Here is a 115,343-nt window from a genome sequence, read left to right on the forward strand (position 1 = left end):
AAGCGCTCCGAGCTCCGCCTCCAGCGAAGCGAGCAGCTCATGGTTGACACCCAGGGCGTGGCCCACCTCGGCACGTGGGAATGGGACATCAGCCAGCCGACGGCTGAATGGTCCGACCAGCTGTACCAGATCTACGGGCTGAAGCGCGCGCAGTATACGCCCAGCTACGAGGCGTACCTGACGATGGTGCATCCCGACGATCGCCAGCGCGTGATTGACGCGACCAACCGGGTCTTCCTGGAGCACGTGCCCTACTCGCACGACGAGCGGATCTTCCGTCCCGATGGCACGCTCCGTTACTTGCACACGTGGGCGTATCCGGTGCTCGACGACGCCGGCAAACTCACGCGCCTGGTTGGTGTGTGCCAGGATTGCACCGATCAAAAGCTCGCCGAGGAGCAGGTCCTGCAGCTCAACGCCGCCCTGGAGCGCCGGGTGGCCGAGCGCACCCGGACTGTCGAGGCGTCGTTACGCGACGTCGAGGCGTTCAACGCGACGGTCAGCCACGACCTGCGCGCGCCGCTCTCGGTGATCTCGCAGAGTTGCGCGATCCTCTCCCATGACCAGGACAACCTGCCGCCACTCGTGGCCGAATCCCTGGCCCGCATCCGGCGCTCGGTGTCGCACATGACCGAGCTCATCAACGTCCTGCTGGCGCTCGCGAAAGTGGGTAACGCACCGCTCGAACGCTCGGAGATCGACCTCTCGCGGCTGTGCCACGAGGTCGTCTCGAACCTTCGCCTGATCTCGCCCGAGCGCGAGGCGACCGTCACCATCGCGCCTGGTCTGCGCTGCACGGTCGACGCCAGCCTGATGCGCTCCGCCATGGACAACCTCATCGGCAACGCATGGAAGTACTCCTCGCGCGTCCCGCATTCGCGCATCGAGATCGGCACGGTGGCGGCCGGTGGCCGCGCCGCCTTTTTCGTCCGCGATAACGGTGCGGGCTTCGACATGAAGGACGCGCATCGTCTGTTCGCGCCCTTCGAGCGTCTCCACACGTCGAACGAATTCGAGGGCACGGGCGTGGGTCTTGCGACCGTGCAGCGGATCATAGAGCGGCACGGCGGGCGCGTTTGGGCCGAGAGCAAGCCCGGTCAGGGTGCGACGTTCTTCTTCGAGCTTCCGTAAGGCCGACCTCACGTCTGCGGGCGACGCGGACTTGCTGGCGCCTTGAGAAACATGCCGGACCAATTTGATCTGCTGATTACGGGCGCCACGGTCGTGACCGGCGCCACCGTGACGCCGGCGTCACTGGCAGTGAGGGCCGGCACGATTGCCGGCATTCTGGATCCCGCCGCGCGGCCGCCGGCCGCCAGCGTGATCGACGCCAGCGGCCTGCACGCGCTCCCAGGCCTCATCGACACGCACGTGCACACGCGCCACCCGGGCGTGGCCGAGCGCGAGGACTTCCGGTCGGGCACCGCCGCGGCCGCAGCCGGCGGCATCACGACGCTGTTCGAGATGCCCATTGCCAAGGTGCCGACCAATAGCGCCGACGGGGTCGAGCGTCGCATCGCGGCCATGACCCCCGAGGCGTACATCGACTTCGCGCTCTACGGCGGCGCCGGGCACGAGAACCTGGCCGAGATCGCCGGCCAGGCCGCCGCCGGGGTGGTGGCGTTCAAGACGTTCCTGCAGCCGCCTCCGCCAACACGGCTCGACGAGTTCTTCGGCCTGTGGTGCACCGATCACGCGGCCCTGCGGGGCGTGATGACGGCGGTCGCCGCCACCGGCCTGCGGCACTGCTTCCACTGCGAAGACACGCCGATGTTCCAGGCCCTGCAGGCGCAACTGGCCGAGGCCGGACGCCGCCGCGGGCGGGCTCACGCCGAGAGCCGCCCGCCGATCGTGGAAGAGGTGTCAGTCGCGATGGTGCTGGCGCTGGCCGCCGAGTGCGGCGGGCCCGTGGGTGTGGTGCACTGCTCGAGCGCCCGGTCAGCGCAGCTGGTGGCTGACGCGCGCGCGCGCGGCCTCGACGCGACGGTGGAGACCTGTCCGCCGTACCTGTTCTTCACGGAGGAAGCGCTCGACCGCCTCGGGCCGTTTGCCAAATGCAACCCGCCACTGCGCTCGGCCGAGGGCGTGCAGGCGCTCTGGCGTGCCCTCGACGCCGGCCACATCGACTATCTCGGCACCGACCACTCGCCGTTTCTCGCGCACGAGAAGGCCGCTGCCGCCGACGACATCTTCAAGGCGCCGCCCGGCTTGTGCGGTCTCGAGGTGATGGCGCCGTTGATGCTGACGGCGGTCGCCGAAGGACGGCTCACGCTGCCGCGCATGGTCGAACTATGCGCGACCCGCGCCGCTGACCTGTTTCGACTGGCGGGCAAGGGCCGCGTGGCCGAGGGCGCTGACGCCGACCTCACGCTGGTGGATCTCGGTGCGGACTGGACCTACGACAGCCGGCAGGCCCTCAGCAGGTCGCGAGACAACATGGCCATCTACGACGGTGTGCGGATGCGCGGGCGCGTGATCTCCACTTTCGTGCGCGGCTTGCGCGTCTTCCACGAGGGCGCCATCACCGGCCCCGCCGGGCACGGCCGCTTCGTGAGGCCGGCGTGACGCCCATCCTCGGCATCGTCACCATCGGGCAAACGCCGCGTCCGGATCTGGCCGAGGCCTTTGGCGCGGAGGCGCCGCGTGCGGAAGTGCGAGTCGCGGGCGCACTGGACGGTATCCGCCCTGAGGCCCTGGCCGCGCTCCAGGAAAGTCCGGCGTCAGGGTGTGAGGCGCTCGAGTATCCGCTGCTGGTGCGTCTGGCGTCTGGCACGCACATCGAGGTGCCGCTGGATCGCCTGGTGCCACGCGTCACGGCGGCGGCGCGCCGGCTGGCCGCCGATGGCGCCGTGGCGATCGTGGTGGCGTGCGCGGGCGCCTTTCCCGACATACCGTGTCCGGTCCCCATCCTGCTGCCTGGCCGCATCGTGCCGGCCGTCGCCGGCGCCCTCAGCCGTACCCGCCGCGTCGGCATCGTCACGCCCAACCGGGCGCAGGTGCCCTACGCCGAACGCAAGTGGCAGGCCGATGGCTTCGCGCCGACGGTCACCTGGGCCTCACCGTCGCGCGACGACGAGATGGCGCGCGCGGCCGACGAGCTGCGTGGCGCCGACCTCGACCTGATCGTGATCGACTGCATGGGGCATGCCGACGATGCGCGGCAGGCGATGGCCCAGTGGACTGGCCGGCTCGTGATCGCGGCGCAGTCGGTAGTGGCCAAGGTCGCCGGCGCGATGATCTGACGGCGGGTCGGACCCAGTTGAATCTGCGGCTGTCCCCCTTGTTGTCGACCCAGCAATCTACGGCGCTTCGTGCGCGATGCGGCCCCCCACCATCGTCAATCGGATCGCACCGTTCAACAGCGCCTCCGGCGTGGTCGACCCCACGACCAGCGGATCGATGTCCATCACCGTGATGTCGGCGGCGCGGCCCACGGCCAGCGTGCCGCGGTCGCCCTCGGCAAACGCCGCGTACGCCGCCCACGTTGAGTACCCGCGCACGGCCTCCTCGGGGGTCACGCGTTGGTCGGGATACCAGCCGCCCTCGGGCTGCTGCGCCTTGTCGCGGCGCGTGATCGCCGCATGCAGGCCGTAGAAAATCGAGTGGTCCGAGCCGGTGAGGTCGGAGCCGAAGGCGAGCCTGACGCCACGCTGGCGGAACGTCCGCCACGCATAGGCACCCTTTACGCGCTCGGGCCCCAGGCGGGCTTCGGCCCACGGCTTGTCTTCCACGGCGTGCGGCGGTTCCACCGAGGCAATCACGCCGAGCGAGGCATAGCGCGCGAAGTCGTCGGGGTGGACGACCTGCGCGTGCTCGATGCGGTTGCGATTGTTGCGCACGGCGGCGTTGCGGTCCTGCACCGACTGGATGAAGTCGAGCGTCTCACGGTTGCCGGCATCGCCGATGGCGTGAATGCCGACCTGGAAGCCCGCCGTCATCAGCTCGGCCACCAGGGCCTGGTCGAATCCGTAGTTGCCGCCGCTCACACCGCGGTGCCCCTTTTGGTCGGCGTAGTCGTCGATCAGGCGCGCGCCGCGCGAACCGAGCGAGCCGTCGTAGTACGCCTTCACCGATCGCACGGTCAACATGGCCGCCGGCTCGAGGCGGGGGCCCTTCTTCAACCAGGCGCGGCTGAGCGCCGTGTCGCGGGCCGAGAGCATGGCGTAGACGCGCACCGGCAGTTCGCCCGAGGCCTCGAGCGCCTCGAACGCCGTCATCAGCTCCGCGTCCGCGCCGGCTTCGTGCACCCCGGTGAACCCGTCGCGGGCCATGCGCTTGAGTCCGGCCAGCACCCAGGCGCGCACCTGGTCGGGCGGCGGCGGCGGCACCGCGCCCTCGAGCAGCGTCACGGCGCGATTGAGCAGCGTGCCAGCCGGCTCGCCCTTCGCATCTTTCAGAATCTCGCCCCCTACCGGCGGCTGGGTGGCGCGGGTGATACCGGCTTTCTCGAAGGCCAGCCGGTTACCCCACACGGCGAACCCGTGGAGGCTGTCGAGCACGACCGGGTGGTCAGGTACCCGCTCACTCAACAAGCGCATCGTGGGGTATCGGCCGGCCCACGCACCCTCGTCCCAACCCCGGCCCACCACCCACTCGCCCTTGGGCACGTTGGCCGCGTACGCGACCGTGCGGGCCACGGCTTCCTCTTCGGTCGCCACGCCGGTCAAGTCCAGTTGTGTCTCGGCTTGGCCAAGCTCCCGGATGTGCACGTGCGAATCCACCAGCCCCGGCAGCGCGGTGGCGCCCTTCAGGTCCACCACGCTCGTGGCGGGGCCGCGATAGGCCTCGGCCTGCTGCGACGTTCCAGTAAAGACGATCCGGCCGGCGCGGATGGCGACGGCCTCGGCATCGGGCCGCCAGCCGTCGACAGAATGTGGGGCGCCGGCGGCGGGCTTGCCGTCTGCGGCGGGGTCGTCCCAGGTGAACGTGTAGACGCGCCCGTTCGTCAGGAGCGTGTCGGCGGGCGCCACGGTGGGCGTACTGGTGCACGCGGCGGTGAGCGCAAGCGCGCACAGGGCGCCGCTGGTAATGCGGAGAGTCATGCTGCTCATGATATCGGACGATACGCTAGCCTGCCTTGCATGAGAGCGCTCTCGGTGTCTGGCGCAGGTGCCCGGTACCGCCAGGGGTGCAGCTTGAGGGTCGCAGCGCTGCCAGTTCCGTCGAAGGATACCTGGACTGCGCCGATCAGAGTCCGCGAACCTGCACTGCGACCAGCAAGAGCCCGAATCCGATGATCCACGACCACTGTGCGAGCTGGCTGTCGACACTGATGACACCGAACGTGGCCAGCAGGGCGACGGCGTAGAGGACGACGCAGATCAGCCAGGTGATCTGTTTGGGAGCAGATGGATTCGTTGCCATAGTGCCGGGAGCATACGCCCGCCCGGGTTCGGCGCCCTGTGCAATTGAGCACATCGGTCCTGCTCCTTGGGAATACGATTGACGTCATGGACTGGGCCACACGCCTTGCCGCTTTCGTCGCCCACAAGACAACCGCCGCGGTGACGGCGCGCATCCCGGGATATGTCACGACGGAGTCCCACGGTGCGGGGCTCGGTCTTCGCTCGATCACCAACGCGTGGGCGAGCGAGCGCTTCGATGGCCCGTTCTTCGAATCCGACGCGGCCGACCCGTCGCTGCCAGCGGTGAACACCGTGTTTGTTCGATCCTCAGATGGCAACACCGGTGCCGAGAATCCAATGGACCTGGGCGGAGGCCTGACCGACAAACACCTGATCTACGAGGGTCTGTCAAGCGCTCACGCCGACGCGATCATCACCGGCGCTTCAACGATTCGCGGCGCACAGATGATCATGGCCATCTGGCATCCGGAATTGGTGGCCCTGCGGTCCACCCTGGGACTTGATCGCTATCCCGCGCAGGTGGTGGCCACGCGCAGCGGGGACTTGGACATCGAGTCCGCGTTGTTGTTCAACGTTCCCGAGCTGCGTGTCTTCATCTTGACTAACGACACAGGGGCGGAAGAGTTGGCACCGCACACCAGGCCACGGCCATGGATCCGGGTAGTGAGCGGCGGCCGAGCATCTGATGTCATCGCCGGATTGAAGACGCTGCGCGCGGATCATGGCATCACGCGAGCATCGTGCATTGGCGGCCGGACACTGACGACCCAGTTGATCGATGCCGGTGTCGTCCAGGATCTCTACCTGACGACCTCACCCAAAGCAGGCGGCGAGCCGAATACACCGTTCTACACCGGCGCACGGCCTCTCAACACCGCGCTGGTCGTCAGTAAAGCCGGCCGGGACGTAGAAACGGGTGTCCGATTCGAGCACTTTCGGTTGGCCGACGACTGACGCTTCCTGTTGTCCATCTCGCCGGTCAGGCCCAGTACGGCCTGAACAGACATCGGTGCCCTGTGCAATCGAGCACATCCTTAGGCCGGACGATGCCGGCCGGCCCGTCTGAATCCGTATGACGGCCGTCATGGAAGACCGGGCTCCGGACGGCTACAATGACTTGTGCAGTCGTGGTCTCGCTGGCCCTATCTGCTGCTGCCACTGTGTTGCGAGCCGGTTGTGAGGCTGGCATCCCAGTCGGCGGAACCCGCGGGTCCGGCAAGCGTGCGGGAGTTACTCTCGCCGCTGGTTGAGCCGGTTAACCGTGGTTGTCCCGGGTCCGCCGGGGAGGCCGCGTCTTCGGCGATTCGATCGCCCGACGCGCCGTTGACGGCTCTGTTCATCGACGGCTGCCGGCGGTCGCCAACCCTGCAACGGCTCGCAGACGCGATCGGCCGCACCGACGGTGTCGTGTACATCTCTATCGGCGCGTGTCCAGTCCGGTCGCTCCGCGGGTGCCTGCTACACGCGATCGCAGACACCGGGAATGCCCGCTACATGTGGATTCGGCTGAGCGCCAACACCGACTCGGTGATCCTGGTCAGCACCCTGGCGCACGAACTGCAGCACGCGCTCGAAGTATTGGGGCGCGCCACCGTCCGCAGCCAGCGCGATTTGCTCGAGTTCTATCAGTCCCACGAGTCGCAAGCCTTTAGCTCGACCACCTCAGCGGGGCCGTTTCGAACCTACGAAACGAGTGCGGCCATCGCCGTGGCCGCCGTAGTTCGGGCGGAACTGGGGGCTGCGTCTCGCGGCGTGGCCGCGGACGACCGTGAGTGAGGCACACGGTCAGCGGCTGGGTCACGGCGCGGGCACGCCCGGGCTACGGCTCACCTATTCCTTTGTCCTCGAGTTCAAACGTCCCACTCGCTCGCATCTCTACTTCTGGCCCGGCTTGTAGGTCCGCTCGGTGTGGCCCTCGAGCTGCTCCCGATAGAAATAGACGTCGCGCAGGTTGCCGGTAGCATAGCGATCGGCCTGGTCGTTGAAGTGCTTCGAGCCCGGCACGCTGTTGACGCCGCCGGCGGTCACGGCCTTGGCCGTCACGCGGTCGCCGAACTCAACAACGGCGACGAAGCTGTTGCCGCTGGTGCCGTACCACTTCTTCGTGCCCGGATACGCGCGTGAGCCGAACGACGCCAGCGATCCCCAACGCGCCGAGGCAAACATCACCGGCGTGCTCGGCTTCGCATCGTCAAACTGCTGGACGATGTTCCCGTCGTTGCGCTGGAAGCGGTTGATGTCGCCCCACGGGGTCTGCCATTTGCCGAAGTCGGCCTGCAGCTTGTCGGCGGCGGCCGCCAGCGACTCCAGTCGCTCTTGCGCCGTTGCCCTGCTCTTCATGTACTCGTAGGTGTTCACGCCGGCTTTGCGTGCCGCCGGGGCCACGCGCTGCCACAGGTCTTCGCCGTAGAAGATCGCCACGGACGTCGGCACCGAGGTGGCCGACCAGCGGTAGTCCCAATCCTTGAGCGCGGCAACCTGGTCCGCGACCTTGGCCTTCAGGGGATTGGACGAGGCCGCCTGCGCGTGCGCCTTCAACAGCAGCGGAATCTGGATCTCGAACTCCGGCAGGTAGCTGGAGTAGGCGGCGGCGATGTGCGAATCGATGGTGAAGCCCTTCTTGCCGTCGAGCACGCGGATCGCGTGCACGCCACGCGGGTTCTCGCTGCCCGTGTCCATGTACGCCGGGAAGTCTTTCTGCTTCGGGCTGTGCGCACCCGCCGCCGAGTACGGGTAGTTGTTGGTGTTGTAGACCCAGCCGTTCGGCGGGTTCACGACATTGGGCGATTCGTCGAACGAGTGCAGGCCGTTCCACTCCGTCGCCGGGTTGGTGCCGTCAACCGGCCGCGACCAGTCGAACTTCGGGTCGCGCTTCGGGACAAAGTTCGAGTGGAAGTAGGCGATGTTGCCGTCGGCATCCGCATACAGGGTGTTGTTCGACGAGTTGGTGTGCAGCGCCATCACTTTCTTGTATTCGTCGAGAGTGCGGGCCTTGGTGCGCAGGTAGGACTGCTCGAGCGCCTTGAGCGGCTCGTTCATCAGCCGGACACTCACCCACTTGCCGTCAACCGAGCGGACAATCGGCCCACGGTGCGTCTGGTAGACGGTGAACTCCTTGTTCGCCAGGCCGGCGCCCGATTTGTAGGGCACGGTGATCTTGGTCGCGGTCAGCGGCCGTTCTTCGGTCCCGACCCGATAGGTGTAGGTGCCGTCGGCCTTCTTGGTGACCGTCTCGAGGTACTCGTCGATGTTGTCAACGCTGCTGCTGGTGTGCATCCAGCCGGCCTTGTCGTTGAATCCCTGGTAGATGAAGAACTGGCCCCAGGTCAGCGCGCCGTAGGCGTTCAGGCCCTCTTCGCTTACCATCTGCGCCTCTTCGCGGAAGAAGAACGAGGTGTGGGGGTTGATCAGCAACTGCGCCTTGCCCGACGCGGTGTTGGCGCCGGCAATGGCGAAACCGTTCGAGCCGCGAGGTTCCTCGGGAGGAGCGAGGACATCCGTCGAGTCCAAGCGCGCCGTGCTGGTCGGCGGCGCGGCCGCCCCATAAAACGCCTCGAGCTGACCGATGTTCACGCGCTCGATGTCGCCGCCAATGCTGCCCTCGCTGAAGCTGAGCGCCATCCACGGCTCGAACTTCGTAATCACGCGCGGCTTCACGTCGGGATGGGTGGCCAGGTAGAAATTGAGGCCGTCGGCCCACGCGTCCATCAGCGCCTTGAGCCATGGCTCCGCCTTGGCGTAATCGGCCTTGAGGTTGACCGGGTCGATGAACAGCTTCATGCGCAGGTCGCGATAGATCTCGGCCTCGCCTTCCGCTTCGGCGAGCCGGCCCTGCGAGTTGATGAAGTTGGTCTCGACGCGGTTGAAGTCGTCTTCCGCCTGGGCGTACATGAGGCCGAACACGACGTCGGCGTCGGTCTTGGCGTAAATGTGCGGGATGCCCCAGTCGTCGCGAATAATCGTGACGCCGTCGGCGCGCTTCTGCCAGGCGGCGACTTCAGGGCTGACGGGGGGCGCGGCGGGCTGCGACGAACAGGAGGCCAGCGCGAGGACACAGAGCAGGGCAAGCTTCTTCATGGCCCCGGAATTCTATCTCAGGGATCGGGGATCGGGGATCAGGGATCAGGGATCAGGGATCAGGGATCAGGGGATCGGGGATCGGGGATCGGGGATCAGGGATCGGCGATACCCTGATCCCTGATCCCTGATCCCTGATCCCTGATCCCTGATCCCTGATCCCTGATCCCTAATCCCTGCTAAAACCGCCAGCCGGCGCCGAGGGTGAACTTGAACGCGTGACCGAAGAAGCCATCCTCGCTGATCTCGTCTGCCGGACCGAAGGTTGGCCCGGGATACCGGAGGATGCGATCGACGGCGTCGAAGCGGAGAAAGGTCCGGGCCGAGGTCGACACCTCCACGCCGCCGCCGATCTCGACAGAGGGCATGGTGTCACCAGCCGCGAGCAGACAGTGCAGTGGCGGCGGGAAAATGGCGATGCAGGCGAACGGCGCAGGTGCCGGCGACGATCGCAGGAACCCGGCGCCCAGCCGCACGAACGGCCGGATGCGGTCGATGCGTGGACCGGCGGTGATGGCGACGACGCCCTCGAGACGATGGCCGCTGAATGCGACGTTCTGGCCAGGAAACTCGGAAGGGAACCAGTTTACTTCCCCTTCCACGCCCAGCACCGTCCTGGCTTTCCACGACAGCCGTCCGCCGATACCAAAGTCAGAGCCCTCGAACTCACTCCAGTTCGCACCAACGACGTGCGCACTGAGATCGACCGACTGGGCTTGGGCGGCTGTGGCGGACGCAACGACAAGCAGGGCGAGGGACAACGCGATGCGAATAGTCATGTAAGAAGCAGACGACCGGCGCGGCGCTTGGCCGGGCCGGTCGTCCCAGACGAGTGCCACGACCTACGGGCGGGCCGCGCTGCGGCGTTTCAGCTCGAGGAACTTGCGGACGGCGCGATCGAACCGGTCCTGCAACGGCTTGCGCTGCTCGGGTGACAGCGGCCCCAGGCGGGCCCACGCGGCCTGCGCGCTGCGCACTTCCTGCTCGGCGGCGCGCTGGCGCGCGTCTTCGGCCTGGCGGGCGGCGCCGGCGCCCATGGTGTTGGCGGCCAGCGCTTCGCGCCACTGGCGCGCCAGCAGTTCGGCCGGCGACAGGTTCTTCGCCGGTTCGGCCGCCTCGGTCGGCAAGAGCTTCTCGACCTTGGCGACCAGCTTCTCCATCTTGCCCCGGGTCAGCTCGGGATCAAGGTCGGTGCCCTTGAAGCCGTCCGGCCAGCGGGTGACCAGCGCGAACAATGCCGCGTTGACGCGGTCGGACAGCGGCGCGAGCGTGTGCCGCGGCAACTCGGGGCCCTGCACCCAACGGGCGCGCGCGGCCTGCACCTTGGCGTACAAGTCGTCGGGCTGCGACGCCTCGGCGGCATCCGCCGCCGGCACCAACGCCTCGAGCTCGGTCACCGCCGATTCGCGGTCGACCAGCTTGCCGGTCAGCGCCGCCGAGTCGCGGTTCTTGAACCGCTCGAAGAACAGGTCGCAGGCGGCGCGGAACTGGTTCCAGATGGCGTCGGACTTGCTCTTCTTGACCGGGCCAATCGTCTTCCATTCGACCTGCAGCCGCTTGATCCGCGACGCCGCCTGTTCCCACTCGGTCGACTGCGACAGCTGCTCGGCCTCGGCCACCAGCGCTTCCTTGCGCTTGAGGTTCTCGGTCCAGTCCTGCTTGCGCTGCTTCAGGTCGTCCTGCCGGCGCGTGAAGAACTTGTCGCAGGCGGCACGGAAGCGCTCCCACACGGCCTTTTCGTTGCCGCGCGTCACCGGGCCAATGGCCTTCCACTCGCCCTGCAGGGTCTTCATGGCGTCGGCGGTTTTCACCCAGTCGGTGGACTCGGCCATCGACTCGGCGCGCACGCACAGCTCTTCTTTCTTCTTCAGGTTCTCGACGCGCTCGGTCGCCTGGTTGGCAAAGAAGTCCTTGCACTTGTCGTAGACCTGCTCCTGCGCCGCCTTGAACCGGGTCCACAGGGTCTCGGCCTGCGAGCGAGGGGCGGCCGCGACCGGCTTCCAGCGCTCCTGCAAGGTGCGCATCTCGTTCGACGCTTTCTCGGGATCGGTTTCGGCGAGCGGGATGAGCGCTTCCATCTTGGTGCACAGCTCTTCCTGCACCTGGACGTTCGCCCAGCGCTTCCACTCTTCGGCCTCGCGCAGTTCCTGGATGCGCGGGGTCAGCGACGTGCGCACCGCCTGCAGCCGCACCATCAGGTCTTCGCGATCCTGCTTGGTGGGCAGCGGCCCCATGGTGCCGACCGCCAGCTTGACGTCCTTCAGCAGTTGATCGGTCTGCTTGAGCGTCAGGCCCTCGGCCGAGGCGCGGGTTTCGAACTTCTGCAGCATCGCCTGCAGCCGCTGCAGGTTCTGCGTCTGCTGCTGCCCCTTGGTGTCGCGATACGCCTGTTCGTGCCCTTCCAGCACCTGGGCGGCCGCCTCGTACCGCGCGGTCAACTCGGCGTCGATCGCGACGTCGCGGGCAATCGCCTGCCACTGCTTGCGCAGCGCGTACCACTGGCTGCGAATGTCGGCGTACGCCGGGTTCGCCGACAGCGCCTCGACCTCGGGCACCAGCGCCGGCAGCCGCTCGGCCGACTGCTGCGCCTGCAGGCGGCGTTCGTGACGGCGTTCGGCGGCGCGGCACGCCTCGGCGAATCGGCGATCGAGCTCAACCGCCCACGTCTCGGGCATCGCCGGCATGCCCTCCCACGTCGCCCGCGACGCGGCCAGGCGATCGACAATGTCTTCTCCACTCAGCCCTTCAACCGAGGCGCACACCGCGATGCGGTCGGCCTGTTCCTGCTCGAGGGCGCGGCGCTGGCGCTCGGCGTCGGCGCGCGCGGCTTCATCCGCCGCCAACCGCTGGCGCACGACGTCGGACGCGCTTTCGAAATCCGCCTGGATGCTGTCCTGGATGTCGGCATCGGCCAGGAGCTCGACCCAGGCCACGCGGCCGGCGGCATAGGCTTCGCGCAGCTGGGTGAAGTCACCGACAGCCGAGAGCGCGGTCATCTGCGCGACGAGATCGCGAGCCGTCTGCTGATCGCCTTCCTTGAAGGCAGGACCCGACTCCACCGCCACCGGCGCCGGCTCACTGGCCTTGAGCAGCGTGCGCGCTTTCTTCTGCGCCGCCTTGGCGCGTGCCTTCTGGCTGATGGCGGTCAGCGTCTCGGTCGAGGGAGTCACCAGGCGATCGACTGCCGCCACGGCCGCGTCGGCGTGCTCGCCGCGCATGGCGACGCCTTCAATCTCTGCCGGATCGGTCAGCCGTTCGACGGCCAGCAGCCGCGCGCCGCCGTCGGCGGCGTGGCGGGCGACGCTGCCGAGCGACTTCTCGTCGCGCAGGGCGGCAATGGCCGCGCGCCGCACGGCCTCGGGCCCCGGAGCCTTGGCCACGGTGGCCAACTCGCGCTCGCGGCCGAGGGACGCCAGGGCGGCCACGGCGGGCGCGGCCACCGCCGCATCGTGCCTGGAGGCCTGCTCGACGAGCTGCCCCACAGCGTGATCGCGAACGTTGGCTTCCGACTCGTTACGGGCGACGTCGGCCAGCACGGCCGTGTCGGTAATCCGCGACACCGCGGCGCGCCTCACCCGCGGATCGGCATCATCTTTCGCAAAGCTGCTGAGGGACGCCACGTCATCGGCGTCGGTCTCGTGGACCGCTTCGATGCGGATGTTGGGATCGGGGTGGGTGGCCTTCGATTGCGGGCGGAGCTTGTCGAGAATTCCCATTGGGTGTTTCAGACCCCGGCGGCTCGGCGTGAGCCGGCCGGTGCCTTGTCCTTTTTGCTTGTGTCTTACGTCAGGCGCCCATGACTCATTCAGGGCGCGCGTCGCACGAAATAAGAGGGGCATTATCCCACAGGGATCGGGGATCAGGGATCAGGGATCAGGGATCAGGGATCAGGGATCAGGGATCAGGGACCGGGGCCCCGCTGCCGCGCCCGCCGGGGTTGCCTTATTTAATCCATTCATCTACATTAGTGGATATGGAACAGGCGTCCGCGCTCTACCGGCTGCTCGGCGACGAAGCCCGGCTGCGGCTGCTGCGCGTGCTCGACCAGGACCGCTTCAACGTCAAGGAACTGACCGGCATTCTCGGCCTGGCCCAGTCGGGCGTGTCACGCCACCTCGGGTTGCTCAAGGACGCCGGGCTGGTCGTCGAAGAGCGCGATGGGTCGTACAGTTTTTACCGCCTGGCCCCCACCGTGCGAGACGAACGCAAGGGATCCCTCTGGCCAGTGCTTCATGCGCAGTTCACGGAGGCGGCCGGGGCCAGCATAGTCAAGGCAGACGAGGCGCGGCTGCAGGAAGTGTTGCGGCTGCGGCGCGAGAACTTCGAACACGTCAGCCCCGACACCCGCGACGGCCGCCAGCTGGTCCCGGGCCGCAGCTGGGCGGCGTGGTCGCGTGCGCTCGGCATGTTGTTGCCGCCACTGGACGTGGCCGACCTCGGGTGCGGCGAAGGCTATCTCACCGTCGAAACCGCCCGCTGGGCACGGCGTGTCGTCGCCATCGATCGCGCCACCGGCGTGCTCGATCGCGCCAAGGCGCTGGCGGCGCGCAAGCGGCTGACCAACATCACCTGGAAGAAAGGCGAGCTCGAGAAGCTGCCGCTCGACGCGGCGACGATGGATGTGGCGTTGCTGTCGCAGGCGTTGCACCACGCCAGCCAGCCGGCGGCAGCGCTGGCCGAGGCCGCCCGCATTCTCAAGCCCGGCGGCCGGCTGCTGATTCTCGACCTGCGCGCCCACGACGAAACCTGGGTGAAAGAGAAGCTCGGCGACCAGTGGTTCGGCTTCAGCGACGACCACCTCGCCGGCTTGCTGACCCGCGCCGGCTTCACCGACGTTCGCGTCGCGCTTGGCGCGCGGCGTACCCATGATCCATTTGCAGTGCTGCTGGCCATTGGCACCAAGCCGGCAAAGGCCCGAAAAAAGACATGACCACGACTCTCGAGACCCTGGAACGCCTGCTCGCCACCCGCATTCTCGTGCTCGACGGCGCCATGGGCACCATGGTCCAGCGGCGCAAGCTGACCGAGGCCGACTTCCGCGGCACGCGTTTCGCCTCGCACTCGCACGACCTCAAGGGCAACAACGACGTGCTGGTGCTGACCCGGCCGGATGTGATCGCCGACATCCACGCCGAGTACCTGGACGCCGGCGCCGACATCATCGAAACCAACACCTTCAGCGCGCAGGCGGTGTCGCAAGCCGACTACGGTCTCGAAGCGATCTCGTATGAGCTGAACCTGGTCGCCGCCCAGCTCGCCCGCCGGGTTACCGACGAGTGGACCGCGAAGACGCCAGACCGGCCGCGGTTTGTGGCCGGCTCGATCGGCCCGACCACCAAGACCCTGTCGATCTCGCCCGACGTGAACAACCCGGCGTTCCGGGCGATCACCTTCGACGAGATGAAGCAGGCGTTCAAGGACCAGGCGCGCGGATTGATCGACGGCGGGTCGCACCTGCTGCTGGTCGAGACCCAGATCGACACGCTCAACGCCAAGGCGGCACTGGTCGCCGTGGAAGAGGCCTTCGCCGAGTCTGGCACTCGCCTGCCGCTGATGATCTCGGCCACGCTCACCGACCTTAGCGGCCGCACGCTGTCGGGCCAGACCCTGGATGCCTTCTATGTCTCGGTCGAGCACGCCAAGCCGTTCAGCGTGGGCCTGAACTGCGCGCTCGGTGCCCGGCAAATGCGGCCGTACCTGGCCGAGCTCGCGCGCACCGTGCCGGGCCACGTGAGTTGCTACCCGAACGCCGGCCTGCCCAATGCGTTCGGCCAGTACGACGAAACGCCGGAGGAGACCGCGGCGCTGATTAAGGATTTTGCCGCTAGCGGGTTCGTCAACATCATCGGCGGCTGCTGCGGCACCACGCCCGACCATATTCGCGCGATAGCGAACGCGGTAGCGGGCGTGGCACCCCGGACCAGCCCCACCAGCCCCACCCGCCTGACCACCTTGTCCGGCCTCGAGCCGTTGGTCATCAGGCCGGATAGTAACTTTCAAATGGTTGGTGAGCGCACCAACGTGACCGGCTCGAAGAAGTTCGAGCGGCTGGTGAAGGCGCGCGACTGGGCCGGCGCCGCCACGGTCGCCCTCGACCAGGTGCGCGGCGGCGCCAACATCATCGACGTCAACATGGACGAGGGCATGCTCGACTCGGAAGCGTGCATGACCGAGTTCCTCAACTACATCGGCACCGAGCCCGAGATTGCGCGGCTGCCGATCATGATCGACAGCTCGAAGTGGTCGGTGATCGAGGCCGGGTTGAAGTGCGTGCAGGGCAAGGCGATCGTGAACTCGATCAGCCTCAAGGAGGGCGAGGCCGACTTTCTGGCCAAGGCCCGCCTGGTGCGGCGCTACGGCGCGGCGATGATCGTGATGGCATTCGACGAGAAGGGCCAAGCCGACACGACCGAACGCAAGGTCGAGATCTGCTCGCGCGCCTACCAGTTGCTGACCGCACAGGCCGGCGTCGACCCGTCCGACATCATCTTCGACCCGAACATCCTGGCCATTGCCACCGGGCTCGAGGAGCACAACGACTACGGCAAGTACTTCATCGAGGCGACGCGGCTGATCAAGCAGGCGTGCCCCTGCGTGAAGATCAGCGGCGGCGTCAGCAACCTGTCGTTCTCGTTCCGCGGCAACGAGGTGGTGCGCGAAGCCATCCACTCGGCGTTCCTGTTCCACGCCATCAAGGCCGGCATGGACATGGGCATCGTCAACGCCGGCCAGCTGATCGTCTACGAGGACATCCCGAAGGACCTGCTCGAGCACGTCGAGGACATCATCTTCAACCGGCGCCCGGACGCCACCGAGAGAATGGTCGCATTTGCCGAACAGGTGAAGGGCTCGGGCACCAAGCGCGAGAACGACCTGAGGTGGCGCGAGGGTTCGGTCGAATCGCGGCTCTCGCATGCCCTGGTCCATGGCAACGTGGACTTTATCGAGATTGATGCCGAAGAGGCGCGCGCGAAGTACGGCCGGCCGCTGCTCGTGATCGAGGGGCCGTTGATGGACGGCATGAAGGTGGTCGGCGAGCTGTTCGGGGCCGGCAAGATGTTCCTGCCACAGGTAGTGAAGAGCGCCCGCGCCATGAAGCGCGCCGTCGCCTACCTGGAGCCGTTCATGGCCGCCGAGAAGGCCGAGCGGCTGGCCGCCGGCGGCGCCACCGAGCGCAGCAACGCCGGCAAGGTGCTGACCGCCACCGTCAAGGGCGACGTCCACGACATTGGCAAGAACATCGTCGGCGTGGTGCTCGGCTGCAACAACTACGAGGTGATTGACCTCGGCGTGATGGTGTCGTGCGACAAGATTCTTCAAGCCGCGATCGATCAGCAGGTTGACGTCATCGGCCTGAGCGGGCTGATCACGCCGTCGCTCGACGAAATGGTGTTCGTGGCCTCTGAGATGGAGCGCCGCAAGATGGTGCTGCCGCTGTTGATTGGCGGCGCCACTACCAGTCCGCAGCACACCGCGGTGAAGATCGCGCCGGAGTACTCGCAGCCGACCGTGCATGTCCCCGACGCCTCCCGCGTGGTGGACGTCGTGGCCAGCCTGATCAACCCCGAATTGAAGCCGGGATTTGATCAGGCCAACCGCGCGCATCACGTGAAGCTGCGCGATCAGCACGCCGGCAGGCGCGAGCGGCCGACCCTGTCGCTCGAGCAGGCGCGCGCCAACCGCCTGAAGCTCGACTTTGGTGGTGGAGGCAACCCTTCAGGGTTGCCTGCGGTCCCTTCATTCACCGGACTGAGAAAGGTGGACGTGGCGCTGTCGGACCTGGTGCCGTTCATCGACTGGCAGTTCTTCTTCGCGGCGTGGGAACTGAAGGGCCGCTTCCCCGCCATCTTGACGGACGCGACCGTCGGCGCCGCGGCCACGGAGTTGTATGGCCACGCGCAGGCGCTGCTGAAGCAGATCGTGGACGGCAAGCTGATCCGCGCCCGCGGTGTCTACGGCTTCTGGCCGGCGAACAGCATTGGTGACGACCTCGTGCTGTTCAAGCCGGGAACCGGGAATCGGGAACCGGGAGACAAGAGCTCTTCCGACTCCCGACTCTCGACTCCCGACTCCCGCCAGGAACTGATTCGCTTCCCGATGCTGAGGCAGCAGGAAGTGATTGCCGATGACAAGCCGAATCGCTCGCTCGCCGATTTCATCGCGCCGGCTGACAGCGGCGTGACCGACTACTTGGGCGCGTTCGCGGTCACGGCGGGACTCGGCGTCGACGACCTGGTGAAGAAGTACGAGGCCAGGCACGACGACTACTCCGCCATCATCGTCAAGGCGCTGGCCGACCGCCTCGCCGAGGCCTTTGCGGAATACCTGCATGCCCAGGCCCGCAAGGATTGGGGCATCGTCGATCAGCTGTCAAACGACGACCTGATCGACGAGAAGTTCCAGGGTATCCGTCCGGCATTTGGCTACCCCGCCTGCCCGGACCACAGCGAGAAGACGACGCTGTTCGACTTGCTGGGCGCGCGGTCGGTGGGCCTCGACCTCACCGAGTCGTTCGCGATGACGCCGGCAGCGTCGGTCAGCGGCCTTTACTTCTCGCATCCGCAGTCGAAGTACTTCGCCATCCAGCGCATCGGACAGGATCAGGTTGCGGACTACGCGAAGCGCAAAGGCATGACGGTCAGCGAGGTCGAACGCTGGCTGCGGCCCGTCCTCGCCTACGAACCTGCGCTCGTCGGTGCGTGACGCGGGGCTGCAGAAAAGCCGGATGGGGCCGTCCGGGCCCCTTTGGGGCGAGCTCTTGCGTGGACGGGTGGTTTCAGCCATTATCTGGCTCGATTCGTTAGCCCCAGTCAACCGCTGCGAGTTGCGTCAACCGGCCCAGCAAAGGAATCTCTATGCGCAAACCCCTATTTCTTGTCTCAGGTGGAGTCGTCGCTCTGTTGGGCGCTGTAGCCCTAGGCCCAAGCCAGCCGCTTTCCGCAGCCTCCAACGCCAAAGTCGACCTGTGCCACGCAACCGGCGACGGCCTGTTTCGGCCCCTCAGCGTCAGCTCCAACGCGGTGGGCGCCCACCTCGGCCATGGAGATGTCCAGCAGCCCAACGGAGCGGTGCCCGGGAGTCCGGGCTTCGTCTTCGACGCCTCGTGCAGTCCAGTGAGTTGGGGCTACGGCGTCAACGTCGCTCCGGATCCGGCGGCTCAGGATCCGGCGAGCCCTGGCAACCTCTTCGTCGGAAGCGGAATACCGGCTACAAACTTCGGCGTTGCCCGAAATGAAGCCGCTGGGATCGAGCTGGGTTTGATGACGCTTTATCGGCAGGGGCCGACGGTGATGTCGACGGATGACTACGCCGACGGCATTCTGAACTTCGCTGTCGCGTCGGGCCCGCAATCTACGGCCAACGGCTCGTTCGCGAACAACGCGAATCGCGCGGCCTGGAATTTCACGTTCTCGGTCGCGACCGGCCTCAACGGGGCCACGACCGACTTGAGCGACTACACGTTCCAGCTCTTGTACGATGTTGACCCGGGTGCCGGCACCTCCTATCGCACGTTCACTCTTGAAGCCGAAACGCTGGCGCAGGCTGCAGGGCAGTCGGGATTCCAGTGGCGCGATCAGGGAACGGCGGCCGTCTTCATCGCGGACGACGAAGGTAACGTGAACGTAACGCAGAATTCCCAGAACTACGGGTTCGGGTTTTACCAGGCTTTCCTGACGGCGCCCTACGGGCCCGGCAACGCGTTCGCTGGTCCGGCAAGGTTCGACATCATCCTGCAGGCGCTCGACGGAGCGCAGATTGTCGTCCGCAACCACATTGCCGTAAACGTCGCCGCGCCTTAGTAACATTCCCCGCCACTGAGCACTCGTCAGCGCGTAACGGCGCTGTCGAGTGCCAGTCGGTACGCCGCCATCTCTTCGCCGTTGCGAATCAACAGGACATCGCCGATCAACACCGGGTGGTTCCAGGTCTTGGCGTTCAGTGCGGGAATCCGCGCGAGCTCCATGTACTTCCCGGGTGTCGCCGACACCAGCGCCAGCTCTCCCTCTTCCGACGTGATCAGCAACACGTCCTGGTCGGCCAACAGGAGCATCTGGCCGTTGCCGTAGCGTCCGCCTTTCCAGGCGCGTTCGCCGGTCTCGAGGTTGACGGACGAGAGGATGTTGCCATCGAAGCCATAGGCATGTCCCTTGTGAATGACGTAATCGTTGAAGTACGGCTTCAGCCCGCGAGACGTCCACCGCTCGGTGGCCGTCCAGCCATTCGGCGCGTGCGCCAGGCCCAGCCGCCGCACGCCGAGCCCACCCATCGCGTCGGCGCTGGTGATCAGCAGGTCGCCACCGGGCAGCAGCGCCGGCTGCACCATCGGGGAGCCGGCCCAGTTGTTTTCCCACAGCACGGCGCCATCCGCGACGGCCACACCGGCGGTTCCCTGCCCACCCATCAGCACCACCTGGGGCACACCGTTGATGGTCAGCAGGTGCGGCGAGCTGTAGCTGCCGCCGCGCGACTTCATCACCCAGCGTGTCTCTCCCGTGTCGGCGTCGTAGGCGATCAGGGCGCCCGAGGCGGCGATGATCACCTTGCCGTCGATCACCAGCGGCGAACTCGAGAAGCCCCAGCCGGGCACCGGCACGCCGGTGTCGGCGGATGAGTCGTGGGACCACAACAATCTGCCGGTTCGGGCGTCGAGCGCGTTGACCATGCCGGTCGCGCCGTGCGCAAACACGCGGTCGTGGTCGATGGTCGGCGTGGCGCGCGGACCGGCGCCGCCATTCGATTCGTAGAAGCGCACGGGATTGCTGTGGCGCCACACCGGCTCGCCGGTCGACAGCCGGTAGGCCGCGACCATCTCTTCATCACCGCGCTGCTCCTGCGTGTAGATCACGTCACCCTGCACCGCAAACGAGGACCAGCCGGGGCCGATCGGACGGCGCCACAACTGCGCGGGCGGCGAGGCCGACCAGTCGGTGTTGATGCGGACGCCCTGGACGACGCCGTCGCGCGCGGGGCCACGAAAGCCAGGCCACTCGACTCCCGGGGCAGGTGCAGCAGGTGCGGCGGGAGCAGTGGGTGCCGTGGGTGCGGCGAGTGCCGTGGGTGCGGTGGACGCGGGCGTCGCAACCGCTAACGGCGCCGGCGTTTCGACGACCGGCGGCGGCACCACGCGGTCCGGCTGGGCCGCCGTCTTCGCCAGCAACAACTCCTCTGCCGTCGGGGTCCAGCGCCAGTGATAGTCCGAGCCGAGCAGGCTGCTGTTGACGCCGTCGGTACGGATGATCGCCCAGAACCCGCACGCGGCGACGAGCGCGGCAGCCATCGAGGCGCGCCGGACGCCGACCGAGAGTTCGCGAGTGGCGACGGCCCACAACACCAACGCCAGGGTCATCAGCTGGATACCCCCGAGGTAAATCAGGTATCCCTGGCCCGCGCCGGCAATGGACGGGTGCGCAATCGCCTTCGTGGCGAACACCGCCAGTCCCATTACCGCCAGCGCGCCCAGGCGCTCGGTCCACGGGGCGCGGCTGAACAACAGCCACCACACGATGATCCCGAGCGTGGCGATCACGGAACCCACCAGGCCCACGAGGCCCGTGTCCATCCCATAGATCGTCGCGTCGGGCAGCGCCGCGGGCAGCCCGAAACGGATCAGCACTGCGAACACGGCCAGGGCAACGCCGGGCCAGAGCCGCAGGGAAACGGGGTCGGGGATCTTTTTGCTCATCTCAATACATCCTCTTGGGACCCAACTGACTTACGGCCCCAACCTGTTGAGTCAAAGGACTGAAAAAGATCCCCGACCCCTTTTTCCTATTCCGAACGCAGCGCCTGCAACACGTCCACGCGCGAGGCGCGCGCGGCCGGCATCAACGAGGCCAGAATCGCGGCACTGCCCAGCACCGCTGCCGCGGCCAGCACCGGCACCACGCCGGGCAACTCGATCCCGGCGACGTAGCTGGCGGCAATTCCCGCGCAGGCGTAGCCACCCGCGATTCCGGCGGCAATCCCAATCGTCACGATCGCCAGGCCCTCGGAGAGCACGCTGATCAGCAAGCTGCGCGGCGTGGAGCCAATGGCCAGGCGCACGCCGAACTCCCTTGTGCGGGCGCTGACGCCGAAGGCCAGCACGCCGGCCACTCCCACCACCGCGATCAGCAGCGCCACGCCGGCAAAGCCCGAAATGACAAACGCATTCAGCCGGTCCGGCGTCAGCACCGTGGCGCGCACGTCCTCGAGGGTCGCGGGCCGCTCCACCGGTTGATCCGGCGACAGTTCGCGCACCACCCGGCGCACCGGCCCCACCAGCGCGTAGGGATCGCCCGCGGTGCGCACGAACACCCGCCCGGCCACGCCCATCTGCTGAAAGGGGTGATAGACCGTGAGGGCCGGCGCGCGAACGACATTCTCGTCGTCCACATCGGCCACGACGCCCACGATGCGGCGGGGCTCCACCACCTTCCCGAAGAACGGATCGGTCCACCACATGGTCCGGTTCAACGCGTCGCCGTTCGGAAACATCCGCTGCGCGACGCTGTGGCTTACAATCACCACCGCCTCGCGGCCACGGCGGTCGTCGGCCGTGAACGCGCGGCCGGCCACGAGCGGCACGCCGACCACATCGAAGAATCCCGGCGAGACGATCCGGAACCGCGCTCGCGGCTCTTCCTCACCGTCGGCGGGAACGAGGCCCTCAACCGCAAACGACACCCCGGGACCAAACGAGCCGGCATCACGCCATGGCACGAAGCTGCCGACGGCCACGCCGTCGACGCCGGGCAGCTCGCCGACCCGCCGCGTGATCTCCTCGTAGAAGTCGATCGCCTTGGTGCTGTAGTCGCCCAGTGGCGCCGGGACATCGAGCGCGAGGACGCGGCGCATGTCGTAGCCGGTGTTGGCGGTCTGCAGCGCCAGCAGCGTCGCGACCAGCGTGCCGGCGCCCGCCAGCAGCACGAACGAGAGCGCAATCTGCATGGTTGCAAAGACCCGCAGCCGGCGATTGGTGCCGGGTGTCAGGCGCACGCCGGCACTGATTAGGCCGGGACCGGTTGGCGTCTGGGACGGCAGCCGCGGAACGTAGGCCAGCAGGATCGCCGCCGCCATCGCGAGGCCGGCGCCCACCCACAGCACACTGGTATCCACGGTCACGTCGAGGGCCCGCACCGAGAAGCGGGCCGCGAAGCTCGCCACCACCGCGACCAACGGACGCGCCAGCAGTACGCCCAGCACGGCGCCGGCACCACACAGCACCAGGCTTTCGGCCAGCAGCGTCCGGCGCAGTGCTCCGGCACTGGCGCCGAGCGCGGCGCGAACCGCGAGCTCGCCTTCCCGGCGAACCGACCGCGCCAGGATCAGGTTCGCGACATTGGAGCAGGCAATGATGAAGACGACGCCGGCCGCCGCCAGCAACAGCAGCAGAATCACGCGGGCCGGCGACGTGATCTGGTCGCGCAGCGGCGTGGCGCTCAACATCATGCCGGCCTTGGCGGAGTACGCCTCGGGATGCGCGCTCACCATGCCGGCGTAGACCGACTCGAGTTCGGCGCGCGCCTCTTCCAGCGTGGCGCCAGGCGCGAGGCGGCCGAACAGCTCCGTCATGCGATGCGTGCGACCGGTGATCATGGTCGCGCCCATGTGATGAGGGCTCGACACGATGTTGGCGATGATCTCGGTGTCCGCCGGATACGGCACCGACGGCTCCAGCACGCCGACAATAGTGGCGGTGCGCGTGCCAAGGCCAATCGTCTTGCCGATGACCGTGGGATCGCTGTTCAAGCTGCCGGTCCAGAACCGGTGGGTCACCACCGCCGCACCGGCCGCGTCGAGGCCATCATCTTGCGCCGACAGCAGACGGCCAAGCACGGGACGCAGCCCCATGACCTCGAAGAACGAGCCGCTCACGACCCCGGCCTGCACCACGCGGGCGTCGCCCAACCCGGTCAAGGTGAAGCCGACCGTCGAGAAATCGCCAAACGCGCTGATCGTTCGCACGCGCGCCTTCAGATCGTCGATCTCCGGGACGGAGAACGTCAGGTTCCCGGCACCGAGCCCGGGCGCGCTCTGGCGGATGTAGATCAGGCGCGCCTCATCGCGATTGACCAACGGCCGCAACAGCACGCTGCGCACCACGCTGAAGATGGCGGCGTTGGCACCGATGCCGAGGGCGAGGGTGATGACCACCGTGGCGGCCATGCCCTTGGCGCGCAGCAACGACCGCAAGCCGACCCGCAGGTCCTGGGCGAGCGCTTCGGCCAGGTCGAACCCGCGGCTGTACCACACCCGCCGCATCTCGTCGCGCGCCGCGGGGATATAGCCGAACTCCCGCAAGGCCGCGAGTCGCGCCGCCTCGGGGCTGTCGCCGCGCTCGATGCGCTCCTGGACGCTGAGCGCCAGGTGGCCGCGAATCTCGTCGTCCAGGTCGCGATCGTCGGGACGCATGGCTATTCGGTCCCCGCGGGGTTCATGATGCGGCCGATGGCGCCGACCAGTTGCGACCAGCGGTCGCGTTCGCGCGACAACTGCGCCTTGCCAGCCGCCGTCAACTGGTAGTACTTCGCCCGCTGGTTGGCCTCGCTTACCCCCCATTCCGACTTGAGCCACCCTTTCTTCTCGAGACGGTGCATGGCGGGATAGAGTGAACCGGTCTCGACCTTGAGCAAGTCGTCGGACTGGGCCCGAATCGCCTGGCCGATCCCGTGGCCATGCTGGGGGCCCCACTGCAGGGTGCGCAGGATGAGCATGTCGAGGGTGCCCTGCAGCAGTTCCAGGCGCTGGTCATCGCGGGGTTTGGCCATAGATGTAGACGCTCTACGGCCTTAGACGTAGGACGTCTACGGCTTGTTCCTGACACCGAATTATCACGATTTCGGCCGTAAACGGCTGCGCTGCCGCGAGAGTAACCCTGAACATGAAGCGAGCGATCGTCGTCGTCGTGCTGCTGGCGGTGGTCGCAGCCGGAGCCGGATACTGGTATTCCAACCGCGCGCGGGTCGAGGTGGCGGTCAACACCGTGCCGGTCACCCGGGGCGAAATCATCGACACGGTCGGCGCCACGGGCACCCTGCAGGCGGTGACGACCGTCCAGGTCGGCAGCCAGGTGTCGGGCAACATCGAGTGGCTCGGCGCCGACTTCAACTCCATCGTCAAGCAAGGACAAGTCATCGCGCGGCTCGATCCGTCGCTGTTTGACGCGCAGCTCCAGCAGGTTCAAGCCAACCTGATCCAGGCGCGGGCCAACCTCACCAGGGCCAACAGCGAACTTGACCGCACCAAGGTGCAATTGACCGATGCGCAGCAGAAGTTCGCCCGCGCGAAGGAACTGGCGACGCAGAGCCTGATCGCCCAGAGTGATCTCGACGCCGCCAAGATCGCGGTGGACACGGCGGCCGCGGGGGTCGCGTCACAAACGGCCTCGGTCACCCAATCGCAGGCCGCGGTCACGCAAGCGCAGGCCTCGGTCAACCAGTCGCAGGTGAACCGCAATCACACCATCATCAGGGCACCCATTGACGGCATCGTCACGCAGCGAAGCGTGGACGTGGGCCAGACGGTGGCCGCCAGCATGTCGGCGCCGACGCTGTTCGTGATTGCCGCGGACCTGACCGAAATGCAGGTCAATGCCAACATCGACGAGGCCGATGTCGGCCGCATCCGGCCCGGGCAGCACGTCACGTTCCGGGTTGATGCCTACCCCACCGACAACTTCGAGGGCACGGTGACGCAGGTCCGCCTGCAGCCGGTGGTGGTGCAGAACGTCACCACCTACGGCACGGTGATCGACGTCCCGAACAAGCAACTCAAGTTGAAGCCGGGGATGACGGCGAACGTGAAGATCGAGATCGCGAAGCGCACCAACACCTTGCGGATCCCGAATGCCGCCCTGCGCTTCCGCCCGACCAACGAGATGTTCGCGGCGTTCAAGCAGGAGCCGCCACCCGAGATGACCGCATTCGGCGGAGGCGGCGGTCGCGGTGGCCCTGGTCGTGGGGCGCCAGGCGCGGCCCCGGCCGCTCAAGCAAACCAATCGCCGGGGGCACCCTCGCCCATGGCGGAAGCCCGTCCCTCGACTCCTTCTCGCGACGCCCTGAGCAACGTCGAAGGGCGCGCCGGCCGTGGCGGCGGCGGATTCCCCGGAGCCGGCCGAGGCGGGCCCGGTGGGGGCGCCGACTTCCAGGCACGCTCGCTCGAGCGCTTCAAGACCATGACCGCCGACGAGCGGGTGCAGTTCATCGCGCGAATGAAGGAGCGCGGGACCGACACCAGCGCGTTCGAGGCGCTGATGGCGCTACAGGGCAGCAAGCCTCAGGGGGCGGCCACGGCGCAGGCGCAGACCATCGACGCGCTGTTTGCGCCGTTGCCGGTGGTCGAGTCGCGCGGACGCGCGTGGACCTTCACCGACGGGCAACTGAAGCCCTTGCAACTGCGACTGGGTATCAGCGACGGCACGAACACGGAAGTGCTGGGCGGCGAGCTCCAGGAGAATGCCGAAGTGGTCACCGGCGTCACGGGCCTTGGCCCGACCCGCGCAACACCGACCCAGGGTGGCACCGGCAATCCCCTGATGCCGGCCGGACGCGGTGGCCGGCCGCCAGGAGGCGGCGGACGCGGTGGCAACTAACGCACTAGGGTCGGGCGACGTCCCGGCATCCACCGTCATCGCGACCCGGAACCTGGTCCGCACCTACGAGGTCGGCGAGCACCTGGTGAGGGCGCTGCGTGGCGTCAACCTCGACGTGCAGCGAGGCGAGTTCCTGTCGGTGACGGGGCCATCGGGCTCCGGCAAATCGACCTTCATGCACATTGTCGGCTGCCTGGCGCAGCCGACGTCCGGCCAGTACTTCCTTGACGGCCAGGACGTGTCGCAGATGTCGAAGAATGACCTGGCGGCGGTGCGCAACACCAAGATTGGATTCGTGTTCCAGGGCTTCAACCTGCTGTCGCGCACCTCGGCGCTCGACAACGTCGAACTGCCGCTGCTGTATGGCGGCTCCGCGATGAAAACGTCGGAACGGCATCAACGCGCAAAAGACATGCTGGCGGCGGTCGGCCTGGCCGATCGCGCCAGCCATCATCCCAACCAATTGTCGGGCGGCCAGCAGCAGCGCGTCGCGATCGCGCGGGCGCTGGTCAACAACCCGTCGATCATCCTCGCCGACGAGCCCACCGGCAACCTCGACTCCAGGACCAGCATCGAAGTGATGGAGCTGTTTCAGCGCCTGAACATCGAGCGCGGCATCACCATCCTGCTAATCACCCACGAGCACGACATCGCCGAACATGGCACACGCATCGTCGCGTTTCGCGACGGCCTGGTCGTTACCGATCACCCGGTGCCCGATCGCCGCATGGCCGCCGAAGAACTCGCCAACCTGCCCGTCGAAGCGGAGGCTGTGTAAGTCATGAGCATGCTGATGGTGTTCCGCGTCGCCCTCAAGGCGCTGGCCCGCAACAAGATGCGCACCTCGCTGACCATGCTCGGCATGATCATCGGCGTCGCCGCCGTGATCACCATGGTGGCCCTTGGCACCGGCGCGCAGGCGTCGATCGAGACGCAGATCCAGGCCGCCGGCACCAACATGATCATGGTGAGCGCCGGCAACTTCATGTCAGCCGGCGTCCGCACCGGCCAGGGCAACGCCAGCACGCTCACGCCGGAAGACGCGCAGGCGATTGCCGAAGTCCCCGGCGTGCAGTACATCGCGCCGGGCGTGAACACCCGCGGCCAGGTCGTGGCCGGCAACCTGAATTGGGGCACCCAGATCCAGGGCACCGACGTGGACCTGCCGCTGATCCGCTCGTGGCCCACGGCCACGGGCGCCTTCTTCAGCCCGGCCGACGTCGCCTCGGCGGCCAAGGTCGCGGTGCTGGGCTCCGTGGTCCACGTACAACTGTTTGGCGCCGACGTCGACCCGGTGGGCCAGATCATCCGCATCAATAACCAGCCGTTCACGGTGTCGGGGGTGATGTCGAGCAAGGGCCAGTCGGGGATGGGCCAGGATCAAGACGACGTCGTGTATGTGCCGTATACGACGGTGATGAAGAAGCTGCGCGGCATCACCTACGTGCAGAACATCACCGTCTCGGCGGCCTCGGCGGCCGACACCGCGCCGACCGCGGACCGCATTGCCACCTTGCTGCGCTCGCGCCACCAGATCGTGGACGAAGACGACTTCATGGTCCGGACCATGGAGGAGATGGCCAGCGTCCGCGTGCAGGCCACCGAGACCATGACGGCCCTGCTGGCGAGCATCGCCGGCGTGTCGCTGTTGGTCGGCGGCATCGGCATCATGAACATCATGCTGGTGTCGGTGACCGAGCGCACGCGCGAGATCGGCCTGCGCCTGGCGATCGGCGCGCGCGGCCGCGACGTGCTGATGCAGTTCCTGGTCGAGGCGATCGTGCTCAGCATGGTCGGCGGCTCGATCGGCATTGCCCTCGGCCTCGGCTTGTCGGAGGGCGTCACGCTGTGGATGTCGTGGCCCACGAAGGTCTCTCCGCAGGCGGTGGCGGTGGCTTTCGTGTTCGCCGCAGTGACGGGCGTGTTCTTCGGCTTCTACCCGGCCCGCAAGGCCGCGGCGCTGGACCCGATCGACGCGCTGCGGTTTGAATAGGCCTCTACCCCCACCTGGGCCGCCCTTAGACCTCGCGGGGAAAGGCGCGTATCATGTGGGCATGGACCTGCAATTCACGGCGGTCTTCCGCAAAGTGCCGGAAGGTTACATTGGATTCGTCGAAGAAGTCCCCGGCGCGAATACTCAAGGCGCTACGCTTGAGGAAGCCCGCGCCAACCTCCAGGAAGCCGTCGAAATGGTGCTCCAGGCAAACCGAGAACTGATCGCCGAAACGGCAAATGGCGGCGAGGTTATTCGGGAGCCCTTCAAGGTCAGTGCGTGAAGCGTCGGGCGCTCGTTCGGCACCTCCAGGATCAAGGGTGCGAGTTGCTGCGAGAGGGCGCCAACCACTCGATCTTCGTTAACCGGGCCGCTGGCAAGACATCGACGGTTCCACGGCACACCGAAATCAACGAGAATCTGGCTCGCAAAATCTGCAAGGACCTTGGCGTCCCCGCCCCGTAGCGTCGAAGCACGACGACTGCAAGCTCAGGGCTCAGTGCCCCAGCACTCGGTGGGGCACATAGCGCTCCTCCAGGAACTTCTGCTCTTCGTCCGCGAGTTCCACAGACAGCCCCTCGACAAGTTGGTCTAGTTGTTCCAGTCGTGATGCGCCGATGATGGGCGCCGTCACGCCGGGGCGATTCGCGACCCACGCGAGCGCCACCTGGATCGGCAGCACGCCCTTCCGCTTCGCCAGTTCCACGACGCGGTCAGCGATGTCGTAGTCGGCGTCGGCGTAGTAGAGGCCGTGCCCGAACTCGTCGTACTGCTCGCGCCTGGAGGCGTCCTTGCTCCCTCGTTTACGGTTCCCCGCCAGGAAGCCACGCGCCAGGGGACTCCACGGGATCACGCCAATGCCCTCGGTCGCGCACAGCGGGAACATCTCGCGCTCTTCCTCGCGGTAGACCAGGTTGTAGTGGTTCTGCATCGAGACGAAGCGCGTCCAGCCGTGTAACCGCTGGGTCGCCAGCATGTTCGCGAACTGCCAGGCGTACATGCTCGACGCACCGAGGTAGAGGGCCTTCCCCGCCTTCACCACGTCGTGCAGAGCCTCGAGCGTCTCCTCGATCGGCGTATGTTCGTCGTAGCGGTGGATCTGGTACAGGTCCACGTAGTCCATCCCCAGGCGCTTCAGCGAGCCGTCGATCGCCGCCATGATGTGCTGGCGCGACAGGCCGCGGCTGTTGGGATGGTCGGTGACCGGGTAGAACACCTTCGTCGCCACGACCACCTCGTCTCGACGAGCCAGCTCCTTGAGAGCGCGGCCCAGCACCTCCTCGCTCACCCCGCGTGAGTACATGTCGGCGGTGTCGAAGAAGTTGATGCCGTGCTCGATCGCGCGCTTGTAAAACGGACGGCTGGCCGCTTCGTCCAGTACCCACGGGCGCCAGTTGGGCGTGCCGTAAGTCATGGTGCCGAGACAAAGCCGCGAGACTTTCAGGCCGGTGGTGCCGAGGCGGACGTAGTCCACTGTCGTTTCTCCATGTAGAGGAAGTACGGGATCGAACAGAGCGCCAGGGCGCCGGCCACGGCGAAGGCCCGGCTGAAGCCGTAGTGTTCGCTGAGCCAGCCGACCGAGATCGAGCCGCTGCCAATGCCGGTATCGAACGCGCCAATCAAGGCGCCGAAGGTGGCGCCCCGGCGATGGTCGGGCACGTGCTGCATCAGGTGGGCGACGAACACCGGATAGGCCGAACCGAAGCCGATGCCAAACAGCACCGCCGACAGCCCGAAGGTCAGCCGCGTCGACGCGAACACCAGGACCGCCACGCCCAGCACCATCATCGCCAGGCACGGCACGATCACCCGCGCGTGCCCAATGCGGTCGGCGTAACGGCCGATGAAGGGCCGCGTGGCGACGATCGCCAGCGCGAAGATCGTGAAGAACAGCGCCCGCGGCGTCACGCCGACGCTATCGGCATAGACGGCGACGAAGCTGGTCACGCCGCCATAACTGAAGGAATACAAGAACAGCGTCACCGCGCCAATGACGACCCGCCACTCGACCAGGTCTGACGGCCGCAGCGACAACGGCGGCATTTCCCGACGTGTGTCAGGCGGCAGCCGCCACGCGATGAAGGCCATCAGCAGGTTCAGCGCCGCCATCTCGAGGCACAGCAGCGTCCACCCGCCCCGCTCGAACACCCACAGGCCGAGCCCGGGCGCAATGGCGATGGCGAGAATGCTGGCAAAGCCCGCATAGCCCAGCCCCTCGGCCCGGCGCGAGGCGGGGACAATGTCGAGAATGTAGGCGCTGGACGAGGACAGCAGTCCCGACCAGAACACCCCGTGAACGAGCACCAGCCCGAGGATGACGTGGTACGACGGCGCGACGGCGTAGAGCAGCGAGAACCCCGTGATCGCCAGGCTGGCGACGATCAGCACTTTGCGCTTGCCCAGCCGATCGCCGATGCCGCCGGTGATTGGCGCCGACACCGCCGAGGCGTAGGTGAGCAGGCCCAGGAACAGGCCGGCCTCGCTCCCCGTCCCGCCGAGCGACAGAATGTGAAAGGGCGCCACCGGCAGCAACTGGAACACGGACATGAAGACCGTGAAGCCGTAGCTGCACATCAGGAAGAACCGGGGCGTGAATAACGGCTCAGGCTCTGAGCGTGAGGACGAGCTTGCCAATGTGCGTTCCGGCCTCCATCAGCCGGTGAGCATCCGCGGCCTGGGCCAGCGGAAACACCTGGTGAACGATCGGCCGGACCACGCGCGCCTCGAGCAGCGGCCACACCTGCTGGCGCAACTGCTCCGCGATCACGCCTTTCTGGGCCGGGGTTCGCGGCCGCAGCGTCGATCCGGTAATCCACAGGCGCTTGCGCATCATCATCGAGAAGTCGAGCTCGGCCTTCGGACTTTTCAGGAAGGCGATCTGGACCAGCCGCCCTTCAAGCGCCAGCACGTCGAGGTTGCGGGCGATGTAGTCGCCGCCGACGATGTCGAGCACGACGTCCACACCGCGGCCATCGGTGGCCTCCTTCGCCGCCACTACCCAATCCGTGGTGCGGTAGTTGAAGGCATGCGAAGCGCCCAGGCCGCGCGCGGCCGCGCACTTCTCGTCGCTGCCGGCCGTGGTGAGGACGATCGCGCCACGGGCGCGCGCCAACTGAATGGCGGTCGTGCCAATGCCGCTCGTGCCGCCGTGGATCAGGATGGTCTCGCCTCGCGTGAGCCGGCCACGGTCGAACACGTTGGTCCACACCGTGAAGTACGTCTCGGGAATCGCCGCTGCCTCGATCATCGTCAAACCGCGCGGTACCGGCAGGCACTGCTCCTGCGGCACGTTCACCCGTTCGGCGTAGCCGCCACCGGCGACCAGGGCACACACCTCGTCGCCAATCGCGAACGACGCCGCGCCGGGTCCGAGCGCGGCGACCGTGCCTGCCACTTCGAGCCCTGGCAGATCGGAAGCACCGGGCGGCGGCGGATACTTACCCAGCCGCTGAATCACGTCCGGCCGATTGACGCCGGCGGCCACGACGTCAATCAGCACTTCGCCCGGCCCCGCGACAGGTTCCGGCCGATCGGCAAGCTTCAGGACATCCGCTGGCCCGAACTGTGAGATTTCAACGACCCGCATCAAATGCCTCGCACGGAAACACCGAAGCACCGAACCATCACCAAGTGTTTGCCCGCAACACAACCAAGACCAATGGTTTCCGTGCTTCCGTGTTTCGGTGTTTCCGTGTCATGCATTCACTTCAGTCCTGACGGCAGCCGTGGCGACGAGAGCAGCGCGCCGAACTCGGCCCACACGCGCGTGGCCGACGCATTGTTCCCGGCCTTGCGCGTGAGATACGCGCGAACGAGGTCCTTGCCCAGGTTGTAGTTGATCACGTAACTGCGGTACTGATCGACGAACTTCACCCGCTGCTCGGCGCGTGGCGCCGTGTACAACGCGTACTTCTCGAGCCACGCCGCCGCGCCGGCGCGGTCGATCGTGCCGTCAAGATACCGGCGGGCGGCCTCGTTGCCGGCATACGACAAACGCTCAACTAGGGCCAGCACGTCGTAATACTCCTGCACCCGCTTGCCGTCGAGACCCGCCAGCGGAAACAGCACCTCGCGCTCGAACGTGATGCGCTCGGCGGTCGGGAAGGCCACGTCAATGCCGTAGTTGGCGGTGCCCTCGGCGATCAGCGACTGGGGCGAGAACAGCGGGTAAACGGTGTATTCAATCCAGCCGCGGTCGCGCACCAGGTTCTTCTCGAGCAGCACGTTGTAGACGTGATGGCCGGGATAGCCCTCGTGGCACGCCAGGTCAATGGCGCGATCGACGTAGATGGGCAGGTCGGTGTTGACCTGGATCAGGCTCTTGTAATTCCCCTGGTACCAGTTGTAGCCCGACCACGACTTGCCGGTCACGTACTCGACCGTGAACCGTTCCTCGACCGGCAACTCCAGGTGCGCCAGGGTGCGATCACGGCAGGCGCGAATGGCCTCGCGAAACACCCGGTCAACGCGAGCGGTGGGGATGACGAATGCCTGCTTGAACCGGTCGTACCGCTCAATCAGCGAGCCCTCGCCCGGCAGACGGGCCTCGAGCTGCTTCAACACGGCCTCGAACTCCACTTCGGTCTGCGTCGGCGCGACCGCGTCGTACAGGGCCCGCGACTCCTCGTCAAACGTCAGCCGCTTGCCTTGCAACATCGCCACCCGTGCCCGCAGCGCCGACATCTGCCGGGCCAGGTACTGCCGGCGCAGCGCCCACAACTCGGTGTCCGTCGCGACGGGCCCGCCTTCGCCAGGCTTCGGCGCGGCAGGCTGAGCGGCGATCTCTTTCTCGAGCGCTTCGGCCTGCTGATCGATGGCCGCGAGCGGCGCCTTGGCCGCCTCGGCCTCCTTGCGCCACTCGGCCGGCCCGTAGAAGGCATCGACGTAGTCGGCGTCGTGCTGCCCCACGGCCAGCACCAGCTTGACGTAGCGTTCGGCCACGCCGCGCATGGGGTCGGCCGGGGACTGGGCAGTCAGCATCAGGGGAACTCCGGCAAGGGCCAGCACCAGGGGCAACAGCGTCTTATTTCGCATAACGGGAACCGATCGTCGGAATCAGGTAGTCGCGAAACGCGCGGTTGAAGTCGTAAGCGGGGGCGAAGCCCCAGTCGCGGCGGGCGGCGGTGTCGTCCACGTCCTCGGGCCACGAGTCGACGATGCCCTGCCGTTTCGTGTCGTTCTTCCAGGTGAGGTCGGCGCCAGGGAAGGCGCGCACGACTTCCTGCCGTACTTCCTCGGCCGACGGATTGAAGGCGGCCAGGTTATAGGCGGTGCGCGTCAGCGACGCCTTCGGCGCGGCGGCGAGCCGAAGCAAGGCCTCGACCCCATCGGGCATGGCCATGAACGGAATGCGGGTATCGGGTCGCACGAAGCAGGCATACGGCTCGCCCTTCGCCGCGGCATGAATCATCTCGGGCGCGTAGTCGGAGGTGCCGCCAGACGGCACGGTGAGCGCCGAGATCAGTCCCGGGAAGCGGACGCACCGAAAATCGACGCGACCCGACTGCGTTTCGGCGGCGAGCTGCTTATAGAAGCGCGCATAGTAACGGCCCAGCTGTTCGCAGTAGAGCTTGTTGCACCCGTACATGGTCGACGGCGTGTTGAAGTCGTCCTCTTTCACCTTGCCGGCCTGGCGCTTGGTCGCAAGATCAGGCAGCCCGTAGGCGGCAATGGACGAGGGGTACAGGAAGGTCACCGGCCGGCCATGGGACTCGGCCTCCCGCTGCGCAAACTCCAGCAGGTTCAGCGTCCCTTCCACATTCACCTGGTGTGCGGTCGTCGGCGTGAACTCCGAACGGGTCGAGAGCAGCGCCGCGAGGTGATACACGGTTTCGACCTCGAACTCCGACAGCACGCGCTCGAGCAGCGACTTGTCCATGATCGAGCCGGTGACTTCGCGCTGCACTTTCTTGGCCAGCGCGGGTTCCAGCGGATTCACGTCCAGGGTAATCACCGGCTGTGCGCCGGCCTCGGCCAGGTGCGCGATCAACCCGTGGCCAATCTCGCCGCCTGCACCCGTAATCAACACGACCGGCTTACGCATCAAGACGTTCTCCCGTCACGGCTGGCAGATACACGCGAAAGCTGGCGCCGCGCCCACGATCGCTGACCACTGAAATGGCGCCGCCGGTCTGGCGAATGATGCCGTAGACCGTGGCCAAGCCGAGGCCGGTCCCGCGACCGGTCTCCTTGGTGGTGAAGAAGGGTTCGAAGATCCGGGCCTGCGTCGCCTGGTCCATGCCAATGCCGTTGTCGCTGACCGCGAGCAGCACGAACCGGCCGGGCGCCAGCCCCGCTTGCAGCATTTCGGGCGAGTCGGCCTCGAGGCGGACGTTGGCCGTCTGGACCGTGATCATGCCGCCCGTCGGCATGGCGTCGCGGGCGTTCACGATCAGGTTGAGCAGCACTTGCTCGATCTGGGCCGGGTCAGCGAGCACCTGGGACAGCGTCGGCGCCAGTTCCTGTTGCAACTGCACGGCAGTGCCAATCAACCGCCGCGCCATGCGCGAGACGCTCGCCACGATCTCGTTGACGTCGAGCGCGACCGGTTGCAGCACCTGCTTGCGGCTGAACGCCAGCAGCTGGCGCGTCAGCGAGGCGGCGCGATCGGCGGCGTGCAGGATCTCGTCCACCTCGGCCGCCATCGCCGGGTCTTTCTTGACCCGGTGCGACATCAGCTCGGCATTCCCGCGAATGGCGGTCAACAGGTTATTGAAGTCGTGCGCGATGCCGCCGGCCAGGCGGCCGACCGCTTCCATCTTCTGCGCCTGCCGCAGTTGGTCCTCGAGCTTGACGCGATCGCTGATGTCGATTACGGTCGCCAGGATCGCCGGCTGGCCGCTGAACTCGGTCACCGAGCAGAACGCTTCGACCTGAACCACGGTGCCATCCTTGCGCACGCCGCGCAACGTCAGCTGGATGTTCGCGCGTTCGGCGTCCAGCCGCGACAACTGGTCGATAACCAGCGCCCGGTCCTGCTCGTGCAGCAGCGCAAACGCCCACGGCAGGTCGAGCAGTTCCTGTTGCCCGTAGCCGATGATGTCGGCGCCCTTCGGGTTGACGTAGACCAGGCGGTCGTTCTGCAGGATGTAGACGCCGACCAGCGACTGCTCCACCAGGCCGCGGTACTTGGCCTCGGCAGCGCGCAGGGCGTCTTCGGCGCGGCGCCGTTCGGTGATGTCGCGGGCCACCGCCTGCATGCCGGTGTACTGCCCCTTGGTGTCGAACACCAGCCACGCGTTCTGCCCCAGCCACACTTCCTGCCCAGACTTGGTCACGCCCGGGAACTCGACATAGGAATTGAGCACGCCCTGGCTGACCTGCTTGTAGTAGTGCTGCAGGATCGTCGGGCGGTAGTCGGCGCGGATGAACTCGGTGAAGCGGCGGCCAATCACCTCGTCGTTCGAATAGCCGAACACGCGCAACGTCTCAGGATTGACGAAGCGGAAGTACCCCTCGGCATCGGCTTCGAAGATGATGTCGGCCGCGGCGTCGAACAGGTGGCCATAGCGGTCTTCGGTCACCCGCAGGGCGTCCTCGGTGGCCTTACGCTCGGTCACGTCGCGATAGTGCACGACGATGGCGCCGACCCTCGGCTCGGCGAGCAGGTTACGGGCCACACCTTCGGTCCAGCGAATAGTGCCGTCGCGATGGCGGCACCGGAACGCGCCGGTCTGGGGCGCCTCGGGATGGTCGAACAGCTCGCGCACCAGGTCTTGCCAGGCCGCCAGATCCTGCGGTTCAACGATGTCGCGGACGCGCAGGCCGACCAGGTCGCCTGGTTCGAAGCCCAGCACGTTCGTGGTGGCGGGATTCGCCCAGCGGATGACGCCGCCGATATCCACCAGCACCACCGCATCGACGCTGAAGTTGATGAGCGCGGCGAGTTGCTCGACGCTGGGCGTCTCGTTCACCGCGCGCTCCGGACAGGCATCTGCCTATTCTAGGCTACAGATTGACGCCGCTTGGCGCAGATACCGCTAACGCAGTGGCAGCCGGGCGCGGCGCTCACCAGAGCGCGGCTTTCATCTCGGCAATCGCGATCTCGACCTGCCCCAGTTCCGCGAGCACCCGCTCGACCTCGGCCAGGGTGGCGGCCAGCGCCTCGGGCGGCGGCACGCTCCCGCGCTTGACCTCCCACGCCAGGTCGCGGGTCGTCTCGGCGCAGGCCCGGCACACCTGGAGGGTGTGTTCGTGCGCGTCGATCAGCCGCCGGACTTCCTCTTGTTCCTCGGGAGTCACTGCAGGGCGCCTCAGGTGCGGTAGGGATCGGGGCGCCAGGTCCGGATCGACGCCTTGATGGCCTTGGGGGCCAGGTTCTCGCGCGCCGCGCGTTCGAGCAGGGCACCCAGTTCCTCGTCCGACGCAAACCGCAGCGCGACGATCTGCTTGGCCGACAGCTTGGCCAGCAAGGCATCCTGGCCGGCCGCCAGGACCTCGGCGCAGCGCACCTTCACCTCGAGCATGATGATGCGGTCCTGCAGCGCGACGGTGTTCCAGCGCGTGATCGAGAGCAGGATCATGACCGCGACGATGAGGGTGAAAAACGCCCAATGATCGGTGTGCCACCCGAGGTGGAGGTCGCCGTACATCAGCCCCAACGTCAACAGGATGAAGCCCGTCGCCCAGTAGGTGGGCACGGGATGGTAGATGTGGTGCTCGTAACTCTGCTCTGCCATTACTTCAGCTTTCCGTCGATCTCTTCGTAGACCTTGCGCACGGCTATCGGCCCCTGCTGCTCGGCGAGGTACCACTCCTTGTAGGGTCCCCAGTTGGCCTGCTTCGCAGCCTCGGCCGCCGGCAGCCCGAGCTGGTGCAGGCGATTCACCTCGGCGATCACGGCGCGCATCGCCTTCTGGTACTCGACCAGCTCTTCCCGCGCCGCCTTCGGCTCTTCGATGAAGCCATGGCCCGGCACGAACTGCACCACGTCCATGGCCAGCGCCTGGTCGATCACGCCCACCCATTCGGTGGGATACGCCGAGCGCATGGCCGGGAACACGCGATTGAGGTAGACCTCGCTCATGAACAGGAGCTTCTGCTGCGGCAGGTAGACCAGCAGGTCGCCGCCGGTGTGGGCGCGGCCGGCGTAGATCGCCTGCACCTCGATGCCGCCCAGGTTGATCACCTCGCGGTCGCCGGTCATGGCCGGCGCGTCCAGCTTCATGGCCGCCTTCGACGCGGGCGTCACGATATAGGTGATGCCCTGTGGCAACACCGCGTTACCCGCGGTGTGATCGCCGTGATCGGAACCGACGATATACCACTTGACCGGCTTCGGCGTGACCTTGGCGATCGCGTCCAGCAGCTTCTGGGTCGCGGCCGGACTGCCCTGCCCATCGGCAATCAACACGCCGTCGTCACCGACAACGAACAGCGACACCGTCGTCATGCCGGCGCTGTGAAAGTCTTCGTAGCCGTAGACGTTGTCGAGGATCTTGGTGGTGCGGGGAAACTCGGCGCGGCTCAAGCCGCGCTTGATGGGGTCGGCGGTTCTGACCTGCGCGGCAGACCTGTCCGCCATAGCGCGAAGCGCGACGGTGGATGACGCCGACACCACCAGGGCCACAGATAACGCTGATAACGCAGACTTCAGAATTCTTGAAGGCATGGCCCGTTATGGTACCACGCACAATCGAAACAGGAGATGAGGAGCTCAGGAAACCTAAAGTGGCTCCTGACCTCCTGGCCTCCTGTTGTAGCCTTTCTAGCGTCCGTCGATCAGATCGCCCAGTCCGCCGACGCGGTCGAGGATTGAGCCCTCGCCCTTGCGCGAGCCGCCGGTTTGCGGGGCCGCGGCGTAAATGCGATCCGCCATGCGCGACAGCGGCAGCGACTGCAGCCACACGCGGCCGGGTCCCCGGAGGGTCGCGAAGAAGATGCCTTCGCCGCCGAACACTGCCGTCTTGATCCCGCCGACGAACTGAATGTCGTAGTTCACGCTCGGCTGCAGCGCGACCAGGCAGCCGGTGTCGACGCGCAGGGTCTCGCCGGCGCCCAGTTCGAAGTGATGAATGGTGCCACCCGCGTGGACGAAGCACAGGCCATCGCCCTCGAGTTTCTGCATGATGAAACCCTCGCCGCCGAACAGCCCGACGCCCAGTTTCTTCTGGAACGCGATGCCGATGGACACACCGCGGGCGGCGCACAGGAAGGCATCCTTCTGGCACACCAGGTGCCCGCCAAGCGCGCGCAGGTCCATGGGGATGATCTTGCCGGGATACGGCGCGCCGAACGCGACCTTGTGCCTGCCCTGGCCCTGGTTGGTGAACACCGTCATGAACAGGCTTTCACCGGTCAGGATGCGCTTGCCGGCGCCGAGCAGGGCGTCCATCACGCCCTTGGATTGCTGCTGGCTGCCATCGCCGAAGATGGTCTCCATCTGAATGCCGCTCGTCATGTACATCATCGAGCCGGCCTCGGCCACCGCGCCTTCGCCCGGGTCGAGCTCGACCTCGACGAACTGCATCTCGTTGCCATGGATCTCGAAGTCAATGTCGTGGGCGCGGCGGCCCGGCGGCGGTGGTGGGACAAAGCCCGCTCCGGCGGCCTGGCCCGCCGAAGCGCCGGCGGGGCCTTTGACAAACGGCGCGAAGGCAGCAACGTCCTTCACCTTCTGCCACGACGTCATGCCCGCGGTGAACACGAGCGTTTCGGCGTCGATGCTGCCGTTTTGCAAGTTCGAGACGATCTCGCTCTGCGCCACCGGGCCTACCTGATGGCCACCGATGGCCATGTACCACTGATTCGAGCCGTCCATGTGTTCTCCTTGTTAGTAGCCAGATGCCAGTAGCCAGATGCCAGTAGCGCCAGTTTCCAGTAGCCAGTAGCCAGTAGCCAGTAGCCAGCAATCAGAGAGCACTTCGTCTCTGGATACTGGCGTCTGGATACTGGCTACTCTTCCTGCGCGTCGATCTTCGCCGTGGTCTCGGCTTCGATGGCGGCGACCGCCGCCGGATCGAGTCCCAACCGGTGCGCCAGCTGCGCCAGGTAGATGCGTTCGGCGCCGGTCACCACTTCATCGGCCCGCACAATCGTAAACGCCAGCGTGTAGAACTCCTTGCGGGCGGCCGGGTCGGTCACGCCCTGGACGATCTCCGAGAGCGGCCGCGAGGTCTGCGCCAACTCGGGCTCGATGATCGCTTCGAGTCCAGCGGCCCTGGCACGGGCCAGGATCGCCTCGCGCTCCACCGCGGTCAACTCACCGTCGGCACGCGAGGCCGACACGGCCAGGCGAATCAGCTGCAGCACGGGGCTCGGAAGGTCGGCCGGCAGCACCGGAATCGGCGGCACTGTGGCACCCATGGCACCAGCACCCATAGGCACACTAGGCACCCCAGGCACCTGAGGCACATTCTGTCCCTTGACGCTGTCGTAAATGCCCCAGACCACGCCCGCCGCCGCCAACACAGTACTGGCGGTCAGGAAGCCGCCGTTGCCGGTGATGTACTTGGTGGCGCGCCGGGCGCGCTTGCGTCCCGAGCGGCCCATGGCGCCGCGTAAGACCACGGAAAGGATGTCAGCCGGATTGTTGAACACTTCGTTCGCCCCTCAGTGATGAAAATACTGGCAGAAGGCCGCAAATGTTCCAATTGAAAAACGGATGGATCGCGCGCTAATAGACGGCCTTCCCTACAAAGCCGCGAAGCGGCCGAGCCCTACGAGGGGCGCAGCCCGAGCCCCACGAAGGCGCGGAGCGCCGAGCCCTACAGCTGGGACGAAGGCGGTTTCGGCACAGCGGCCTTCGGGGCCTCCGGCGTCCAGTCCTCACCCGGATTGATGAAGCGGTTGGTCTCGAGCTTGTACTGCTTGTCGTAGAGCTGACGGTAGCGGCCATCGCGCTCCAGCAGTTCCTCGTGCGTGCCGCGCTCGACGATTTCGCCGCCCTCCATCACCAGGATCTGGTCGGCGCTGCGGATGGTCGACAGCCGGTGGGCGATCACGAAAGTGGTGCGGCCGGTGCGGAGGGCCTTCAGGCCGTCCTGGATCATCTCTTCGCTCTCGCTGTCGAGGCTCGAGGTCGCTTCGTCCAGGATCAGCACCTTGGGCGACGCCAGGATGGCGCGGGCAATCGACACCCGCTGGCGCTGGCCGCCGCTCAGCTTGATGCCGCGCTCGCCGACGATGGTCTCGTAGCCTTCGGGGAACTTGAGGATGAACTCCTCGCAGTGGGCCAGCTGCGCCGCCGCCTTGATCTCGTCGAGCGACGCCCCCGGCTTGGCGTAGCCGATGTTCTCGGCAATGGTCCCGTCGAACAGGAAGTTCTCCTGCAGCACCGACGCCAGCTGTTCGCGGTAGTCGCGGAGCGGAATATCCATCAGGTTCTTGCCGTCCACCGAGATGGTGCCCTTGAGCGGCCGGTTGAACGCCATCACCAGGCTGATCAGCGTGCTCTTGCCCGACCCGCTCGACCCCACGAGCGCCGTCGTCGTGCCCGGCGCGGCGTGGAATGACACGTCTTTCAGGACGGGAACACCCTCGTTGTATTCGAACCAGACCCGGTCGAAGCGAATGTCGCCGTCGATGGCACCAAGCGACGGCTTGCCGGCATCGGCCTCGTCCTCGGTCTGCATGTTCATGATCTCGCGGATGCGATCGAGGCCGGCGAAGGCCTCGGTGATCTGCGTGCCGATCGAGGCAATCGAGATCATCGGCGCGGCCAGCAGGCCGATGAAGAAGATATACATGACGAAATCGCCGAGCGTCATGGTGCCGGCCAGGATGGCGTTGCCGCCCATCCAGATCATGATCACGCCGACCACGCCGATGATCACGGTGCCGCCAGAGGTGGTCGCCGACACCCCGGTCATCGACTGCGCGATGTTGCGGAACAGCTTGTGGGCGCCGTGCGTGAACACGATCTCTTCGCGCTTCTCGGCGGTGTAGCTCTTGACAATGCGGATCCCGCCGAGCGCTTCGGTGAGGCGGCCGGTGACTTCAGCCTGGATCTTGCCGCGTTCGCGGAACAGCGGCCGCAGGCGCTTGAAGGCGGTGGCCATGCCGGCCCCAAACAGCGCCAGGACCACTGCCGTGACCAGCGTCATGCGCCAATTCAAGTACAGCAGAACGCCCAGGCTGATGATCGCGGTCAAGACACCGCCCACCAGCTGCACCAGGCCGGTGCCGACCAGGTTGCGAATGCCTTCGGCGTCGCTCATGATGCGCGACAGCAGGACGCCGCTCTGTGTCGAGTCGAAGTAGCGCACCGGCAGGCGCATGATCTTGGCCTGCACCTTCTTGCGCATGTCGGTGATGGCGCGCTGGGCCGCCACGCCGAGCGTTTGCCCCAGGAAGAAGCTGGTAATCGCCTGCACCACCGTCGCGCCGCCGGCCGCCAGGGCAATCGGCAACAGCAGCTCGATCCGGCCCTTGCCAATCACATCATCAATGACGTACTTCGACAGTGCCGGCAGGACGATGCCCGACAGGCGGCTGATCATCATCAGCGACAGCCCGATCGCGAGGCGCCGGCGGTGCACCCACACCAGCTCGCGGAACTCGCGCCACGCGGCGGCCGAGTCGATTTTCTTCTTGGCGGCGGAACGGGTGTCCGGCCCTGACGGCGCAGTCGTCCGCGTCGACGAGCGTTCGGCTCGCCGCATGGAAGGAGCGCCTGATCTCAATAGGGCCATAGGGTGCTGTCTATCCGCCTACAGGCGGATGCCACATCTGTCGGGATGGCTTCAATTCAACGCGTACGGGACGGCGAGCGTAAACGGGGCGATGCGCGCTTCGAACGTGTCGCCGTCGGCCTTCACCATGGTGTAACTGCCGTGCATGGTGCCGACCGCGGTCTTCAAGTGGCAAAAGCTGTTGTAGTCGTAGGTGGCGCCCGGCGCCAGCACCGGCTTCTCGCCGACGACGCCCTCCCCGCGCACTTCCTCTTCTTCACCATCGGTGTTGGTGATCACCCAGTGACGGCTCAGCAGCTGCGCGGTGTCCTCTCCCACGTTCGAGATACGAATGAAATAGGCGAACCAGTACTCGTGGTCCTTCGCCGAACTGCGTTCGGGGATGAACTTCGTCGTAACTTGCACGCGGATGCCGTTAGTCGTCGTATCGCTCACGCCAACGATTATCCCACGCTTGTCGCGCCGTAGCCTTGGCGAAGGCGGATCACACGCTAATCGAGGTGCCCGCGCTCGGCGTCGCCCATCTCGACCTTGCCGCCCGGGAAGTACTCGTTCCACCTGGTACTAACCTGTGATGCCACGTCCGGGCGGCAGGTTACTTCGCGGGGATACCAGGGCTTCATGCGCGCGTCGATCACCACCGGCGGCTCGTACGCAATGTGGTTCCGCACCACCTGCTGGGCGGCCGAATGGATGTCGGCCGCCGGCTCGAAGCGCGTGAACGTCGTCCACAGGAAGTTCATGTCGCTGCGCGTGGCGCGCTCGGGCTCGTCGCTGACAATCACCAGCGGCCACCCGGCAAAGGCCGGGTGCGCGGCCACGCGGCCGGGCGCCTGCGGGTCGTCCGCAAAGCTCCGCGTCCCCACCACCAGGCACCCGCCGCAGAACACGCGCACGTCGGTAACGTCGGACGGCGGCGGCACCGGGGGCGCAAACGTCCGCGGCAGGTCGCGGACGGGATCGCCCAGGCCGAGCCACACGCCCTTCGAACCCTCATTGACCACAGGACCGGTGTAGTCGAGCGTGTCCATCGACAGGTTCGAGAACACGTACAGGTCGGTGCGCGGGTCGGTGCGCGCCAACACGTGCTCCAGCGTGGCGCGGAAGTCCCGAAGGTCCACATGCTGATCGGTCAGCAGGATGAACTTGGTCAGCGACAGCTGGCCCTCGCCGAGAATGCGGAAGGCGCTGGCCATGGCTTCGCGCTTGTAGCGCTGCTTGACCACGGCACCGGCCAGCGAGTGATAGCCGGTCTCGCCGTACGACCACAACTGCTCCACCGCCGGCATGACCAGCGGGAACAGCGGCGACAGCAGGTCCTGCAACAGGTCGCCGATAAAGAAATCTTCCTGCCGCGGCTTGCCGACGACGGTGGCTGGGTAGATGGCGTCCTTGCGGTGCGCGATCTGCGAGACGTCGAACACCGGGTAATCGTGCTGCAGGGAGTAGTAGCCGTAGTGATCGCCGAACGGGCCTTCGGGCCGGCGCACGCGCGGCGCGACCTGCCCCATCAAGGCGAACTCGGCGCTCGCGATCAGGGGATGGGGATGACCGTTGGGACCCGCGACCTGGGGCAGGCGCTCGCCCGCAATCAACGAGGCCAGCATCAGCTCCGGCAGGTTCTCGGGCAGGGGCGCGATCGCCGACAGTATCAGCGCTGGCGGCCCCCCCAGGAACACCGTGACCGGCAGCGCTTCGTTCCGCGCTTCGGCGCGGGCATAGTGAAACCCGCCGCCCTTGCCAATCTGCCAGTGCATGCCGGTCGAGGTGCGGTCGTAGACCTGCATGCGATACATGCCGAGGTTATGTCCCGGCTTCTCGGGATGGTGCGTGTAGACCAGCGGAAAGGTGACGAACGGTCCCCCGTCATCGGGCCAGCAGGTCATGGCCGGGAGCTGATCGAGCCGCACATCGCTCGTCACCACCTCGCGCACGGGACCGGTGGCCAGGCGCTTCGTCCCGACCTTCAACAGTTCGAGGCCCACGTCGCGAGCGCCCCATAACTTCGCAGGGGTCGGCGGCAGCATCGTCTCGGCCAGGTGCACGATGCGCTTGATGAGGTCGAGCGGCCTCTTGCCAAAGGCCAGTTCGGCCCGCCGCGGTGTGCCGAACAAGTTGGTGGCGAGGGGGAATGCCGCGCCCTTGATGTTGGTGAACAGCAGCGCCGGGCCGCCGGCGGCGATCACGCGCCGGTGGATCTCGGCAGCTTCCTGGTTGGGATCAACCGGCGCGGTGATCTCGACCAGGTCGCGATCGCGGCGCAGGTGATCGAGAAACGCTCTAAGGTCTGGGAACATCGTAAACGGACCGTCCACCGATCATAGTCAACACCGACCGGATTCGGCCGAGTTCTTCTTCGCCAGCCGTGAACGGGTCGCGGTCGAGCACCGCGAGGTCGGCGACGGCGCCGACGATCAGCCGGCCCTTGTTGGTCTCCTGGAACTGGCTGACCGCCGATCCGTAGGTCGCGGCGACGAGCGCCTGCTCCACCGTGAGCGCTTCCCCACCGAGAGCCGGCGCAGTGGCAAGGCTGATCATGGCGAAACCCAGGAACGCGTCGCCCGACCCGAGTCCGAGCGCCACGCCGGCCTCGAGAAACGAGCGCAGCGGCGCGCCCGGCCGCGGCACCTGCACCGCCACCGCTCCAAGCCTGGGCAGCCGCGCGAACCACGCCGCCGGCATGGCCACCGCCTGCTCGACACGAGGCCGCTTCGCCTTCCATACCTCGGCCACGCCGTGGCGCTCGAGCGCGGTGACGTAGTCCTCTGCCGCCTGCGCGTCGAGACCGGCCACGGCCAGTGGATCCTCGCTGCCGTACGCCCAGCCGACGGCCTGGCGCATGCGCTCCCCCTCGGACCCGGCCAGCGCGAATCCCATGCCGCGAACGTCGAGTCGCGACGTCGGTTGCGGTGGGAAGAAGGGGCGGCTGTCTCGATTGGCGCCGGTCCCATCGGGCATCGGCATCCGCAGGACGCGCACCCGCATGGGCAGCTGCGCTTCGCGGAACGCTGCCACGGTCTCGGCCACGGGACCGAGCGAGAACACCTGGAGTGACGTCACGCCCTGCGCCACGGCATCGGCGCCGAGCACGCGCACGCTGGCCGGGGTCGCGCCCGCCAGCGTCAGGTGCGCATCGTTGAGACCGGGGATGACCACGCGGCCGGCAAGGTCGATGCGGCGGGTCGCGCTTCCCGCTGCGCGGCTAATGTCTGCGGACTCGCCGACCGCGATGACCCGTTCACTGCTGATGGCGAGCGCCTCGGCCCAGGGTTGCGACGGATTGGACGTGAAGACCTTGCCGTTGACGAGAACGGTGTCGGGCGCGGGCGCCGCGCAGGCGCCCAGGCAGAGCGCCCATGCCAGGATCGCGACGCGCAGCAACGGACCACCGTACGACACGTTCAACCGCGCGTCAGCTTCCGGTACTTGATGCGGTGCGGCTGGTCGGCCTGGGCGCCGAGGCGGCGCTTGCGGTCGGCCTCGTAGTCCTGGTAGTTGCCCTCGTACCACACCACCTGGCTGTCGCCTTCAAAGGCCAGAATGTGAGTCGCGATGCGATCGAGGAACCAGCGGTCGTGGCTGATGACGACGGCGCAGCCGGCGTAGTTGAGCAGCGCCTCTTCGAGCGCGCGCAACGTGTCGACGTCGAGGTCGTTGGTCGGTTCGTCCAGCAGCAGCAGGTTGCTGCCCTTGCGCAACAGCTTGGCCAGGTGGACGCGGTTGCGTTCACCACCAGACAGCGTGCCCACCTTGCGCTGCTGCTGCCCGCCCTTGAAGTTGAACCACGACACGTAGGCGCGCGAGGCGACCGTCTTCTTGCCCATCTCGAGCTCGTCGAGGCCGTCGGTGATCTCGTCGTAGACCGACTTGTTCGGATCGAGCGCGTCGCGTGACTGATCGACATAGCCGACCTGCACCGTCTGGCCGAGCTTCAGCGTGCCGCCGTCGGGCTGTTCCTGTCCGGTGATCAGGCGGAAGGTGGTGGTCTTGCCGGCGCCGTTGGGGCCGATCACGCCGACGATGCCGGCCGGCGGCAGGGTGAAGTTCAGGTCGTCAAACAACACGGTGTCGCCGAACGCCTTCTTGAGGCCGCGCGCTTCGACCACGACGTCGCCAAGGCGTGGCCCGGGCGGAATGTAGATCTCGACCGTGTCGACCTTCTTGGCGGTGTCTTCGGCGAGCAGCTCCTCGTAGGCATTGAGGCGCGCCTTGCCCTTGGCCTGGCGCGCGCGCGGCGACATGCGGATCCAGTCCAGCTCGCGCTGCAGCGACCGCTGACGCTTGCTCTCGGTCTTCTCTTCGACCTGCAGCCGGTTCGACTTCTGTTCGAGCCAGCCGGTGTAGTTGCCTTCGTAGGGAATGCCGCTGCCGCGATCGAGCTCGAGAATCCAGCCGGCGACGTTGTCGAGGAAATAGCGATCGTGGGTAATCGCGACCACGGTGCCCGGGTAATCCTTGAGGAACCGCTCGAGCCACGCGACCGATTCGGCGTCGAGGTGGTTGGTCGGTTCGTCGAGCAGCAGCAAGTCGGGCGACAGCAGCAGCAGGCGGCACAGCGCGACGCGGCGGCGTTCGCCGCCCGACAGCGTGCTGACGCTGGCATCCGGCGGGGGGCAGCGCAACGCTTCCATCGCCAGGTCGAGCCGCGAATCGAGGTCCCAGGCGTTGGTCGCATCAATGCGATCCTGCAGCCGCGACTGCTCGTCCATGACCTTGTCCATCTCTTCGGGCGACAGGTCTTCGCCAAGCTTGGCGTTGACCGCGTCGTAGCGGTCGAGCAGCGCCTTGATCTCGGCGACACCCTCCTCCACGTTGCCGCGCACGTCCTTGTCGGGATTGAGCACGGGTTCCTGCGGCAGGTAGCCGATGCTCACGCCCTGGCCGGGGAACGCTTCGCCGACGAAGCTGGTCTCCACGCCGGCCATGATCTTGAGCAGCGTCGACTTGCCGGCACCGTTCAGGCCGAGCACGCCGATCTTGGCGCCGGGCAGGAACGACAGCCAGATGTCTTTGAGGACTTGAGCGTCGGGAGGATAAACCTTCCCGAGCCCCTTCATTGTGTAGACGAATTGAGGTGCCATTAGGACTCTTGACTATAGCAGACGCGCTCCGGCTAACCGCCTTCGCCAAGGCTACGGCTGGTCAAGAAGCCGGAGGCTACAGATGTGGTGTCCGCCTTTAGGCGGACGTGATTTCGATGAGCTCGATCGCCTCGCGGCTGGGGCCTTCGATCATGACTGCGCGATACGGCCCCACCTTGTAGGGCTGTTGCAGGAACGTCACGCCACCGGCGCGCAGCTTGGCGACCCACGCGTCGAGATCCGTGACGCTTAGCGCGATGTGGTCCATCAGGTGGCCCCGGCTGGGCGCCGCCGGCGTGTCGCCCTGGTTCATGTACCAGAACAGCGAGACATCACCGAACACGGTGTTCGTGACCGACGGCGTGCGATACATCCCGCCATGTTCGAGGGCCGGCCACGTCTTGTCGGGACCGCGCTCAACCCGGCAGTTGTCCGCGGTCCGCACCGGCTGGTTCGCTGCCTGGCGGACCGGCACGTTCAAGTGGCTGCGATACCAAATCTGCGCACAGAACGGCTGGTCGTGGAAGAAGTGGACGTGATTGAAGCGCTCCATGGGCATGTTCCCCTGGTACTCCACCATCGCGTCATCCGGACCGCGCAAATAGGCGAACCCGGCGCCCAATGTGGGCTTCACGCCCCTGGCCTTGGCGTCGGCAATGCCCGCTTGCGTCAGCCCCAAGGCACCGCCGGCGCCGGGCCAGGTATCGGCACTCGTGGACACGGTGCCGCTGCCGTCACCCGTGTAAAGCGGGAGCAGGGTCGCGCCCCGCTCGACAAATGACTGGATGCTCTTGTGCACGTTGGTGACGTGCCAGCCGAAGTGCCAGAACGCGGTTTGCGGCTGGGTCGGAGGCGGCGTCGTCACCTTGTTGAACAGCAGGAGCACGTTGTTCGGCGAGTGCAGCGCCGGCTGTCCGGCAAAGGTCGTCTTCGACGTGCTCGGGAACAGCTTCGTGTAGAACTCGATCGCCGCGCCGGGGTTGATCGAGTTCAGGTGAAGGTGATGAAAACCCGGCGGTGGGAGCTGGGCCGGCTGAACCAGACCGGCCACGGCCACCAACGCCACAATCCAGCGAATCATGCTTCGGGCTTCAGCGTGACCAGCGTGTAGCGGTCCATCGGGAAGTACTTCTGGAACATCGACTTCACGATCTCGGGCGTCAGTGAGTCGGTGCGCTCGAGACGCTTGTTGATGCGGCTTGGGTCCCAGCCGAACATGTGGACCGTTTGCATGGAGCCCATCCAGTACGCGTTCTGACGGGCATTGGTCTCGAGATCGCGCCTCTCCGCTTCCTTCACCTTGTTCACATCGTCTTCGGTCGGCCCCTCGACCTTGAGACGCTCGATCTCCTTGAGCGAGGCGGCCACGAGCTTGTCGGCATTCTCGGGCGAGCTGCCAAACTGGATGACCATGGCCCCGTAGCCCTTGAACGGGGGGGAGTTGTTGAACCCAACCGAGACGCCGTAGGTACCGCCCAGTTCCTCGCGCAGGATCTCGCGCAGGCGGGTGCTGAGCACCTGCGAGGCGGCGCGAGCGCGGTGCATTTCGTATTCGTCAAAGCCCGGATCGGCGAAGAACGACAACACCGTCTGGCTGGCCGGCTCCTTGCCCTTGTTCACTTCCTCTTTGACCACGCCCACCGGGAACTTGACCCCCATGTCGCGATGCGCGGACGACTTCTTGCCCTGCGACGGCAGGGTCGCGACCCACTTCTCGAGCAGCGGGGTGATTTCGTTGACGGTGAAGGCACCGACGAAGAAATAGGTGAAGTCGGCGGCGTTGGCGAACCGCGCCTGGTAGAACGACTTCATGGTGTCGAGGTTCAGCAGCGGCACATCGGCCGGCGTCATGGCGACTGCGCTGTAATGATTCGACGAGTTGACTTGTCCGACCTTCTCGCCGAAGACCGCGCGGGGATTCTGATCGCGGTTCTGGAGCGAGGCGGCCAGACGGCGCTTGATCAGGTCAAGCACCTCGGGGGTCATGTTGGGCGCGGTGTGCGCGAGGTAGTTGAGCTGCAGCGCCGTGTCGAGGTCGCGCGGCGTGCTGGATCCGCTGATCCCTTGCGTGTACTCGCCGACGTTGGGCGAAGCCTGGGCAATCTTGCCGGCCAGCATCTTGCTGAGGTCCACCGGGCTCAGCCCGCCCATGCCGCCAATGCCGACCATGGCCGTGGCCAGGCTCGCGCTCTTGAAGTCGGCTTCGCTGGCCAGCGACACGCCCCCGGGCGCGTAGGCGGTGAACAGGACCTGATCGTTCTTGAAGTCGGTGGGCTTGAGCCACACCTCGACCCCGTTCGACAGCGTCAGTACCGTGGCCCCAATCTCCCCCACCTCGCGACGTGAGGCCACCGTGCCGGCCGGCGGCACCGCCCGAGCGCACCGCGGGGTCGACCGGCAGTGGCCGATCGAGCGCCAGCTCCGCCGGCACGGCCGGCGCCTGCGACGCGGCGACCTGCGCGCGCGGAATGGCCACGAGAGCCGTCACCAATAACACCACTGCAGCCACGGCGGAACTCAAGCGACTCATTCAACACTCCCTCTTGGCACCCTTGGCACCGGCACCCTGGCACCCGCCCGGCACAATAGGCCCCGTAGGCACCCCAGGCACCCATTACTATTCTCTAATGCGCCTGAAGATCAAACGTCTGGATTCATCCATCGGCCTGCCCGAACCCGCCACCGCCGGCGCCGCCGGCTTTGACCTCGCCGCCGCGGCTGACATGGAGATTCCGGCCCGAAGCATTCGATTGGTAGGCACTGGCCTGGTGATCGCCGTGCCCGACGGCCACTTCCTGGGGATATTTGCGCGCAGCAGCACGCCGCTCAAGCGCGGACTGATGGTCGCCAACGGGGTAGGCATCGTCGACGCCGACTACTGCGGGCCCGCCGACGAGATCAAAATCCAGTTGTTGAACGTCACCGATCAGCCCGTGCAGGTGAAACGCGGCGACCGCCTGGCACAGGGTGTGGTACTGCCCTGCCCCCAGGTGACGTGGGACGAAGTGCCGGAAATGGCCGCCCCCACCCGCGGCGGGTTCGGCAGCACGGGATCTTAACCCCTTCTCAATGCGGCGCACGGAAACACGGAAACACCGAAACAAATACTCATTGGGTCCGTCCCATCCGTTGGCATTCGTGCTTCCGTGTTTTCGTGCTTCCGTGTAACGCATTCAGCAGCCATGCGAAAGATTCTCCACATAGACATGGATGCGTTCTACGCATCCGTCGAGCAGCGGGACAATCCCTCGCTGAAGGGGAGACCGGTCGCGGTGGGCGGCGACCCGACCACGCGCGGCGTGGTCGCGGCGGCCAGCTATGAAGCGCGCAAGTTCGGCGTGCGCTCGGCTATCCCCATGTCGCGCGCCGTTCGACTGTGCCCATCGCTCGTCATCGTCCGGCCCGACTTCCAGAAGTACCGCACCGTGTCTCAGCAAGTGTTCGCCCTCTATCGCGAGGTAACACCGCTCGTCGAGCCGCTGTCGCTGGACGAGGCGTATCTCGATGTGACCGAGAACAGCTGGGACGAGCCGCTCGGCGTCACCGTCGCGAAGCGGCTGAAGGCCGCCATCCAGGAGACCACCCGGCTGACGGCGTCGGCCGGCGTCGCCCCCAATAAGTTCCTGGCGAAGATCGCCTCGGGATGGCAGAAGCCGGACGGGCTGACGGTCGTCGCCCCCGAGCGGGTCGAAAAGTTCCTCGAGGGTCTGCCGGTGGATGCGCTGTGGGGCGTCGGCCCGGTGACCGCCGCCAAGTTGCGCGAACACGGCATCGAGAAGCTCACCGACGTCCGGGCACGGACGCCGGCCGACCTCGAGGCGGTGGTCGGCAGCCTCGCCCCCTGGCTGATCGACCTCGCCCACGGCCGCGACGAACGCCGGGTGGAACCCAACCGGCCGTCGAAGTCGTCGAGCTCCGAGCGGACGTATGCCAGCGACCTGTCGGGCATGAGCGAGATCCGCCAGGAGATCGACAAGATGGCGCGCGATGTCGCCGCCTGGCTGCAGAAGCGTGGAATCACCGCGCGCACGGTGACCATCAAGGTTCGCTACGACGACTTCACGACCGTGACCCGCAGCCACAGCACGCCGCAGATGACCGACGATGCGGAGGCGATTGCCACACGGGCGCTCGCGCTGTTGGCCAAAACCGAGGCCGGGGCGAGGCCGGTGCGCCTGCTCGGCGTCGGCGTGCACAACCTGAGCACCGACGAAGACGAGACGAAAGCTGAGTCAACGGATCTTCGGCTTCCTTTTCAGTAAGGCCTACTTCCGGACGACCGTCACCTTCCTGAGTTCCACGCGATCGATCGGCGTCTCGCCGTTCACCGCCACGGCTTCGATCTGCTCCACCACATTGAGTCCGCTCTCGACCATTCCGAACGCCGTGTACTTGCCATCGAGCGCGTCGGCCTTGGCGGTGACGATGAAGAACGACGCGCTGGCCGAGTCGGGCTCGGCGAGCCGCGCCATCGACAGCGTGCCTTTCACGTGCAGTTGATCGTTGAACTCCGCTGTCATCTGCCGCACGTACTTCTGCTGGGTCTCGCCCAGCGGTGTCGTGCGTGTCGGCAGGTGCCCCGACTGGATCACGAAGCCCTTGACCACGCGGTGAAAGCTCATGCCGTCGTACACACCAGCCTGCGCCAGCCGCAGGAAGTTGCGCACGTGGTTCGGCGCCTTGTCGGGCGTGAACGACAGCGTGATCTCCCCCATCGAGGTGTCGAGCACGGCGCGATAGCGCGCCAGCTCCTCGACAGTCGCGGTCGAGAACGGCTCGGGCACGTCCGCCGGCCGGTCGCGAATGGTCACCTTGTTGACCACCACGCGATCGACGGCGAGGCCGGTGTCGTCCACGGCGGTCTCGGAAATCTTCTGCGCCACGAGGATGCCCTCGTGGACCCGCGCGAAGATCGTGTAGCGACCGTCGAGCCCGGGTTGATCCGTCACGGCGATGAAGAACTGCGTGCCGGCGCTATCGGGCTTGCCGGGAATCTGCGTCGCCGAGACCGCGCCGCGCGTCTGCTTCTCGTCTGAAATCTCCGGCTTCAACAAGTTGAGGCCGCCGCTGCCGTACTTGGCGCGCGCCGCGGGATCCTTCGTCACCGGGTCGCCGCCCTGGATGATTCCGAACTTGATCATGCGAAAGAACGTCGTGCCGTCGTAACCGCCGGACTCCGCCGTCTTGATGAACAGCGCGACATGGTTCGGCGCCCGATCGGCGAGCAGGTCTAGAACGATCGTTCCAGCTGTGGTGTCGATCACCGCCTGCTGGCCCTGAGCGAGCGTTGGCGGCGCTTGCGCCGACAACAGCGAGTCGAAGGGGACGAGCAACAGCACCAGCAGCGTGATGAGGCGGGGCGATGTCATGCGCGCATTATCCGTCCCTCCGCTCACCACCGCAAACTCGCGCGCGCGACGAACCTGCGGCCCGGGTGCCCCGTCTACCTTCCCAGTACACGACCTGCAAGAACCGCAAGTTGTAAGACCCTCAGAGGCAACGGACGAGAGACGTGACGGGCGGAGAGGACACCATGCGTTCGGTACTCTGCGTCGCTCTGTGTTCCGCGCTGTCGATCTCGAACCTGTTCGCCGAGCCGGCGACGAGGCCGCGTGACGGCGGCGCGCGCATCCGGCCGCAAGACACGCGCAGCGCGCAGCTGTTGCGCGACGGCATGGCGCGGTCCGACACCTTCCGCGCGCTCGTCGAGCGCCTCGAAGCCAGCAACGTGTTCGTCTACGTGTCGGTCAGCCCCCTGATCAAGTCGAGCCTCGCCGGCCAGTTGAACTGGATGACGCAGGCGGGGCGCTACCGCTACCTGCGGGCGACCCTGAACGCCGGACTGGGCACCGACCAGCAGATCGCGACGCTCGGGCACGAACTGCAGCACGCCGTCGAAGTGCTGGACGACGAACTGGTGGTGTGCGAGAAGAGCCTGGAGGCGCTGTACCGGCGCATCGGGCAGCCCAGCCGGGCCACCAGTGCAGGCTGGGAAACGCTGGCGGCCCAGGAAACCGGCTACCGGGTTCGCCGCGAGCTCGTGGTGACGCTCGGAGTGTCGATGGCCGCTCAAATGTTCAGTTTCGACCACTTGTGACGCAGCTGTCCGTTCCTGTTATGCTGTGTCCGGCAAGCGGGCCCCTTTTTCCTTCGTTTCTCGCTTGGCTTGCCCGACCAAGCAGCATGTACGAGGAGTATTTCGGGTTCGTTCAACCGCCGTTCAGCCTGACGCCGGATCCGCGGTTCTTGTACCGCAGCGAATCCCACGATGTCGCGCTGCAACAGGTCTGGCAGGCGATCCGCCGCAAGGAGGGCTTTATCGTCCTCACCGGCGACATCGGGACCGGCAAGACCACGCTGTGCCGGACCCTCCTCGAGCAGTTTGATCAGACCACGTTCACGGCCCTGATCCTCAACCCGTTCCTGTCGGTCGAGGAACTGCTCCGCGAAGTGCTGCTCAGTTTCGGGGTCGTCTCGCGCGATGCGCTCAAGTCGGGACGGCTGGCGACCGCCAGCAAGCACGAGCTGATCCGCACGCTGCACGATTTCCTGCTGTCGCTCGTGCCGCTGCACGGCAGCGCCGTGCTGATCATCGATGAAGCGCAGCACTTGTCGACCGACGTGCTCGAGGAGATCCGCATTCTCTCGAACCTCGAGACCAACGATCAGAAACTGCTGCAGATCGTGATTGTCGGGCAGCTCAACCTGCTGGACGTGCTCCAGAAGACCGAGCTGCGGCAACTCGACCAGCGCATCTCGATTCGCTGCTCGCTGAAGGCGCTGACCCGCGAAGAGGTCGAGGCCTACGTGACCCACCGGCTGTGGGTGGCGCGCGGCTCGACCTCGGTGTCGTTCACGCCGAAGGCGTTCGATCTCGTCCACGCGGTGTCGGGCGGCGTCCCACGCATGATCAACCTGTTGTGCGACCGGGCGCTGATGGTGGCGTGCGAAGCGCAAACCAGCCGCATCACCGAGGAGCAGGTCGTGCAGTCGGCCCGCCAGATCGGGCTCGCGGTCCCGAAGGGCAAAGTCAGGGGCGAGCGCTCGGCCGCGGCCACCCGATCGTCCAATCGCAGCTGGGTCCTCGCCGCACTGCTCGTGCTCGCAGCCGCCGGCGGCGCGACGTATTACTTCCTGGGCAACCCGATCGAGCTGTTTAGCGCCGCCGAAATGCCGTCGGTACGGCGCGCGCCGCCGGCGCGGTTGCCCGCGCGGGTCGCCGCGCTGGCCGTCCCCGCCGGCCTGCCTGAAATTGGGCCGCCACCGGCCGTGGCCGGCTCGTTCTCGGTGCTGGTCGGCACGTTCGACACCGCGCGCCAGGTGGATCAGCTCGAGGCAGAACTGCGCGCGCAGCGCCTCCCCGTCTACCTGATCGACGTGCTGGTGGCGCCAGGCGACCTGCAACGCCGCGTGCTGGTCGGGCGTTATTCCTCGCGCGAGGAAGCGGATGAGGTACGCCAGAAGCTCGGCCCGGCGATGAACGCCGCGCGCGTCGTTCCCGGTACCGTCGAACGCTTCCGGATCGTGCCTTAACGATCGCGGGATTTATACAGCTTCTTGATCGACTGGCTGATCGTCTTCATCTTGCGCTTCTCGTCGATCTGCGCGCGCGCGTCCTTGCGCACATCGAGGCTGCGCATTTCTTCCTGCAGCTTGTGGTAATTCACGAGGCGCGCGGCGTCGAGCGTGCTTTCGGCAATGGCCTGCTTCACCGCACACCGCGGCTCCTCGCGGTGCCGGCAGTCGCTGAAATGGCAGCCGCCCGCCAGGCTTTCGATGTCCTCGAAGGTCTCGCGCGTGCCCTCGGTCTGGCTCCACAACTGGATCTCGCGCATACCGGGCGTGTCGATCAACAGGCCCCGGCCCGGCAGCAGAATCAGGTGGCGATGCCGGGTCGTATGCCGCCCTCGCGAGTCGTCCGTGCGCACCTCGCTGGTCTTCAGCATGTCCTCGCCAACCAGGGCATTGACGATGGTGGACTTGCCGACGCCTGAGGACCCGAGCAGTGCCCCGGTTCGGCCGCGGCCGAGGTACTGCTCGATGACCGCGATGCCGGTGCGCTGCTTGGCGCTGATGCCGTGCACCGGGACGCCGACCGCCAGCGCGGCGATCTCGTCCAGGTGTGCGGACAAATGGTCAGCCACATCGGCCTTGTTGAGCAGCACCACGGGACGGGCGCCGCTCTCGTAGGCCATCAACAGGTATCGCTCGAGCCGCCGCGGGTTGTAGTCCCCATCGAGGCCCATCACCAGGAACACGGTGTCGATGTTGCTGGCGACAATCTGCTCTTCGGTGGTCTCGCCGGCGACCTTGCGGGAGAAACGGCTGCGCCGCGGCAGCACGGCCTCGATGGTGGCCGACGCCTCACCGGGGGTCGGCAAGACCGCCACCCAGTCGCCCACCGCCGAACGGTTCTCGCGGCCCTCGGCGTGGTGGCGCATGCGCCCGGCATGCTGCGCCTGCAGCTCGCCGGCCTCGGCGTAGAGCCGGTAGAGGTAGTTGAACTCGATGGCGACGCGCGCCGGGATCAACCCGGCGGCCGCGTGCGGGGCGAACACCCGCGCCCACTCGTCGTCCCAGCCCAGTTCGTTCAGGTCGAATCCCACGCGGAAGTAAGAATAACAGGGTGCCTAAGGTGCCTAAGGTACCTAAAGTGCCTAAAGTGCTCTGAGTGCGGAGTCCGCGCTCCGTAGGCACCCTAGCGGACACTACATCGATGTCGCGTCCGTTCTAGGCGGACCTCTTGACAGGCCGGTGGTAACTGTCCTACTGTCCTATGACACATGGCGAACGCCGATGCAGTTTCAACTCAACTTCAAGTCCGGTAAGCCGGTTTACCTGCAGCTGGTCGACCAGGTGAAGTCGGCGGCCGCGTCCGGAGCGGTGCTGGCCGGCGAGCCCCTGCCGTCCATTCGTCCCCTTGCCGAACGGCTGCGCGTGAACCGCAACACCGTGGCCAAGGCCTATGCCGAGCTCGAAAGCCAGCGGGTGATCGAGACCGTCGCCGGCAAGGGCTGCTTCATCCGCGAAACCAGCTCGCCGTTCAGGAAGGACGCGCGGCTCAAGCTGCTGACCGAAGAGGTCGACCAGGCGGTCGTGCAGGCCCACCACCTGCAGGTCGCGAAGGACGACTTCCTGAAACTGGCGGCAGACCGATTCGACGCGTTCGCACACAAGCGCACCCGCGCGGAGCACTCATGATGGCCATGCCCCCGGACGTCCCCGTGATCGACATCCAGCAACTGGTCCGCCGCTACGGCCGCACCGACGCGGTCAACGGCCTCAACCTGCAGGTGCCGGCCGGCCGCTGCTACGGCTTCTTCGGCCGAAACGGCGCCGGCAAGACCACGACCATCAAGTGCCTGCTCAACCTGCTGCGGCCCACCAGCGGCACGGCGCGGCTGTTCGGACTCGACCCGGCCCGCGACGAGGTGGCCGTGAAGTCGCGCCTCGCGTATGTCCCCGACCAGGTCGCCTTCTATCCGTGGATGACGGTGCGCGAGACGCTCGATTACTTCGCGTCGTTCTGCGACCGCTGGAACGACGACACCGAAGGCGCATTGCTCGGCCAGTTTCGACTCGACACGCGGCAGAAGACCAGCCACCTGTCGAAGGGACAGCGCACGCAGTTGGCCCTGATCACGGCCATTTGCCCTGAGCCTGAGTTGCTGGTGCTCGACGAACCCACCTCCGGACTCGATCCCATCGTCAGGCGCGAGTTCATCCAGACCGTGATCGGCGCCTACCAGGACGGCGACCCCGGGCGCCGGACCGTGTTCGTCTCAACTCATCTCATCGCCGAGTTCGAGGGCCTGATCGACGAGTTCACGATCATCGAGGAGGGCCGTGAAGTGCTGACGCTGGCGGCCGACGCGGCCCGCGAGCGCTACCAGAAGATCTACGCGCGCTTTGCGAGCGAGCCGACGGAACTGGACCTGGCCGGCGTGCAGGTCCTGCGCCGGGTCGGCCGCGAAGTCGAACTGGTCGCCAACGGCAATTCCGGCGCGTTGCTCGATCGCCTGAAGGCGCGCTCGCCAGAGGCACTCACCAGCGAGTCGCTCACGCTCGAGGAGATCTTCGTCGCGACGTTGCAGGCGGGCGGGGCCACCGCGTGAGCCCGCTCGAGATCGCGTTCCGCAAGGAGCTCCGGGCGCTCTGGCCCGCATTGGCCATCGCGGTCATCGCGATCGGCGCGCTGGCGCTGCGGTCGGACGGCCGCGACGCCGACCTCGGCTGGGTCGCGCTCTATGTCGGAGCTCTCACCCTCACCGGTCTGTCGATCGGCCACGAGTACTCCAACGGCACGCTCGCGATGTTGCTCTCCCAGCCGATTGAGCGCCGCCGCCTGCTGCTCGTCAAGCTCGGCGCAGCGCTCCCCCTGGTCGCGCTGCTCGTGGCGATCGGAATCGCGGTGTTGCCGCCAGGGGATAGCCGCGGACCGAGCGAGCTGCCGTTCCTCGCGCTGCTCTGCGGCCTGGTCGCGGCGCCGTGGCTGACGATGGTGTGTCGCGGTCCGCTGGCCGGCATCCTGTTCGGTAGTTCGATCACCGCGCTGGCGCATATCGCTGCGGAAGTGGCGCTGATCATTCGCTACGGCTCGCTTGACACCAGCGGTGCCAATCAGGCGGCGTTTCGCATGGCGGTGCTGACCGCCGGCCTGGCAGGTGGCACGCTGATCTCGGCCATTGCCGGGTGGCGATTGTTCATGCGGCTCGAGGCCGTGTCGGGACCAGCCCCGAGCATCGAGCTGGGCCGCTGGTGGCCGGCTCGCCATTCTGCCACTGCCCGCCCCCTTGCCAGGTCAACACGGCGACATCCACTGTGGCTGCTGGCGCTCAAGGAATTGCGTTTACAGCAGCTGACGCTGGTCGTGACGCCGATGTTTGCGGTGGGATGGTTCGCCTTGAACAGCGTGTTCGGCGGCAGCGACGTCCTGACCGCCGTCGCGTTTATTTACTACGGCGCACTGGCGATCCTGATCGGATCACTGGCCTCTGCCGAGGAACGTCAACTGGGCACGCACGAGTGGCAGACGCTGCTGCCGGTCGCCACGTGGCAGCAGTGGTCCGTGAAGCTGGTGATCGTCGTCGGGCTGGCCCTGACGGTCTCAGTGGCCGTCCCGACGATGTTGGCGGCCGGAGCGGCAGACGTTCGCGCCTGGCATGCCGGCACGATCACGTTCCTGGCCGTTGGCAGCTTGTACATCTCCTCGCTCTGCCGCAGCGGCCTGCACGCCCTGGCGTGGTCTGTGCCGGTGCTGGTGTTCGCGTTGCCGCTGCTGGGATCGCGCCTCGGCGGGCCGCTGCTGTTCGGCAACCAGCTGCTGCTGGCCGCCGCGCTCACAATCGCCGGAGCGGCGGCGGCCTGGTTCGGGTTCGAGAATCATCGAACCACGAAGCCGGCCGTCAGCAGTGTCGCCTGGCAGGCTCTCTTCATCGCCGCCGGACCACTGGCCGGCGCAATCATTTCCCAGTGGCCGCGCTAATCTCGTCGATGAACACGCCGGCTCTCGCGACAAACGACTCGTCCCACTCGTGACCGCCCTCGAATACGTGTTCGCCGACCGTGATCCCGGCACCGCGCAGCACCGCCAGGTCGGCTGCGGCCTTCGCTTCCGTGTACCACCTGTCAGCTCGACCGCGGCCCAGCAGGACCGGTGGCAAGCCGGTCGCCACCGGCGCGACATCCGGCGGCACGTCACCGGCCAGGGCAATCACGCCGTCGCACGGGCGCTGACCGAAGGCCGCGGCGCGGTACGCCATCGCGACCCCTTGTGAGAACCCGGCATAAATCATCGGCCGCGTAATCCCCGGCTCGCCCGCCAGTTCCGCCAGCACGGCCGCCACGTAGGCAATGTTGTCGGCGATCGCGAGTTCGCGATCCTCGGAGGTCATCCAGCCGGCCACGACGGCATTCGCGCGCGTGTAGAAGCGGTTGAGCGCCTGGACGCTGATCAGGTTGAGCGCTCTCCCGTTCGCGATTCGACGCAGCACCGCCAGGTGGATGGCGGCGTTCTCCTGGTAGCCGTGAAAACCCACCAGCGTCGCCACGGCGTCGGGGCGCTCATCGATGAGGTAGCGGCCGTGGGTGCGAACCGCGATGGTTTTTGTGCCGCTCGTCAAGCTCGGCCGCTCCGCCTGTGTCATGCCCGATGATGCTATAACGGGATCATCGTGAGTCCCGTCGCATTCGAGATCGCCGTCGACGCCGACAGTCCCGTAACTGCGGCCTTGTACCCAGCCGAGTCCGCCACGGCCCTTGGGGCGGTCTTGGTGTTCGCGCATGGCGCCGGCGCCGGGCACTTGCATCCCTTCATGACCAACTACGCCACTGCCTTAAGCTCGCGGGGCGTGTCGGTGGTCACGTTCAACTTTCCGTACATGGAGAAGCGGCGCAAGACGCCTGATCGCGCGCCCGTGCTGGAAGACGCCTTCCGGCGCGTGGTCGCCGGCGCGGTGCAACACGTCAGTCCGCCTAAAGGCGGACTCCACATTTTTGTCGGGGGCAAATCGATGGGCGGGCGCATTGCCACGCACCTGGGCGCCGCGCTCGACCGGTGGCCGGATGCACCGCAGCCGTCCGGCATCATCGCGTTCGGGTACCCGCTGGCGCCGCCGCGCGGCAAGCGGACCGGCGACCGCGTCACGCACCTCAAGGCGCTGACGGTGCCGACGTTGATCGTGCAGGGCACCCGCGATCCGTTTGGCGGTCCCGACGAGATCGCCGAGGCCATTGCCGATGCGAACCCGGCGCCGCCGCTCACGGTGCTGGCCGTGGAGAGCGGCGATCATCCTTTGCCGTGTTGAAGTCGAGCGGGCGGGACCAGGCGACGGTCCACACCACCATCCAGGACGAGGTGGTGGCGTGGATGCGTGCCCGGTGTGCGGGCGCCTAGTCTCCGGCGATTGGCGCGCGCAGCTTGACCGGCTTCGCCCGGCTCGCGCGCACCCGCAGGTTGATTACTTCGACGAAGATCGAGAAGCCCATCGCGAAGTAGATGTAGCCCTTCGGAATATGCACCCCGAAGCCGTCGGCGATCAGCGAGAAGCCGATCAGGAGCAGGAAGCTGAGCGCCAGCACCTTGACCGTGGGGTGGCGCTCGACAAAGCCGCTGACCGCGGCCGCCGAGAACATCATGATCGCCACGGCGATGACGACCGCCGCGATCATGATCGACAGATCGTCGGCCATGCCCACCGCCGTAATCACCGAGTCGAGCGAGAAGACCAGGTCGAGCAGCATGATCTGGCCGATCACGGCGCCAAACGTCGGCGCGATCTTGGCCGAGACGTGCCCCTCTTCGCCTTCGAGCTTGTCGTGAATTTCGTGGGTGGCCTTGTAGATCAGGAACAAGCCGCCGATGGCGAGAATCAGATCGCGGCCCGAGAACGCGTGGCCGAACACGGTGAAGAGCGGCGCCGTCAGCCGGACGATCCACGCAATCGACATCAGCAGCAGGATGCGCATGCCCATGGCGCCCAGCAACCCGACGCGGCGCGCCCGCTCCTGCTGCGCGACCGGCAGCTTGCCGGCGAGAATGGAGATGAAGATCACGTTGTCGATGCCGAGCACCACCTCGAGCAAAGTGAGGGTGACCAGGGCGATCAGTCCGTCAGCGGTCAGGAAGGCTTCCATGGCGGTCAGTCAGGTGGAGCGGCGGGCGTTATTCGAGGGCCAGTTCGGGCCGGCCCTTGAGGCCGCCCCAGGTTTCCGGGTCTTGCCACAGCAGCGCCCAGAAGTACCGGGCGACGGCGTCCTTGGGATAGGCGGCCGACAGCGTCTTGATGCCCGCATCCAGCTTCGCGTCGTCCGGCTTTGCCGGCGACTCGTCCTTGATCAGTCCATCCTCGTGCGCGATTCCCAGGGCGTCGAGAAACGCGCCCATCATGGGGCGCTGGTGTTCGAGGTGAAACGAGATCACGAGCCGGGCCGCCAGCAGGTCCGAGATCTGAACCAGCCCGGCCAGGTGCTTGGCACGCTTGTCGACGCTTAAGGTGAGGATGCTCTTGGGCCGGAACTTGATCTGCCGGGCGATCAGGGCGACGGCCTCGGCCTGCTCGAGCGCGGCCTGCTCGTCACTCCAGAAGGCCGCGGCGGCCAGCACGCGAAGGTCCAGCGGCATCAGGCGCCACAGCCGGGCCGGGCGAATCTCTTCAACAGACGACATATCTCTTCAGTGTATCTCAGGGATCGAGGATCAGGGATCGGGGATCAGGGATCGGGGATCAGGGATCAGGGATCAGGGATCAGGGATCAGGGAATCCGAAGTCACTACAATGGCGATATGAGCGGACCAGCCAATTTCTTCGACCAAGTCACCCAGTACTTCAACGAAGCGGCGAAGTTTACGACCTACCCGGAGGGTCTGCTCGATCAGATCCGGCGCTGCAACAGCGTCTATCGATTCGATTTCCCGCTGCGCCGAGCCACCGGCCAGATCGAGGTGATTCGCGCCTGGCGGGTCCAGCACAGCCATCACAAGACGCCGGTCAAGGGCGGCATTCGCTACAGCCCCGACGTGTATGAAGAGGAGGTGATGGCGCTCGCGGCGCTCATGACCTACAAGTGCGCGATCGTGGACGTGCCGTTCGGCGGCGCCAAGGGCGGCATCAAGATCGAGCCCAGGGACTACACCCCCGAGGAGCTGGAACGCATCACGCGCCGCTACGCCCACGAGCTGGCCAAGAAGAACTTCCTCGGCCCTGGCCTCGACGTGCCGGCGCCCGACTACGGCACCGGCGAGCGCGAGATGGCGTGGATTGCCGACACCTACGCGGCGCTCAACCCGGGCCAGCTCGACGCGCTCGGCTGCGTCACCGGCAAGCCCGTGACGCAGGGCGGCGTGCGCGGCCGCAAGGAAGCCACCGGCCGCGGGCTGTTCTTTGCGGTTCATGAAGCCTGCAATGACGCCGGTCTGATGAAGCGGCTCGGCCTCGCCACGGGCCTCGACGGCAAGCGCGTCGTCGTGCAGGGCCTCGGCAACGTCGGCTACCACGCCGCCAAGTTCTGCCGCGAGGGCGGCGCGCTGATCATCGCGATTGCCGAACGCGAGGGCGCGATCACCAATCCGAAGGGCCTGAACGAAGAAGCGGTCTTCCAGCACCGCAAGGCGACCGGTTCGATTCTCAACTTCCCTGGTGCCACCAACATTGCCGATACCGCGGCGGCGCTCGAGATGCCGTGCGAGATCCTGCTGCCGGCGGCGCTCGAAAGCGTGTTCACCGCCGAGAACGCGCCGCGCATCCAGGCGAAGATCATCCTCGAGGGCGCCAATGGTCCGACCACACCGGAAGCGGACCCGATCTTCCGGCAGAAAGGGATCCTCGTGATCCCCGACATCTACTGCAACGCCGGCGGCGTCACGGTGTCGTACTTCGAGTGGCTGAAGAACCTGTCGCACGTGCGGTTCGGGCGGCTGCAGAAGCGGCACGAGATGGCCAACGAACTGGCGGTGCTGAAGGCGATCGAGAAGGCGACCGGCAAGACCTTCACCGACGCCGAGCGGGCGGCGTTCGCGCACGGGCCCGACGAGCAGGACCTGGTGAACTCAGGGCTCGAGGAAACCATGATCACCTCGTTTCATGACCTGCTGAAGACCGAGCGGGATCACAAGGGTATTCCCGATCTCCGCATCGCTGCGTTCGTCAACGCCATCCACAAGGTGGCACGCAGCTATGCGGAGCTCGGGATCTTCCCGTAGGCCGTCCCCGCCGAAGGTCGGCGGAGGCGGGCCTAGTCGTCCGACTTGCGCGGACGCATGTTCTGCTGGAGAATGCGCTTGCGGAGCCGGATGCTCTTCGGCGTCACTTCCACCAGCTCATCGTCGTTGATGAACTCAACGGCGACTTCGAGCCCCATCAAGTGCGGCGGGACCAGGCGAATCGCGTCATCCGCGCCCGACGAGCGCATGTTGGTCTGCTTCTTCTCGCGGCAGATGTTGACGTCGAGGTCGTTGGTGCGCGAGTTCTCGCCGATCAGCATGCCCTCGTAGACCTGGGTGGTCGGCTCGATGAAGATGGTGCCGCGCTCCTGCATGCTGGCAATCGCGTAGGCGGTGGCCACGCCGGTGCGGTCCGAGACCAGCGTGCCGTTGGCGCGCGCCGCAATCGGGCCGTGCCAGGGCTCCCATCCCGAGAAGATGTGATTGATGATGCCGGTGCCCTTGGTGTCGGTCAGGAACTGCGAGCGGAAGCCGATCAGGCCGCGGGCCGGAATGCGGAACTCGAGGCGGACGCGGCCGCTGCCGTTGTTCACCATCTTGGTCATGGTGCCCTTGCGAGTGCCGCACATCGCGATCACCACGCCCTGGAACTCTTCGGCGACGTCGATGACCAGCTCCTCGACCGGCTCCATGCGAACGCCGTCGATCTCCTTGACGACGATCTCGGGACGCGAGACCTGCATCTCGAAGCCTTCACGCCGCATCATCTCGATCAGGATGGCCAGCTGCAATTCGCCGCGGCCCAACACCTTGAACTGCTCCGGCGTCTCGGTGGGTTCGACGCGGATCGAGACGTTGCCGAGCAGTTCCTTCTCGAGGCGTTCCTTGAGGTGGCGCGAAGTCAGGTACTGCCCGTCGCGACCGGCCATCGGCGAAGTATTGACGCCGAAGATCATCGAGACGGTCGGCTCGTCCACGGCCACCGGCGGAATCGGCTTGGGATTGACCGGGTCGGCGATCGTCTCGCCGATGGTGATGTCGTCGATGCCGGCGAGGCAGACGATGTCGCCGGCCGCGGCTTCATTGATCTCGACGCGCTTCAGCCCCTCGAAGGTGAACAGCTTGGTGACCTTGGTCTCCTTATACTTGCCGTCCAGCTTGCAGATCACCACCGGGTTGTTCAGCTTGACCCGGCCGTTGGAGATGCGCCCGATCGCGATGCGGCCCAGATATTCGCTGGAGTCGAGGTTCGAGACCAGCATCTGGAGCGGGGCGTCGACGTCGCCACGGGGTGGCGGCACGTGGGCAATGATCGACTCAAACAGCGGCCGCAGGTCTTCTCCCTGCACCTCGAGACTGGTGCTGGCCGTGCCCGCGCGGCCATTGGTAAACAGCACGGGAAACTCGATTTGCTCCTCGGTGGCGTCAAGATCGATGAACAGGTCATAGACCTCGTTCAGCACTTCCTGCGCCCGGGCGTCGGCGCGGTCGATCTTGTTGATCACGACAATGGGCGGCAGGCCGCGCTCGAACGCCTTGCGGAGCACGAAGCGAGTCTGCGGGAGCGGCCCTTCGGCCGCGTCGACCAGCAGCACGACGCCATCGGCCATGGAGAGCACGCGCTCGACTTCGCCGCCAAAGTCGGCGTGCCCCGGCGTATCCATGATGTTGATCAGCGTCTCGCCGTAGTGGACGGCGGTGTTCTTGGCCAGGATGGTGATGCCGCGCTCGCGCTCGAGTTCGTTGCTGTCCATCGCTCGCTCGGTGATGCGCTCGTGGGAGTTAAAGACGCCGCCCTGGCGGAACATCGCGTCAACGAGGGTGGTCTTGCCATGGTCGACGTGCGCGATGATGGCGACGTTGCGGCGAAGAGGATTGGCGATCGGTAAGGATTTTAGAGATGAAGACATCTCAGGAGTATATCAGCCTTGCTATTCTATATTCATGATTCTAGAATAAGGAATGATTCAGGCCTCTCTTAAGGCCCAAGACGTCCTCGTCCTCGCCAAACTCATCGTCGGCCAGGGGCAGCGGCGAACTATGGCCATCCTGGCCGCCGAACTGGGTCTCAGTGCGTCACAGGTGCATGGGTCGCTCAAACGGCTCGAGAAATCGCGTCTCGTCGCCACGCCCGCTGACGGTGGCCGCCCCATTGTTCACGCCGTCGAGGAGTTCCTGATCTACGGCCTCAAGTACGTGTTCCCGGCCCAACGCGGCGAGATCACTCGCGGCATTCCGACCGCCCACGCCGCGCCGCCCTTGAACCAGCACTTTGCGCCAGGCGCCGACCTGCCGCCGGTCTGGCCCGACCCGGAGGGCGAGGTCCGCGGCACCGCCCTCGATCCGCTGCACAAAATGGTGCCCGGGGCCGTCCGCAAGGATCCCGCCTTGTACGAACTGCTCGCCCTGATCGAGGCGCTGCGCGACGGCCGCGCCCGCGAACGACAACTCGCCGAGCGCGAGCTGGCCACGCGCCTGCGCAGGCTGCTCCATGGCTGATCCCAACCGCGACCTGTTCGAGCGAGCCGTGCGGCTCCTCGCCCCTGTGCTGGACGAGCTGATCTTCGTCGGCGGCTGCGCAACGGGATTCATGTTCACCGACCCGGCCGCCGCCGGAATTCGTCCGGCCAACGACCTCGACGCGATTGCGGACGTCGCTTCGTACGCGGCCTACACCACCCTCGCGAACCGGCTGCGCGCCATCGGGCTGCAAGAAGACACGAGCGCGGGCACCATGACGGCGCGCTGGCGCCATGACGACGCGGTGGTGGATGTCACGCCAACCGACCGCAGCGTGCTCGGGTTCTCGAATACTTGGTACGCGCCGGCAGTCGCCGAAGCCCAGCGGGTCACCATCGCGGACTTGCCGGTGCGCATGGTCACGCCGCCGTTCCTGATCGCGAGCAAGCTCGAAGCCTTCCACGTCCGCGGGCACGCCGACGTGGTCACGAGCAGTGACCTGGAAGATGTTGTCTTGATCGTTGACGGCCGGCCCCAACTGCTCGCCGAGATCGAGCGCGCCGGCGGCCCGGTTCGGCACTTCATCGCGTCGGAATTCGGGGCCCTGCTGGACAACCGGCGGTTTCTCGACAGCCTCGCCGGCTTGCTCCCCCAAGACCGCGCGAGCCAGGCCCGGCGGCCATTGCTCGAGAAGCGGTTGCGTGGCATCGCCGCCCTGCAGCAGCCGTAGCACCCTGGCACCCTGACACCCTAGGCACCTTAGGCCCCCTAGGCCCCCTAGACACGTTAGAATGTGTCCATGCCAATGTTCGAATACCAGTGCCGGTCGTGCGACCACAAGTTCGAGCTGCTGGTCCGCGAGTCCACCCGCTACGAATGCCCCAACTGTCAGGGGCGCGAGCTCGACAAACAGCTGTCGGTATTTGCGGTCAGCGCGCCCGGCAGCGGTGTCGGCATGGCCATGAACGCCGGGCCCTCGGCCTGCGGCGCGTGCGGTGACCCGCGCGGCGCCGGCAGTTGCCGGAACTGACGCCATGAACAAGATCATCCTGTGCGTCATCGCCGGCCTGATTGCGGCCGCCGCAAGCACCTCGAGCACGGCCGGAGCGGCCCAGGGCGCAGCCATCACGCCGCAGGCCATTCCCTCTCCGGCCTCAGGCACGTCAGCGCAGCCGCAGTTGACGGTCTCGTCGCGTGGGGTGCTCCTCAGTTGGATCGAGCGTACCGGCGATCTCGCCACCTTGAAGTTCGCGGAGCGCACTGCCTCGGGATGGACTGACGCGCGCACGGTGGCGTCGGGCCGCGACTGGTTCGTCAACTGGGCCGACGTGCCGTCGGTCATGCGCCTGCCCAATGGCACGCTCGTCGGCCACTGGCTGCAGAAGAGTGGCCCCGACACCTATGCCTACGACGTGCGGCTGTCGTACTCGAAGGACGAAGGGAAGACCTGGTCGCCGTCGTTCGTTCCCCATCACGACGGCACCAAGACCGAGCACGGCTTCGCTTCGCTGTTTCCGCTGGGCGACGGCCTGGGCGCCATCTGGCTCGACGGCCGCAACATGAAGTCCGCCGGCGGTCACGACGAACACGGCGGTGGCGGCGTCATGACCGTGCACTTTGGCCGGTTCGACAAGAACTGGAAGCAGGTCGAGGAATCCGTCGTCGACGCGCGCGTCTGCGAATGCTGCCCCACCGCCGCGACCGTGACCAGCGAGGGCGTGATTGCGGCCTTCCGCGATCGCAGCGACGGCGAAATTCGCGACATCTACACGTCGCGCCTCGTGAACGGCAAGTGGTCCGAGCCGGCGGCGGTGCATGCCGACGGGTGGAAGATCGCCGCGTGCCCCGTGAACGGTCCCGCGTTAAGCGCCTCCGGGCGCAATGTGGCGGCGTCGTGGTTCACAGTAAAAGGAGACGCTGTGAAGGGCGAGCAGGGCCAGGCCTACCTGGCTTTCTCGAGCGACGCCGGACGCACTTACGGCGCGCCCATTCGTGTGGACGATGGCGGATCGCTGGGGCGAGTGGATGTGGCGTTGGTGCCCGACGGCAGCGCGGCGGTGGCCACGTGGATTGAGTTCGCCGATCAGCGGTCGCAATTCCGCGCCCGGCGCATCGACCGCACCGGCGCGCGCTCGGCCCCCGTGACCATTGCCGGCCTCGCCGGCGGCCGGTCCAGTGGCTACCCGCGCATGGCCCTGAACGGCCGCGAGTTGGTGTTCGCGTGGACCGAGTCGAGCGCTGGCGGCGCCATGCAGGTGAAGACGGCCACGGCCGTGCTGCCGCAGTAAGACGGTCCATGAAGCGCGCGCTACGATTCGCCGCCTGGCTGTTGTTGTTGCTGGCGTTGGTGGTGACCGGCGCCATGCTGGTGGTGCAGGGCCGCGGCGTCAGCGCCCGGCCCCAACCGTCATGGATCGAGACGCGCGCCGCGCTGTTCCTGCGCGGGTGGCTGACGCCGCCCATGTACAAGGGCCTGCGCAATCCCGTCACCGCCACCCCCGGCAACTTTGCGGACGCCCGGCAGCACTTCGCGGATCACTGCGCCAGTTGCCATGCGAATGACGGCAGCGGCAATACCGAGATGGGCCAGTCGTTCTACCCCAAGGCGCCCGACATGCGCCTGCCGCGCACGCAGGAGTTGAGCGACGGCGAGATCTTCTACTTCATTGAGAACGGCATCCGGCTCACCGGCATGCCCGCCTGGAGCACGGGCACCCCCGAAGGCGAAAAAGCCAGTTGGGAGCTGGTCCACTTCATCCGCCGCCTGTCGGCGCTGACTTCCGAAGACCTGGCGATCATGGAGCGCTTCAACCCCACCTCGCGCGACGTGTTCGAGGAAGAGCTGCGAATCGAGCGCTTCCTGAGCGGCGAAACCCCCGACCCACCAGCCCCACCCGTCTCACCCGCCCCCGATCCCCACGCCGGCCATGAACCCCCGAAATAGGGCCGGTTTCACCACGAATTTCGATCCCACTTGAGCAAGATGAGGCACAATGGCTTATAATTGAGACTTAGTCTCAACTTTGGGTTATTCACCATTGTGATCAGAAAACACGCTTCCCTCGCCGCCCTGCCGGTCGGCGGTACCGCCACCGTCGCCCACGTTCGCGGTGAGCGCGCCGTGGTTCGCCGCCTGCTGGAAATTGGCCTGGTGCCGGGCACGACGGTCACCATGCGACGCGTCGCGCCCATGGGCGATCCGATCGAGCTGAAGGTGCGCAACTTCGCGCTGTCAATTCGCCGGTCCGAAGCGCTCGGCATCGAAATCGAGTGACGCGGCATCGAGTGACGCCGCTTCCCATCGTTCTGGTTGCCGGCAACCCCAACTCAGGCAAGTCCACGCTCTTCAACGCGCTCACCGGCGCGCGCGCCCACGTCGCCAACTATCCCGGCGTCACGATCGATCGGGTCGCGGCGACGCTGGCCGGCGCCGACGGCAACGCGTTCGAACTGGTTGACCTACCCGGCACTTACGGCCTGAGCGCGCGCTCACGCGAGGAACAGATCGCGGTCGACGCGCTGATCGGCCACGGACTGCCCGCCCCCCAGGCCGTGGTGGTCGTCGTCGATGCGGCGACGCTGGCCCGGTCGCTGTTCCTGGCCATTGAGGTGATTGCCACCGGTGTGCCGGTGGTGATCGCGCTCAACATGTCGGACGAGGCGGCTCGCGACGGCATCACCATCGACGTCGCCCGGCTCGCGGCGATGACCGGCGCGGAAGTCGTGCGGACGGTGGCTACGAGGGGCAAGGGCCTGGACGAGCTCAAGGCGGCGATTGCGCGCGCCGTCACCGGCCCCGCTGCGGACGCGCCGCCGATCGAGCGGCCGGCCGCCCTGGCCGTGGACATCGCGGAGCTGGAAGCCGCCATTCTGGCCGAGCACGCGCTCGGCCGGACCGGCGCCGCGCGCGCATGGGCGATGTGGCTGCTGTTGTCGCTCGATGACGAAGGGGCCGATGACCTGGCCGGTGTGCCGCCGCCGCTGCGGGTACTGACGCGCGCCATTCGCAGCCGCGCCGCCGCCGCGGGCCGCAATGTCGACCTCGAGATCATCGCGTCCTCGTATCGCCGGGTCGATGCGATTGTCGAGGCCGTCGTCCAACGGGCGGCGCCCAGCCGGCGCCGGACCGATCGCATTGACGCGGTGCTGACGCACGGTGTCTACGGCGCCGTCGTGTTCGCGCTGGTGATGCTGGTGGTGTTCCAGGCGCTGTTTACCTGGTCGGAGCCGGCGATTGCCTTTATCGAATCGATGGTGGCGGGGGTCCAGGGGCTGGCGGCGTCGGCGCTGCCGCCCGGGCCGCTCACCGACCTGGTGATCAACGGCATCATCGCCGGCGTCGGCAACGTCGTGGTGTTCGTGCCGCAGATCGGGTTGTTGTTCCTGTTCATCGGCCTGCTCGAAGACTCGGGCTACCTGGCGCGGGTGGCGTTCGTGATCGACCGCCTGATGCGCAGTGTCGGTTTGAACGGCCGCGCCTTCGTGCCCATGCTGTCGGGGTTTTCGTGCGCGGTGCCGGCGGTGATGGCCACGCGCACCATCGAGAACCGGACCGATCGCCTGCTGACCATGCTGGTGCTGCCGCTGATGTCGTGCAGCGCCCGGCTGCCGGTGTACGTGCTGGTCACCGCCACGGTGTTTGCGCCCGATGCGCGCCTCGGCGTGCTCAGCGTGGGAGCGGTCGTGCTGTTCGCCATGTACCTGCTGTCGGTGGTGGCGGCGCTCACCGCCGCGGCCGTGCTGAGGCGCACCGTGTTGAAGGGCCCCGGAGCGCCGCTGGTGCTCGAGTTGCCGCCGTACCGGCTGCCGGCCACCGGCGTGCTGCTGTTCAACGTGTGGCAGCGGGTCCGCGCGTTCCTGATCGGCGCCGGCACCGTGATTCTCGCGCTCACCATCGTGCTGTGGGCGCTGCTGTCGTATCCCAAGGTCGCGACGGCGGCGGCCGGCGATCAGCTGCGGCACAGTTTCGCCGGCCGGCTGGGCCACGTCATCGAGCCGGCGATCGAGCCGCTCGGTTTCGACTGGCGCATCGGCGTCGGCATCATCGGCGCATTCGCGGCGCGCGAAGTCTTCGTCTCGACGCTGGCGATCGTCTTCGACATTGAATCCGACGGCGCCGAGGACGAACCGCTGCGCGAGGCGCTGCGCACCGCCACCTGGCCTGACGGACGGCCGTTGATGACGCCGCTGGCCGGCGTCTCGCTGATGGTGTTCTTCGTGCTGGCCTGCCAGTGCATGAGCACCGTCGCCGTCGTCCGTCGCGAGTCGGGCACGTGGCGGTGGCCAATCTTCATGGTCGTCTACATGACGCTGCTCGCGTACGGCGCGTCACTGGTCGTCTACCAGGTCGGCGCCCGTCTCGGGCTGGGGCTCGGCTGATGGTGCAGGAAATCGGCGTCGCCGTGATCGTGCTGGGCGCCGTGGCCTTCCTGGTCCGCCACTTCTTCGGTGGCCCCGGCAAGCCGAAGGCGGCGACGACGTTCATTCCGCTCGGCAAGCTCAAGCAGAAGCCCCCCAACGACTGCCATTAGCACCCCAGGCACCCCTGGCACCTTAGGCACCTTAGGCACCCTAGGCACCTTAGGCACCTTAGGCACCCTAGGCACCTTAGGCACCTTAGGCACCTTAGGCCCTTGACACCAATACCCCCCTCCGGTATCTTATAGGGGTAGGGGGTATACACATGAGCTTCACCGAAACGACCGTTGTCATCGCTGGCATGAGCTGCGGGGGCTGCGTCAACAGCTTGACCCGCGTCCTGACCGCCGTTCCCGGCCTCGAACCACTCAAGATTGAGGTCGGCAAGGCCCGGCTGAAGGTCGACGCCGAGGTCGCGACACCCGCGGTCATTGCCGCCGCGGTCGAGCGCGCCGGCTTCACCGTCATCAGCCAGGAGTGATCGCCATGGATGGAATGGACTTCACCATCATCGGCGTTGCGGTCGCGTTGATCGTCCTGGTGAACTGGTACTTCCTGGGCCGGTCGCAGTCATCGGTGGTGGCTGTGGCCGCGCCCGGGGCGGTGGCCGAGTTCACCATTCGGGTCGCGGGCGGCTACTCGCCTAACGCCATCGAGGTCGCCCGCGGCAGCCGCGTGCGCCTGACTTTCGATCGCCAGGAAGATAACCCGTGCTCCGAGGAAGTGGTGGTGCCCGACTTCGGCATCAGGCGCGATCTCCCGGCCTTTGCGCGCACCGTCGTCGAGTTCACCGCCGACACCGCGGGCACACACCAGTTCGCGTGCGGCATGGGAATGCTGCGCGGCACCATCGTTGTGAAGTGAGACGCCATGAGCAACCAACTCGCCCAACCCGCCCCACCGGCCCCACCGGCCCAACCCGCCCAAAAGATCACCCTGCCCGTGGAGGGCATGACCTGCGCGGCGTGCCAGGCGACCGTGCAACGTGCGCTCAGCAAGCAGCCAGGCGTCGCCAAGGCGGCGGTGAACCTGATGATGCACGAAGCCACGGTGCACTTCGATCCGGCGGCGACCAACCCCGCCCAGATCGTCGCGGCCATCAACGACACCGGCTACGTCTCGCGCCTGCCGGTGGCGGCCGATGACACCAGCAGTGCCGATGATGAGCGGGAGCAGCAGCAGAAGCGCGAGTACAACACCCTCCGCACGAAATCGCTGGTGAGCCTTGCCCTCGGCGCGGTGGCGATGATCGCGTCCATGCCGTTGATGGGTGGCATGTCACCGCACGCCGAGCACTCGGGCGATCCGCTGCTCCGTTGGACGATGACCGCGATCGACCCGCCGGTGCGAGCGGCGCTGCCCTGGCTTTACGCACTCGATCCGCTGATCCTGACCTACGCGCTGCTGGCCGCCACCGTCTTCGTCATGACGTGGGCCGGCCGCCACTTCTACACCCGCGCCTGGTCGGGCCTGAAGCACGGCACGGCCGACATGAGCACGCTGATCGCGGTCGGCACGGGGTCAGCTTTCATTTACTCGCTCGCCGCCACGCTGGTGCCGTCGTGGTTCGTCGCCGACGGCGCGCGGCCTGACGTCTATTACGAAGCGGTCATCATCATCATCGCGCTGGTGCTGCTCGGCAACGCCATGGAGGCGCGCGCCAAGACCCAGACGACGAGAGCGCTGCGCCAGTTGGCGAAGCTGCAGCCGTCGAGCGCGCGCGTGCGGCGCGACGGGCAGGAACAGGACATCCCGATCGCCGCGGTCCGCGCCGGCGACATCGTGCTGGTCCGGCCGGGTGAACGCTTCCCTGTGGACGGCGAGATCACCAGCGGCAGCGGCGCGGTGGATGAGTCCATGTTGACCGGTGAGTCGATGCCGGTCGAGAAAGCCACCGGCGACCGGGTAATTGGCGCCACCGTGAACAGCACGGCCGCCCTCGAAGTGCGGGCGACCGCGGTGGGCACCGGCAGCGTGCTGGCCCGCATTGTCACGCTGATGAAAGAGGCGCAAGGCTCGCAGGCGCCGATCCAGCGGCTGGCCGATCGCATTTCGGCGGTGTTCGTGCCAATCGTGATCTCGATCGCGATCGCAACCTTCGCGGCGTGGATGGTGTTGCCCGAGACGCCGTCGTTTGCATCGGCGATCACCGCGGCGGTGTCGGTCCTGATCATCGCGTGCCCGTGCGCCATGGGGCTGGCGGTGCCGACCGCCGTGATGGTGGCCAGCGGGCGCGGCGCGGCGGCCGGCATCCTGATCAAGGGCGGTGAACCGCTCGAGCGGCTGGCGGCCGTCGATACGATCGTCTTCGACAAGACGGGAACGCTGACCGAGGGCACCCCGCGCGTCACCGACATGCTGATCGCGCCGGGACAGGACCGGGCGACGGTGCTGCGGTTCGCCGCGGCGCTCGAGAGCCGCTCCGAGCACCCGCTCGCCAAAGCGGTCGTCGCCGCAGCCGGTGACGACCGCGGCCCGCGGCCGGCAGTGGATAACGTGAGCGCGCTGCCGGGTAAGGGCGTAAGTGGCACGGTCGATGGCCGGAACGTGATCGCCGGCACCGAAGGCCTGCTGCGCGAGTCTGGCGTGGACGTGACGCCGCTCGAGGCGAAGGCGCGCGAGTGGGCGGCCAACGCCAACACGGTGGTCTTTGTCGCGATCGGCGGCCAGGCCGTCGCGGCGTTCGCCATCGCCGACACCATGCGCGCGAACGCGAAAGACGTGGTCGAGGCGCTCGGCCGGCACGGGTTGCGGACGGTCATGCTCACTGGCGACCGGAAGGCGACCGCGGAGGCGGTGGCGAAGCAGGCCGGCGTCAGTGAAGTCATCGCCGAAGTCCTGCCCGACGGCAAGGTCGCGGCGATCAAGAGTCTGCAGGCGGACGGCCACGTCGTGGCGATGGTGGGCGACGGCTTGAACGACGCCCCGGCGCTGGCGCAAGCCGACATCGGCATGGCCATGGCCTCGGGTACCGACATTGCCGGCGAGGCCGCGTCGGTCACGCTGATGCGCAGCGACCTCGACAGCGTAACCCAGGCGATCGTCCTCTCCCGCAAGACCATGCGGACGATGAAGCAGAACCTGTTCTGGGCGTTTGTCTACAACGTGATTGGGATCCCAGTCGCGGCCGGCGTGCTGTTCCCCGTCTTCGGTATCCTGCTGAGCCCCATCCTCGCCAGTGCGGCGATGGCATTCAGTTCGGTGAGCGTCGTCTCCAACAGCCTTCGTCTACGAGGAGTGACCCTGTCGTGAAGCACACACATGAGCATGCGGTGGCCGTGGATCCCGAAGTGAAGGACGCGAACCTGAAGCGCCTCCGGCGCATCGAAGGCCAGATCCGCGGCATCCACAAGATGGTCGAAGAGGATCGTTACTGCCCCGACATCATCACGCAAATTGCCTCAGCGCAAGAGGCGCTGCGGGCGGTGGGACGACAGCTGCTACGCAACCATTTGAAGCACTGCGTCGCCTCGGCGATCAAGCAGGGACCGAAAGAAGCGGACGCCACCTACGACGAGCTGCTGGAGCTCGTGTATCGACACCTTCGGTGAGCTGTCAGTCCGCCTGAAGGCGGACTCTACTTCAAGAGATCCAGCGCGGTCACGAAGCGCGGCTCGATATCCACCGGCACCGCCGTCAGCTTGTCGAGCACGGCCTTCGTTGGCGGCCGCAGCACGCCGAGCGTGTCGATCATCTGCTTGGCCTTGGCGTAGCTGCCTTCGGCCTGCAGCGTCATGATCTCGCCGGTGAGCGCGGTGACGGCGTCGCGGATCTTCGCGGTGTCCACCGCGAACGTGCCATCGGCGTTGACCGTGAAGCCACCCCGATCGAGCAGGTAGTTCAACTGGATCGCCTGGCCGCGGCCGTGCGCTTCGTTGATGCCGAAGCGGAGCGAACGGAACGCCGACGCCAGGAACGTCGTGTACATGGTCTGTTCGAGGTCCTTGTCGAGCTGACCCCGATCGATCAGGAACTGCAGCGCGAACAGGCCCGAGATGTCGGCCTTGGCCTCTTCGATCGCGCTGTAGGTCTCCTTGAGTTCCTGGCGCACTGTCGTGGTGCGGCCACCGACGGTGATGTCGTGCGGGCCGAGTCCGTGCATCAGTTCGTGCATCAGGATGTGCGTGAAGAAGGCTTCGAACGCGATGTTCCCCTGGTCGGCCGATGCCAGCGCCACCTTCGAGATCGGCGTCAGCACCTTGTCGAACTTGGCCTGCTGGTTGTTTTTCAGCATCACCCGCTTGCTGCCCTTCTCGCGGATGACACGCTCGTCATTCGGCAGGTTGAACGCGGCCGTCTGGACGCCGCGGTTGGCGTCCCCCGCCGAGAACACGGTATTGACGACCGCGATCGGCGCCAGCGCGCCCAGCTTCGGATTGCGGTACTTCGCGTCGATGGGCAGGTTGTTCTCGATGTCCTGCAGCGAGCCGGCGAACTTCTGCAGCTTGTCCGACTCGGTGCGGTCCTTCACCGTGATGAACGCTTCGAACGCCGCCTTGTAGTTGAACCACTCGTCTTCGTAGACCTCGTACGGCCCGATGGTCGGCTCGATGGTGGCGTCGAGCTCCATCCACTTGACATCGCTGTCGTAGTAGTCGTTCGACACGAACGCAGCGGCGCGCGATTCGAGGTACGCCTTGAGCGTGGGCTGCGCGGTGGCGGTGGCTGCGGCGCGGAGGTGCTGGGCCGCAATCGCCAGCCCGCCCTGGTATTCCAGGCTGTAGGGCACCGCGATCAGCTGGCCGTCAGGACCGCGACGAATGGTCGTGAAGAACCCGGTGGCGGCGGTCTTCTCTTCTGGACCGAGCCCAGCGATCCACTTCTCCACTTCCTCTTTGGTCGCACCCACGGGATAGAAGTTCGCGGCGGCGGGTTTGTCGGGCGCGCCGGGGATGAACGGCTCGTTGTGATCCAGGCGGGACCACGGTCCCTTGTTCACCAGGAACGCGTGCAGCCGCGCCTTGCCAAGCGGGGTCTCGTCTCTCACGAGCGCCTGGAACATGGTCTCGTTGCCCGACCACGCCTGCTCCAGAAACAGCGCGTCCATCACCTGCGCGGCCCGCACCATGTGGGCCAGCGCCTCGCGCTCGTTAGCGGGCAGCGCCGAGATGTCCGCGGTGAGATCCGTCGGCGCAAACCGTGCGGTCTTCTGCTGCAGTTGCGACACCGCCTGGTCGGCGGGCGACGCCGGCTCCGCATTCGGAGGCGGCCCGGTCGGCGCCTGCGTGCGACAACCCGCCAACGCGAGCACGAGTGAAGCCGATGCTACCGTCATGATGACCCGTCCCATGAATGACTCCTTCGCACCAATCCCGACAAGCAGTTTCCTCCCGACCAGCAGTGCCCTCCCGACCAGTAGGTCGCTCCCGTCACCGTCGGCTAGTGAACGCCCGACGAACCTTGCAACATGGAGGGCTCCGCACCCAGCCGCCTGATAGCCACTTCCCACATCTGGTCGACCGGCGTCGAGAAGATCAGATCCGACTCGACCGGCGCCAGCAGCCAGGATGACTCGGCGAGTTCGCCATCAAGTTGCCCCGCGCCCCAGCCGGCATAGCCAACGATCATCCGGATCCCGGGTTCGGGCGAGGCCTCGAGCGTCTGCCTCACCAGTGTGGGCGAGGCCGACAGATAAACGCCCGCCTGCACTTCGAGCGCTTCCGGATCGAGCTCGGGCTTCGCGGTCAGGATCCACGCGCGGGTCGGCTCGACCGGGCCACCGGTGAACAGGTGCATCTTCGGATGGATCTCGATCGGTTCGTCGGCCGTGACAATCGCCTGCGCGGGCTCCGGCATCCGGCGGTTCAGCACCAGACCGAAGGCGCCATGGGCGCCGTACTCCGCCAGCAGGATGACCGTCTTCGAGAAATTGGGATCGTTCAGCTGAGGCATCGAGACCAGCAGCACGGGGGCGAGAGAGGCGTTCGCCATGGATCGATACTACTTCAATCGTCGCCTCGCCCACGCCACCGCCTCCTCGACCACTGGCGTGTGCGCGCTGTGCGCCGAGTTCTTCACCCCGTGGCCAGGCCGCTCGAGCACCGGCGCCAGCGCCGCATCGCCGGCATTGCCAATCACGATGGCCAGGTTGCGGCGCAGGCCCGACAACGGCAGGTGCGTCATCGCGCTGCCCTTCACGAACTCATGCAGTTCCCGGTCGGTGCGCTGCCACAGCTCGGCGGCCGACGCGCCGTCCCTCGGCGCCGCCGTCCACGCCGGATCCGCAGTCACCACCGGGGCCAGGTTGTACGGGCACACCTCCTGGCAGATGTCGCAACCGTAGGCGTGGTTGCCCAGCCAGGGCCGCTGCGGCTCCGGGATGGCCCCGTCAATTTCAATGGTCAAGTACGAGATGCACCTGGTGGCGTCGACCACGTGCTCATCGACAATCGCGCCGGTCGGGCACGAATCAAGACACAATGTGCAGGCGCCACATTGATCGGTCGCCGGCGCATCCACGTCCAGGGTCAGGCTCGTCGCCACGCCGCACAAGAACATGTAGGAGCCGAGTTCAGGATTGATCACGCAACTGTTCTTGCCGATCCAGCCGATCCCGGCGTGCTGCGCGTAGACGCGTTCCTGCACGTGATGCTTGTCGACAAAGATGGCCGTCGCGAACGGCTCGTGGGTCTGCTCGCGCATCCACGTGGTGAGCCGCTCCAGCCGTTCGGCGAGGACGATGTGGTAGTCCTGCCCGCGCGCGTAGCGAGCGACTCGAACTCCATCGACTCCCGACTCCCGGTTCCCGACTCCCGGCTGTTCGGTGTTGTAGATCGCGCCCGCGACGATGACCGAGCGTGCCGAGGGCAGGAAGTTCCGGATATCAGCGCGCGCGTGGGCTGACTTATGCAGGTAGATCATGTCGCCCGCGTAGCCGCGGGCGAGCCATTCAGGGAGGAACGCGAGTTCGGGCAGCGCCGTCGCAGGCGCCACCCCGCAGACATCAAATCCGAGGGTCAGCGCCTGCTGCTTGATCGACTGCGCTGTCAGCACCTCACTTCGAACTGCGGACGAGCTGACGCAGCACATACGGCAGGATGCCGCCGTGCGAGAACGCCACCAGTTCCTCGGGCGTGTCGATGCGCGCCATGGCCGTGAACGACTTCGTCGAACCGTCCTCGGCCGTCGCGGTCACCGTAACGACCGCACGCGGCTTCAGGGCCGCACCCGCACCGGCCAGCGCGAACGTCTCGCGGCCGGTCAATCCGACGCTGGCCGCGTTCTCGCCGTCGGTGAACTGCAGGGGCAGCACGCCCATGTTCACGAGATTGCTGCGATGGATGCGCTCGTAGCTTTCCGCGATCACCGCCTTCACGCCGAGCAGCATGGTGCCCTTGGCTGCCCAGTCGCGCGACGATCCCGAGCCGTACTCCTTGCCCGCAATCACTACCAGCGGCACGCCGGCCGCCTGGTACTTCATCGCGGCGTCGTAGATGGGCACGACGTCGCCACCGGGCAAGTAGGCGGTCACGCCGCCCTCGATGCCCGGCACCATCTGGTTCTTGATCCGCGGGTTGGCAAACGTGCCGCGCATCATGACCTCGTGGTTGCCGCGGCGGGCGCCATAGGAGTTGAAGTCCACCGGCGCCACGCCATGCTCGACCAGGTACTTGCCGGCGGGGCTATTGGCCTTGATGTTGCCGGCCGGCGAGATGTGGTCGGTGGTGATGCTGTCGCCGAGCAGCGCGAGCGCGCGCGCGCCGGTGATCTCGGTCAGCGGCGCCGGCGTCATCGACAGGTTCTCGAGGAACGGCGGCTTGCGGATATAGGTGGAGTCGGCTTCCCAGGCGAACCGGTCGCCGGTCGGCACCGGCAGGTTCTTCCAGCGCTCCTGCCCTTCGAACACGTTGGCGTACTGCTGGCGATAGGCCTCCGACGTCACGCTGTGCAGCATGGCCGCCTGGATTTCCTTCTCCGTCGGCCACACGTCCTTCAGGTAGACCGGCTGGCCGTCCTGGCCGGTGCCCAGCGGTTCGGTGGTGAGGTCGATGTTCATCGACCCGGCCAGCGCGTAGGCGACCACCAGCGGCGGCGACGCCAGGTAGTTGGCGCGCACCTCCTGCTGGATGCGGCCCTCGAAGTTCCGATTGCCGCTCAGCACCGAGGCCACGACCAGTCCGCGCTCGATGATCTCGGACGAGACCTCTTCCGGCAGCGGGCCGCTGTTGCCGATGCAGGTGGTGCAGCCGTAGCCCACCAGGTTGAAGCCGATCTGATCGAGATACGTGTCGAGGCCGGCCTTCTTCAGGTAGTCGGTGACCACCTTCGAGCCCGGCGCGAGGCTGGTCTTCACCCACGGCTTGCGGGTCAGGCCGTGTTCGACCGCCTTCTTGGCCACGAGGCCGGCGCCAATCATTACGCTCGGGTTCGAGGTGTTCGTGCAGCTCGTAATGGCCGCGATCACGACCGAACCATGTTCAAGCTGGGTCGGCGTGGCCACGGCAGCGCCGGTGCCACCAGGACCCTGGCCTGAGCTTGTCGAAGGCTTCACGCCCTTCTTCAACTCGTCGAGCGAACCGGCGAACGAAGCCTTGGCTTTCGACAGCGACACGCGATCCTGCGGCCGCCGCGGGCCGGCTAGGCTGGGCACCACGCTCGCCAGGTCCATCTCCATGGTCTCGGTGTAGACGGCATCCGGCGCCCCGGCCGTGGCAAACAGGCCCTGCGCCTTGGCGTAGGCCTCCACCAGCGCCACCTGCGACGCCTCGCGTCCGGTCAGCCGCATGTACTCGAGCGTCATGTCGTCAATCGGGAAGATCGCGACGGTCGCGCCGTACTCCGGGCACATGTTGCCCAGCGTCACGCGGTCGGCGATGGTCAGGTTCGCAAGGCCGGGACCGTAGAACTCGACGAACTTACCGACCACGCCGCGCTTACGCAGCGCTTCGGTGATGGTCAGCACCAGGTCGGTCGCGGTCGCGCCCTCGGGCAGCTGCCCCGACAGCCGGTAGCCGAGCACGGTCGGAATGAGCATCGAACTGGGCTGGCCGAGCATGGCCGCCTCGGCCTCGATCCCACCCACGCCCCAGCCCACCACGCCCAGGCCGTTGACCATGGTGGTGTGCGAGTCGGTGCCGAACACCGTGTCCGGATACGCCGTGCCATCGGCATCGCGGCACACCACCCGCGCGAGGTACTCAATGTTGACCTGGTGCACGATGCCGGTTTCGGGCGGGACGACGCGGAAGTTGCGGAAGCCGGTCTGGCCCCAGCGCAGGAACACGTAGCGTTCGCGGTTGCGGTGGTACTCGAGGTCGGCGTTCAGGTCCTTGGCGTTGGCGGTCCCGAAGTGATCGACCTGCACGGAGTGGTCGATGACCAGTTCCACGGGCTGCAGCGGATTCACTTTCTGCGGATCGCCGCCGAGCGCGACAATGCCGTCGCGCATGGCTGCCAGGTCGACGACACACGGCACGCCGGTGAAGTCCTGCAACAGCACGCGGGCCGGCATGAACGACATTTCCTTCTCGCCAATCGTCTTCGGATCCCACGTCGCCAGCGCCGTGATATCAGCGGTCTTGACAAACCCGTTGTCCTCGCGGCGCAGCAGGTTCTCGAGCAGGATCTTCAGGGAGTACGGCAGGCGGGCCACGTTCGGGAACCCGGCCTTCTCGAGTGCGGGCAGGCTGTAAATGCTGACCGTATCGGCGCCGACGGACAACGCGGTGCGGGTCTTGAAAGTATCGAGACTAGGCATGATGGCGACAGGCTCCTGAACTACAACCCACCTAATGGATCGTTTCAGCTATTGCGTGAATCCAGCAACCTCGCTCACCGAAGGCACTGGGGCCGTTCCTACGGAACGGCCCGCAGGGAACGCGAAGACTTATTCAACTAATCTTATCAAGGAACGCGCGGACGACGGCGGCGGGGTCCTGCTTCTCGCCGTCCACGGCAAAGTTCATTTGCCGCATGTCGGCGGCGGAGATCCGCCCGGCCAGGTTGCGAACTGCCGCGGCGGCGGCCGGATACTGCAGCAGCATCGACGCCCGGGCGACCGGCGAAGCGTCGTAGACCGGGAAGTAGTGACGGTCGTCCTCCAGGACGGCAAGGCCAAGGGCCTCGATCAAGCCACTGGTCGCGTCGCCGGCCGTGACGTCAATTTCGCCCGCGGCCAGGGCCCGGTAGATCAGGTTCAGGTCCATCACCCGCGGCGATGCCGCGAACGACAGGCCGTAGGCCGCGCTCAGTCCCTTGAAGCCATCGGGCCGCTCCAGGAATTCATAGCCAAACCCAGCGCGCCATGTGGCGTCCGCCCTCGGCAATGTGGCGTCCGCTTTTAGGCGGACCATGCCCGCCAGGTCACTCACGGTCCTCAGTCCCAACCGCTTCGCATCGTCGCCCCGCACGAGAATCGCAAACGTGTTGTTGAAGCCAAGGCGCGGCATCAGCGTCGCGCCGAGCGCCGCGTAGCGCCCACGCACGGTCTCGAACACGGCCTCCGAATCGGCGGACGCGGCCTCGTTGAAGATCGCCGTCAGCGCCGTGCCGGTGTACTCGACGTAGAGGTCGATGCCGCCGCTGAGCAGAGCTTCATGCGCAATCGCGGTGCCGCCGAGGTTCAGGCGCCGGTCCACGGTCAGGCCCTGGCGCTCGATCGCCTGCGCCAGCAACTCCCCCAACACCACTTGTTCGGTGAAGTTCTTGGAGCCGACCACAAGGTCGGCGCGGCCGGCCGTCGCCCGGCCGGACCACACCGCGGCCGCGGCGAGCAGCGCCACCACGGCCAGAACGGCAACATGGCGAGCGGAGCGGCGGCGCGCATCGGCCAGGTGGCCGGCGGCGGCGAGCGCGGCGTCGGCGGCCAACGCCAGGATCGCGGCCGGCAGTGCACCCGCAAGAATCACCGTGGCATCGACCATGGCGAGTCCGCGAAAGATGTAGTCGCCGAGACCGCCGGCGCCGATCGCGGACGCGATGGTCGCGGTGCCCACGCCGATCACCACGGCCACCCGCAGGCCCGACACGATGGACGGCAGCGCCAGCGGCCATTCCACCTGGCGCAGTACCTGCCGTGGTGTCAGACCCATGGCCACCGCGCACTCCACCACGGCTGGCGGGACGCCCTGCAGGCCGGTGATCGTGCTGCGCAGGATCGGTAGCACCGCATAGACCGTGAGCGCCACGAGCGCCGTCCGCGTGCCAATGCCGCCGATCAACGGCAGGGGGATCAGGAAGCCGAACAGGGCCAGGCTCGGAATGGTTTGGGCGAGGTTGGCCAGGCCGACGATCGGCCGCGACAGTGATGGCCGGCGGGCCGCCAGGATGCCCAGCGGAATGCCCACCGCCGCGGCAATCGCCGTCGAGGCCGCCACGAGCACGACATGCTCGCCGAGCCGCGTGGCCATCTCGGCCCGATGCGACGCGACAAACGCCAGCAGTTCCGTCATGTGGCGTCCGCCTTTAGGCGGACCGTTCCCATTAGGGTCCGGACTCTCGGATCATCACTCGTCTGCAGGGCAGCTGGCGTATCGCACGCGATCAGCGCCCCCTCATGCAGCACGGCGATTTGATCCGCCAGCGCGCAGGCCTCTGCCATGTCATGCGTGACGAGGATCACCGACCGGTGCCCCCCGCCGCGCGGTTCCCTTGCCAGTGCGCTATGGGGGGCAGGCAACGTCCGCTGCACGCGAAGAAACTCGGCGTGTAGTTCGCCCTTCGTGATCGGATCAAGCGCGCCGAACGGCTCGTCCATCAACAACAGCGGCGGATCGGCCGCCAGGGCACGTGCCAGCCCGGCACGCTGCCGCTGGCCGCCCGACAGTTCGTCGGGCCAGCGGTCGCGAAACACCGCCGGTTCCAGGCCAACCAGCGTCAGCAACTCGTCCACCCGGGCACTGACGCGGTCGGCGGGCCAGGCCAGCAACCGCGGCACGGTGGCGAGGTTGTCGCCGACGGTGACATGGGGAAAGAGACCCGCGTCCTGGATCACGTAGCCGGTGCGACGCCGCAACGCGATGGGATCCCAGTCCCGCGTGTTCTTGCCATCGACCAGCACGTCGCCCACATCGGGATCCAGCAGTCGGTTGACCAGCCGCAATAGCGTGGTCTTGCCCGAGCCGCTGCGCCCGACCAGCGCCACGGTGTCCCCGTGATGCACGGTCATCGACACGTGGTGCAGCACCGGCCGGCCGCCGCGACTCGCCGAGACTTCCGCGAACTGGACGGCGGGTCCGGGCATGCGTGTCTACAAGGACAGGAACAGGTGAACGGCGAACGTCGGGTAGACGCGAGCCTTGTCTTCGAAATCGATGCCGCCGCGGCGCAGGTTAGCCCGCAGGTCGCCACGCAGCCCCAGTGACCGGGCCGTGCCCGAGCCGCCGCGGATCCAGTACCGCGCACCCACACCGGCGTAGTAGACCTGCCCTGTCTCGACTAAGGTGCGCTCTTCGTGCAGTTGCCGCAGGTAACCGGCGCCGCCCACCACCAACGGACGCACGCGAGGCCCGAGGCGTACAGGCATGTGCCAGACCACGGCGACATCGAGCAAATACTGGTGCAGCTGTTCGCCCTCGAGGTCCTGCCGGTTGGTCTCCGTATCACCGGTAATGGTGACGGGTAGGCGCGGCCTGCCAAACGCCCCGCCGCCTTCAATCGCGAGGGAAGGTGTGAGCGTGAACCCGACGCGCGCTGCGGCGCTGGCGACAGATCCTACTTGCGAGCTGGCGGAAAACCACGTGAATGGCGGCGGCGTGCGGCCAACGGCGTTGCTGCGCAACCGCGCGTTGATGTCGCCCACGTCGTAGCCGCCAGACCACACCACGCCGCCCTCGAGCACCACGCGATGCGCGCGCAACGCCGGCGCCTCCTGCGCAGAAGCGACGTCGGCACTCAAGCACCCGAGCACCAGAGCACCCAAGCACAGCACCCTAGGCACCCCAGGCACCTTAGGCACCTTAGGCACCCTCATTTCGGTAACACCTTGATCTCAATTGGCGCCGATGACCCTCCGCGCGGCGCCACGACCATGCGCGGGGCATAGGCGACGCGGAAGTTCACATCGATGGCGGTTGAGAAAAAGCTATCCACCTCCGCATCGTCCAGTGGCTCGACCCTGAGGATGTAAGGCCCGGGCGCCAGCCGGATGATCGCAAACTCGCCACGGTCGTTGAGGGCGAAGTTCCCGACGCTGACGCCGGTCTCGGGATTGAATGCGACGACGTGCGCGCCGAGCATGCCCTGGCCGTTCTTCGTAACCCGGCCGGTAATGCCCCCGGTCGCGGCGACCTGGCCGGCGGCTGGGTAGAGGTCCGCAATGCCGGCCATGTCGTCGGCCTGCAGGACGCGGTCAGCGATGGTGCCCGCCGACATGGCAATCGGAAACATCACCGAGCCGGAGGCGATGACGCGGCGGCCGCCGGTACTGGTCAATTCGGTCTCGCCCAGCGCCGAGTGGCTGAGGCCCAGGAGATGGCCGAGTTCATGGAGCGCCACCGATTCCAGGTCAACGCGGCCCGGCGTGCCATCGGCGGCGACCGACCACGCGAACCGCGCATTGAAGAAGATGTCGGCTTCGACAATGTCCCCGTTGGTGTCGTCGATCAGGAAGCTGGTGGCGCCGAGCACGCGATCGAGCTCCGGCCGGTCGAGGAAACCAAGCGTCGTGCGCCCGTCGACCATCCCCGGTTCCGCCGCGGTCATGCCCTGGAATTCGAAGCGAACGATGGCCGACGGCACGGCCTGCCACGTCGCCGTGGCTCGCGCCACCGCGCCACGCAGGTCGCCGGCCGACACCGTCGGGCTGTTGGCTTCAAAGACGAAGTAGCGGACCGGGCCCCGCCATGTGACGTCAATCACGCGGCCGTCAACCGGGGTACCGTGCTTCAGATACGCCCCGGCGGGCAGTGACGATCCCGCCACCAGCAGGGCGGCGACGACGACGCCAATCGCGCGCCTCATCGGACCGCCTCCCGCACCGCCCGCACGGCGGTCTCGAACGCGTCGAGGGACACGGGCGCGCGGCGCCGGTCGCCGCGGACAATGGGCGCCCCGGCCGGCTCGATCGCCGGCGGCGTCACGAGCGCGGTGCCGGAAGCGGTGTCCCGAACCACGCGGTAGATGCCCTGGGCAAAGCCGGTGGTCACCGGCAACCGGGGCCCGCGGGCCATCAGAAACAGCACGGCGTGGTCGCCCCTCGCGAACGATGGCGCGCCGGGCATGACATTGCGGTACCGTCCGACCTGTCCGCCCGGAACGGTCAGCGTCAACTCAGCCGTCGCGGGCCCCTTCAATCCCTTGATCACTTCGACGGTGACCAGGCTGTCGATGCGGCGGCGATCGTCGCTCCACTGCCCCTGCACGTCGATCACGCGCGCGTAGACAACGACTGATGATCGGCGGACCAGTTCCTCGAAGCTCAGCGGAGCAACCGTCACGGCCCTTGCCGGTCCGGCCGCCGACACGATCAGGCCACAGATTAGACACAGATTGGACAGCGACCGACGGGCAACAGAACAGCTACGACCCATTCGCCGAGTGTACGACATCGAGCACCGCTTCGGCGGCGCGCTCGCTGGCCCCCGGACCGCCGAGCCGGCGGCACACGTCAGCCAGCTGCACGATCATCTGCTCGCGATAGCCGGCATCGGTCGTAATGCGCACGGCTTCGGCGGTAACCGCCTCGGCCGTGCAGTCGTCCTGGATGAGCTCCTGGACAATCCGCTGACCCGCGATCAGGTTAACCATGGCGTACATGTCGACCCGCGCCAGGCCCTTGCCGAGCCGGTAGGTCAGCGGCGATAGCTTGTACAGCACCACCATGGGCTTGCCGTGCAACGCCGTCTGCACGGTCGCGGTGCCCGACGCAGTCACGACCGTATCGGCAGCCTGCAGCACATCGTCTGTCCGGCCTTCGACGATGCGGAGGGTGACGCCCGGGATGCCGAAACTCTCGAACAATCGATCGGGCAGGTTCGGCGCGCGGGCAACGATGAACTGGACGTCCGGCACCTGCGCCGCAATCTGCGGCGCCGCCGCCGACATCACCGGCGCCAGCCGCTCCAGTTCGTTCGGGCGGCTGCCCGGCAACAGGGCCATCACCGGCTTCGCCGGATCGAGGTTCAGCCGCCGCAGCAACTGCTCGCGCGATTGCACGGGCGCGACCATGTCGACGAGCGGGTGCCCGACAAAGCGCACGTCCATGCCCGCGTCGCGATAAAGCGCTTCCTCGAACGGAAAGATCGGCAGCACCCGATCCACGAATTGCTTCATGGTCTTCATTCGCCCGGCCCGCCACGCCCACAGCTGCGGGCTGATGTAATAGATCACCGGCACGCCAAGCCGCTTGATCGCGCGCATCAGCCGGAAGTTGAAATCGGGATAGTCGATGACCACCAGCGCGTGGGGCCGGCGAGTACGGGCGGCCTCGGTCAGCAGGCGCAGTGTCCGGAACGAGCGCGGCAGGACGGCGAGGGCTTCGGTCAGCCCGGTGACCGAGAGACCGTGAAAGTCGGCGACCAGCTCGCCGCCGGCCGCCTTGAACCGTTCGCCGCCGAGGCCGAACACCTCGATCTCGGGCTCGCGCTGGCGAAGAGCGGCGACGAGCGCGCCGGCGTAGAGATCGCCGGAGGGCTCGCCGCACGACAACATGAGCCGGGTCACTCGGGCCTGGCGGGCGGCCGTCGTTGGAAGTCCGCCGACAGCAGGTCGATGTTCTCGATCGCAATGCGCTCGAAGTCCCCGAAGCCGACCCCCTTCAAGTCCTTCACGAAGGCATCGGCGTTGCCGACCAACACGATCGACAGTTGCGCCGGGCGAATGAACCAGCGCGCCACCCGCTGGATCTCGTCGGGCGTGACTCGCAAGATCCGCTCGCGGTACTTCGGCAGATCATCAACCGGCAGCTCGTAGAACAACTGGTTCAACACCTGGGTGGCGATGGCGTCGGGCACCTCCAGCGACAACGGGAAGCTCCCCACCATGTAGTCCTGCGCCCCCGACAGTTCCTGATCGAAGACGCGTTCGCGCTGCAGCCGCGAGAACTCGTCCACCACAATCCGCAGGGCTTCGGCCGTATTCGAGGTTTGAGTGTCGGTTTCGGCAACGACCGCGCCGGCCATCTTGTAGGTGTCGAGATCCGCGGACGCGCCGTAGGTCAGCTGCCGCTGCGATCGCAGCACCTGCTGCAGGCGGTTCGCGCCCTCGCCGCCGAGAATCTTGACCGCCTGGTCGACCGCCTCGTAGTCGTTGTGCTTGCGCGGAATGGCGAGGTGCCCGACGCGGATCTGGGTCTGCACCGCGTCCTTCTTGTCGATCACGATCACCCGCTTGGTGGGCTGGGGCGGTTCGATCGACGTTTGCTCCGGCACCACCCCCGGCTGCCACCCGCCGAAGTGCTTCTCGAGGCCCGCCATCGCCTCGGCGGCCCCGATGTCGCCAACAACGGCGAGCAGGGCGTTATTGGGCAGGAAGTACTTCTTGTGGAAGTCCACGAAATCGGCGCGCGTCAGCGACGCGAGCGAGGCCGCGGTGCCGGCGCCGGGCATGCCGTACGGATGGAACCCGTAAATCAGGCGATCGATGACCCGGCCCGCCACCGCTCCGGGATCCTCGGCCGACACCTTCAGCGCCGACAACGCCTGCTGGCGCTGGCGCTCGATCTCGTCGGCGGCAAAGGTCGGCCGCTGGACGACGTCGGCCATCAGCTCGAGCGCGAGGTCGTAGCTGTCCTTCAGCACCACGGCGTTGATGAAGCTCAGGTCGCTGCCGGCGCCGGTGCCGAGGATGCCGCCGACAAAGTCGATGGTGTCGGCGATCTGCTCGGCCGAACGCTTGCCGGCGCCTTGATCAAGCAAGGTGGCCGTGAGCATCGCCAAGCCGTGCTTGTCCTTGGGATCCTGCGCCGCGCCGGCGCGGATGATCATGCGGACGCTGACCGACGGCTGCTCGTTCTGGCTGACCAGGACCACCTGCAGCCCGTTGGCGAGCTTGCGGATCTCGTACGGCGGGAACACCACCGGTCGGGCCGGCAAGGGGCGCGGCGGACCCTCGCGTGGCCAGTCGGTGACGCGCGCGCCCTGGGTGGACGACTGGCGGAACTCACGCGCCCCGGGCACGACCTGCGCCGCGACAATCGCGGTCAGCGCCGAGAACAGCGCCAGCGTGGCGACAGCCTTGACCCTCATTTCGCCACCTCGTTGAGGCCGCCCCGCGGCATGATGCGCATCACCAGGCGCCGCTCGGGCACGAAATACTGCTGGGCCGTCCGCTTGACGTCGGCGGTCGAGACCTTCAGGAAAGTGTCGAACTCGCCGTCGGCGGTGGCCATGTCCTTCTGGATCACCTCGGCGTGCCCCATCTGCGACGCCTTCTCCTTGATCGACAGCCGGCTCAGGACGTAGTCGCGGGAAAACTGGTTCTTGGCGCGCTGCAACTCGCGCTCGGAGATGCCGTCGGCCTTGAGCTTGTCGAACTCGGCAATCAGCGCCTGCTCCACTTCATCCGGCGACTTGCCCGGGTTGACGAGCGCCACCGCGTAGAAAATGCCGGGGTCTTCGAGAAAGCTGCTGCTGCCAAACGCGGTCAGCGCGAGCCCGGTCTCGTAGACCAGCTTGCGGTAGATGCGCGAGGTCTGCCCGTCCGACAGCGTCTTCGACATCACGAACATTGGATACGAATCGGGATGCCCGTTGTACGGCGCCTGGTAGGCGACGATCACCGCCGGCAACGGCCACGGCTGCTCCAGGTTGATCCGCCGTTCCTGCGTGCGCAGCGGCTCCTTCGGAATGTCCCGGGGCACCGGCTTCGCCGACTTCGGGATGCGGGCGAAGTACTGGTTGACCAGGGAGATCACCGTTTCGGTCTCGAAGTCGCCGGCAATCAACAGCGTCGCGTTGTCGGGCACGTAGTAGGTGTTGTGAAAGTCGCGCACCTCGTCGATGGTCGCGGCGTTGAGGTCGTTCATGCTCCCAATGACCGGGTGCTTGTAGGGGTGGACGTCGAAGGCATGGAAGCTGATCAGTTCGTTCAGCAGCCCGTAGGGCGGGGTCTCGATGCGCATGCGGCGTTCTTCCTTCACCACCTCGCGCTCGGCGATGAACACCTTCTCGTCGATGCGCAGGCTCGCCATGCGGTCGGCCTCCATCCACAGCGCCAGCGGCAGGTACTGGGCCGGAATGGTCTGCCAGAACACGGTGGTGTCCTCGTTGGTGTAGGCATTGGCCTGGCCGCCTACCGACGCGATGATCGAGGTGTGCTGTTCGGGCTCGATGTTCTTGGAGCCCTTGAACATCATGTGCTCGAAGAAATGGGCGAAGCCGGTACGGCCCGGCTTCTCGTTCTTCGAGCCGACGTGGTACCACAGCTCGACCTGCACAATCGGGGTGGACTTGTCCTGGTGCATGACCACGACCATGCCGTTGGGGAGCACCAGCCGCTGGTACTCGAGCTTCGGCGGCCGCACGTCAGCATAGAGGGGCGCCAGCCAGACAGTCGCGCCGATGGCGACCATCCCAAGGATTACGTAGAGGCGAGTCGGTAGACCCGCCTGTGCCAGCGTGGTGAGTGTCCGCATTAGTTGTCCGTCTCTTCAACCTTCTGGAGGCGCGCCTCGAGATCCTTCAAGTGGCGCCGCATCTCCGGCAATTTCCGGAACACGACCGACGACCGGCGCCATTCGGTATTCGCAATGGCCGGGTACCCGGAGACGAACTGATCGGCTTCGACGGAGTTGGTGATGCCCGACTGCCCCACCGCTTTCACGCGGTCGCCAATCGTCAGGTGGCCGCCCACGCCGACCTGGCCGCCAAACGTCACGTGATCGCCAACCACCGTGCTGCCGGCAATGCCGACCTGCGCGGCCAGCAGCACGTGGCGTCCCAGCACGACGCCGTGCGCAATCTGCACCAGGTTGTCAATCTTGGTGCCGGTCTTGATCCGCGTCTCGCCCACGGCCGGCCGATCGATCGTGGTGTTGGCGCCAATCTCGACATCGTCTTCGATCACCACCGGCGCGGTCTGCGGGATCTTCTCGTGCGAACCATCGGGCCGCTGCGCGAAGCCGTAGCCGTCGCTGCCAATCACGGCACCGTTCTGCAGCACCACGCGGTCGCCGAGGGTGCAGCGCTCGCGGACCGACACGTGCGCATGCAGCACGCAGTCGTCGCCGATCGTCGCGTCGGCGCCAATCACGACGTGGGGATGAATGATGGTACGAGCGCCCACGCGGGCGCCGGCGCCGACGACCGCAAACGGGCCGACCGAGGCGGTGGCATCGACGGTCGCATCGGCCGCGACCGACGCCTGCGGGTGGACGCCCGGCTCGGGCAGGCGCTCCGGCGACAGCGCCCGGGCGGCGCGAGCAAAGGTCAGGTACGGCGTCGAGCTGCGGATAATCGCGCACGGCGCGCCGCTCACGCTGCTGGCGGCAATCACCGCGCTGGCGCGGGTCGCCGCGAGCAACGCCGCATATTTCGGATGGGCGAGGAAGGTCACGTCACCGGCGCCGGCCGTCTCGATCTTGGCCACGCGGTGAATCTCGATACCGGAATCGCCCTCGACGGGGCATTCCAATCGCTGAGCCAGCTCGCCGAGGGTCACAAGGTCGAGAATATCACGCGGTCGTCGTGGCCATCCGCTCCACGAACCGGGCCAGTTTCGGCAGGTGCAGCCGGCGCGCGACGTCGTGAATCGCCCGATGACGCTGCTCGCCCCGCAGCACGAACGCGCGCCGCAAGTCGGTCAGCGCGGCGCTCGGCGCCACCTGCCACTGCACCACGTGCAGGGCACGCCGGGCGCCGCGCCAGGCCAGGAAGTGACCGATGACGGTGAACGTGAAGAGGTAGCCGAGCACGTTGGGACCCGGGATGAGTGCGACCGGCGCCGAAGCGATCAACCCGACGGAATGCACGGCGAGCAGCCTGAGGTGACGGTCGGCGTCGCGCTTCATCGATGCGCGCATTACGCCCTCGGCTTCGCCCGGGCCCATGTCGGCATCGGCATGCAGTGTGGCCGCGTCGGCCGTGCGCAGGCGCCAGAGCAGCCGCTGTTCGGCAATGCGCTCGGCAATCCAGCGCATCGACTTCTGCTGCATCATTCCCAGGAACGTCGTGGGCACTTCTGGCGCCACCTGGTGCCGCGCCCGTTCCGCCTCTTTCAATTGCGCCTGAAAGCGCGCCCGCGCCCGGCCAAAGAATCCCTTGTCCCCAACCGGCTCATCCGGCTCCTCATCGTCTGGCGCCTCGTAATAGGCTTCGAAGCGATCCGAGGCGATCGGCACGAGATACACGTCCATTACTTGTTAGGACGTCGAATTCGGCGCGGAGTTCGCACCGGCTCTGCCGGAATCGCCGGCTTGCCGGCCTGCTCCCACGCGCCGACGATCATCGAGGCCACCGCGGTGATCGACGCGTTCAGCTGCCGCTCGAGGGTCGGCAGCGTGCCCTTGCCGAACGCCGCGAAGTAGCCGTCGTCATAAAACTCGCGCCCGGCGGTCGCGGCAAGGTCCGATTCGAGCACGTTGGCGGCGGCGCGGTTACTGGCCAGCAGCACCTCGAACATGTAGTCGCGCGGACTGGTGACGGCGGTGGCCGGGGCCGGCTTGATGACGAGACGGCTGCGGTTGCGCTCGAACAGTTCCGACTCCCAACGCGAGTGCACGCCGTCCTGGCCGGTGACCTGGCCGTTGTAGTTGACCACCGCGTGCAGCGGCACGAACGCGTCCGACACGTAGTGCGCCAGCACCGCCGCGAACAACACGATGTTGTCGACCGCGTAGGGGGGCGGCGTCTGGCGCTTCAGCGCCTCGAACTCCCGTTGGAGGTGGCCATAGAACTCAGCCGTTCGCCAGGGCAGCAGCCCCTGCGTGTGCACGACATCCTTGCCGAACTTCTGGACGGCCGCGTCGTAGTCGCGCGGCAGCGCGGCGAACGGATAGGGACCGTAGGCCTCGTAGTCGATGTCGAGAAAGTGATTGGGTGGTTCCTGGTCAAAGCCGACCGTTCGCCACATGTCGGGATCGACCGACCGCTCGACGACGAACGCGCGGCGCTTCTCGAAGAGCGGCTTCAGCTCGGGTGGCAGCAGCTCGATCATCCGATCGACGATGAACTTGTGAGCTTCGAACCCCCAGGCCGCCGCCGAACTCGGCAGGGCGATGGTGGCGGCGAGGACTAGCGCGGCAATTCGCATGCCTCCATTATGACGCCGGGTGCATTTTTCTGTGTGACGCCCCGAAACAATGCACCCGGCGTCTTACTGAATTCTGGTCGCCGACCATCCATAGGCGCCGGCATTCGCGTAACGGTAGTCGTTGAGCCAGATCGCCGGGGGCGCGGTGCTGCGGTCAACGTGCACGAACGGGAACCGCGACCAGCGCAGGAACGCGCGGGCACGCGGCGACTGCAGTGCTGCCTGTGCCTCGGCCTGGTCGAACCCTTTCGGGATGCCAAACCCGGCAGGACGGAAGTGCGGCAAGGGCTCGAACCACAGGTTGCCCTTCTCGTAGCGATCGCCCAGGTCAACCACCACTTCGCGGCTGAACGGATTGACGGCCACGGGCGTGACCATGAAGGGCGTATCCACGGGGCGACCGGCGCGGTCCAGCCCGCCGCTCACCACCATTCGTGCCACCGCATTCGATGCCAACATGGTGACGACGTAGACGGCCGACAGCGCGACGCCGATGCGGGCGGGCCGGGCGGCGCCGGCGAGGCCCTTCCGTTCGCGCCGCAACGACCCCCACCACCCGAGGCCCAGCGCGAGATAGAGCCAGGGATCGACAATGAAGAGGGCGTCACCGTAGAACCAGCGCTCGGACCAGGGCATGAGCAACCGGAGGCCGTAGCTGTTCATCAGGTCCATGAACACGTGCAACAGCACGCCGAGGTACGACAACCGGAGTAACTCGCGCGCCACCGCGCGCGGTGGCGCCTGCGCACGGCGCTGCAGCACCAGGCGATCGTAGGCGAGCATGGCGCCGGTCAGGATGATGGGCAGCGTGGCCTGGGCCAGCACGCCGTGGGTCCAGCCGCGGCGGAACGACATGGCCAGGGTGTTGGTCGCAAACACCGCCACGTCGATGTCGGGCAGGTTGTTGGCGAGCACCAGGGTGCTCATGCCGAGGGTGGTGCGGCGGGCGAGGCCGGCTTTGCCGATGGCCGCGCCCACCAACGAGTGACACAGGTTATCCACGCCGCTCCAGGAACGCCTTCATCGCATCGTCGCGCAGGTCCTTGCGCAGGACTTTGCCAACGTTGGTCTTGGGCAAATCGGTGCGGAACACCACGAGGCGCGGGATCTTGTAGGCCGTCAGGGTCTTGCGGCAGTGGTTCCGCACGTCGTCTTCGGTGAGCGCGGGATCCTTCTTGATCACGAACGCGACGACCACCTCGCCGGTTTCGTCATCGGGGACGCCCACCACTGCGGTGTCAACGACGCCGGGATGCTCGGCGATGGCGGCTTCCACCTCGTTGGGGTAGACGTTGAAGCCGCTCACCAGGATCATGTCTTTCTTGCGATCGACGATCTCGATGTAGCCCTCGTCATCCATCTTCGCAATGTCCCCAGTAGCGAGCCAGCCGTCGGAGAGCGAGCGAGCGGTCTCGTCGGGCCGCTGCCAGTACCCCTGCATGACCTGCGGCCCCTTGATGCACAGTTCGCCGACCTCGCCGAACGGCACGGTCTGGCCTTCAGCATTGACGAACTTCACGTCGGTGCCGGGAACCGGCACGCCTATGGAGGCGCGCTTGGGCCGCTGGAACGGGTTCAGGGTGGCCACGGGCGAGGTTTCGGTGAGACCGTACCCCTGGTAAATCGGCGTCTTGGTCATGGCCTCCCACCGCTCCCCGATCACGGGCACCAGCGCCATGCCGCCGGCGACCGAGCCGCGCAACTGCCAGTTGGTGCGGGTCTTGAACCACTCTTCGTGCATCAAGCCGGCGAACAACGTGTTCACGCCGGTAAACCAGGTGATTGGTTCGGTCTCCATCACTGTCTTGAGATTCGACAGCGGCCGCGGGCTCGGAGACAGCACGTTGCGGCCGCCGGCGATGAAGAAGATCATCAGGTTCGCCGTGAACGCGAAGATGTGGTACAGCGGCAGCGCCGTCAGCATCACTTCGTCGCCCATGCGCAGAAACGGCTTCCACATCTCGAGACTCTGCGTGGTGTTGGCGACGAGGTTGCCGTGCGTCAGCACCGCGCCCTTGGCGACGCCGGTCGTGCCGCCCGTGTATTGCAGCGCCGCAATGCTCTCGTGATCGAGCGCGTCGGCATACAGCCGCGGGTCGGCGCCCGCAGCCATGCGATCGGCGCCGGCGGCCAGCGCGCGCCGGAAGGTGGTGTGCGCGAAGGTAATTGGCGGCACCATCTTCTTGACGTACTTCTGCACCGCGCCAATCAACAGGCGCTTCACTGGCGACAGCAGGTCGCCGATTGACACGACGATCACCGTCTTGATGGCGGTCTTGGGCAGCACCTCGGCCACCTTGGTGGCGAACAAGTCGATCACGATGAGACCGGTGGCGCCACTGTCAGAGAACTGGTGCATCATCTCGGCGGGCGTGTACAGCGGATTGGTGTTCACCATGATCAACCCGGCCTTGAGCGTCCCGAAGACCGCGATCGGGTAGGCCAGGCAATTCGGCATCTGGAGGGCGACCCGGTCGCCGGCCTTGAACCCGGCCACTTCGCGCAAGTAGACCGCGAACTGGTCCGACAGGCGATCGACCTCGGCGTAGGTGAGGCCACCTTGCGATCCGTTGGGCAGTCCGAGGGTGAACGCGGTCTGCGGCGCGTAAGTGGCGGCGGCGTCACGAATCGCCGCAGCCATGTGCGGCCACTTCAATGGCCCCAGGTCCTGGGCGGTTGACGGATGATAGAAACGTGTCCACGGACGAGTTGGGTTCGTCATTTTGGGTTCCGGGGCGCAATTCTTGCACAGGCCATGGTAGCCATGACACAAATCCTGCGCACGACGGCGTTTCTCAGCCTAATCGCCCTGGGCGCCGCCTGCGGTCAGCAGGATTCGCCCACTTCGCCATCCCCAACGGTTGCCAATTCATCCATTTTTTACACGGCGATCGGCGCCAGTGACGGGATTGGCTTTGGCGGGTCGTCGCCCTGCCTGCCGTTTTCCGACTGCCCCACAGGCACCGGCTACGTCCAGACCTTGCGCCGCCAGTTGGCCGAGGGCGGCCGAACCGTCGAACACCGCAACCTCAGCATTCCTGGGTCGGTCCTGAGCAAGGCGGTGTTCGACCTGGCTGCCTCGATCGGCCGCCCGATTGATTCGCTGGCCGGCAACTTCATCGAACGCGAGGCGCCGTTCGTGCCGACGACGACGACCCACGTGACAATTTTCGCGGGCGGTAATGACGCCAATACGATTGCCCTCGCGGCGAGATCGCAAGGCGGGGCCGATCCCAACGGGTTCGCGGCCACGCAGATCCAGCAATGGGGTATCGACCTCGAGGACCTGGTGGCCCGGATCCGTGCGCGTGCGCCCAACGCGCGGATCGTGGCCCTCAACCTCCCCAATCTGGCGGCGTCACCCTACCTCTCGGGTAACCCGACCGCCGAGAAGAGCCTGATGCAGCGGGTGGCTGTCGGCCTGTCGGACAAAATCAACGCGCTACAGTCAAAAAACGTACTCGTGGTCGATCTGATGTGCGATGCGCGGCTCTATCTGCCGTCCAACTACGCCGCTGACGGCTTTCACCCAAGTGATGGCGGCTACGCCGTGTTCGCCGAACTGACCCTCCCGGCCCTGAGGGACGGCACGAATCGCACGCCGTCAACGACCTGCCCGCAACGCCGCGTCTTTCCCTAGATTCACAGGAGATCAGGAGTCTCAGGAGAAAACTCCTGATCTCCTGGACTCCTGTTCTTAGGGGCATCGGCCCATTGACCGAATCTAACCGACCCACGCTTTGTGCAGTTTCTGAACTTTCCCGATCGCACTTTGCAGTTTCTTGTCAGAATCTACCTTGTTGATGGGTGGAATATTGCAAAGTGATGCCTGAAACGTGCATAATTTGTCATCCGACCGCTCGTCGAGCGGTCTTTCATACAAAAGGGGCAAATACGCATGGGTTCCGCAGCATTGGGCGAGGCAATCAAGGGCATCCGCGGGTGGGCTATGACCGAGGGGCGGTTGGCGCACACCCCCGCGAACGTGAAAGACACGTTCGGCGCGCGCGTGTTCAGCGACAAGGTCCAGCAGGCCAGGCTGCCGAAGCCCGCATACAAGGCGCTGCGCGACACCATCATGCGCGGGGAAGCGCTCGACGCGTCGACGGCCGATGCCGTCGCCTCGGCGCTGAAGGATTGGGCGGTCGAGCACGGCGCGTCGCACTTTACGCACTGGTTCCAGCCGCTCACCGGCATCACCGCCGAGAAGCACGACTCGTTCTACGGCCCCACGGCCGATGGCCGCGCCCTGGCGGAATTCAGCGGCAAGGAACTGGTCCGCGGCGAGCCCGACGCCTCGAGCTTCCCGTCGGGCGGCATTCGCAGCACCTTCGAGGCCCGTGGCTATACGGCATGGGACCCGACCAGCCCTCCCTGGCTCCTGGTCCACAACAACAGCGCGACGCTGGTGATTCCCACGGCGTTTGTCAGCTGGACCGGCGCGGCGCTCGACAAGAAGACGCCCCTGCTCCGCTCCATGGAAGCGCTCTCGGCGCAGGCGGTGCGCGTGCTCAAGCTCTTCGGCTCGAGCGCAACCCGCGTGACCGCGACCTTCGGACCCGAGCAGGAGTACTTCCTGATCGACAGCAACTTCTACTTCGCGCGGCCTGACCTGCTGAACGCCGGGCGCACGCTGTTCGGCGCCCGTCCGCCCAAGGGCCAGGAGCTCGAAGATCAGTACTTCGGCTCGATCCCGGAACGCGTCCTCGCCTTCATGGCCGAGGCCGAAGCCGAGCTCTACAAGTGCGGCGTGCCGATCAAGACGCGTCACAACGAGGTCGCGCCGTCGCAGTACGAAGTCGCGCCGATCTTCGAGAGCGCCAACGTCGCCACCGACCACCAGATGATGACCATGGAGACGCTGAAGCGCGTCGCGCCGAAGTACGGGCTGGCCTGCCTGCAGCACGAGAAGCCGTTTGCCGGCGTCAACGGCTCGGGCAAGCACCTCAACTGGAGCATGGGCGACGACCTGGGCAACAACCTGTTGAACCCGGGCGATACGCCGCACGACAACATGCAGTTCCTGTTCTTCTGCACCGCGGTGATTCGCGCGGTTGACGTCTCGCAGGGCCTGCTGCGCATGAGCATTGCCCACGCCGGCAACGACCACCGCCTCGGCGCCAACGAGGCGCCACCGGCGATCCTGTCGGTGTTCCTCGGCGACATGCTCACCGAGATATTCGATCAGGTGGAAGGCGGCGGAGCCAAGAGCACCAAGGCCGGCGGCTTCCTCGACATTGGCGTCGCCGCGCTGCCGCAGCTGCCGCGCGATGCCGGCGACCGCAACCGCACCTCGCCGTTTGCCTTCACCGGCAACAAGTTCGAGTTCCGCGCCGTCGGCTCGACCCAGAACGTCGCGCTGCCAGGCACCTGCCTCAACGTTGCCGTCGCCGACTCGCTCGACGCGCTCGCCACCGAGCTCGAGGCCAAGCTGGCCAAGGGCGAAGCACTCGAAGCCGCCGTCGCGTCGCTCCTGCGCGCGACCATCAAGAAGCACAAGCGGATCATCTTCAACGGTAACGGCTACTCGAACGAATGGCAGAAGGAAGCGGCCAAGCGCGGCCTGCTGAACCTGAAGAACACCGTCGATGCCCTGCCCGAGATCATCAAGCCCGGCGTGATCAAGGCGTTCGAGAAGTTCAAGGTCTTGACCGAGGCCGAACTCCACGCCCGTTTCGAGATCAACCTCGAAACCTACTGCAAGACGATCAATATCGAGGCGCAGCTGATGGTGTTGATGGCCAACCGCTACATCCTGCCGGCGGCGTTCGAGTACGTGAAGCGGGTCGGCCAGAGCGTCGCGGCGGCCAGGGCCGGCGGCGTGCCCAGCAAGGAAGGCAAGAAGGTGCTGGCGCAGATCGTCAAGCTGACCGACGCGTTCCGCGCCCAGACCGAACGGCTGGCGGCGGCCCTCGACCACAGCAGCGCCTCGTCCGAGAAGCACGCCAAGTACATGCGCGACACGATCGTGCCGGCCATGGTCAAGCTGCGTGATCTGGGCGACCAGATCGAGGTGGTCGTGCCGCACGAAGTGTGGCCGCTGCCGACCTACCGCGAGATGTTGTTCGTAAAGTAGTTCTTACAGGAGGCCAGGAGTTCAGGAGCCAGTCTTTCAAAAGACTACTCCTAGGCTCCTGATCTCTTGTGTTCGTGAGCGAGGGCCATCTACTATCTGGTTCTTGCCCTGGGTCATTTTTACCGTCGCCCTCGCAGTCCGACTGCTCCACCTCTTGCAGATCCAGCCCTCCCCTTTTTTCGACGTCCTGCTCGGTGACGCCCACGGTTACGACGAGTGGGCCCGGCGCCTCGCCGCCGGTGACTGGGTTGGCACGGAAGTCTTCTACCAGGCACCTCTCTATCCGTACTTCGTCGGCGGCGTCTACGCGGTGTTCGGCCGCGACCTGCTGATCCTGCGCGTCTGCCAGGCGGTGATCGGCTCGGCGTCGTGCGCGCTGCTCGGCATGACCGGCGCCCGCCTCTTCTCGAAGCCGGTCGGTTTGATCGCCGGTTTCGGGCTGGCGCTCTACGCGCCGGCGATCTTCTTCGACAGCCTGATCCAGAAGTCCGTGCTCGACATGTTCTTCGTGTGCCTGAGCCTGTGGCTGATGGCCCGAATCCTGCGCGGTGGCGCGACGCCTGCGAACTGGCTGGCGCTGGGCCTGGCGATGGGCGGACTCGCGCTCACTAGAGAGAACGCACTGGTCTTCATCGCGGTCATCGTCGGGTGGATCATCGTTCGCGCCCGCACCGGCCCTGACACTCCCCCCGTTGGCACCGTAGGCACCGTTGGCACCGTTGGCACCGTTGGCACCGTTGGCACCGTTGGCACCGGAGGCACCGTAGGCACCTTAGGTGCCGTAAGCACTTTCGTCCTCGGCCTCACCGTGGTCTTGCTGCCAGTTGCCGCGCGCAATTACGCCGTCGGCGGCGACTTCTATTTGACGACGTCTCAATTCGGCTCGAACCTCTACATCGGCAACAACCCGCGCGCCGACGGCACCTATGCCTCGATCCGGTTTGGCCGCGGCGCCCCCGAGTTCGAGCGGATTGACGCCACCGAGGTTGCCGAGGAAGCCGTCGGCCACGCGCTGACCCCGAGCGAAGTGTCCAGTTTCTGGACCGGCCGCGTCGTCGACTACATCACGTCGCAACCGGTGGACTGGATCCGATTATTGGGGCGCAAGGTCCTGCTACTGGTGAACGCGACCGAGATGCTCGATACCGAAAGCCAGGAGAGCTACGCCGAGTGGTCGTGGCCGCTGGCGATCGGCAGCTGGGTCGGGCATTTCGGCGTGCTGGTGCCCCTCGCCGTTGCCGGGGTGTTCGTGACCTGGCCGCACCGCCGGAACCTGTGGCTGCTGTACGCCATGACCCTCGCCTACGCCGCCAGCGTGGTCGTGTTCTACGTGTTCGCGCGCTACCGCTACCCGCTGGTACCGTTCCTGCTGCTGCCGGCGGCAGCCGCAATCGTGGGTGGACAAGCGTTCTGGCGGGAAGCCTCGGTTCGGATGCGGGGGGCGGCGCTCGCAGGCGTCGCCGCCTCGCTGGTGGTGGCGTACGTGCCGTTGCTGTCGCCGACGCTGATGCGCAGCATTACCGAAACCAACCTGGGTACCGCCCTGCAGGCGGCAGGGCGCCACGACGACGCCGTGGCGCACCACCAGCGCGCCATCGCGCTGGCGCCTGACCACGCGCCGGCCTACAACAACCTGGGCGCGTCGCTGCGCGCCGCCGGACGGCTGGACGAAGCGATCGCTGCTTATCGCCAGGCGCTGGCACTCCGACCCGACTTCGCCAGCGCCAGCTACAACCTGGCCAATGCCCTGCTCGCCAAGGGTGATGCCGGCGGCTCGGTCGAGCAGTTCCGCCAGGCGCTTCAGTCAGCCGACACGGTGGAGGCGCGAAACAATCTGGGCATCGCGCTCGCCGGCAAGGGCGATGCCGCCGGTGCCGTCGCCCAGTTTCGCGCGGCGCTGACGCTGGACGACCGTTCCGTGCAAGCCCATCGCAACCTGGGCAACATGCTGATCGACATGGGCAACCGCGCCGAGGGAATGGCTCATCTCGAGCGCGCGGTCGCGCTGGCGCCGGCTGAGCCCGATGCCACCTACGACATCGGCGCGATTCTGCTGGAGGAAGGAAACTTCGCCGGCGCCGCGCAGCGCTTTCGCGCCGTGTTGGCCGCAAGACCAGGCTGGGCCGAGGCCCACAACCACCTCGGCATCGCCCTGGCCCAGCAGGGCCGCATGGCCGACGCCCTCGCAGAGTTCGAGCGCGCCGTCACGGCGCGTCCCGACTACGCCGAAGCCCGCGCCAACCGCGACCAGGCCCGCACCGTCCTCGGCCGCAAGCCATAAAAACAAACGAGGCGGCCACATTGGCCGCCCCGTCTGCATGTCGATTGGCACCGTAGGCACCTTAGGCACCTTAGGCACCTTAGGCACCTTAGGCACCGTAGGCACCTTAGTGGCCTACCACCTCGTCACGACACCGAGTCCATACATCCGCCCCTGCATGATGCTGTTGGGCGCGAGGTAGGCCGACGACAGCGCGTTGGTCGTGATGTAGCTGATGATGGCGTCGGAGTTGTTCACGTTGAACACCTCGAACGTCGGCAGGATGGTGAAGCGGTTCACCCGGAAGGTCCGCGACACCTTGAAGTCGAGTTGAACGATCCGCTCGACCTGTGTCGCGCGCACCGACTCGAGGTTGTAGGTCATCGAGGGCTGAGCGAAGGTCGCGGTCGGCATGATGATCTGTCCGGCCGGGCACGGCGACGGGCAGCTGGCCGGGTAGCGCGTTGCACCACGCGTCACCGTCATGACGCGCGAGCTGGTCGGGCTGCTGTTGTTCTGGAACGACATGGCGAGGTTGACGCCCCAGCCGATGTCCTTCGTGCCCGACAGCTTGTACTGCGGCCGGTAGGGGATGTCGAGCAGGAACTCGTCACAGAGCCCCTTGCCGTTACCGCCGAAGTTTGGGTCGTCCGGCGACGTGCAGTTCTTCTGCCGCTCGCGCTCGAACGACATGCCACCGCTCATCTGACCGCCGCCGGGAATGCGCCAGCGGGTATCCAGGACGAACGACTCGTACTTGTTCACGCGCTCCGGATCGTAGGTGTCGAGGTTGCTCGTCGCCCGGGTGACCGTGCGCGCGTAGACTTCGAACGGCTGGCCGGTGGTCGGGTTGTACCACGTGTACGGCACGTAGTCGGCGTGGGTGTAGCTCCGGTTGATGGTGGTGGTCAGGTTGCGGAAGTCGCCCTTCCACCAGGCGCCGGCCAACGACAAGCCGGGGAGCAGCTCGTGCTGCACTTCGACGCCTTGCTCCAGGTTCCAGGTGCGCGGGTACTCGCCGTACTCGTTCAGCGCGGCAATACCGAAGTTCGAGGACAGGCCGGTAAACGAGATCTCGCAGCCGACGCTCGGGTAGCCGGTGCAACCGCGTTCGCCCTGCGCGATGTCGTCACCGTTGACGTCGCGCCAGGGTAACGTGGCGGTCTGGCTGAGCAGGGGGTTATACGCCGCGGCTATACCCGTCGTGCGCGACAGGTTGTAGCGGTTGAACGAGTACTTGAGGGCGGTGCGACCGTTGCCCATCAGGTCGTAGACCAGCGCCAAGCGCGGCGCGAAGTCACTCCAGTCTGGCACGTCGAGGATCTCATCGAAGGCGCGTTCCGGGACGAACCGGCCGGCCGGCGACTTGCCGGCCAGCACTTTGGCGTTAAGCGTTTCCCAGCGCAGGCCGACGTTGGCTGTCAGCCGGTTCAGCCGAATCGAGTCTTGGATGTAAATCCCCAGGTCGCGGTTGAGGCGCTCGCCGTAGCTTAGCGGCGAGTTGCGAATCAGCACGCTGTCGGGCACCGACCAGCGGACGCCGGTGCTGCTGCTCCGGTATTGCTGGATCAAATCCGCATTGGCATCACGGGTATGCTTGAACGTGCCCTGCCGGTTGTTGGCGCCCATCTTGATGGTGTGCACGCCCTTCACGTAGGTGGCCGCGAAGTTCCAATAGAACGCCACCGGGCTCTCGGTGGTGTTGGTCGGGCCGGCCTGGGTGTAGCCGCCGAGGTCCTGTTCGTTCTTGGCCGCCTTGGCAAACCACGCGGCCGTGCCACGCGGCTGCTCGATGCCCTCCCGGTACTCGTTGGTGTAGTACTCGGTGTTGTTCGACCAGCCGGCCTCGAGGAACAGCGAGCTGGAGATGGGCGAGGTCCACTTGATGGCGGTCGTGTGATACGCCGGCGAATTCCACACCGTCGCCGCCGTCTCGGGATCGTAGTTGGCCTGCATATCGTGGCCACGGTACTTGTCGATCTCGTCGAAGTAACCCGAGAACTTGTTGCGCGGCGTCGCCTGCCACGTCAACCGCGTCATGCCGTTCAGGATGTACTGGTCGTCAACGCCCTGACTGCCATCGTCAAAGAACGTGTTCGCAATGAAGTTGTTGACCGAGTTGTAGCGAGTCGCGCCGAAGATCCACAACTTGTCTTTCTTGATCGGTCCGCCAATGGCGAACGAGTAGTCGACAATGCGGTCAATGGCGTTGCCGGCCGACAGGCCCCGCGCCTGGTGCCGGTCAGTCAGGTTGCTCGACTGCCAGGCACCCGGCCGGCTCACCGCCTTGAAGTCGCCGCTCCAGCGGTTGCCGCCCTCGCGCGGAATCATGTTCAGGCGCACGCCGCCCGACGAGGTTTCGGCGCCAATGCCGGCGGTCTGGTAGCTGACCTCGGCGTTCATCGAGTCGTTGAAGTAGCTCTGGATGGCGCCGTCGCCCTGCAGGCCGTTGACCATTTGCCCGTCCACCAACACCGTGGTGTTGGACGTCGACATGCCGTGCGTCGACATGTAGGTCTGCTGCATGGCACGGGCGCCGCCGGTGTCGGGCAGGCTCAGGTTCACGCCCACCACCAGCTGCGCCATGCCCTGGATGGTGCGGCCGGTCGGAATAGCGTCAATCGCTTCGCGGTCGAGCACGGCGGTCTTGGCCGCGGTCGTCACGTCGACGACCGGCGATGAGCCGGTCACGGTGATGGTTTCTTCGAGGGAGCCGACCGCCAGCTCGGCGTTGATGGTCGCGGTGAACTCCGACGCCAACTGCAGACCGTCGCGGCGGAACGTCTTGAAGCCCGGCAACGTGAAGGTCACGCTGTAGATGCCCGGCCGCAAATCGGCAATGCGGTACGAGCCGTTGCCGTCGCTGACCGACGCCTTGACCTTCTCGATGATGACGTCACTCGACGCCTCCACCGTGACCCCGGGCATTGTCGCCCCGGTCGTGTCCTTGACGATGCCTGTGATCGCGCTCTGGGCGTAAGCGGCGGTCGACAGGAGCATCGCCCCGACACACGCCCAGAACGTCCGAGCCAACATTCTTCGCGCCATGCTGTTCCCCTCCAGTGCAACACCCGAAACCCGGACCCGTGCGAATGGCACACGCCGGACACAACACCAACCGAGTCGAAACAAGTGCGAACCGGCGGCCGGCCGGCTTCATGCAAGAGCGGTATGAACGCGACCAGCGGCGCGAATGGGAGGCTATTCCCAAGGGGTTAAAGTGTCAATACAAACCATTACACTTGCCTGCAACTTATTGGATCCGGAGACACTCAGTTCCAATCATGAATTCAGCAAGGGAAACAGATGGCTCGGTCGGGCGGGTGGGGCCGGTCGGGCCGGTGGGGCGGGTAAGATAGTGGGATGCGATTATTGATTGTGACGACGCTGTTGGCCATGAGCGTTGCGGCCTGCGGCGGCGGCTCCGACACACCCACCGCCCCCAGCGCCAACGTGCCGTTCTCGACCGTGGATGTCCGGGTCGGCACCGGCGCTGAAGCCAACACCGGCCGCCGGGTCACGGTGAACTATGCCGGCTACCTGTACAGTGCCACGGCGGCTGAAAACAAAGGCAACCGGTTCGATGCGGGCACCTTTCCGTTCACCGTCGGCAGCGGAGTGATTCAGGGGTTCAGCCAGGGCGTGATTGGCATGCGCGTCGGCGGGCTGCGCCGCGTCATCATTCCTCCCAGCCTGGGTTACGGTGCGGCGGGGTCACCACCGACCATTCCCGGCAACGCCACGCTCGTGTTCGACATCGAGCTGCTCGCGGTTCAGTAGTCTGTAAGACTCATGGCGCAGGGAAGCGCGGGTCGGGCCACAATGGTCAGATGCTCGACGATGTCAGCGGGTACAGCCGGGGGATGTACGCCAACTGGTTCTGGCACCATTCCCTGCAACTGTTGATTGACGCCGGCGAGGGGCTGCAGCTCGCACTCGGCTCCAACGTCTTCTCTCCTTCAGTGCTCGCCATCAGCCACGGTCATTCCGACCACGTGCTTGGCCTGCCGGGCCTCGTCGCCGCTCGCCGATTCAGCAAGGGCGCGACCGACAAGCCGCTGACCATCGTCTATCCAGAGGACTCGCGAGGGGTTCAGGCGGCGCGCGACCTGCTGGGCACTGCCTATGCCGGCGTCGTCTTTCCACTCACGTGGCTGGCCGTTGCGCCGGGGACCGCGGTCCCGCTTGGCAAGGGACGGTCGCTCGAGGCCTTTGCGGTTCGCCATGTCGAGGGCGAGCCGGCCCTGGGCTACCGGGTGGTCGAAACGAAACGGCGGCTCAAGCCCGAGCACGCCGCGATGAGCCAGGCCGAGGTCGAGGCCGCGGCCCGCGACGGCCGCCGCGAGTCGCTGCTCGAAACGGTCACCCACGTCCGGTTCGCCCACTCGGGCGACGCCATGCCGATCGATCCGGCCCTGGTCGCCGGCGCCGACCTGCTCGTGCACGACGCCACGTTTCTCGAGGAGCCCGATCGCAAGTATCCCATCCACGCCACCACCGAGGAGGCGCTGGCCGTGGGCCGCGCCGCCGGCGTGAAGACGCTCGTCCTCTATCACCTGTCCATTCGCTACGACCGCGCCACCGCCTTGCCGGCCCTGCGCGCGCAAGTGTCCGCCAGCGGCTTTACCGGCGAGTGCTGGCTGCTCGACGAACACAAACTAATCGCACTCCAGGCACCTTAGGCCCGCCTTCGCTCGCGAGAGATGGCGGCGAGCTTCGGCGAGGTCCCGCCGAAGCGGCCTTTGGCCGCGTAGGCGGACACCTTAGGCACTATAATTTTTGGAATCGTGACGCTGACCCAGAAAGATGTGACGCGGATCGCCGAGTTGGCCCGCCTCGAACTCACCGCCGACGAGCTCGACCTGTTCACGCGCCAGCTTGGCGGCATCCTCACCTACGTCGAGCAGATCAACGCGCTCGACACCTCCGGCGTGCCGCCGACGTCGCACGTGCTCAATCGCCCGGTCGATCGCGACGACACGCTGCAGCCGTCGTTGTCGAGGGAAGAGCTGCTGGCCAACGCGCCCGATGCCGCCCGCGAGGCCGGCCTCTTCAAGGTGCCACGAGTCATCGGATGATCCGCCTTCGCCAAGGCTACGGCGCGACAAGCTGCCCTCGAGACCTATGACTGCCCAATTACTGGCCAGGCGGATTGCCAGTGGCGACAGCACCGCGCTGGCCACGTGCGAAGCCCACCTCGAACGCATCAAGGCGATCGATCCGAAGTTGAGCGCCTTCAACACGGTGACGGTGGAACGCGCTTTCGATCGCGCTCGCGCGCTCGACGCGCAACAGCAGGCCGGCGCGCCCCTCGGCCCGCTGCACGGCGTACCGGTCGCGATCAAGGACAATATGTGCACGGCCGGGGTGCCGACGACGGCCTCGTCCAGGATCCTGCGCGGCTACGTGCCGCCCTACAGTGCCACCGTCGTCGCCCGGCTCGAAGCCGCCGGCGCGATCATGGTCGGCAAGACCAACCTGGACGAGTTCGCCATGGGATCGTCCACCGAGAATTCGGCGCTTGGCCCGACCCGCAACCCCTGGGATGTCGCGCGCACGCCCGGCGGTTCGAGCGGCGGCTCGGCGGCGGCGGTGGCCAGCCGCATGGTGCCGCTGGCGCTCGGCTCCGACACGGGCGGCTCGATCCGCCAGCCCGCCGCGTTGTGCGGCATCGTCGGCTTGAAGCCGACCTATGGCCGCGTGTCGCGCTACGGCCTGATGGCCTTCGCGTCATCGCTCGATCAGATCGGGCCGTTCACGCAGACCGTCGCCGATGCCGCGCTCGCCTTCCAGGTGATCGGCGGGCACGACGGCCACGATGCGACCTCGTCCACCGAGGCGATGCCGGATCTGCAGGCGGCGCTGACCGGCGACATCAAGGGCCTGCGGATCGGTGTGCCCAACGCGTTTCTCGGCGAGGGGGTCGACCCGGCGGTGTTGGCGGCGTTCCAGGAGGCCCTGCGCGTGTTCGAGTCGCGCGGCGCGACCCTCGTCGACATCCAGTTGCCGCATGCCGGCTACGGCATCCCGGTCTACTACCTGATCGCCACTGCGGAGGCTTCGTCGAACCTCGCGCGCTACGACGGCGTGCGCTACGGTCACCGGACCACGATTGAGAAAGAGGACACGCTGCTGACCATGTACGAGCGGTCGCGCGATGAAGGCTTCGGGGCCGAGGTGAAGCGCCGCATCATGCTCGGCACCTACGTGCTGAGCGCCGGCTACTACGATGCCTACTACCTGAAGGCACAGCAGGTGCGGACCCTGCTGCGGCAGGACTTCGAACAGGTCTTCGCCACGGTGGACGTCGTCGCCACGCCGACCACGCCCACGCCGGCGTTCAAGCTGGGCGAGAAGACCAGCGACCCGATCCAGATGTATCTCAACGACATCTTCACGGTGAGCGCCAACCTGACGGGCCTGCCGGCGATCAGCGTGCCCTGCGGCTTTTCTTCGGCTCGGCTTCCGATCGGGATCCAGCTCACCGGCCGAATGTTTGATGAGGCGGCGCTACTGCGGGCGGCCGATGCCTATCAACGCGACACGACGTTCCATACCGAGGCTCCCCTCCTTCGCTAAAGCTTCCACCTCCGCCGAGGCTACGGCGGACAAGCCGGAGGGCAAACCGCACCGACGACCCGGGCGTCACTGGGCGGTGATGTTGGGCCGGCCCTGGCGCAGTACGAACTTTTGAATCTTGCCCGTCGCCGTCTTCGGCAGTTCCGCGACCGGCGTGAAGCCGTGCGGCACCTTGAAGTGGGCCATGTTCGCGCGACCGAACTCGCGGAGCGCCTCGGCGGTGGCCGACTGGCCGCTCTTGAACACCACGTACGCGTGCGGCGACTCGCCCCACTTCTCGTCGGGCAGCCCGACCACCGCTACCTCCTGGATCGCCTCGTGCCGCAGCAGCATGGCCTCGACTTCGACCGATGAGATGTTCTCGCCGCCGCTGATGATCACGTCCTTCAGGCGATCCGTAATCTGCACGTAGCCGTCAGGGTGCACGACCGCTGCGTCGCCGGTATGGAACCAGCCATCGGCCATGCACTTCTCGGTCGCCTCGGGATCGTTGTAGTAGCCGGCCATGATCACGTTGCCGCGCGCGACAATTTCGCCGGCGGTCTTCCCGTCGGCAGGCACTTCGTACCCTTTGTCATCCACGACCCGCAATTCGCCCGACGTGATCAACTCGACGCCCTGTCGCGCCTTGATACGGGCGCGCTCGTCGGCCGGGAGCACCGCGTGCTCGGGGCGCGGCTCGCAGATGCTGATGGCTGGGGCGGTTTCAGTCAGACCGTAGATCTGCGTCACGACCCACCCGAGCTCGTCCTCGATGCGCTGGATGGTCACGGCCGCCGGCGGCGCGCCGGCCGTCATCACGCCAACCCCGCGCGGCACGCCCTGCTTCACCGCCGAGGGCGCGTTGGCCAGCATGATCAGCACGGTCGGCGCCGCGCACATCCGGGTGACCTGCTCCTCCTTGGCGAGCCGAAACACCGTGGGGGCGTCGAACTTCGGCAGGCAGATGTGCCGGCCGCCGGCGGCCGTGACGGTCCACGTGAACGTCCAGCCGTTGGCGTGGAACATCGGCAGCGTCCACAGGTAAGTGTCGGCCGGCGTCATCGGGGTGTGCGTCAGCATGCCGACGCAGTTCATCCACGCGTTGCGGTGCGTGATCATCACGCCCTTCGGCCGCGACGTCGTGCCGCTCGTGTAGTTGATGGTGAGCAGGTCGTTCTCGCCAATGGCCGGCCGCGTGAACTCCGGCGCGCCGTTCGCGACCAGGTCTTCGTAGTCCAGCCAGCCCGGCGCCAGGCCCCTGTCCTCCGTCTTGTCCGCCGTAGCTTCAGCGGAGGCGGAAGCCTTGGCGAAGGAGGAATCAAGGGACACAAACTGCGTGACGCTCTTCAGGTCCGTGCGAATCGAGTCCACCGCTTCCAGGTAGTCGCTCGACACGCAGACGACCGTGGCGCCGCTGTGCTGGATCATGTAGCGGAAGTCGTCGGCCACCAGGCGGAAGTTGATCGGCACGAGGACCGCGCCGATCTGGGGGATGGCATAAAACGATTCGAGCTGCGCGTGCGTGTTGGGCGAAATGTAGGCGACCCGGTCGCCCTGCTTCACGCCCAGGCGCTGCAACGCCGACGACCAACGGTCGCAGCGGTCGAAGAACTCGCCGTACGTCCACCGCGCGGCGCCATCGACGACACCCTCGCGGTTGGCGTAGAGCCGCCGCGTGCGGCGCATGAATTCAAGGGGAGTCAGGGGCACTTCCATCGGCGTGAATCATAGCCGATGGAGATAGGTGCTTAAGGTGCCTAGGGTGCCTAAAGTGCCTAAAGTGCCTAAAGTGCCTAAAGTGCTAGGAGACGACGGCGGGCGGCTGTTGGCGGCGCATGAAGGCCCACACGACGAGGCCGAGCAGGACGAACGGTATCGCGGGAATCAGCAGCGAGATCAGGGCGGCGAACAGGCCGATGATGGCGACCACGGCGCCGACGACCAGCAGTATTGGCAGGAGCGCCGCGCCGGCCGCGAGGCCAATCGCGCCCGTGACCAGGCCGAAGGGGATCCACAGCAGCTTGAACAGGATGCGCAACGGCAGGAACACAGTCCACAGCACCAGCTTCAGGACCAGGAAGATGAGGCCGAAGACAAACGCCACGGCGAGACCTGCGGCCAGGATTCCGGCAAACGCAATCATTTCGATCATCTCAATTGAACAGACGAGGCAGGGGGCCCTTGGGTTCCGGGCCAACAGAAACCACGAAGACCGAAGGGCACGAAGCAAAACCCGTTAAGGGTTCGTGTTCTTCGTGCGCTTCGTGGTTGCGGTCTCAGCGCAGGTCGACGACGACCTTGAAGTCGGGCAGATCCCACTGGACGAGGTTCTGCTTAACCTCTTCCATGGCAACACGTTCCGGCTTGATCAGCTTCGACGCGGGCAGCATGTCCAGCGTTTCGGCGTCGAGGCGGACGCGGGCACCGCGGCGCAACTGCTTGGCGCGCAGGGCGGAGACGTCCACATAGAGGAAGCGGCTTTCGATGGGCGCGGCCTTCGGGTGCTCGATGGGCGCGTCGTCATCCGCAGGGGTGGCGTCGGTGGTCTGCGGGATTTCAGTCTCTGACATAGCCATTCAGTCTACTACGGGACAGGGATCGGGGAACAGGGATCGGGGACCGGCCAGATTCCGGCCCAATCCCCAACAACCCCCGCTCCCTGATCCCTGATCCCTGATCCCTGATCCCTGATCCCTGACTAGGCCGCGACTTCGACGTTAATCGTCCGCGGGCGGGTTTCTTCACGGAACGGCAGCTTCACGGTCAGCACGCCGTTCTTGTATTCGGCGGCAATGCGGCTCGCGTCGACGCTTGACGGCAGCGAGAACGACCGGCTGAACGTGCCATACGCCCGCTCCACCCGGTGAAACTGCTCCTGCTTTACGTCGGTGGCGAACTTGCGCTCGCCCTTGAGCGTCAGCGTGTTGTTCTCGAACACCACCGCGATGTCTTCGCGCTTCATGTCCGGCAACTCGGCCTTCAGCACCAGCTCCTGCTGGCCGTTCTCGAAGATATCAACCGCCGGCACCCAGCGGCCGTTGGTCAGGAGGTCGGCGAACGGATCGAATCGAACGATGGACATTTCTCTCTGCCTCAAAAGGCTCCGGCTAAAGCCGGAGGCTACATCTGGAATCTCCGGCTAAAGCCGGAGGCTACAACTGGACTACCGCGTCTCCGCGAACTCTGCGTCAACGACCTCGCCGTCTTTCGCGGCATCGGCCGGGGCTTCCTGCTTCGGCGCGTCTTCTGCTGCCTTGGCAGCCTGCGCCGCCTGGTGCGCTTCGGCTTCCGCCTTGTTACGGGCCTCCACTTCCTCGCGCTTCTTCGCATCGTCGGCGGCCTGGGCTTCAGCCTCCTTCACCATGCGGTTCACTTCGTCCTTGCTCAGGCCGCTGGCACCGCTGATGGTGATGGTCTGCTCCTTGCCGGTCGCCTTGTCCTTCGCCATCACGCTGACAATGCCGTTGGCGTCGATGTCGAAGCTCACCTCGACCTGTGGCAGGCCGCGTGGCGCGAGCGGCAGGCCCGTGAGGTGGAAGCGTCCGAGCGTCCGGTTGTCGCGCGCCATCGAGCGCTCACCCTGCAGCACGTGCACTTCCACGCTGGTCTGGTTGTCGGTCGCCGTCGAGAAGGTCTCGCTCTTCTTCGACGGGATGGTGGTGTTGCGCGGGATGAGCACCGTCATCACGCCGCCCAGCGTTTCAATGCCGAGCGAGAGCGGGGTCACATCGAGCAGCAACAGGTCCTTCACGTCGCCGGCCAGCACGCCGCCCTGAACCGCCGCGCCAATCGCGACCACTTCGTCCGGGTTCACCCCCTTGTGCGGCTCCTTGCCGAAGTACTCCTTCACCACCTGCTGCACACGCGGCATGCGGGTGGATCCGCCGACCAGCACCACTTCGTCCACGTCGGACGGCTTGAGGCCGGCGTCGGCCAGCGCCTGCTTGAGCGGCCCGATCGTCCGCTGCACCAGGCCCTCGACCAGCGACTCGAGCTTCGCCCGCGACAGCTTCATGGTCATGTGCTTGGGACCCGAAGCATCGGCCGTGATGAACGGCAGGTTGATCTCGGTTTCCATCACCGACGACAGCTCGATCTTGGCCTTCTCAGCGGCTTCCTTGAGACGCTGAAGCGCCATGCGGTCCTTGCCGAGGTCAATGCCGTCGCTCTTCTTGAACTCCGCGGTCATCCACTCGACCACGAGCTGGTCGAAGTCGTCGCCGCCCAGGTGCGTGTCGCCGTTGGTCGACTTGACCTCGACCACGCCCTCGCCCACTTCGAGCACCGAGATGTCGAACGTGCCGCCGCCCAGGTCGAACACCGCGATGGTTTCGTCCTTCTTCTGGTCGAGGCCGTACGCCAGCGCCGCGGCGGTGGGTTCGTTGACGATGCGCAGCACGTTCAAGCCGGCGATCTGGCCGGCGTCCTTGGTGGCCTGGCGCTGCGAGTCGTTGAAATACGCCGGCACGGTGATGACCGCGTCGGTGACCTTGTCACCGAGATAGTCTTCGGCGGCCTGCTTCAGCTTGCCCAGGATCATCGCGGAGATCTCGGGCGGCGAGTACTGCTTGCCGCGCACGGTGATGCGCGCGTCGCTCGCCGGGGTCTGCGACACCGTGTAGGGCACCCGCTTGGTTTCCTCGGTGACTTCGTTGAACTTGCGGCCCATGAACCGCTTGACCGAGAACACCGTGTTCTCGGGGTTGGTCACGGCCTGGCGCTTGGCAACCTGGCCCACGAGGCGGTCACCATCCTTGCCAAAGCCGACCACGGACGGAGTCGTACGAGCGCCCTCTTGGTTGACGATGACGGTGGGCTGCCCGTTTTCCATGACCGACACGACCGAGTTGGTCGTGCCCAGGTCGATGCCAATCACTCTGCCTTTAGTTGCCATGTTGGTTGTGTCCTCCCTTGGACTTTTCAAGTATGCCCGATACATGAGTGTATGTCAATAATCAAATATTAGCGTCTTACACTCATGCTGTTTTTGACGCCGGGAAACCGGAATCGTTTCTTGACCGCGCTAGAATCGAGGCAATGGCCGCGTTCAACAGTTCGATGGACATCGACCCAACCGACCTGGCCCAGGACGTCCAGCGGTTGCTCGAGGACCTCGCCCGGCGGCGCCCTGACCGGCGGCACGTGGTCTCGGGCGAGTGCATGCCGGTCGTCGACGTCTTCGAGACCGAGCGAACGGTCGAAATCGTCCTCGACCTGCCGGGGGTGGCCGCCGACGCGCTGCGCGTGCTGATCAAGTCCGGCGTGGTGTTGATCGTGGGCGAGAAAGAACGGCCCGTCCTGTCGACGAACACGCCGGCCAGCTACCACCTGGTCGAGCGCGACTTTGGCCGCTTTGCGCGCGCCGTGCGCGTGGCCGGCGCGGTGGATGCCGGGGGCGCGCGCGCCCGCCTCGCGCAGGGCGAACTGCGCGTCGTGCTCCCCCGCCGTGACGAGCGGCGCGGCCAGGGCCTGCTGATCCCCATCGACACTGGCGCACCTGATGGTCCGGCTTCCACCTCCGCCACGGCTTCGGCGGACAAGGAAGCCGGACGCCACATCGCCCCGGCGACCGAATGAAGCTCCTCTTCATCGGCGACATCGTCGGCCGCCCCGGGCGCGACTTGCTGCGCAAGCACCTAAAAGCCCTCGCCGCGGCCCACTCCGTGGACCTGGTAATCGTCAACGGCGAGAATGCGGCGGGCGGCGCCGGCATCACGCGCGACAACGCCAACGAGATCTTCGGCGCCGGCGCGGACGTGATCACGACCGGCAACCACGTGTGGGACAAGCGCGAAGCGCTCGAGTTCATCGTGCACGAGCCGCGGCTGATCCGGCCGGCCAACTACCCGGAGGGCACGCCGGGGCGAGGGTCCCACGTCGCGGTCAGCCGATCGGGCGTCCGCGTCGGCGTGGTCAACGTGATGGGGCGTGTGTTCCTGCCGTCGCTGGACGATCCCTTCCGGACCGCGCTGCGCGAAATCGCGCGGGTAAAGGCGGACGGTGCCCAGGTGGTGTTCGTGGACATGCACGCCGAGACCACCTCTGAGAAGGCCGCGCTCGGGTGGTATCTCGACGGCCAGGTGGCGGCGGTGATCGGCACGCACACGCACGTGCAGACGGCCGACGAGCGCATCCTGCCCGGAGGCACCGCCTGCCTCACCGACGCCGGCATGACCGGTCCGCACGACGGCGTCATCGGCATGGACAAGACCGCGGTGATCGCGCGCTTCGTCACCGGACTGCCGGGCCGCTTCGAGCCGGCGACCGGCGATGCGCGGCTGCACGGCGTGACCATCACCACCGACCCGGCGACGGGCCGCGCGACCGCGATCGAACGCGTCGCGCTGACTGAAGTGCAACTGCAGGCCATCACCGATCGCGCATCAGCTGCCGTATGAGCAAGTTGCCTTTTGATGACGAACCGCCACAGACGCCCAGGGTGCCTCAGGTGCCTACGGTGCCTGAAGTGCCTGAAGTGCCTACGGTGCCTAAAGGGCTAGTGCCAGGTGCGCCTGTGCCGGTGCCCAAGCCGCGCTACGAGTTCTCGCCGAAGCTGACGGAGGGCGAAGCACCAAAGGCGCCAGCGGCGCCAGTTCGACAGGTACTTACCGTCAGCGAGCTTTCAGCGACGATTCGCGACGCGCTCGAATCCAAGTTCCAGAACATCTGGGTCGAGGGTGAGATTTCCAACGCGCGACTCTGGAACACGGGGCACCTCTACTTCACGCTGAAAGACAACGCGTCGCAGATCAAGGCGGTGATCTTCCGCGGCTCGCTGCGCTACCTGAAGTTCAAGCCTGAAGACGGCCTGCGCGTCGTGGCGCGCGGCAAGATCAGCGTCTATGACGTCAAGGGCGAGTACCAGCTGATCTGCGAGCACCTGGAGCCGCAGGGGTTCGGCCCCTTGCAGGTGGCGTTCGAGCAGTTGAAGAAGAAGCTCGCCGCCGAAGGCTTGTTCGACGCGTCGCGCAAGCGGCCGCTGCCGGCGCTGCCCCGCCGCATTGGCCTGGTGACGTCGATTGACGGCGCGGCGCTGCGCGACATGGTGCGCGTGCTGCGGCGGCGCTATCCCAACGCCCACCTGATCATCGCGCCCACCCGCGTGCAAGGCGAGGGCGCGGCCGGCGAGGTCGCCCGCGCACTCAAGCTCGTGGCGCGCGTCCCGCACGTCGACGTCATCATCGTCGGCCGCGGCGGCGGCTCGCTCGAAGACCTGTGGGCCTTCAATGAAGAAGCGGTGGCGCGCGCCATCGCGGCCTCGCCCGTCCCGGTCATCTCCGGCGTCGGGCACGAAACCGACGTGACCATCGCCGACTTCGTCGCCGACCTGCGGGCGGCCACGCCGTCGGCGGCGGCGGAACTGGTGGTGCGGCGCAAGGACGAGTTCTTCGCGCACATCGACCGCATCGGCGAGCGGCTCGACGCGGCCATGGGCAATCGGCTGCGCCGGATGGAATCACGGCTCCACCTGCTGGAGGCGCGCCCGGGCTACTCCGGATTCCCGGGCCGCCTGGCCTTTCGCGGCCGGCACGTCTCGGAACTCGCCTCGGTGCTGCGCCACGGCGTCGGGCAGTCGCTGGCGCGGCGGGCGCGCCGCCACGACCTGCTGCGGCGATCGCTCGACCAGTTCGACCCGCGCCACCGGCTCGGCGCCATCCGCACGCGCCTGGTCTCGCGCGACGCGCAGCTGACGGCTGCGGCGCGCCGGCGCATCACCCTGTCACAGGGCCGGTTCGGCAGACTCGCCGCTCGCCTGGAAGGCCTCAGCCCACTCGCGGTGCTTGGCCGTGGCTACGCCGTGACGTGGAATGCCGAGCGCACGCGGATCATCCGGGATGCCGACACGTTGCGGGTTGGCGACGAGGTCAGGGTCACCGTGCAACGCGGCGCGTTCGGCGCGACGGTGACAGAAGTAACAAGCAAGGGCGAACAACTCACAGGAGAATAGAAGATCAGGAGACCTTGATTTGAATTTCTCTTATTCTCCTGATCTCCTGTATTCAAGGCATCCATGGACCCAACTATCAAAGATTTCGAGGCCGCCATCGCGGAACTCGAAACCATCGTCAAGAAGCTCGAAGAGGGCGACCTCGCGCTCGAGAAGTCGCTCGAGCTCTACGAGCGCGGCGTGCAGCTCTCGCGGTTCTGCCACTCGCGCCTCGAAGAGGCCGAGAAGCGCATCGAAATCGTCAACGAGCGCGGCGAGCTCAAGCCGGCCCCGGCCTCGCTGCGCCTGCCCGATGGCGACGACGAGCCGTGACGTTGACGTTCGCCGACTACGTCGACGCGCGGCGCAGGGACGTGGAGGCCGCGCTGGTGCAGCATCTGCCGGCGCCCCCCGCCACGCCCGCGGTGGTCGCCGACGCCATGCGCTACAGCCTGATGGCCGGCGGCAAGCGGTTGCGGCCGCTCCTGGTTCTCGCCGGCGCCGAAGCCGTGGCGCAGGCCCTGGGCGGCTCTGAAGCCGCGGCGCGCGATGCCGCGATGCCGGCCGCGTGCGCGCTCGAGATGATCCATACCTACTCGTTGATTCACGACGATCTCCCGTCGATGGATGACGACGACCTGCGGCGCGGCCGGCCAACCTCGCACGTGGTGCACGGCGAGGGCATGGCGATTCTGGCCGGCGATGGCTTGCAGGCCGAAGCCTTCAGCCTGCTGGCGCGCGAACCGCAGGGGTACCACCCGACCTTGATGACCCGCAAGCTGCGCGTGATCGCCCTGGTGGCCGGCGCTGCCGGCTCGGCGGGCATGGTGGGCGGGCAGGCGATTGATCTCGCGGCCGTGTCGCCGGCACCGGGCGTCGCGGCGGCGGCGCTCGACGCCGACGGGCTGCAAGCCATGCACATGCGCAAGACCGGCGCGCTGATTCGCGCCTCGGTCGTCGCCGGGGCCGTCATGGGCGGCGCCGACGATCGCCTGGCCGCCACGATCGATGAGTACGGCCGCGAGATCGGTCTCGCGTTCCAGATCGTCGACGACATCCTGGATGTGGAAGGCGCCGCGGCCACGCTGGGCAAGACCGCCGGCAAGGACCAAGCGGCCGGCAAGCCGACCTAC

Annotated in this window: 101 protein-coding genes (2 of these 101 cut by a window edge); 46 read left to right on the plus strand and 55 right to left on the minus strand. The window is 66.6% G+C overall.

Going from position 1 to position 115,343, the window contains the following annotated elements; translation table 11 throughout:
• The 3 genes in view from Q8T13_22410 to Q8T13_22420 are tightly spaced (at most 51 nt apart) and all read left to right on the plus strand, a layout consistent with a single transcriptional unit that may run on beyond the window.
• On the plus strand, positions 1-1,131 hold the 3' portion of the coding sequence (locus Q8T13_22410) for an ATP-binding protein (GenBank protein ID MDP3720525.1). 366 nt of this gene lie to the left of the window's left edge; 1,131 of the gene's 1,497 nt are visible here — the last part of the coding sequence; its start codon lies beyond the left edge, outside the window; the stop codon is at positions 1,129-1,131.
• A gap of 51 nt (positions 1,132-1,182) precedes the next feature.
• Positions 1,183-2,565 (plus strand): amidohydrolase family protein, encoded by a 1,383-nt coding sequence (locus Q8T13_22415; GenBank protein ID MDP3720526.1) that lies wholly within the window; start codon positions 1,183-1,185, stop codon positions 2,563-2,565.
• Complete coding sequence (locus Q8T13_22420; GenBank protein MDP3720527.1) at positions 2,562-3,242, plus strand: AroM family protein; 681 nt, start codon at positions 2,562-2,564, stop codon at positions 3,240-3,242. The genes Q8T13_22415 and Q8T13_22420 overlap by 4 nt, the downstream gene beginning before the upstream one ends.
• 57 nt (positions 3,243-3,299) lie before the next feature.
• Here the strand turns inward: Q8T13_22420 and Q8T13_22425 are convergent, their stop codons facing one another.
• On the minus strand, positions 3,300-5,042 hold the full coding sequence (locus Q8T13_22425) for an amidohydrolase (GenBank protein ID MDP3720528.1): 1,743 nt from the start codon (positions 5,040-5,042) through the stop codon (positions 3,300-3,302).
• Positions 5,043-5,187: 145 nt separating this feature from the next.
• The gene (locus Q8T13_22430; protein MDP3720529.1) at positions 5,188-5,364 is read right to left on the minus strand and encodes a hypothetical protein; all 177 of its coding nucleotides are present in this window, start codon (positions 5,362-5,364) and stop codon (positions 5,188-5,190) included.
• Positions 5,365-5,450: 86 nt separating this feature from the next.
• Between Q8T13_22430 and Q8T13_22435 the strand changes: the two genes are divergently transcribed.
• Complete coding sequence (locus tag Q8T13_22435) at positions 5,451-6,320, plus strand: dihydrofolate reductase family protein (protein ID MDP3720530.1); 870 nt, start codon at positions 5,451-5,453, stop codon at positions 6,318-6,320.
• 540 nt (positions 6,321-6,860) lie between these two features.
• On the plus strand, positions 6,861-7,142 hold the full coding sequence (locus Q8T13_22440) for a hypothetical protein (GenBank protein ID MDP3720531.1): 282 nt from the start codon (positions 6,861-6,863) through the stop codon (positions 7,140-7,142).
• A gap of 99 nt (positions 7,143-7,241) precedes the next feature.
• Here the strand turns inward: Q8T13_22440 and Q8T13_22445 are convergent, their stop codons facing one another.
• The 3 genes from Q8T13_22445 to Q8T13_22455 all read right to left on the minus strand — a co-directional run bounded on the left by Q8T13_22445 (position 7,242) and on the right by Q8T13_22455 (position 13,159).
• On the minus strand, positions 7,242-9,443 hold the full coding sequence (locus Q8T13_22445) for a penicillin acylase family protein (GenBank protein ID MDP3720532.1): 2,202 nt from the start codon (positions 9,441-9,443) through the stop codon (positions 7,242-7,244).
• A 179-nt stretch (positions 9,444-9,622) separates the two neighbouring features.
• A complete protein-coding gene (locus Q8T13_22450; protein ID MDP3720533.1) occupies positions 9,623-10,222 on the minus strand; it encodes a hypothetical protein in 600 nt (199 codons plus the stop codon).
• Between the two features lie 63 nt (positions 10,223-10,285).
• On the minus strand, positions 10,286-13,159 hold the full coding sequence (locus Q8T13_22455) for a DUF349 domain-containing protein (GenBank protein MDP3720534.1): 2,874 nt from the start codon (positions 13,157-13,159) through the stop codon (positions 10,286-10,288).
• A gap of 257 nt (positions 13,160-13,416) precedes the next feature.
• On the opposite strand from Q8T13_22455, the gene Q8T13_22460 reads away from it, so the two are divergent.
• The 3 genes from Q8T13_22460 (at position 13,417) to Q8T13_22470 (ending at position 19,243) form a co-directional block, all read left to right on the plus strand.
• Positions 13,417-14,373, plus strand: a complete 957-nt coding sequence (locus Q8T13_22460; protein MDP3720535.1) for a metalloregulator ArsR/SmtB family transcription factor — start codon at positions 13,417-13,419, stop codon at positions 14,371-14,373.
• Positions 14,370-18,146, plus strand: coding sequence for a methionine synthase (metH, locus tag Q8T13_22465; protein ID MDP3720536.1), 3,777 nt, complete (start codon positions 14,370-14,372; stop codon positions 18,144-18,146). Before Q8T13_22460 ends, metH begins: the two co-directional genes overlap by 4 nt.
• 557 nt (positions 18,147-18,703) lie before the next feature.
• A complete protein-coding gene (locus tag Q8T13_22470; protein MDP3720537.1) occupies positions 18,704-19,243 on the plus strand; it encodes a hypothetical protein in 540 nt (179 codons plus the stop codon).
• A gap of 26 nt (positions 19,244-19,269) precedes the next feature.
• On the opposite strand, the gene Q8T13_22475 is transcribed toward Q8T13_22470, so the two are convergent.
• The 3 genes from Q8T13_22475 to Q8T13_22485 all read right to left on the minus strand — a co-directional run bounded on the left by Q8T13_22475 (position 19,270) and on the right by Q8T13_22485 (position 24,193).
• Positions 19,270-21,126, minus strand: a complete 1,857-nt coding sequence (locus Q8T13_22475) for a PQQ-binding-like beta-propeller repeat protein (GenBank protein ID MDP3720538.1) — start codon at positions 21,124-21,126, stop codon at positions 19,270-19,272.
• Positions 21,127-21,212: 86 nt separating this feature from the next.
• On the minus strand, positions 21,213-23,837 hold the full coding sequence (locus Q8T13_22480; protein MDP3720539.1) for an ADOP family duplicated permease: 2,625 nt from the start codon (positions 23,835-23,837) through the stop codon (positions 21,213-21,215).
• A gap of 2 nt (positions 23,838-23,839) precedes the next feature.
• Positions 23,840-24,193 carry a PadR family transcriptional regulator gene (locus Q8T13_22485; GenBank protein ID MDP3720540.1) on the minus strand — a complete coding sequence of 118 codons (354 nt, stop codon included), beginning with the start codon at positions 24,191-24,193 and terminating at the stop codon, positions 23,840-23,842.
• A gap of 113 nt (positions 24,194-24,306) precedes the next feature.
• Here Q8T13_22485 and Q8T13_22490 point away from each other — a divergent pair, with 113 nt between their 5' ends.
• From Q8T13_22490 to Q8T13_22510, 5 genes are all read left to right on the plus strand, one after another.
• Positions 24,307-26,016 (plus strand): efflux RND transporter periplasmic adaptor subunit, encoded by a 1,710-nt coding sequence (locus Q8T13_22490; protein ID MDP3720541.1) that lies wholly within the window; start codon positions 24,307-24,309, stop codon positions 26,014-26,016.
• Positions 26,006-26,794, plus strand: a complete 789-nt coding sequence (locus tag Q8T13_22495; GenBank protein ID MDP3720542.1) for an ABC transporter ATP-binding protein — start codon at positions 26,006-26,008, stop codon at positions 26,792-26,794. Before Q8T13_22490 ends, Q8T13_22495 begins: the two co-directional genes overlap by 11 nt.
• 3 nt (positions 26,795-26,797) lie before the next feature.
• Complete coding sequence (locus Q8T13_22500; protein ID MDP3720543.1) at positions 26,798-28,009, plus strand: ABC transporter permease; 1,212 nt, start codon at positions 26,798-26,800, stop codon at positions 28,007-28,009.
• Between the two features lie 61 nt (positions 28,010-28,070).
• A complete protein-coding gene (locus Q8T13_22505) occupies positions 28,071-28,292 on the plus strand; it encodes a type II toxin-antitoxin system HicB family antitoxin (GenBank protein ID MDP3720544.1) in 222 nt (73 codons plus the stop codon).
• On the plus strand, positions 28,289-28,474 hold the full coding sequence (locus Q8T13_22510; GenBank protein ID MDP3720545.1) for a type II toxin-antitoxin system HicA family toxin: 186 nt from the start codon (positions 28,289-28,291) through the stop codon (positions 28,472-28,474). Before Q8T13_22505 ends, Q8T13_22510 begins: the two co-directional genes overlap by 4 nt.
• 31 nt (positions 28,475-28,505) lie before the next feature.
• On the opposite strand, the gene Q8T13_22515 is transcribed toward Q8T13_22510, so the two are convergent.
• The 18 genes from Q8T13_22515 to Q8T13_22600 form a co-directional block, all read right to left on the minus strand.
• Entirely contained in the window at positions 28,506-29,483 is a 978-nt protein-coding gene (locus tag Q8T13_22515; GenBank protein ID MDP3720546.1) for an aldo/keto reductase, read from the minus strand.
• Positions 29,450-30,583 (minus strand): MFS transporter, encoded by a 1,134-nt coding sequence (locus Q8T13_22520; GenBank protein ID MDP3720547.1) that lies wholly within the window; start codon positions 30,581-30,583, stop codon positions 29,450-29,452. Before Q8T13_22520 ends, Q8T13_22515 begins: the two co-directional genes overlap by 34 nt.
• 28 nt (positions 30,584-30,611) lie before the next feature.
• A complete protein-coding gene (locus Q8T13_22525; GenBank protein MDP3720548.1) occupies positions 30,612-31,595 on the minus strand; it encodes an NAD(P)H-quinone oxidoreductase in 984 nt (327 codons plus the stop codon).
• A 116-nt stretch (positions 31,596-31,711) separates the two neighbouring features.
• The gene (locus Q8T13_22530) at positions 31,712-33,043 is read right to left on the minus strand and encodes a hypothetical protein (protein ID MDP3720549.1); all 1,332 of its coding nucleotides are present in this window, start codon (positions 33,041-33,043) and stop codon (positions 31,712-31,714) included.
• Positions 33,033-34,052 carry an NAD-dependent epimerase/dehydratase family protein gene (locus Q8T13_22535; protein MDP3720550.1) on the minus strand — a complete coding sequence of 340 codons (1,020 nt, stop codon included), beginning with the start codon at positions 34,050-34,052 and terminating at the stop codon, positions 33,033-33,035. Before Q8T13_22535 ends, Q8T13_22530 begins: the two co-directional genes overlap by 11 nt.
• Positions 34,045-35,922 (minus strand): PAS domain S-box protein, encoded by a 1,878-nt coding sequence (locus Q8T13_22540; GenBank protein MDP3720551.1) that lies wholly within the window; start codon positions 35,920-35,922, stop codon positions 34,045-34,047. Before Q8T13_22540 ends, Q8T13_22535 begins: the two co-directional genes overlap by 8 nt.
• Before the next feature lie 94 nt (positions 35,923-36,016).
• The gene (locus Q8T13_22545) at positions 36,017-36,250 is read right to left on the minus strand and encodes a hypothetical protein (GenBank protein MDP3720552.1); all 234 of its coding nucleotides are present in this window, start codon (positions 36,248-36,250) and stop codon (positions 36,017-36,019) included.
• An 11-nt stretch (positions 36,251-36,261) separates the two neighbouring features.
• Positions 36,262-36,687, minus strand: coding sequence for a DUF6526 family protein (locus Q8T13_22550; protein MDP3720553.1), 426 nt, complete (start codon positions 36,685-36,687; stop codon positions 36,262-36,264).
• Positions 36,687-37,532 (minus strand): MBL fold metallo-hydrolase, encoded by an 846-nt coding sequence (locus tag Q8T13_22555; GenBank protein MDP3720554.1) that lies wholly within the window; start codon positions 37,530-37,532, stop codon positions 36,687-36,689. Before Q8T13_22555 ends, Q8T13_22550 begins: the two co-directional genes overlap by 1 nt.
• Before the next feature lie 183 nt (positions 37,533-37,715).
• Positions 37,716-38,768, minus strand: a complete 1,053-nt coding sequence (locus Q8T13_22560; protein ID MDP3720555.1) for a TIGR00266 family protein — start codon at positions 38,766-38,768, stop codon at positions 37,716-37,718.
• Between the two features lie 134 nt (positions 38,769-38,902).
• A complete protein-coding gene (locus Q8T13_22565) occupies positions 38,903-39,517 on the minus strand; it encodes a DUF533 domain-containing protein (protein MDP3720556.1) in 615 nt (204 codons plus the stop codon).
• Between the two features lie 197 nt (positions 39,518-39,714).
• The gene (locus tag Q8T13_22570; protein MDP3720557.1) at positions 39,715-41,610 is read right to left on the minus strand and encodes an ABC transporter ATP-binding protein; all 1,896 of its coding nucleotides are present in this window, start codon (positions 41,608-41,610) and stop codon (positions 39,715-39,717) included.
• Between the two features lie 81 nt (positions 41,611-41,691).
• Complete coding sequence (apaG, locus tag Q8T13_22575) at positions 41,692-42,075, minus strand: Co2+/Mg2+ efflux protein ApaG (protein ID MDP3720558.1); 384 nt, start codon at positions 42,073-42,075, stop codon at positions 41,692-41,694.
• Positions 42,076-42,131: 56 nt separating this feature from the next.
• Entirely contained in the window at positions 42,132-43,937 is a 1,806-nt protein-coding gene (locus tag Q8T13_22580) for a UbiD family decarboxylase (protein MDP3720559.1), read from the minus strand.
• Entirely contained in the window at positions 43,921-45,039 is a 1,119-nt protein-coding gene (locus Q8T13_22585; protein MDP3720560.1) for an amidohydrolase family protein, read from the minus strand. Before Q8T13_22585 ends, Q8T13_22580 begins: the two co-directional genes overlap by 17 nt.
• A gap of 2 nt (positions 45,040-45,041) precedes the next feature.
• A complete protein-coding gene (gene ettA / locus Q8T13_22590; GenBank protein MDP3720561.1) occupies positions 45,042-46,721 on the minus strand; it encodes an energy-dependent translational throttle protein EttA in 1,680 nt (559 codons plus the stop codon).
• Between the two features lie 97 nt (positions 46,722-46,818).
• Positions 46,819-47,802: a VOC family protein gene (locus Q8T13_22595; GenBank protein MDP3720562.1), complete on the minus strand. Its 984-nt coding sequence runs from the start codon at positions 47,800-47,802 to the stop codon at positions 46,819-46,821.
• Positions 47,799-49,091 carry an insulinase family protein gene (locus Q8T13_22600; GenBank protein ID MDP3720563.1) on the minus strand — a complete coding sequence of 431 codons (1,293 nt, stop codon included), beginning with the start codon at positions 49,089-49,091 and terminating at the stop codon, positions 47,799-47,801. The genes Q8T13_22595 and Q8T13_22600 overlap by 4 nt, the downstream gene beginning before the upstream one ends.
• Positions 49,092-49,348: 257 nt before the next feature.
• Between Q8T13_22600 and dut the strand changes: the two genes are divergently transcribed.
• Entirely contained in the window at positions 49,349-49,780 is a 432-nt protein-coding gene (gene dut / locus Q8T13_22605) for a dUTP diphosphatase (protein ID MDP3720564.1), read from the plus strand.
• 123 nt (positions 49,781-49,903) lie between these two features.
• Positions 49,904-50,983, plus strand: coding sequence for a DNA polymerase IV (dinB, locus tag Q8T13_22610; GenBank protein MDP3720565.1), 1,080 nt, complete (start codon positions 49,904-49,906; stop codon positions 50,981-50,983).
• Positions 50,984-50,986: 3 nt separating this feature from the next.
• Here dinB and Q8T13_22615 read toward each other — a convergent pair whose 3' ends face one another.
• Positions 50,987-52,090: a peptidylprolyl isomerase gene (locus Q8T13_22615; GenBank protein MDP3720566.1), complete on the minus strand. Its 1,104-nt coding sequence runs from the start codon at positions 52,088-52,090 to the stop codon at positions 50,987-50,989.
• 164 nt (positions 52,091-52,254) lie between these two features.
• Between Q8T13_22615 and Q8T13_22620 the strand changes: the two genes are divergently transcribed.
• Together Q8T13_22620 and Q8T13_22625 are read left to right on the plus strand one after the other, a co-directional pair.
• Complete coding sequence (locus Q8T13_22620; GenBank protein ID MDP3720567.1) at positions 52,255-52,818, plus strand: hypothetical protein; 564 nt, start codon at positions 52,255-52,257, stop codon at positions 52,816-52,818.
• Between the two features lie 86 nt (positions 52,819-52,904).
• Positions 52,905-54,254: an AAA family ATPase gene (locus Q8T13_22625; protein MDP3720568.1), complete on the plus strand. Its 1,350-nt coding sequence runs from the start codon at positions 52,905-52,907 to the stop codon at positions 54,252-54,254.
• On the opposite strand, the gene rsgA is transcribed toward Q8T13_22625, so the two are convergent.
• Positions 54,251-55,327 carry a ribosome small subunit-dependent GTPase A gene (rsgA, locus tag Q8T13_22630; protein ID MDP3720569.1) on the minus strand — a complete coding sequence of 359 codons (1,077 nt, stop codon included), beginning with the start codon at positions 55,325-55,327 and terminating at the stop codon, positions 54,251-54,253. The two genes, Q8T13_22625 and rsgA, sit on opposite strands and share 4 nt — an antisense overlap.
• A gap of 190 nt (positions 55,328-55,517) precedes the next feature.
• Between rsgA and Q8T13_22635 the strand changes: the two genes are divergently transcribed.
• Genes Q8T13_22635 through Q8T13_22645 form a run of 3 tightly spaced genes read left to right on the plus strand, consistent with a single transcriptional unit; the run spans position 55,518 to position 58,206 of the window.
• Positions 55,518-55,922, plus strand: coding sequence for a GntR family transcriptional regulator (locus Q8T13_22635; GenBank protein ID MDP3720570.1), 405 nt, complete (start codon positions 55,518-55,520; stop codon positions 55,920-55,922).
• A 5-nt stretch (positions 55,923-55,927) separates the two neighbouring features.
• Positions 55,928-56,836: an ABC transporter ATP-binding protein gene (locus Q8T13_22640; protein ID MDP3720571.1), complete on the plus strand. Its 909-nt coding sequence runs from the start codon at positions 55,928-55,930 to the stop codon at positions 56,834-56,836.
• Complete coding sequence (locus Q8T13_22645; protein MDP3720572.1) at positions 56,833-58,206, plus strand: hypothetical protein; 1,374 nt, start codon at positions 56,833-56,835, stop codon at positions 58,204-58,206. The genes Q8T13_22640 and Q8T13_22645 overlap by 4 nt, the downstream gene beginning before the upstream one ends.
• Here the strand turns inward: Q8T13_22645 and Q8T13_22650 are convergent.
• Positions 58,184-58,867, minus strand: a complete 684-nt coding sequence (locus tag Q8T13_22650; GenBank protein MDP3720573.1) for a phospholipase — start codon at positions 58,865-58,867, stop codon at positions 58,184-58,186. The genes Q8T13_22645 and Q8T13_22650 overlap by 23 nt on opposite strands.
• 27 nt (positions 58,868-58,894) lie before the next feature.
• Between Q8T13_22650 and Q8T13_22655 the strand changes: the two genes are divergently transcribed.
• On the plus strand, positions 58,895-59,527 hold the full coding sequence (locus tag Q8T13_22655; protein MDP3720574.1) for an alpha/beta hydrolase: 633 nt from the start codon (positions 58,895-58,897) through the stop codon (positions 59,525-59,527).
• 85 nt (positions 59,528-59,612) lie between these two features.
• Here Q8T13_22655 and Q8T13_22660 read toward each other — a convergent pair whose 3' ends face one another.
• Positions 59,613-60,356, minus strand: coding sequence for a TerC family protein (locus Q8T13_22660; GenBank protein MDP3720575.1), 744 nt, complete (start codon positions 60,354-60,356; stop codon positions 59,613-59,615).
• Between the two features lie 28 nt (positions 60,357-60,384).
• Positions 60,385-60,888: a hypothetical protein gene (locus Q8T13_22665; GenBank protein ID MDP3720576.1), complete on the minus strand. Its 504-nt coding sequence runs from the start codon at positions 60,886-60,888 to the stop codon at positions 60,385-60,387.
• A 117-nt stretch (positions 60,889-61,005) separates the two neighbouring features.
• Between Q8T13_22665 and Q8T13_22670 the strand changes: the two genes are divergently transcribed.
• On the plus strand, positions 61,006-62,421 hold the full coding sequence (locus Q8T13_22670; protein MDP3720577.1) for a Glu/Leu/Phe/Val dehydrogenase: 1,416 nt from the start codon (positions 61,006-61,008) through the stop codon (positions 62,419-62,421).
• A gap of 32 nt (positions 62,422-62,453) precedes the next feature.
• On the opposite strand, the gene typA is transcribed toward Q8T13_22670, so the two are convergent.
• A complete protein-coding gene (gene typA, locus Q8T13_22675; GenBank protein MDP3720578.1) occupies positions 62,454-64,292 on the minus strand; it encodes a translational GTPase TypA in 1,839 nt (612 codons plus the stop codon).
• A 52-nt stretch (positions 64,293-64,344) separates the two neighbouring features.
• On the opposite strand from typA, the gene Q8T13_22680 reads away from it, so the two are divergent.
• The 12 genes from Q8T13_22680 to Q8T13_22735 all read left to right on the plus strand — a co-directional run bounded on the left by Q8T13_22680 (position 64,345) and on the right by Q8T13_22735 (position 73,811).
• The gene (locus tag Q8T13_22680) at positions 64,345-64,881 is read left to right on the plus strand and encodes a hypothetical protein (GenBank protein MDP3720579.1); all 537 of its coding nucleotides are present in this window, start codon (positions 64,345-64,347) and stop codon (positions 64,879-64,881) included.
• Positions 64,874-65,572, plus strand: a complete 699-nt coding sequence (locus Q8T13_22685; protein MDP3720580.1) for a hypothetical protein — start codon at positions 64,874-64,876, stop codon at positions 65,570-65,572. Before Q8T13_22680 ends, Q8T13_22685 begins: the two co-directional genes overlap by 8 nt.
• Positions 65,573-65,641: 69 nt before the next feature.
• Positions 65,642-65,872: a zinc ribbon domain-containing protein gene (locus Q8T13_22690; GenBank protein MDP3720581.1), complete on the plus strand. Its 231-nt coding sequence runs from the start codon at positions 65,642-65,644 to the stop codon at positions 65,870-65,872.
• Between the two features lie 4 nt (positions 65,873-65,876).
• Entirely contained in the window at positions 65,877-67,130 is a 1,254-nt protein-coding gene (locus Q8T13_22695) for a sialidase family protein (GenBank protein ID MDP3720582.1), read from the plus strand.
• Between the two features lie 8 nt (positions 67,131-67,138).
• Entirely contained in the window at positions 67,139-67,786 is a 648-nt protein-coding gene (locus tag Q8T13_22700) for a cytochrome c (GenBank protein ID MDP3720583.1), read from the plus strand.
• A gap of 96 nt (positions 67,787-67,882) precedes the next feature.
• The gene (locus Q8T13_22705) at positions 67,883-68,116 is read left to right on the plus strand and encodes a FeoA family protein (protein ID MDP3720584.1); all 234 of its coding nucleotides are present in this window, start codon (positions 67,883-67,885) and stop codon (positions 68,114-68,116) included.
• A gap of 11 nt (positions 68,117-68,127) precedes the next feature.
• Positions 68,128-70,221, plus strand: a complete 2,094-nt coding sequence (gene feoB / locus Q8T13_22710) for a ferrous iron transport protein B (protein ID MDP3720585.1) — start codon at positions 68,128-68,130, stop codon at positions 70,219-70,221.
• The gene (locus Q8T13_22715; protein MDP3720586.1) at positions 70,221-70,373 is read left to right on the plus strand and encodes a hypothetical protein; all 153 of its coding nucleotides are present in this window, start codon (positions 70,221-70,223) and stop codon (positions 70,371-70,373) included. The genes feoB and Q8T13_22715 overlap by 1 nt, the downstream gene beginning before the upstream one ends.
• A gap of 152 nt (positions 70,374-70,525) precedes the next feature.
• Entirely contained in the window at positions 70,526-70,741 is a 216-nt protein-coding gene (locus tag Q8T13_22720) for a heavy-metal-associated domain-containing protein (protein MDP3720587.1), read from the plus strand.
• Positions 70,742-70,746: 5 nt separating this feature from the next.
• Positions 70,747-71,124 (plus strand): cupredoxin domain-containing protein, encoded by a 378-nt coding sequence (locus tag Q8T13_22725; protein ID MDP3720588.1) that lies wholly within the window; start codon positions 70,747-70,749, stop codon positions 71,122-71,124.
• A gap of 6 nt (positions 71,125-71,130) precedes the next feature.
• A complete protein-coding gene (locus tag Q8T13_22730; protein ID MDP3720589.1) occupies positions 71,131-73,512 on the plus strand; it encodes a heavy metal translocating P-type ATPase in 2,382 nt (793 codons plus the stop codon).
• Positions 73,509-73,811, plus strand: coding sequence for a metal-sensitive transcriptional regulator (locus Q8T13_22735; protein MDP3720590.1), 303 nt, complete (start codon positions 73,509-73,511; stop codon positions 73,809-73,811). The genes Q8T13_22730 and Q8T13_22735 overlap by 4 nt, the downstream gene beginning before the upstream one ends.
• 26 nt (positions 73,812-73,837) lie before the next feature.
• Here Q8T13_22735 and Q8T13_22740 read toward each other — a convergent pair whose 3' ends face one another.
• From Q8T13_22740 to Q8T13_22820, 17 genes are all read right to left on the minus strand, one after another.
• On the minus strand, positions 73,838-75,550 hold the full coding sequence (locus Q8T13_22740; GenBank protein MDP3720591.1) for a hypothetical protein: 1,713 nt from the start codon (positions 75,548-75,550) through the stop codon (positions 73,838-73,840).
• A gap of 89 nt (positions 75,551-75,639) precedes the next feature.
• Positions 75,640-76,191 carry a YqgE/AlgH family protein gene (locus tag Q8T13_22745; GenBank protein MDP3720592.1) on the minus strand — a complete coding sequence of 184 codons (552 nt, stop codon included), beginning with the start codon at positions 76,189-76,191 and terminating at the stop codon, positions 75,640-75,642.
• Positions 76,192-76,200: 9 nt separating this feature from the next.
• Complete coding sequence (gene queG / locus Q8T13_22750) at positions 76,201-77,253, minus strand: tRNA epoxyqueuosine(34) reductase QueG (GenBank protein ID MDP3720593.1); 1,053 nt, start codon at positions 77,251-77,253, stop codon at positions 76,201-76,203.
• 1 nt (position 77,254) lies between these two features.
• Entirely contained in the window at positions 77,255-79,957 is a 2,703-nt protein-coding gene (gene acnA, locus Q8T13_22755; GenBank protein MDP3720594.1) for an aconitate hydratase AcnA, read from the minus strand.
• 133 nt (positions 79,958-80,090) lie between these two features.
• Positions 80,091-81,650, minus strand: a complete 1,560-nt coding sequence (locus tag Q8T13_22760) for an ABC transporter permease/substrate-binding protein (GenBank protein MDP3720595.1) — start codon at positions 81,648-81,650, stop codon at positions 80,091-80,093.
• Entirely contained in the window at positions 81,647-82,441 is a 795-nt protein-coding gene (locus Q8T13_22765) for an ATP-binding cassette domain-containing protein (GenBank protein MDP3720596.1), read from the minus strand. The genes Q8T13_22760 and Q8T13_22765 overlap by 4 nt, the downstream gene beginning before the upstream one ends.
• 6 nt (positions 82,442-82,447) lie before the next feature.
• Positions 82,448-83,095 (minus strand): hypothetical protein, encoded by a 648-nt coding sequence (locus Q8T13_22770; GenBank protein MDP3720597.1) that lies wholly within the window; start codon positions 83,093-83,095, stop codon positions 82,448-82,450.
• Positions 83,096-83,166: 71 nt separating this feature from the next.
• Entirely contained in the window at positions 83,167-84,159 is a 993-nt protein-coding gene (locus Q8T13_22775; GenBank protein MDP3720598.1) for a carboxypeptidase-like regulatory domain-containing protein, read from the minus strand.
• Positions 84,156-84,635 carry a hypothetical protein gene (locus Q8T13_22780; protein ID MDP3720599.1) on the minus strand — a complete coding sequence of 160 codons (480 nt, stop codon included), beginning with the start codon at positions 84,633-84,635 and terminating at the stop codon, positions 84,156-84,158. The genes Q8T13_22775 and Q8T13_22780 overlap by 4 nt, the downstream gene beginning before the upstream one ends.
• An 82-nt stretch (positions 84,636-84,717) precedes the next feature.
• A complete protein-coding gene (lpxB, locus tag Q8T13_22785; GenBank protein ID MDP3720600.1) occupies positions 84,718-85,860 on the minus strand; it encodes a lipid-A-disaccharide synthase in 1,143 nt (380 codons plus the stop codon).
• The gene (locus Q8T13_22790; GenBank protein MDP3720601.1) at positions 85,857-87,383 is read right to left on the minus strand and encodes a pitrilysin family protein; all 1,527 of its coding nucleotides are present in this window, start codon (positions 87,381-87,383) and stop codon (positions 85,857-85,859) included. Before Q8T13_22790 ends, lpxB begins: the two co-directional genes overlap by 4 nt.
• A complete protein-coding gene (locus Q8T13_22795; GenBank protein ID MDP3720602.1) occupies positions 87,380-88,771 on the minus strand; it encodes a pitrilysin family protein in 1,392 nt (463 codons plus the stop codon). Before Q8T13_22795 ends, Q8T13_22790 begins: the two co-directional genes overlap by 4 nt.
• A complete protein-coding gene (lpxD, locus tag Q8T13_22800) occupies positions 88,771-89,796 on the minus strand; it encodes a UDP-3-O-(3-hydroxymyristoyl)glucosamine N-acyltransferase (protein MDP3720603.1) in 1,026 nt (341 codons plus the stop codon). The genes Q8T13_22795 and lpxD overlap by 1 nt, the downstream gene beginning before the upstream one ends.
• A 13-nt stretch (positions 89,797-89,809) precedes the next feature.
• The gene (locus Q8T13_22805) at positions 89,810-90,490 is read right to left on the minus strand and encodes a hypothetical protein (protein MDP3720604.1); all 681 of its coding nucleotides are present in this window, start codon (positions 90,488-90,490) and stop codon (positions 89,810-89,812) included.
• A complete protein-coding gene (locus Q8T13_22810; GenBank protein ID MDP3720605.1) occupies positions 90,490-91,386 on the minus strand; it encodes a hypothetical protein in 897 nt (298 codons plus the stop codon). The genes Q8T13_22805 and Q8T13_22810 overlap by 1 nt, the downstream gene beginning before the upstream one ends.
• Before the next feature lie 63 nt (positions 91,387-91,449).
• Positions 91,450-92,388, minus strand: a complete 939-nt coding sequence (locus tag Q8T13_22815; protein MDP3720606.1) for a metal-dependent hydrolase — start codon at positions 92,386-92,388, stop codon at positions 91,450-91,452.
• Positions 92,381-94,108, minus strand: a complete 1,728-nt coding sequence (locus Q8T13_22820) for an AMP-binding protein (protein MDP3720607.1) — start codon at positions 94,106-94,108, stop codon at positions 92,381-92,383. The genes Q8T13_22815 and Q8T13_22820 overlap by 8 nt, the downstream gene beginning before the upstream one ends.
• A gap of 42 nt (positions 94,109-94,150) precedes the next feature.
• Between Q8T13_22820 and Q8T13_22825 the strand changes: the two genes are divergently transcribed.
• The 3 genes from Q8T13_22825 (at position 94,151) to Q8T13_22835 (ending at position 99,743) form a co-directional block, all read left to right on the plus strand.
• Positions 94,151-95,026 (plus strand): SGNH/GDSL hydrolase family protein, encoded by an 876-nt coding sequence (locus Q8T13_22825; protein MDP3720608.1) that lies wholly within the window; start codon positions 94,151-94,153, stop codon positions 95,024-95,026.
• A gap of 258 nt (positions 95,027-95,284) precedes the next feature.
• Positions 95,285-97,462 carry a glutamine synthetase III gene (locus tag Q8T13_22830; protein ID MDP3720609.1) on the plus strand — a complete coding sequence of 726 codons (2,178 nt, stop codon included), beginning with the start codon at positions 95,285-95,287 and terminating at the stop codon, positions 97,460-97,462.
• A gap of 103 nt (positions 97,463-97,565) precedes the next feature.
• A complete protein-coding gene (locus tag Q8T13_22835; protein ID MDP3720610.1) occupies positions 97,566-99,743 on the plus strand; it encodes a tetratricopeptide repeat protein in 2,178 nt (725 codons plus the stop codon).
• 114 nt (positions 99,744-99,857) lie between these two features.
• Here Q8T13_22835 and Q8T13_22840 read toward each other — a convergent pair whose 3' ends face one another.
• Positions 99,858-102,770 carry a carboxypeptidase regulatory-like domain-containing protein gene (locus tag Q8T13_22840; GenBank protein MDP3720611.1) on the minus strand — a complete coding sequence of 971 codons (2,913 nt, stop codon included), beginning with the start codon at positions 102,768-102,770 and terminating at the stop codon, positions 99,858-99,860.
• A gap of 315 nt (positions 102,771-103,085) precedes the next feature.
• Here Q8T13_22840 and Q8T13_22845 point away from each other — a divergent pair, with 315 nt between their 5' ends.
• The 4 genes from Q8T13_22845 to gatA all read left to right on the plus strand — a co-directional run bounded on the left by Q8T13_22845 (position 103,086) and on the right by gatA (position 106,301).
• Positions 103,086-103,502, plus strand: a complete 417-nt coding sequence (locus Q8T13_22845) for an FKBP-type peptidyl-prolyl cis-trans isomerase (GenBank protein ID MDP3720612.1) — start codon at positions 103,086-103,088, stop codon at positions 103,500-103,502.
• A 50-nt stretch (positions 103,503-103,552) separates the two neighbouring features.
• On the plus strand, positions 103,553-104,404 hold the full coding sequence (locus Q8T13_22850; GenBank protein ID MDP3720613.1) for an MBL fold metallo-hydrolase: 852 nt from the start codon (positions 103,553-103,555) through the stop codon (positions 104,402-104,404).
• Between the two features lie 105 nt (positions 104,405-104,509).
• Positions 104,510-104,800 carry an Asp-tRNA(Asn)/Glu-tRNA(Gln) amidotransferase subunit GatC gene (gene gatC / locus Q8T13_22855; GenBank protein ID MDP3720614.1) on the plus strand — a complete coding sequence of 97 codons (291 nt, stop codon included), beginning with the start codon at positions 104,510-104,512 and terminating at the stop codon, positions 104,798-104,800.
• A 46-nt stretch (positions 104,801-104,846) separates the two neighbouring features.
• On the plus strand, positions 104,847-106,301 hold the full coding sequence (gene gatA, locus Q8T13_22860; GenBank protein ID MDP3720615.1) for an Asp-tRNA(Asn)/Glu-tRNA(Gln) amidotransferase subunit GatA: 1,455 nt from the start codon (positions 104,847-104,849) through the stop codon (positions 106,299-106,301).
• 66 nt (positions 106,302-106,367) lie between these two features.
• Here gatA and Q8T13_22865 read toward each other — a convergent pair whose 3' ends face one another.
• From Q8T13_22865 to dnaK, 5 genes are all read right to left on the minus strand, one after another.
• Positions 106,368-107,999, minus strand: coding sequence for a long-chain-fatty-acid--CoA ligase (locus Q8T13_22865; GenBank protein ID MDP3720616.1), 1,632 nt, complete (start codon positions 107,997-107,999; stop codon positions 106,368-106,370).
• Positions 108,000-108,084: 85 nt separating this feature from the next.
• A complete protein-coding gene (locus Q8T13_22870) occupies positions 108,085-108,435 on the minus strand; it encodes a hypothetical protein (protein MDP3720617.1) in 351 nt (116 codons plus the stop codon).
• 124 nt (positions 108,436-108,559) lie between these two features.
• Positions 108,560-108,853, minus strand: a complete 294-nt coding sequence (locus Q8T13_22875; protein ID MDP3720618.1) for a DNA-directed RNA polymerase subunit omega — start codon at positions 108,851-108,853, stop codon at positions 108,560-108,562.
• A gap of 128 nt (positions 108,854-108,981) precedes the next feature.
• Positions 108,982-109,365, minus strand: a complete 384-nt coding sequence (locus Q8T13_22880; GenBank protein ID MDP3720619.1) for an Hsp20/alpha crystallin family protein — start codon at positions 109,363-109,365, stop codon at positions 108,982-108,984.
• 81 nt (positions 109,366-109,446) lie between these two features.
• Complete coding sequence (dnaK, locus tag Q8T13_22885) at positions 109,447-111,177, minus strand: molecular chaperone DnaK (protein MDP3720620.1); 1,731 nt, start codon at positions 111,175-111,177, stop codon at positions 109,447-109,449.
• Between the two features lie 143 nt (positions 111,178-111,320).
• Here dnaK and Q8T13_22890 point away from each other — a divergent pair, with 143 nt between their 5' ends.
• From Q8T13_22890 to Q8T13_22910, 5 genes are all read left to right on the plus strand, one after another.
• Complete coding sequence (locus tag Q8T13_22890; protein MDP3720621.1) at positions 111,321-111,860, plus strand: Hsp20/alpha crystallin family protein; 540 nt, start codon at positions 111,321-111,323, stop codon at positions 111,858-111,860.
• Entirely contained in the window at positions 111,857-112,681 is an 825-nt protein-coding gene (locus Q8T13_22895) for a TIGR00282 family metallophosphoesterase (GenBank protein ID MDP3720622.1), read from the plus strand. Before Q8T13_22890 ends, Q8T13_22895 begins: the two co-directional genes overlap by 4 nt.
• A gap of 101 nt (positions 112,682-112,782) precedes the next feature.
• Positions 112,783-114,231 carry an exodeoxyribonuclease VII large subunit gene (gene xseA / locus Q8T13_22900; protein MDP3720623.1) on the plus strand — a complete coding sequence of 483 codons (1,449 nt, stop codon included), beginning with the start codon at positions 112,783-112,785 and terminating at the stop codon, positions 114,229-114,231.
• 63 nt (positions 114,232-114,294) lie between these two features.
• Positions 114,295-114,543: an exodeoxyribonuclease VII small subunit gene (gene xseB / locus Q8T13_22905; protein MDP3720624.1), complete on the plus strand. Its 249-nt coding sequence runs from the start codon at positions 114,295-114,297 to the stop codon at positions 114,541-114,543.
• On the plus strand, positions 114,540-115,343 hold the 5' portion of the coding sequence (locus Q8T13_22910; GenBank protein MDP3720625.1) for a polyprenyl synthetase family protein. Its footprint extends 141 nt past the window's final position; 804 of the gene's 945 nt are visible here — the first part of the coding sequence; its start codon is at positions 114,540-114,542; its stop codon lies off the right edge, out of view. The genes xseB and Q8T13_22910 overlap by 4 nt, the downstream gene beginning before the upstream one ends.

This window comes from Acidobacteriota bacterium, from assembly GCA_030697165.1.
Taxonomy (GTDB): Bacteria; Acidobacteriota; Vicinamibacteria; order Vicinamibacterales; family UBA2999; genus 12-FULL-67-14b.

Coding starts and splice junctions, on each gene's coding strand:
- Q8T13_22450 (MDP3720533.1), bottom strand. CDS start 10,222: ATGACTATTCGCATCGCGTTGTCCCTCGCCCTGCTTGTCGTTGCGTCC.
- Q8T13_22730 (MDP3720589.1), top strand. CDS start 71,131: ATGAGCAACCAACTCGCCCAACCCGCCCCACCGGCCCCACCGGCCCAA.
- Q8T13_22560 (MDP3720555.1), bottom strand. CDS start 38,768: ATGGACGGCTCGAATCAGTGGTACATGGCCATCGGTGGCCATCAGGTA.
- Q8T13_22850 (MDP3720613.1), top strand. CDS start 103,553: ATGCTCGACGATGTCAGCGGGTACAGCCGGGGGATGTACGCCAACTGG.
- dinB (MDP3720565.1), top strand. CDS start 49,904: ATGCGAAAGATTCTCCACATAGACATGGATGCGTTCTACGCATCCGTC.
- Q8T13_22440 (MDP3720531.1), top strand. CDS start 6,861: ATGTGGATTCGGCTGAGCGCCAACACCGACTCGGTGATCCTGGTCAGC.
- Q8T13_22435 (MDP3720530.1), top strand. CDS start 5,451: ATGGACTGGGCCACACGCCTTGCCGCTTTCGTCGCCCACAAGACAACC.
- Q8T13_22460 (MDP3720535.1), top strand. CDS start 13,417: ATGGAACAGGCGTCCGCGCTCTACCGGCTGCTCGGCGACGAAGCCCGG.
- Q8T13_22740 (MDP3720591.1), bottom strand. CDS start 75,550: ATGGGACGGGTCATCATGACGGTAGCATCGGCTTCACTCGTGCTCGCG.
- Q8T13_22745 (MDP3720592.1), bottom strand. CDS start 76,191: ATGGCGAACGCCTCTCTCGCCCCCGTGCTGCTGGTCTCGATGCCTCAG.
- Q8T13_22550 (MDP3720553.1), bottom strand. CDS start 36,687: ATGGCAGAGCAGAGTTACGAGCACCACATCTACCATCCCGTGCCCACC.
- Q8T13_22790 (MDP3720601.1), bottom strand. CDS start 87,383: ATGAGGGTCAAGGCTGTCGCCACGCTGGCGCTGTTCTCGGCGCTGACC.
- Q8T13_22865 (MDP3720616.1), bottom strand. CDS start 107,999: ATGGAAGTGCCCCTGACTCCCCTTGAATTCATGCGCCGCACGCGGCGG.
- Q8T13_22480 (MDP3720539.1), bottom strand. CDS start 23,837: ATGCGTCCCGACGATCGCGACCTGGACGACGAGATTCGCGGCCACCTG.
- Q8T13_22555 (MDP3720554.1), bottom strand. CDS start 37,532: ATGGCGGACAGGTCTGCCGCGCAGGTCAGAACCGCCGACCCCATCAAG.
- Q8T13_22820 (MDP3720607.1), bottom strand. CDS start 94,108: ATGACGAACCCAACTCGTCCGTGGACACGTTTCTATCATCCGTCAACC.
- Q8T13_22570 (MDP3720557.1), bottom strand. CDS start 41,610: ATGCGGCGAGCCGAACGCTCGTCGACGCGGACGACTGCGCCGTCAGGG.
- Q8T13_22625 (MDP3720568.1), top strand. CDS start 52,905: ATGTACGAGGAGTATTTCGGGTTCGTTCAACCGCCGTTCAGCCTGACG.
- Q8T13_22635 (MDP3720570.1), top strand. CDS start 55,518: ATGCAGTTTCAACTCAACTTCAAGTCCGGTAAGCCGGTTTACCTGCAG.
- Q8T13_22725 (MDP3720588.1), top strand. CDS start 70,747: ATGGATGGAATGGACTTCACCATCATCGGCGTTGCGGTCGCGTTGATC.
- Q8T13_22665 (MDP3720576.1), bottom strand. CDS start 60,888: ATGTCGTCTGTTGAAGAGATTCGCCCGGCCCGGCTGTGGCGCCTGATG.
- Q8T13_22715 (MDP3720586.1), top strand. CDS start 70,221: ATGGTGCAGGAAATCGGCGTCGCCGTGATCGTGCTGGGCGCCGTGGCC.
- Q8T13_22660 (MDP3720575.1), bottom strand. CDS start 60,356: ATGGAAGCCTTCCTGACCGCTGACGGACTGATCGCCCTGGTCACCCTC.
- Q8T13_22880 (MDP3720619.1), bottom strand. CDS start 109,365: ATGTCCATCGTTCGATTCGATCCGTTCGCCGACCTCCTGACCAACGGC.
- ettA (MDP3720561.1), bottom strand. CDS start 46,721: ATGGCACCTCAATTCGTCTACACAATGAAGGGGCTCGGGAAGGTTTAT.
- Q8T13_22530 (MDP3720549.1), bottom strand. CDS start 33,043: ATGCGAAATAAGACGCTGTTGCCCCTGGTGCTGGCCCTTGCCGGAGTT.
- acnA (MDP3720594.1), bottom strand. CDS start 79,957: ATGCCTAGTCTCGATACTTTCAAGACCCGCACCGCGTTGTCCGTCGGC.
- Q8T13_22620 (MDP3720567.1), top strand. CDS start 52,255: ATGCGTTCGGTACTCTGCGTCGCTCTGTGTTCCGCGCTGTCGATCTCG.
- dut (MDP3720564.1), top strand. CDS start 49,349: ATGCGCCTGAAGATCAAACGTCTGGATTCATCCATCGGCCTGCCCGAA.
- Q8T13_22670 (MDP3720577.1), top strand. CDS start 61,006: ATGAGCGGACCAGCCAATTTCTTCGACCAAGTCACCCAGTACTTCAAC.
- Q8T13_22775 (MDP3720598.1), bottom strand. CDS start 84,159: ATGAGGCGCGCGATTGGCGTCGTCGTCGCCGCCCTGCTGGTGGCGGGA.
- Q8T13_22505 (MDP3720544.1), top strand. CDS start 28,071: ATGGACCTGCAATTCACGGCGGTCTTCCGCAAAGTGCCGGAAGGTTAC.
- Q8T13_22680 (MDP3720579.1), top strand. CDS start 64,345: ATGATTCAGGCCTCTCTTAAGGCCCAAGACGTCCTCGTCCTCGCCAAA.
- Q8T13_22810 (MDP3720605.1), bottom strand. CDS start 91,386: ATGCGAATTGCCGCGCTAGTCCTCGCCGCCACCATCGCCCTGCCGAGT.
- Q8T13_22890 (MDP3720621.1), top strand. CDS start 111,321: ATGGCCGCGTTCAACAGTTCGATGGACATCGACCCAACCGACCTGGCC.
- Q8T13_22485 (MDP3720540.1), bottom strand. CDS start 24,193: ATGGCCAAACCCCGCGATGACCAGCGCCTGGAACTGCTGCAGGGCACC.
- typA (MDP3720578.1), bottom strand. CDS start 64,292: ATGTCTTCATCTCTAAAATCCTTACCGATCGCCAATCCTCTTCGCCGC.
- gatA (MDP3720615.1), top strand. CDS start 104,847: ATGACTGCCCAATTACTGGCCAGGCGGATTGCCAGTGGCGACAGCACC.
- Q8T13_22760 (MDP3720595.1), bottom strand. CDS start 81,650: ATGACGGAACTGCTGGCGTTTGTCGCGTCGCATCGGGCCGAGATGGCC.
- Q8T13_22700 (MDP3720583.1), top strand. CDS start 67,139: ATGAAGCGCGCGCTACGATTCGCCGCCTGGCTGTTGTTGTTGCTGGCG.
- Q8T13_22805 (MDP3720604.1), bottom strand. CDS start 90,490: ATGGACGTGTATCTCGTGCCGATCGCCTCGGATCGCTTCGAAGCCTAT.
- metH (MDP3720536.1), top strand. CDS start 14,370: ATGACCACGACTCTCGAGACCCTGGAACGCCTGCTCGCCACCCGCATT.
- Q8T13_22430 (MDP3720529.1), bottom strand. CDS start 5,364: ATGGCAACGAATCCATCTGCTCCCAAACAGATCACCTGGCTGATCTGC.
- Q8T13_22830 (MDP3720609.1), top strand. CDS start 95,285: ATGGGTTCCGCAGCATTGGGCGAGGCAATCAAGGGCATCCGCGGGTGG.
- Q8T13_22415 (MDP3720526.1), top strand. CDS start 1,183: ATGCCGGACCAATTTGATCTGCTGATTACGGGCGCCACGGTCGTGACC.
- Q8T13_22475 (MDP3720538.1), bottom strand. CDS start 21,126: ATGAGCAAAAAGATCCCCGACCCCGTTTCCCTGCGGCTCTGGCCCGGC.
- Q8T13_22535 (MDP3720550.1), bottom strand. CDS start 34,052: ATGCGTAAGCCGGTCGTGTTGATTACGGGTGCAGGCGGCGAGATTGGC.
- Q8T13_22500 (MDP3720543.1), top strand. CDS start 26,798: ATGAGCATGCTGATGGTGTTCCGCGTCGCCCTCAAGGCGCTGGCCCGC.
- Q8T13_22615 (MDP3720566.1), bottom strand. CDS start 52,090: ATGACATCGCCCCGCCTCATCACGCTGCTGGTGCTGTTGCTCGTCCCC.
- Q8T13_22845 (MDP3720612.1), top strand. CDS start 103,086: ATGCGATTATTGATTGTGACGACGCTGTTGGCCATGAGCGTTGCGGCC.
- Q8T13_22490 (MDP3720541.1), top strand. CDS start 24,307: ATGAAGCGAGCGATCGTCGTCGTCGTGCTGCTGGCGGTGGTCGCAGCC.
- Q8T13_22640 (MDP3720571.1), top strand. CDS start 55,928: ATGCCCCCGGACGTCCCCGTGATCGACATCCAGCAACTGGTCCGCCGC.
- Q8T13_22445 (MDP3720532.1), bottom strand. CDS start 9,443: ATGAAGAAGCTTGCCCTGCTCTGTGTCCTCGCGCTGGCCTCCTGTTCG.
- Q8T13_22870 (MDP3720617.1), bottom strand. CDS start 108,435: ATGATCGAAATGATTGCGTTTGCCGGAATCCTGGCCGCAGGTCTCGCC.
- Q8T13_22650 (MDP3720573.1), bottom strand. CDS start 58,867: ATGACACAGGCGGAGCGGCCGAGCTTGACGAGCGGCACAAAAACCATC.
- Q8T13_22470 (MDP3720537.1), top strand. CDS start 18,704: ATGACGCTTTATCGGCAGGGGCCGACGGTGATGTCGACGGATGACTAC.
- xseB (MDP3720624.1), top strand. CDS start 114,295: ATGGACCCAACTATCAAAGATTTCGAGGCCGCCATCGCGGAACTCGAA.
- Q8T13_22525 (MDP3720548.1), bottom strand. CDS start 31,595: ATGCGGGTCGTTGAAATCTCACAGTTCGGGCCAGCGGATGTCCTGAAG.
- Q8T13_22520 (MDP3720547.1), bottom strand. CDS start 30,583: ATGTGCAGCTACGGCTTCACGGTCTTCATGTCCGTGTTCCAGTTGCTG.
- dnaK (MDP3720620.1), bottom strand. CDS start 111,177: ATGGCAACTAAAGGCAGAGTGATTGGCATCGACCTGGGCACGACCAAC.
- Q8T13_22795 (MDP3720602.1), bottom strand. CDS start 88,771: ATGCGGACACTCACCACGCTGGCACAGGCGGGTCTACCGACTCGCCTC.
- Q8T13_22895 (MDP3720622.1), top strand. CDS start 111,857: ATGAAGCTCCTCTTCATCGGCGACATCGTCGGCCGCCCCGGGCGCGAC.
- Q8T13_22695 (MDP3720582.1), top strand. CDS start 65,877: ATGAACAAGATCATCCTGTGCGTCATCGCCGGCCTGATTGCGGCCGCC.
- Q8T13_22840 (MDP3720611.1), bottom strand. CDS start 102,770: ATGGCGCGAAGAATGTTGGCTCGGACGTTCTGGGCGTGTGTCGGGGCG.
- Q8T13_22580 (MDP3720559.1), bottom strand. CDS start 43,937: ATGTTCCCAGACCTTAGAGCGTTTCTCGATCACCTGCGCCGCGATCGC.
- Q8T13_22690 (MDP3720581.1), top strand. CDS start 65,642: ATGCCAATGTTCGAATACCAGTGCCGGTCGTGCGACCACAAGTTCGAG.
- Q8T13_22425 (MDP3720528.1), bottom strand. CDS start 5,042: ATGACTCTCCGCATTACCAGCGGCGCCCTGTGCGCGCTTGCGCTCACC.
- Q8T13_22875 (MDP3720618.1), bottom strand. CDS start 108,853: ATGTCAGAGACTGAAATCCCGCAGACCACCGACGCCACCCCTGCGGAT.
- Q8T13_22455 (MDP3720534.1), bottom strand. CDS start 13,159: ATGGGAATTCTCGACAAGCTCCGCCCGCAATCGAAGGCCACCCACCCC.
- Q8T13_22720 (MDP3720587.1), top strand. CDS start 70,526: ATGAGCTTCACCGAAACGACCGTTGTCATCGCTGGCATGAGCTGCGGG.
- Q8T13_22825 (MDP3720608.1), top strand. CDS start 94,151: ATGACACAAATCCTGCGCACGACGGCGTTTCTCAGCCTAATCGCCCTG.
- Q8T13_22685 (MDP3720580.1), top strand. CDS start 64,874: ATGGCTGATCCCAACCGCGACCTGTTCGAGCGAGCCGTGCGGCTCCTC.
- Q8T13_22595 (MDP3720562.1), bottom strand. CDS start 47,802: ATGATTCGCTGGATTGTGGCGTTGGTGGCCGTGGCCGGTCTGGTTCAG.
- Q8T13_22765 (MDP3720596.1), bottom strand. CDS start 82,441: ATGCCCGGACCCGCCGTCCAGTTCGCGGAAGTCTCGGCGAGTCGCGGC.